The organism is Mucilaginibacter conchicola (assembly GCF_003432115.1).
Classification (GTDB): domain Bacteria; phylum Bacteroidota; class Bacteroidia; order Sphingobacteriales; family Sphingobacteriaceae; genus Mucilaginibacter; species Mucilaginibacter conchicola.
The window spans coordinates 633,961-749,303 of sequence record NZ_QWDC01000001.1; the positions used below are offsets into that span (position 1 = coordinate 633,961).

Annotated in this window: 94 protein-coding genes and 1 other RNA gene (2 of these 95 only partly in view); 51 read left to right on the forward strand and 44 right to left on the reverse strand. The window is 43.7% G+C overall.

Features of this window, described 5'->3' with window-relative positions:
• Positions 1–847, reverse strand: partial view of a SusC/RagA family TonB-linked outer membrane protein gene (locus D0C36_RS02735; protein WP_158557062.1) — the 5' portion only. The gene continues 2,513 nt to the left of window position 1, outside the view; 847 of the gene's 3,360 nt are visible here — the first part of the coding sequence; its start codon is at positions 845–847; its stop codon lies beyond the left edge, outside the window.
• Between the two features lie 258 nt (positions 848–1,105).
• Positions 1,106–2,236 carry a FecR family protein gene (locus D0C36_RS02740; RefSeq protein WP_117390045.1) on the reverse strand — a complete coding sequence of 377 codons (1,131 nt, stop codon included), beginning with the start codon at positions 2,234–2,236 and terminating at the stop codon, positions 1,106–1,108.
• 140 nt (positions 2,237–2,376) lie between these two features.
• On the opposite strand from D0C36_RS02740, the gene D0C36_RS02745 reads away from it, so the two are divergent.
• The 3 genes from D0C36_RS02745 to D0C36_RS02755 all read left to right on the forward strand — a co-directional run bounded on the left by D0C36_RS02745 (position 2,377) and on the right by D0C36_RS02755 (position 4,940).
• Positions 2,377–2,982 carry an RNA polymerase sigma-70 factor gene (locus tag D0C36_RS02745; RefSeq protein WP_158557063.1) on the forward strand — a complete coding sequence of 202 codons (606 nt, stop codon included), beginning with the start codon at positions 2,377–2,379 and terminating at the stop codon, positions 2,980–2,982.
• Between the two features lie 290 nt (positions 2,983–3,272).
• Complete coding sequence (locus D0C36_RS02750; RefSeq protein WP_117390047.1) at positions 3,273–3,824, forward strand: dihydrofolate reductase family protein; 552 nt, start codon at positions 3,273–3,275, stop codon at positions 3,822–3,824.
• Between the two features lie 96 nt (positions 3,825–3,920).
• Positions 3,921–4,940, forward strand: coding sequence for a GntR family transcriptional regulator (locus D0C36_RS02755; RefSeq protein WP_117390048.1), 1,020 nt, complete (start codon positions 3,921–3,923; stop codon positions 4,938–4,940).
• 53 nt (positions 4,941–4,993) lie between these two features.
• On the opposite strand, the gene D0C36_RS02760 is transcribed toward D0C36_RS02755, so the two are convergent.
• The 8 genes from D0C36_RS02760 to D0C36_RS02795 form a co-directional block, all read right to left on the reverse strand.
• Positions 4,994–6,739 carry an Ig-like domain-containing protein gene (locus D0C36_RS02760; RefSeq protein ID WP_117390049.1) on the reverse strand — a complete coding sequence of 582 codons (1,746 nt, stop codon included), beginning with the start codon at positions 6,737–6,739 and terminating at the stop codon, positions 4,994–4,996.
• A 99-nt stretch (positions 6,740–6,838) separates the two neighbouring features.
• Positions 6,839–8,773, reverse strand: coding sequence for a glycoside hydrolase family 97 protein (locus D0C36_RS02765; RefSeq protein WP_117390050.1), 1,935 nt, complete (start codon positions 8,771–8,773; stop codon positions 6,839–6,841).
• Between the two features lie 149 nt (positions 8,774–8,922).
• Positions 8,923–10,449 (reverse strand): RagB/SusD family nutrient uptake outer membrane protein, encoded by a 1,527-nt coding sequence (locus D0C36_RS02770; protein WP_117390051.1) that lies wholly within the window; start codon positions 10,447–10,449, stop codon positions 8,923–8,925.
• A gap of 21 nt (positions 10,450–10,470) precedes the next feature.
• On the reverse strand, positions 10,471–13,734 hold the full coding sequence (locus D0C36_RS02775; RefSeq protein WP_117390052.1) for a SusC/RagA family TonB-linked outer membrane protein: 3,264 nt from the start codon (positions 13,732–13,734) through the stop codon (positions 10,471–10,473).
• 240 nt (positions 13,735–13,974) lie between these two features.
• Positions 13,975–15,546 carry a cellulase family glycosylhydrolase gene (locus D0C36_RS02780; RefSeq protein WP_117390053.1) on the reverse strand — a complete coding sequence of 524 codons (1,572 nt, stop codon included), beginning with the start codon at positions 15,544–15,546 and terminating at the stop codon, positions 13,975–13,977.
• A 220-nt stretch (positions 15,547–15,766) separates the two neighbouring features.
• The gene (locus D0C36_RS02785; protein WP_117390054.1) at positions 15,767–16,309 is read right to left on the reverse strand and encodes a DUF4199 domain-containing protein; all 543 of its coding nucleotides are present in this window, start codon (positions 16,307–16,309) and stop codon (positions 15,767–15,769) included.
• Positions 16,310–16,423: 114 nt separating this feature from the next.
• Positions 16,424–16,894, reverse strand: a complete 471-nt coding sequence (locus tag D0C36_RS02790; protein ID WP_117391342.1) for a response regulator transcription factor — start codon at positions 16,892–16,894, stop codon at positions 16,424–16,426.
• Between the two features lie 50 nt (positions 16,895–16,944).
• The gene (locus tag D0C36_RS02795) at positions 16,945–17,838 is read right to left on the reverse strand and encodes an NAD(P)/FAD-dependent oxidoreductase (protein WP_117390055.1); all 894 of its coding nucleotides are present in this window, start codon (positions 17,836–17,838) and stop codon (positions 16,945–16,947) included.
• Positions 17,839–18,005: 167 nt separating this feature from the next.
• On the opposite strand from D0C36_RS02795, the gene D0C36_RS02800 reads away from it, so the two are divergent.
• The gene (locus D0C36_RS02800; protein WP_117390056.1) at positions 18,006–18,929 is read left to right on the forward strand and encodes a glycosyltransferase family 2 protein; all 924 of its coding nucleotides are present in this window, start codon (positions 18,006–18,008) and stop codon (positions 18,927–18,929) included.
• Positions 18,926–20,101 carry a glycosyltransferase family 2 protein gene (locus D0C36_RS02805; RefSeq protein ID WP_117390057.1) on the forward strand — a complete coding sequence of 392 codons (1,176 nt, stop codon included), beginning with the start codon at positions 18,926–18,928 and terminating at the stop codon, positions 20,099–20,101. Before D0C36_RS02800 ends, D0C36_RS02805 begins: the two co-directional genes overlap by 4 nt.
• Positions 20,102–20,164: 63 nt before the next feature.
• Here D0C36_RS02805 and D0C36_RS02810 read toward each other — a convergent pair whose 3' ends face one another.
• The 4 genes from D0C36_RS02810 to ppk1 all read right to left on the reverse strand — a co-directional run bounded on the left by D0C36_RS02810 (position 20,165) and on the right by ppk1 (position 24,444).
• Entirely contained in the window at positions 20,165–20,653 is a 489-nt protein-coding gene (locus D0C36_RS02810) for a DUF6265 family protein (protein ID WP_117390058.1), read from the reverse strand.
• A gap of 124 nt (positions 20,654–20,777) precedes the next feature.
• Complete coding sequence (locus D0C36_RS02815) at positions 20,778–21,341, reverse strand: UbiX family flavin prenyltransferase (RefSeq protein WP_199501955.1); 564 nt, start codon at positions 21,339–21,341, stop codon at positions 20,778–20,780.
• A gap of 164 nt (positions 21,342–21,505) precedes the next feature.
• Positions 21,506–22,393, reverse strand: a complete 888-nt coding sequence (locus D0C36_RS02820; RefSeq protein ID WP_117390059.1) for a Ppx/GppA phosphatase family protein — start codon at positions 22,391–22,393, stop codon at positions 21,506–21,508.
• Entirely contained in the window at positions 22,390–24,444 is a 2,055-nt protein-coding gene (gene ppk1 / locus D0C36_RS02825; protein WP_117390060.1) for a polyphosphate kinase 1, read from the reverse strand. Before ppk1 ends, D0C36_RS02820 begins: the two co-directional genes overlap by 4 nt.
• Before the next feature lie 150 nt (positions 24,445–24,594).
• Between ppk1 and D0C36_RS02830 the strand changes: the two genes are divergently transcribed.
• Complete coding sequence (locus D0C36_RS02830; protein WP_117391344.1) at positions 24,595–25,086, forward strand: YajQ family cyclic di-GMP-binding protein; 492 nt, start codon at positions 24,595–24,597, stop codon at positions 25,084–25,086.
• A gap of 23 nt (positions 25,087–25,109) precedes the next feature.
• On the opposite strand, the gene D0C36_RS02835 is transcribed toward D0C36_RS02830, so the two are convergent.
• Both D0C36_RS02835 and D0C36_RS02840 read right to left on the reverse strand, forming a co-directional pair.
• Entirely contained in the window at positions 25,110–25,826 is a 717-nt protein-coding gene (locus D0C36_RS02835) for a hypothetical protein (RefSeq protein WP_117390061.1), read from the reverse strand.
• Between the two features lie 116 nt (positions 25,827–25,942).
• On the reverse strand, positions 25,943–26,368 hold the full coding sequence (locus D0C36_RS02840; protein WP_117390062.1) for an Hsp20/alpha crystallin family protein: 426 nt from the start codon (positions 26,366–26,368) through the stop codon (positions 25,943–25,945).
• 137 nt (positions 26,369–26,505) lie between these two features.
• Between D0C36_RS02840 and D0C36_RS02845 the strand changes: the two genes are divergently transcribed.
• Positions 26,506–26,952 (forward strand): acyl-CoA thioesterase, encoded by a 447-nt coding sequence (locus D0C36_RS02845; protein WP_394339837.1) that lies wholly within the window; start codon positions 26,506–26,508, stop codon positions 26,950–26,952.
• 116 nt (positions 26,953–27,068) lie between these two features.
• Here the strand turns inward: D0C36_RS02845 and D0C36_RS02850 are convergent, their stop codons facing one another.
• The gene (locus tag D0C36_RS02850; protein WP_117390064.1) at positions 27,069–28,469 is read right to left on the reverse strand and encodes an FAD-binding oxidoreductase; all 1,401 of its coding nucleotides are present in this window, start codon (positions 28,467–28,469) and stop codon (positions 27,069–27,071) included.
• Positions 28,470–28,474: 5 nt separating this feature from the next.
• Entirely contained in the window at positions 28,475–28,831 is a 357-nt protein-coding gene (folB, locus tag D0C36_RS02855) for a dihydroneopterin aldolase (protein WP_117390065.1), read from the reverse strand.
• 186 nt (positions 28,832–29,017) lie between these two features.
• Here folB and D0C36_RS02860 point away from each other — a divergent pair, with 186 nt between their 5' ends.
• Entirely contained in the window at positions 29,018–30,199 is a 1,182-nt protein-coding gene (locus D0C36_RS02860) for an acyl-CoA dehydrogenase family protein (protein ID WP_117390066.1), read from the forward strand.
• A gap of 86 nt (positions 30,200–30,285) precedes the next feature.
• Entirely contained in the window at positions 30,286–32,436 is a 2,151-nt protein-coding gene (locus D0C36_RS02865) for a sensor histidine kinase (RefSeq protein ID WP_147321920.1), read from the forward strand.
• Here the strand turns inward: D0C36_RS02865 and D0C36_RS02870 are convergent.
• Entirely contained in the window at positions 32,398–33,759 is a 1,362-nt protein-coding gene (locus D0C36_RS02870; RefSeq protein ID WP_117390068.1) for a GH1 family beta-glucosidase, read from the reverse strand. The genes D0C36_RS02865 and D0C36_RS02870 overlap by 39 nt on opposite strands.
• Before the next feature lie 319 nt (positions 33,760–34,078).
• Between D0C36_RS02870 and D0C36_RS02875 the strand changes: the two genes are divergently transcribed.
• The 13 genes from D0C36_RS02875 to D0C36_RS02935 all read left to right on the forward strand — a co-directional run bounded on the left by D0C36_RS02875 (position 34,079) and on the right by D0C36_RS02935 (position 45,202).
• Positions 34,079–34,558 (forward strand): DinB family protein, encoded by a 480-nt coding sequence (locus D0C36_RS02875; RefSeq protein ID WP_117390069.1) that lies wholly within the window; start codon positions 34,079–34,081, stop codon positions 34,556–34,558.
• Positions 34,555–34,965, forward strand: a complete 411-nt coding sequence (locus D0C36_RS02880) for a hypothetical protein (RefSeq protein ID WP_117390070.1) — start codon at positions 34,555–34,557, stop codon at positions 34,963–34,965. Before D0C36_RS02875 ends, D0C36_RS02880 begins: the two co-directional genes overlap by 4 nt.
• Positions 34,962–35,618, forward strand: coding sequence for an SCO family protein (locus tag D0C36_RS02885; RefSeq protein ID WP_117390071.1), 657 nt, complete (start codon positions 34,962–34,964; stop codon positions 35,616–35,618). The genes D0C36_RS02880 and D0C36_RS02885 overlap by 4 nt, the downstream gene beginning before the upstream one ends.
• The gene (locus D0C36_RS02890; protein WP_117390072.1) at positions 35,615–36,037 is read left to right on the forward strand and encodes a c-type cytochrome; all 423 of its coding nucleotides are present in this window, start codon (positions 35,615–35,617) and stop codon (positions 36,035–36,037) included. Before D0C36_RS02885 ends, D0C36_RS02890 begins: the two co-directional genes overlap by 4 nt.
• Positions 36,038–36,081: 44 nt before the next feature.
• Positions 36,082–36,471: RNase P RNA component class A (gene rnpB, locus D0C36_RS02895), an RNA gene on the forward strand.
• 367 nt (positions 36,472–36,838) lie between these two features.
• The gene (locus D0C36_RS02900; RefSeq protein ID WP_117390073.1) at positions 36,839–38,932 is read left to right on the forward strand and encodes a HEPN domain-containing protein; all 2,094 of its coding nucleotides are present in this window, start codon (positions 36,839–36,841) and stop codon (positions 38,930–38,932) included.
• Entirely contained in the window at positions 38,929–39,714 is a 786-nt protein-coding gene (gene cobA, locus D0C36_RS02905) for a uroporphyrinogen-III C-methyltransferase (protein ID WP_117390074.1), read from the forward strand. The genes D0C36_RS02900 and cobA overlap by 4 nt, the downstream gene beginning before the upstream one ends.
• The gene (locus tag D0C36_RS02910) at positions 39,692–41,203 is read left to right on the forward strand and encodes a TSUP family transporter (protein ID WP_117390075.1); all 1,512 of its coding nucleotides are present in this window, start codon (positions 39,692–39,694) and stop codon (positions 41,201–41,203) included. The genes cobA and D0C36_RS02910 overlap by 23 nt, the downstream gene beginning before the upstream one ends.
• 1 nt (position 41,204) lies before the next feature.
• Complete coding sequence (locus D0C36_RS02915) at positions 41,205–41,924, forward strand: phosphoadenylyl-sulfate reductase (RefSeq protein WP_262512191.1); 720 nt, start codon at positions 41,205–41,207, stop codon at positions 41,922–41,924.
• The gene (gene cysD / locus D0C36_RS02920) at positions 41,921–42,826 is read left to right on the forward strand and encodes a sulfate adenylyltransferase subunit CysD (RefSeq protein WP_117390076.1); all 906 of its coding nucleotides are present in this window, start codon (positions 41,921–41,923) and stop codon (positions 42,824–42,826) included. Before D0C36_RS02915 ends, cysD begins: the two co-directional genes overlap by 4 nt.
• Positions 42,827–42,959: 133 nt before the next feature.
• The gene (locus D0C36_RS02925) at positions 42,960–44,210 is read left to right on the forward strand and encodes a sulfate adenylyltransferase subunit 1 (RefSeq protein ID WP_117390077.1); all 1,251 of its coding nucleotides are present in this window, start codon (positions 42,960–42,962) and stop codon (positions 44,208–44,210) included.
• Between the two features lie 123 nt (positions 44,211–44,333).
• Positions 44,334–44,726: a carboxypeptidase-like regulatory domain-containing protein gene (locus tag D0C36_RS02930; protein ID WP_117390078.1), complete on the forward strand. Its 393-nt coding sequence runs from the start codon at positions 44,334–44,336 to the stop codon at positions 44,724–44,726.
• Positions 44,727–44,728: 2 nt separating this feature from the next.
• Positions 44,729–45,202, forward strand: coding sequence for a hypothetical protein (locus D0C36_RS02935; RefSeq protein ID WP_117390079.1), 474 nt, complete (start codon positions 44,729–44,731; stop codon positions 45,200–45,202).
• 64 nt (positions 45,203–45,266) lie between these two features.
• On the opposite strand, the gene D0C36_RS02940 is transcribed toward D0C36_RS02935, so the two are convergent.
• Complete coding sequence (locus D0C36_RS02940) at positions 45,267–45,848, reverse strand: hypothetical protein (protein WP_117390080.1); 582 nt, start codon at positions 45,846–45,848, stop codon at positions 45,267–45,269.
• A 188-nt stretch (positions 45,849–46,036) separates the two neighbouring features.
• Positions 46,037–48,985 carry a TonB-dependent receptor gene (locus D0C36_RS02945; protein WP_117390081.1) on the reverse strand — a complete coding sequence of 983 codons (2,949 nt, stop codon included), beginning with the start codon at positions 48,983–48,985 and terminating at the stop codon, positions 46,037–46,039.
• Between the two features lie 294 nt (positions 48,986–49,279).
• Here D0C36_RS02945 and proB point away from each other — a divergent pair, with 294 nt between their 5' ends.
• Both proB and D0C36_RS02955 read left to right on the forward strand, forming a co-directional pair.
• Positions 49,280–50,359 (forward strand): glutamate 5-kinase, encoded by a 1,080-nt coding sequence (gene proB / locus D0C36_RS02950; RefSeq protein ID WP_117390082.1) that lies wholly within the window; start codon positions 49,280–49,282, stop codon positions 50,357–50,359.
• Between the two features lie 3 nt (positions 50,360–50,362).
• Complete coding sequence (locus D0C36_RS02955; RefSeq protein WP_117390083.1) at positions 50,363–51,610, forward strand: glutamate-5-semialdehyde dehydrogenase; 1,248 nt, start codon at positions 50,363–50,365, stop codon at positions 51,608–51,610.
• 178 nt (positions 51,611–51,788) lie between these two features.
• Here D0C36_RS02955 and D0C36_RS02960 read toward each other — a convergent pair whose 3' ends face one another.
• Positions 51,789–52,385, reverse strand: a complete 597-nt coding sequence (locus D0C36_RS02960) for an FMN-dependent NADH-azoreductase (RefSeq protein WP_117390084.1) — start codon at positions 52,383–52,385, stop codon at positions 51,789–51,791.
• Between the two features lie 108 nt (positions 52,386–52,493).
• On the opposite strand from D0C36_RS02960, the gene D0C36_RS02965 reads away from it, so the two are divergent.
• The 5 genes from D0C36_RS02965 (at position 52,494) to D0C36_RS02985 (ending at position 57,971) form a co-directional block, all read left to right on the forward strand.
• Positions 52,494–52,880 carry a winged helix-turn-helix transcriptional regulator gene (locus D0C36_RS02965; protein WP_117390085.1) on the forward strand — a complete coding sequence of 129 codons (387 nt, stop codon included), beginning with the start codon at positions 52,494–52,496 and terminating at the stop codon, positions 52,878–52,880.
• A gap of 54 nt (positions 52,881–52,934) precedes the next feature.
• Positions 52,935–53,609 carry a TIGR02117 family protein gene (locus D0C36_RS02970; RefSeq protein WP_117390086.1) on the forward strand — a complete coding sequence of 225 codons (675 nt, stop codon included), beginning with the start codon at positions 52,935–52,937 and terminating at the stop codon, positions 53,607–53,609.
• A 132-nt stretch (positions 53,610–53,741) separates the two neighbouring features.
• The gene (gene mnmA, locus D0C36_RS02975; protein WP_117390087.1) at positions 53,742–54,830 is read left to right on the forward strand and encodes a tRNA 2-thiouridine(34) synthase MnmA; all 1,089 of its coding nucleotides are present in this window, start codon (positions 53,742–53,744) and stop codon (positions 54,828–54,830) included.
• 267 nt (positions 54,831–55,097) lie between these two features.
• Positions 55,098–57,488: a type I DNA topoisomerase gene (gene topA / locus D0C36_RS02980; protein WP_117390088.1), complete on the forward strand. Its 2,391-nt coding sequence runs from the start codon at positions 55,098–55,100 to the stop codon at positions 57,486–57,488.
• Between the two features lie 78 nt (positions 57,489–57,566).
• Positions 57,567–57,971, forward strand: coding sequence for a hypothetical protein (locus tag D0C36_RS02985; RefSeq protein ID WP_117390089.1), 405 nt, complete (start codon positions 57,567–57,569; stop codon positions 57,969–57,971).
• On the opposite strand, the gene D0C36_RS02990 is transcribed toward D0C36_RS02985, so the two are convergent.
• Positions 57,966–59,459, reverse strand: a complete 1,494-nt coding sequence (locus D0C36_RS02990) for a gluconokinase (protein WP_117390090.1) — start codon at positions 59,457–59,459, stop codon at positions 57,966–57,968. The genes D0C36_RS02985 and D0C36_RS02990 overlap by 6 nt on opposite strands.
• A gap of 293 nt (positions 59,460–59,752) precedes the next feature.
• Here D0C36_RS02990 and D0C36_RS02995 point away from each other — a divergent pair, with 293 nt between their 5' ends.
• From D0C36_RS02995 to D0C36_RS03035, 10 genes are all read left to right on the forward strand, one after another.
• A complete protein-coding gene (locus tag D0C36_RS02995) occupies positions 59,753–60,142 on the forward strand; it encodes a response regulator (RefSeq protein WP_117390091.1) in 390 nt (129 codons plus the stop codon).
• Entirely contained in the window at positions 60,120–61,214 is a 1,095-nt protein-coding gene (locus D0C36_RS03000) for a sugar transferase (RefSeq protein ID WP_117390092.1), read from the forward strand. Before D0C36_RS02995 ends, D0C36_RS03000 begins: the two co-directional genes overlap by 23 nt.
• 4 nt (positions 61,215–61,218) lie before the next feature.
• Positions 61,219–61,902 carry a TolC family protein gene (locus D0C36_RS03005; protein WP_117390093.1) on the forward strand — a complete coding sequence of 228 codons (684 nt, stop codon included), beginning with the start codon at positions 61,219–61,221 and terminating at the stop codon, positions 61,900–61,902.
• 5 nt (positions 61,903–61,907) lie between these two features.
• A complete protein-coding gene (locus D0C36_RS03010; RefSeq protein ID WP_117390094.1) occupies positions 61,908–64,058 on the forward strand; it encodes an exopolysaccharide transport family protein in 2,151 nt (716 codons plus the stop codon).
• Between the two features lie 39 nt (positions 64,059–64,097).
• Entirely contained in the window at positions 64,098–64,247 is a 150-nt protein-coding gene (locus D0C36_RS24655) for a hypothetical protein (RefSeq protein ID WP_199501956.1), read from the forward strand.
• Positions 64,248–64,260: 13 nt separating this feature from the next.
• Positions 64,261–65,763, forward strand: coding sequence for an O-antigen ligase family protein (locus D0C36_RS03015; RefSeq protein WP_117390095.1), 1,503 nt, complete (start codon positions 64,261–64,263; stop codon positions 65,761–65,763).
• A 10-nt stretch (positions 65,764–65,773) separates the two neighbouring features.
• Complete coding sequence (locus D0C36_RS24905) at positions 65,774–66,388, forward strand: acyltransferase (protein ID WP_117390096.1); 615 nt, start codon at positions 65,774–65,776, stop codon at positions 66,386–66,388.
• Between the two features lie 15 nt (positions 66,389–66,403).
• Positions 66,404–67,747, forward strand: a complete 1,344-nt coding sequence (locus D0C36_RS03025; RefSeq protein ID WP_117390097.1) for a lipopolysaccharide biosynthesis protein — start codon at positions 66,404–66,406, stop codon at positions 67,745–67,747.
• Positions 67,748–67,763: 16 nt separating this feature from the next.
• Positions 67,764–68,951 (forward strand): glycosyltransferase, encoded by a 1,188-nt coding sequence (locus D0C36_RS03030; protein ID WP_117390098.1) that lies wholly within the window; start codon positions 67,764–67,766, stop codon positions 68,949–68,951.
• Positions 68,952–69,048: 97 nt separating this feature from the next.
• A complete protein-coding gene (locus D0C36_RS03035) occupies positions 69,049–71,694 on the forward strand; it encodes a non-ribosomal peptide synthetase (RefSeq protein ID WP_158557064.1) in 2,646 nt (881 codons plus the stop codon).
• On the opposite strand, the gene D0C36_RS03040 is transcribed toward D0C36_RS03035, so the two are convergent.
• Entirely contained in the window at positions 71,687–72,085 is a 399-nt protein-coding gene (locus tag D0C36_RS03040) for a VOC family protein (RefSeq protein ID WP_199501957.1), read from the reverse strand. The genes D0C36_RS03035 and D0C36_RS03040 overlap by 8 nt on opposite strands.
• A gap of 92 nt (positions 72,086–72,177) precedes the next feature.
• Between D0C36_RS03040 and D0C36_RS03045 the strand changes: the two genes are divergently transcribed.
• Positions 72,178–77,793: an alpha-2-macroglobulin gene (locus D0C36_RS03045; RefSeq protein ID WP_117391346.1), complete on the forward strand. Its 5,616-nt coding sequence runs from the start codon at positions 72,178–72,180 to the stop codon at positions 77,791–77,793.
• A 305-nt stretch (positions 77,794–78,098) separates the two neighbouring features.
• On the opposite strand, the gene D0C36_RS03050 is transcribed toward D0C36_RS03045, so the two are convergent.
• The 7 genes from D0C36_RS03050 to D0C36_RS03080 all read right to left on the reverse strand — a co-directional run bounded on the left by D0C36_RS03050 (position 78,099) and on the right by D0C36_RS03080 (position 86,057).
• Complete coding sequence (locus D0C36_RS03050; protein ID WP_117390101.1) at positions 78,099–79,073, reverse strand: 3-keto-disaccharide hydrolase; 975 nt, start codon at positions 79,071–79,073, stop codon at positions 78,099–78,101.
• A 185-nt stretch (positions 79,074–79,258) separates the two neighbouring features.
• Entirely contained in the window at positions 79,259–80,380 is a 1,122-nt protein-coding gene (locus tag D0C36_RS03055; protein ID WP_117390102.1) for a TlpA disulfide reductase family protein, read from the reverse strand.
• A 219-nt stretch (positions 80,381–80,599) separates the two neighbouring features.
• Positions 80,600–80,989 carry an SMU1112c/YaeR family gloxylase I-like metalloprotein gene (gene gloA2, locus D0C36_RS03060; RefSeq protein ID WP_117390103.1) on the reverse strand — a complete coding sequence of 130 codons (390 nt, stop codon included), beginning with the start codon at positions 80,987–80,989 and terminating at the stop codon, positions 80,600–80,602.
• Position 80,990: 1 nt separating this feature from the next.
• Positions 80,991–83,219 carry a phosphoribosylformylglycinamidine synthase subunit PurL gene (gene purL, locus D0C36_RS03065; protein WP_117390104.1) on the reverse strand — a complete coding sequence of 743 codons (2,229 nt, stop codon included), beginning with the start codon at positions 83,217–83,219 and terminating at the stop codon, positions 80,991–80,993.
• 134 nt (positions 83,220–83,353) lie between these two features.
• Positions 83,354–84,187 (reverse strand): energy transducer TonB, encoded by an 834-nt coding sequence (locus D0C36_RS03070; RefSeq protein WP_117390105.1) that lies wholly within the window; start codon positions 84,185–84,187, stop codon positions 83,354–83,356.
• 159 nt (positions 84,188–84,346) lie between these two features.
• Positions 84,347–84,928, reverse strand: a complete 582-nt coding sequence (locus D0C36_RS03075; RefSeq protein WP_117390106.1) for a DUF4468 domain-containing protein — start codon at positions 84,926–84,928, stop codon at positions 84,347–84,349.
• Between the two features lie 70 nt (positions 84,929–84,998).
• Positions 84,999–86,057, reverse strand: coding sequence for a porin (locus D0C36_RS03080; RefSeq protein ID WP_117390107.1), 1,059 nt, complete (start codon positions 86,055–86,057; stop codon positions 84,999–85,001).
• Between the two features lie 543 nt (positions 86,058–86,600).
• Here D0C36_RS03080 and D0C36_RS03085 point away from each other — a divergent pair.
• Positions 86,601–88,775 (forward strand): glutamine synthetase III family protein, encoded by a 2,175-nt coding sequence (locus tag D0C36_RS03085; RefSeq protein WP_117390108.1) that lies wholly within the window; start codon positions 86,601–86,603, stop codon positions 88,773–88,775.
• Between the two features lie 116 nt (positions 88,776–88,891).
• On the opposite strand, the gene D0C36_RS24360 is transcribed toward D0C36_RS03085, so the two are convergent.
• On the reverse strand, positions 88,892–90,670 hold the full coding sequence (locus tag D0C36_RS24360; protein WP_158557065.1) for a chloride channel protein: 1,779 nt from the start codon (positions 90,668–90,670) through the stop codon (positions 88,892–88,894).
• A 71-nt stretch (positions 90,671–90,741) separates the two neighbouring features.
• Here D0C36_RS24360 and D0C36_RS03105 point away from each other — a divergent pair, with 71 nt between their 5' ends.
• A complete protein-coding gene (locus D0C36_RS03105; protein ID WP_117390111.1) occupies positions 90,742–91,923 on the forward strand; it encodes an AIR synthase related protein in 1,182 nt (393 codons plus the stop codon).
• A 137-nt stretch (positions 91,924–92,060) separates the two neighbouring features.
• On the opposite strand, the gene D0C36_RS03110 is transcribed toward D0C36_RS03105, so the two are convergent.
• Together D0C36_RS03110 and D0C36_RS03115 are read right to left on the reverse strand one after the other, a co-directional pair.
• Positions 92,061–92,558, reverse strand: coding sequence for a hypothetical protein (locus D0C36_RS03110; RefSeq protein WP_117390112.1), 498 nt, complete (start codon positions 92,556–92,558; stop codon positions 92,061–92,063).
• Between the two features lie 19 nt (positions 92,559–92,577).
• Entirely contained in the window at positions 92,578–95,823 is a 3,246-nt protein-coding gene (locus D0C36_RS03115; protein ID WP_158557066.1) for a TonB-dependent receptor, read from the reverse strand.
• A gap of 411 nt (positions 95,824–96,234) precedes the next feature.
• On the opposite strand from D0C36_RS03115, the gene lpdA reads away from it, so the two are divergent.
• Positions 96,235–97,623, forward strand: coding sequence for a dihydrolipoyl dehydrogenase (gene lpdA, locus D0C36_RS03120; protein ID WP_117390114.1), 1,389 nt, complete (start codon positions 96,235–96,237; stop codon positions 97,621–97,623).
• 67 nt (positions 97,624–97,690) lie between these two features.
• On the opposite strand, the gene D0C36_RS03125 is transcribed toward lpdA, so the two are convergent.
• Positions 97,691–99,322, reverse strand: a complete 1,632-nt coding sequence (locus D0C36_RS03125) for a carboxylesterase/lipase family protein (RefSeq protein ID WP_117390115.1) — start codon at positions 99,320–99,322, stop codon at positions 97,691–97,693.
• Positions 99,323–99,427: 105 nt separating this feature from the next.
• Between D0C36_RS03125 and D0C36_RS03130 the strand changes: the two genes are divergently transcribed.
• Both D0C36_RS03130 and D0C36_RS03135 read left to right on the forward strand, forming a co-directional pair.
• On the forward strand, positions 99,428–99,712 hold the full coding sequence (locus D0C36_RS03130) for a SelT/SelW/SelH family protein (RefSeq protein ID WP_117390116.1): 285 nt from the start codon (positions 99,428–99,430) through the stop codon (positions 99,710–99,712).
• A gap of 66 nt (positions 99,713–99,778) precedes the next feature.
• Positions 99,779–100,216, forward strand: a complete 438-nt coding sequence (locus D0C36_RS03135; protein ID WP_117390117.1) for an RrF2 family transcriptional regulator — start codon at positions 99,779–99,781, stop codon at positions 100,214–100,216.
• 2 nt (positions 100,217–100,218) lie between these two features.
• Here D0C36_RS03135 and D0C36_RS03140 read toward each other — a convergent pair whose 3' ends face one another.
• A complete protein-coding gene (locus D0C36_RS03140) occupies positions 100,219–101,676 on the reverse strand; it encodes a hypothetical protein (RefSeq protein WP_117390118.1) in 1,458 nt (485 codons plus the stop codon).
• A 189-nt stretch (positions 101,677–101,865) separates the two neighbouring features.
• On the opposite strand from D0C36_RS03140, the gene D0C36_RS03145 reads away from it, so the two are divergent.
• Positions 101,866–102,120 (forward strand): hypothetical protein, encoded by a 255-nt coding sequence (locus D0C36_RS03145; protein WP_117390119.1) that lies wholly within the window; start codon positions 101,866–101,868, stop codon positions 102,118–102,120.
• Positions 102,121–102,165: 45 nt separating this feature from the next.
• Here the strand turns inward: D0C36_RS03145 and D0C36_RS03150 are convergent, their stop codons facing one another.
• Positions 102,166–102,885 (reverse strand): RluA family pseudouridine synthase, encoded by a 720-nt coding sequence (locus D0C36_RS03150; RefSeq protein WP_117390120.1) that lies wholly within the window; start codon positions 102,883–102,885, stop codon positions 102,166–102,168.
• A 129-nt stretch (positions 102,886–103,014) separates the two neighbouring features.
• On the opposite strand from D0C36_RS03150, the gene D0C36_RS03155 reads away from it, so the two are divergent.
• Positions 103,015–103,569 (forward strand): hypothetical protein, encoded by a 555-nt coding sequence (locus D0C36_RS03155; RefSeq protein ID WP_117390121.1) that lies wholly within the window; start codon positions 103,015–103,017, stop codon positions 103,567–103,569.
• Between the two features lie 45 nt (positions 103,570–103,614).
• Here D0C36_RS03155 and D0C36_RS03160 read toward each other — a convergent pair whose 3' ends face one another.
• The 3 genes from D0C36_RS03160 to gatB form a co-directional block, all read right to left on the reverse strand.
• Positions 103,615–104,304, reverse strand: a complete 690-nt coding sequence (locus D0C36_RS03160; RefSeq protein ID WP_095704744.1) for a response regulator transcription factor — start codon at positions 104,302–104,304, stop codon at positions 103,615–103,617.
• A 105-nt stretch (positions 104,305–104,409) separates the two neighbouring features.
• Positions 104,410–105,522, reverse strand: a complete 1,113-nt coding sequence (locus D0C36_RS03165; protein WP_117390122.1) for a TlpA disulfide reductase family protein — start codon at positions 105,520–105,522, stop codon at positions 104,410–104,412.
• A 4-nt stretch (positions 105,523–105,526) separates the two neighbouring features.
• On the reverse strand, positions 105,527–106,996 hold the full coding sequence (gatB, locus tag D0C36_RS03170; protein WP_117390123.1) for an Asp-tRNA(Asn)/Glu-tRNA(Gln) amidotransferase subunit GatB: 1,470 nt from the start codon (positions 106,994–106,996) through the stop codon (positions 105,527–105,529).
• A gap of 177 nt (positions 106,997–107,173) precedes the next feature.
• On the opposite strand from gatB, the gene D0C36_RS03175 reads away from it, so the two are divergent.
• On the forward strand, positions 107,174–107,812 hold the full coding sequence (locus D0C36_RS03175; protein ID WP_117390124.1) for a hypothetical protein: 639 nt from the start codon (positions 107,174–107,176) through the stop codon (positions 107,810–107,812).
• Positions 107,813–107,865: 53 nt separating this feature from the next.
• On the opposite strand, the gene alaS is transcribed toward D0C36_RS03175, so the two are convergent.
• Positions 107,866–110,649, reverse strand: coding sequence for an alanine--tRNA ligase (gene alaS / locus D0C36_RS03180; RefSeq protein ID WP_117390125.1), 2,784 nt, complete (start codon positions 110,647–110,649; stop codon positions 107,866–107,868).
• Between the two features lie 130 nt (positions 110,650–110,779).
• Here alaS and D0C36_RS03185 point away from each other — a divergent pair, with 130 nt between their 5' ends.
• From D0C36_RS03185 to D0C36_RS03195, 3 genes are all read left to right on the forward strand, one after another.
• Complete coding sequence (locus D0C36_RS03185; RefSeq protein ID WP_117390126.1) at positions 110,780–111,115, forward strand: MerR family transcriptional regulator; 336 nt, start codon at positions 110,780–110,782, stop codon at positions 111,113–111,115.
• A 60-nt stretch (positions 111,116–111,175) separates the two neighbouring features.
• Positions 111,176–113,245 (forward strand): ComEC/Rec2 family competence protein, encoded by a 2,070-nt coding sequence (locus D0C36_RS03190; protein WP_117390127.1) that lies wholly within the window; start codon positions 111,176–111,178, stop codon positions 113,243–113,245.
• A 75-nt stretch (positions 113,246–113,320) separates the two neighbouring features.
• Positions 113,321–113,965 (forward strand): hypothetical protein, encoded by a 645-nt coding sequence (locus D0C36_RS03195; protein WP_117390128.1) that lies wholly within the window; start codon positions 113,321–113,323, stop codon positions 113,963–113,965.
• A 140-nt stretch (positions 113,966–114,105) separates the two neighbouring features.
• On the opposite strand, the gene D0C36_RS03200 is transcribed toward D0C36_RS03195, so the two are convergent.
• From D0C36_RS03200 to bioA, 3 genes are all read right to left on the reverse strand, one after another.
• Complete coding sequence (locus D0C36_RS03200) at positions 114,106–114,354, reverse strand: hypothetical protein (RefSeq protein WP_117390129.1); 249 nt, start codon at positions 114,352–114,354, stop codon at positions 114,106–114,108.
• A gap of 85 nt (positions 114,355–114,439) precedes the next feature.
• On the reverse strand, positions 114,440–115,051 hold the full coding sequence (locus D0C36_RS03205; protein WP_117390130.1) for a hypothetical protein: 612 nt from the start codon (positions 115,049–115,051) through the stop codon (positions 114,440–114,442).
• Positions 115,052–115,054: 3 nt separating this feature from the next.
• Positions 115,055–115,343: the final stretch of an adenosylmethionine--8-amino-7-oxononanoate transaminase gene (gene bioA, locus D0C36_RS03210; protein ID WP_117390131.1), read on the reverse strand. Its footprint extends 977 nt past the window's final position; only the last 289 of its 1,266 coding nucleotides appear in the window; its start codon lies off the right edge, out of view; it ends in the stop codon at positions 115,055–115,057.

The window sequence follows — 115,343 nt, forward strand, 5'->3', positions numbered from 1 at the left end:
AAGCACCGGCAAAGCCCTGGTTGCTGTTATCCAGCGGCACACCATCTATCACATACAATGGTTGGTTACGGCCCTTTAATGAAGCATTACCACGTATCACTACGCGACTACTACCTGATGGGCCTGTAGATACACCTGATACACTCACACCCGCCACCTGGCCGGTAAGGGCGTTACCTATATTGGTTTCGCGTGCCTGGGTAAATTTATCGCCGGCAACCTCTGTGGTAGAGTAGCCCAAAGCGCGTTGTTGCTTGCGGATACCCAAGGCAGTCACCACCACCTGGTTCAGTTGCTTGGTAGATTCGGCAAGGGTTATCTGCATGGGGTTGGTATCGCCTACCGTAGTTTCAGTAGGATCAAAACCAATGAAGGATACTACCAGCGTTTCGCCTTTTGTTGCGTTGATAGAGAAATTACCATTGGCATCGGTTATAACGCCGCGCGTGGTACCTTTTACCGATACGCTTGCCCCAGCTACGGCCTGGCCCTTACCATCCACCACTTTTCCACGTATGGGGTCGGGCACTTCGGCAACTTTGGTGATGGGTGTAGGGCCTTCCTTTACTATCACTACATTATCTACCAACGAGTAGCTTAGCGGCTGGTTGTTAAAGCATATAGCCAACACTTTATCAATGTCGGCGTTTTGCACATCGATGGTAACCGTTTTGGCTTTTCCTATAACATCAGTAGTGTAAATGAAGTTATAAGTGCTTTGCTTGCGGATCTGGTTAAATACCGTCTCCAGCGAAGCATTTTTTTGCTTAAGGGTTATTTTTTGCGCAATACTTGCAGCGTTTATATGTAAACACGCCACTAAAAGTATCAATGCAGTAATCTTCATTATCAATAGCGTTTTTCTAACGTATGCGTATAGCGTTTGAAGTTTGCTTCGTTTAATTGCATAATTAAATATCAAAAGCATATTTTTGTATGTTTTGGGGTTAGTAATAGCGGTTGTCGCACAATTGTTAAGGCTCGTCCCCATGCAAATTATAACCGGAGGTGGGCCAACACTTCCGGTTTTTTTATGGCGGTACGAGAAAGGATATGATGTTTAGTAAAAGATCTTTTCTTTCATAGGCAAATAGTTTTAATTGTATTAAGGCATTACAGTTATTGTTCTTCCGTCTATTTTAAAATGCACACCGCCGGTTTGTTCCAGTACGGTAAGCAGTTTTATGGCACTTAAGCCGCGTGGCAAGGTACCGGAGAAAGCTTTGCTAATTTTCCCTTCGTACTTCACATCTACATCATACCAGCGGGCAAGTTGCCGCATTACCTGGTGTATATCTGCCGATGCAAACCAGAAAAGATTATTCTTCCAGGCCACTTGTTGCTCGGTATCCGCATCAGTTATGGCGATGGCATCATCTTGTTTATCTACCGACGCGATATGATCGGGCTTTAGCAGTCCCGACGAATGCGGGGTGGTTACTTTTACCGAACCTTCGAGCAACGTAGTCTTTACGGATTGCTCATTATCATAAGCCATTACATTAAAATGCGTGCCCAGTACTTTTACATCCACTTCGCCGGCATCAACTGTAAACGGGCGGGTTTTATCTTTAGCTACCTCAAAATAGGCCTCACCTTTTAGCGTCACATCACGATGGTTCGCTGCAAACTGCACGGGGAATTGCAATGATGAGCCCGAGTTTAGCCAAACATGTGTACCATCGGGCAACATAACCTGGTACTGCCCCCCTGCCGGTGTGCTGATGGTATTCATCATCGTTTCTGCAGGTTGCCCATCGGTTGCCTTATAAGTTAGCTGACCATCGTTGAGCTTAATGATCTTCACATCGCCCTGTTTGGTGATCTGCCCCTGTTTACTATCGTTAAGCACCACAACAGAGCCATCGGCAAGGGTGAGCGTAGCTTTGTTTTTGCCGGGGGCGATATCATTCTTAAAGGCGATGGTATCTGGAGTATTTACAAGTTGCGGATTGCTTTTCCAAAACCACAAGCCCGCGCCTATCGATAAAACCACACCGGCAGCAGCAACCCATTTATATATAGATGAGCGTTTAGGCTCCGGGGTGGCTTCCTGCTGTTCTATGTCCTGAAGTATATTGCTGAACATTTCCTGCCGCTGAAAGCTATCAGGCTCCTTACTGAAAGCCTCACTGGCATTTTGCTGGTACAGTTTTTCTACAAGCTTTCGCTCTTCATCGGTGCAGGTGCCATCGGCATATCGCTTTAACAGATCAGAAAGGTTGTTTTTGGCCATGATTATGTATTAAACCCTTAAGATAATTTAAACCCTACCAACATAATTATCTGATGTTGGTAATTTTTAGCAAAAACTTGATAGAATACTTCAAATATGAAATTTTAAACTTCCTAATTTTATTACACCAATTATTTCAGATGCAACGCTTTAAGGATAGCTCTACCCAAACTGATGCTGAACTGCTGCAATTACTTGCACAAGGCAACGCCGGCGCATTTGAGCTGCTTTATAATAGGTATGTAAACTACCTCTACCGTATGGCCACCAGCCGCCTTACCGATGAAGCAGTTGCACAGGATATGGTACAGGAAGTATTTGTATCGCTTTACAATAGCCGCAACAACTTAAGCCACATTACCGAATTAAAAGGCTGGCTTGGCGCCTGCCTGCGTAACCGTATCCTTAACGAGATACGCAACGAGTTGCTACACCAGCGCCATCACGAGCAGATAGCCTATAAATCGCCCTCGGCTGCATTATCTTATGATAATTACGATCTGCAAGTATTGCAGAAACAATATCAGCAAGCATTAAAGCAGTTAAGCGAACGCAGCCGCGAAGTATTCCTGATGAGCCGAGAACAGCATTTGAGTAATAAGGATATTGCGGAGCGCTTACAGGTTTCAATAAAAGCCATAGAAAAACACATGACCGGAGCCCTTAAAATTATGCGCCGCGAACTGATTGCAAAAAGATTTCTTATGCTTGCATGGCTTTGGGCTGTAAGCCAGCTTTTGTCCTGAGCATAATACACGAATTTATTTCAGTTAATACATAATGAACAAGCCCGGACGAGCGCCCGGGCTTTGTTCTACCAATATAAATTTGTCTGAAAGGAACAACTAAGCAAACTAAATCACTTAACTGCCTTATGCAAGTTAGCCCGGCAAAAATGGCAAACTGTCACGCCCTGTGCTGTTGATACATTATAAAATTCTGACGTAAAAGCCCCGTACATTTGTCGGTATATGTCTCTCTGTCTGTGGGTATGGCTTCTTATCTTTGATATTATATCCATCCTAAAACCAATATTATGAGAAACGTTATCTGCGCCATGAATTTCAGTATAGATGGCTGTTATGACCATACCAAGCTTAATGGCAACGAAGAGATACATGAATACTTTGCCGACTTGCTGAAAGATGTGGACCTTACCATTACCGGCCGCAAAATGTACGAGATTGTTAACCCCTACTGGATGGAAGTAGCCAAAACCATGTCGGGCACCGAAGGGGGAAACAAGTTTGCAGAACGCATTCAGAACACGGATACCATTGTGATATCCACAACCATGCAAGAGGTTGAGGGCGGCCCGCGTATCATCCGCGGTAATCTGGAAGAAGAAGTGCGCAGGTTAAGAGAGTTACCGGGCAAAAAGATCTCTATTGGCGGCATGAGCGTGCGCGAACAGGTGATAGCCGCCGGGCTGGTTGATGAGTTTTACATGGTGATACAGCCTGCCATAGTTGGCCCCGGCCCGCGTATGTTTGAACAGGTTACCCTGCCCGCAACTATTAATATGCAACTGGCAGATGTAAAAGTGATGCAGTGCGGCTGCGTGGGTTTACACTACCTTAAAAAGTGAAGTAATTAACCTGGCCAGTTGTAAATAATATTGCTTTAAAGGTAGGGTTAAATTAAGGTAAAGGGTTAGCTGTATATACCAATATAAAGCTTTCTTATGAACCAGATATTTGAAATTGATTGCGAGCGCAAAACGCCCAAGTACATCCAGATCATTAATTCGGTCACCAAATCAATTAAGCAGGGCAAGTTAAAAAAAGGTGATAGGATACTGTCTATCAACGAGCTAAGCGCAGCCTTTTACCTCTCTCGTGACACCGTGCAGAAGGCTTACGATATGCTTGAGGACAGGGGGATCATCCTGCCTGTGCGCGGAAAAGGCTTTTATATTAACCGCACGGATGTTAGCGGATCATACCGCGTATTGTTATTGTTCAACAAAATAAGTAACTACAAAAAACTGGTATATAATTCATTTGTAGATACCTTAGGTAAGGATGCTGTGGTTGACCTGAAGATCCATCACGGCAGCGGCAAAGTATTTGAAAGCCTGATGGATACCTACCGTAACGATTACGATTATTATGTGGTAATGCCACATTTTTACGAGGGTGCCGACGATGCCTTTAAACTCATTAAGCGCTTACCATCTGATAAACTGATACTGCTTGATAAAGAACTTGACGACACCAAAGAAGATTGCGCTGCCGTTTATCAGGACTTTAAAAATGATATTATCAGTGCCCTGGAATCAGGCAAGCACCTGCTGAGTAAATACAAGAAACTTTTCCTGGTATTCCCACGCGTTACCCACTACCCTGCTGAGATTGCGCTGGGCTTTAAAAAATTCTGTATACAGCATGGTTTTGAGTACCAGGTAATATCAGATATTGACCAGGATACTCCCGTTGAAAAACACGAGGCCTACATTGTGATTGAAGAGCCTGATCTGGTGAACCTGATCAAAAACTGCAAATGCAAACGCTTACAAGCTGGTAAAGATGTGGGTATTATTTCCTACAACGATACTCCGCTTAAAGAAATATTACTTGATGGTATTACTGTTATATCAACCGACCATAGCGAGATGGGTAAAACTGCTGCATTGCTCATCATGGGTAACCAGCGCGAGAAAATCCAGAACCCGTTCAAATTGATCATCCGCGAATCATTATAAAGATTAGTGTCTCCTTTTAGGGAGTTTTTGCGAGAGGCTTTTAAGCGGCAGTTTTACTGCCGCTTTTTTATGATCACGAAATAATTGGTGCTTACGCCATTTTTACGCGCATCCGCTCCCGGCAGCGTAATCGTTCCTTTAGGATAATCGCGGGCGTAAACGTTGAAATAACGGTATTGGGCAACAACCTGGCCAGGCTCCTTCTTGAAATCCTTTAGCCAGTTGGGTATAGTTGAATGGTATTTGAGGTCGTGCACCTCGTAGGCTACATAAACGGTTACCTTTTCATCTACGTTAAAGCGCAGCAAGTCTTTCTCTGTGCGGCTGGTATCATTCACATCGCCTTTTATGTAGGTTAAGCCTTCGTAGTTGCCAAGGTTGCTGAAGCTTATTTCTTCGGGATAAATGCTTAGCGATGTGTCTTTACTGTTGAAGTTTGGCGTTTCGCCTTTCATTAGTTTCGAAATCTTATAGCTTACACCATCCTTATTTTTAACATCAGTCGCCAACACTTCGTTGGCAAACTTAGGTTTGATTTTTAGCGCGTAGGTTTTGTTTAACGATGAAGTACTATCTGCAAAACGCAGGTTCACTTTAAGCCTACCTGTTTTTATTGGGATGCCTTTTAAAGCACCATCAGGATAAAGTTCTAAACCTGCAGGTAAGCCGGTTGCTGTAACATGTATTTGCCCAAAGCCTTTTGCTTCGATTTTGGCGTTGTAATACTTGCCTGCGGTTGCAACAGGCAACGCTTTGGTAGTTATTACTAAAGGTGCAGCGGTATTCACTATAAGCGTTGCTGAATGCGATTTTCCTTTATCATCTGTGGCAACAGCCTCAATAAAGTTTTTGCCTGCGGATGGATTAATTTCTGCTACATAAGGCTCTTTGTTCAACGTCGATACCAATTTATGGTTCACAAACACCGTAACCTTAACAACCTTACCGTCCGGGTCATTTGCATTGATGAAGAGTTTTAGTGGTTGTTTCTCCACCACACTACCATAAGCAGGATTGCTGAAATAAACATTAGGGTATTTGTTACTGTCATTTACTTTAGAATAAACCCAGCTCAGCAGATCCTGCCGGGTGGCGCCTTCCCACATCATTACATGGCCGTAGCCTTTAAAATTGCTGTAACGCGGGTTTACGCCGGTATTCCATGTAGCGCCGGTATCCGCTTCATTTCCATTTAAGGCCCGCAGCATTTTAACTTGTTTGCGTAACGGGCGACTGTAATAATCTGTTTCGCCCTGGTTTACCCACATAGGTACATTCTTCACTTTCAATGAGTCGCCACTGAACTTCATACCCATAGTAATAGCAGCAGCAAAATAATCGGGATATTGATTAATGAAGGTGAAAGTCCCTTGGGCACCCATGGAAAAGCCACAAATGTACATACGTTTGGCATCTGCATTTTGGGAAGTGATCAGGCTATCCATCACAGCCTTCAGATCAGGGAAGTGCTGTGCCCAGCCTTTTGAAGTTGCCGGGGCGATGATATAAGTAGGTACGCGCTGCTTGTTTTCACCGAAACTGTGCCACATACGTGCCGGTGCATCCACCACATTACGTAGCGTTGCATGGTCATCAACACCGCAACAGCCATGCAAAAATAACGCTACAGGATATTTCTTTCGCGCTTGCATGTTTTTTGGGGTATACAGATAATATTCTGTATTGCCCTTTTTGTGCCAACTCCACTCGGGCAGGCCTTTGTAATCTATATCCTGCGCCGAAACATGGTTGAATACCAGCAACATTAAAGCAGCCGTAAAGATTAACCTATATCTCATAAGCTAAAGCTATGTGCAACCTTTGCTTTTTGTGTACTGCCCTGTACTGTAATGAAAAAGGCCGGCAAATTGCCGACCTTTCGTTGTTATTAAGTTGTATTATGGATGCAATTCTAAAACAAAACCACCGCGCGGCATTACCGTTACTGCAACTTTATGCTTTTGCTCTTCAACAAGGTCTCGGTGCGCTATTTCATGCGGGGTATTACCATCAGTATATAAAGTGCCGTGGTAGGCTTTTCTGTCGTTCAAAAAGTCAAGGTCTATCACCCAGCTTTTAGCTGTAGCTTCGCCATTTATGCCGGCTATGTAATAGCTTTTGCCTTTGCGGCGCATTATAATGGCATCCTTACCCGGTTCGCCGCTTATCAGTTTAACATCGTCCCAGGTATTGGGTACAGTGCTCAAAAACTGCTTTATTTTTGCATCCTGGGCGTAGTAAGATGAGTCACTATCGGCAAAGTGCAACATGCCCGATTCAAATATCACGCTCAAAGCCAGTTCATGCGTATTGGTAGTTAAATGCGGGCAGCATTTATAATCTGAGAAAGTTACCGGTGTATAATCCATTGATCCGGCAACATTACGGGTAAAAACATAGATAGTATTCAGCTGCGCAGCATCATTGGCAAAATCCTTTGACCAACCATAATTCTCTGCCCCGCGCACCGATTCCATTGATAATAAGTTAGGATAAGTGCGCTGCCATCCGCGAGGCATAGTGCTGCCATGAAATATTACCATGATCTCTTCCTTGGCGGCATCTTTCAAAATATCTTGGTAAAGCTGCATCACGTTCTGTTTATCGCTCTGAAAGAAATCTACTTTGATAGCTTTAACACCCCATGCGCGTAGTTTTTTAAATTCCTCTTTACGTTTAACCGGGTCAAACATCACATCGCGCGGTTGCTCGGTAACATTGTTATTCGGCCCGCCGGAGTTATACCAGAACGTTAAGCCTACCTTCTTTTGCCTGGCATGGGCTATCAAATCCTGGATATTACCACCATCAACCAGATTGTTCCAGTTGGCATCAACCAAAGCGTATTCCCATTTCATATTGGCCGCCAGGTCTACAAACCGGTTTAAAGTTTTAACGTTACGGCTGCTGGCATGGTCGCTCCACCAGCTCCATGACGAGCGGCCGGGTTTTATCCAGTTGGTATTGCCAATGGCGTTGGGTTCCGCCAGGTGATCTATCAATACAGACTCCACTACCGCAGAAGCTTTTTGGCCTGTTATGATCACCCGCCAGGGCGTAGCAAAAGGCGTTTTAGCTACAGGATATTGACTGCCTTGGCCCAACCCCTCTCCCGCCAGCGGAAATGCAATTTTGTATACACCGTTATCGCAATTTTGCTGCAGGTGTGTCCCTGCATTTTCATAGCCTATGTTACTCTCAGAGATAAATAACCATTGATTCTGAGTGTGAAATAAAGCCGGGAATGCCCAACCTGCTGTATCTTTTGAAGCCGTGCCGGATGGGATACCATTGGCATATATATTTTCGTAAGCCGGGTCGTGATCATAAGGCTCCATCCAGGCTGATGCTTGTGGTACCGAAAATTCGGTCAACTCTTTGGTAAGCGTGTATACTTTGTTGGCATCAGGAAAACGATATCTGAACGCGATGCCATCGTTATAAGCCCTCATATCGATAACCACCTGGCTATTCTTGTCGTTTTTGAACGTAACGCTGGTTTGGTTGCCCATGGCATGATACACGCGATATTTACCTGTAGGCAATACGTATATGTCATTTATGCGGCGTGTATCTGTATTTACAAAACTTAATCTATCAGTAAACTTTACATCAGTAGTTTCAATGCCGAGTTTTGAAGATGGCATTACCTCTGATGAACCGTTTTGTACTGAATATGACAACTGCCCATTATTTAACTTTAAAGTAAGCTGAAGAGATTTATCAGGCGATTGAACACGCCATTCGTCATCGGCTTTAGGCCCGGAAGCAGCTGCAGTAAGTGCAATACTACAGCAAAAAATGATCAATATCGACCTGAAATAATTAGCCATCAGTTGTTATTTGTAGATGTTTTACGAATAAAAGAGACGTAACGTTATAATTAAATTAATTTATCTGAGGCGAGATGTGTAAACAAAACAGGAGAGTTACCTCTCCTGTCCGTTCATTCAACTATAACTAACTCATAATTAACGCACCATTAATTATAACCAGGATTTTGAACAATGTTAGGGTTGTTATTTTTCTCAGAATCAGGTATCGGGAAATACAGGTAATGCGAATCAAAAGCTATCTGCCCGCTAAGATTTGAGCTGAAATAAGCATTATTAAGTGTTATTACACCACCTATAGCCCAACGCCTCAGATCCCACCAGCGGCCGCCTTCGGCACCCAGTTCGCGTAAACGCTCGTCAATTATCCATTGCATAATGGTGGCTTTATTGCTTTCGCCTGTGTTAAGGTTTGCGGGGATAAGGCCGCCTGCAACCATATTGCGCGCACGAGTACGCACCTGGTTTATCAGGCCAATTGCATCAGTTGTACTGCCACCGCCCTGTAGTGTGGCTTCAGCTTTTAAAAGCAACACATCAGCATAGCGTAAAATGCGATAATTGTTAATAGAGTTTACACCACCCTCTAACTGGTTGTTAAGAATGTATTTTACCACTTTGCCTTTATCGGCTGTAAAAGTGTATTGCAAACGCGGATCGCCCGCTTCAAATATGTTTTTAAATTTCTCCGTTGGGAAATAAAACCCGCCACCCATATAATTTTGGCCTTCGCTGGAAAACATCAGGTAATAAGCACCTGCGGCACCACAGTCGCACTGGTCATTTGCTAACCAGGCGTTCATGCCGCCTGCGCCTACCATTGCCTGGCCTGCCTGAAACTCGAACATAGACTCGGCATTGTTCTCTTTACCCTGATGGTAATCAAAGTTATCCTCAAAGTTGGCCACCAACTGCGCACCACTTATTTTGTTGAACGCAGATACAGCTGAATTATAATCGGCAGCAGACTTATTTACTGTTGCGCGGAATACCAAAGCTTTACCTAACAGCGCATTAGCGCTATTCTTTGTAACACGGCCCTTATCTGTTGCTCCCCAGCTTGCCGGTAACAGGTTGGCAGCCTCGGTAAGATCAGTAATGGCCTGGTCAAGCAATTGGGTACCTTGCGAACTTGGGTTGTTCAATTCGCTCAGCGAGGTGAAGGTTTTGGTAACCACAGGCGCAGTACCAAACATATTCCATAACTGGTAAAATGCAAATGCACGCAAAAATAACGACTCACCTTTTATAGCATCTTTAAGCCCCGGCGTGGTAAATACGCCATCGCCTGCGCCTTCTACCTTCTCTAACACTTTGTTGGCGCGGCCTATCATTATATAGTTACTCCTGAAAAAATAGCTAAGATCGGCATCACTTGATGTAAGACCTTTAAAGATCTCGTAGTTATTTGCCGAGCTGATGGTAAGATCATCGCCGGGCAGGTAGAACGATTTAAGCATGGCATTACCACCTGCGCTGGCACTTGCCGAACTGTAAAAATCTGTTAAGGTAGCATAAACGCCTAAGGTTGCCGTACGAAATTCCCCTTCTGTTTTAAAATACGTGTCTTCGCTTTGTGTAGGCGGCGGCACATCTAAAACGCTTTTACAGGCGGTGTAGGTAAATGTTACCGACACACACATTGCTGTTAAAAACTTGATATATTTTGGTTTCATGTGATTGAAAAATTTGGATAATTAAAATGATGCCTTTAACCCTAAAAGGAACTGGCGTGTACTTGGCGAGAAATCATTCTCCGGGTCGATACCTGTGTAATCGGTAACGGTGAACAGGTTGATACCGGTTAATGAGATACGCAGATTTTGCAACACATTGGTACGGCCTAACAATGCTTTAGGGAAGGTGTAACCAACGGTAAGATTCTGGAAACGCAGGTAACCGCCATCCTCAACAAAACGATCTGAGAAACGAGAGTTACCGTTAGGATCCTGGTAAACTGCGCGCGGCATATCGGTATTAGTGTTGGTTGGTGTCCAGGCATTAAGTACTGATACAAACTGGTTGCGGAAAGCACCTGCAGTTTCGCCTGCGGCACGCGCATAGTTGTATTTCTTGAAACCACCTTTCCCCTGGAAGAACGCCGAGATATCAAAGCCCTTATAATCAGCACCGATAGTGAAACCGTAAACATATTTAGGTATGGTGTTACCAATATTGGTTTGGTCGTTTGAGTTCACTATACCATCAGGTGTATTATTGTAGGCAGTTGATCCGGCCTTTGGTGAACCGTGGATATCCTGGAAATACATATCACCAGGCGCAGTCGCTTTGGCATTCTGATCGTTAATTTTTGCTTTGTAAGCATCAACCTCTGCCTGGCTCTGGAAAATGCCGCCCACTTTGTATCCGTAAAGAAAACCGATAGGCTGGCCTTCTTCTAATGAATAGCCGTTGCCGCGTAATGCCTGGTGCTGGTACAGTTTCAACACCTCGTTATGCACGGTGGTTAAATTACCTGACAGGTTGATCCCGATATCACCAAAACGATCATTATAACCAACGTTAAACTCAAAACCTCGGTTTAATACATCGCCTATGTTCACATCAACATTGTTTTTGATAGTTGAGCTTGGCGGTGGCAAATAGCTTTGGATAATACCTTTGGTTACTGCCCTGTAATACTCAACCGTAACGTTGAATTTATTATTGAACATTACCGCATCAAAACCTACGTTGGTAGTGTATTTATTTTCCCAGGTAAGGCCTACGTTGGCAAAGTTAGGGAAGGTTATACCCGGGTTGTTGGTTTGTACATCACCAAGGTTGTATGATGGCACGGGTGTGCCCGCAGCCGATAGATATTTCCAACCGGCAGTAGTCTGGTCGTTACCCAAACCACCGTAACCGCCACGCAGTTTCAAGTCGTTGATCCAGGTAAGGCTTTTCATGAAATCCTCGGCACTTATACGCCATGAGGCGGAGAAACCATAGTTATTTGACGTACGGTTGCCCGGCGCAAAGCGCGATGACCTATCGTTACGGTAAACCGCATCTAAGTAGTATTTGCTTTTGTAGTTGTAACTGGCGCGGCCTAATAAACCAATAACTGCGTTATCAGCATTGTTGCTGTAATAACTCTTGCTATCAGGACTTACACCATAGTAACGTAATGATGGATCTGTAGTGTATATAGAACCGTTTTGGCCATAAGAAACCCATTTTAACGTTTGCTGCGATGCATCAGCTGTCAGGTCGATGTTGTGATCACCAAAGCTGTGATTGTAGTTGATGTTAACAGATTTCTGGATACTGGTGGTTACGCTGTTGATCATACCCAGGGCATTTGGTGTTGAACCAAGCGGCGGACTTGCATAGCCATCATAAGGGTTCTTAGGCGTTTCGCTGAACTGCCAGGTACCAAAATCGGTATAGGTTTTTTGCTCAACCCTAAATTGTGTACCACTGTAGATACCTTTGATCTTTAAGTTCTTTACCGGCTCGATCTGGATGTACGCATTACCAACTACCGATTGGTTGTTGCTGGTGCTGCTGTTAAGCGATAAAGCACCCAGATAGTTGTTCATATTGGTTGATTTAACGCCGTAGATCTTGTTATAATCAACACCCTCGGTAAACTGGCCGGGAGTTAACGGATGAGTAAGACTGTACAGCGGTGCGTAGCCGTTAGCTCCGTTACCATAAATAGGTTGGAAAGGAGCTGCACGGTAGGTCTGCAGATCGTTAGTAAAACCACCAAACTGGCCCAGGTTTGATTTACCCTGAACCAAACGCAGGTTTAAACCGGCACTTACATATTTACCAAATTTAGAATCAACGTTGCTGGCGATAGAGTACCTGTTTGCATTGATCCCTTTAAAAGCGCCATCGTTGCGGCTGTAACCGGCAGATAAGTTGTAGGTAGTAGCCTCGGTGCCGCCGCTTGCCCTTACGTTATAATTTACCAGGCTGGCATCCTTATTCTGGATAGCATCCTGCCAATCATAGGTAGGCAAATTACCAATATAGTTAGGGCTTGCCGGGTCAAAGAAAGAGCCAAAATCCTGCGACTGGCCAATAGGCACGGGAGCGTTATTTTTTAATTCGGGATATGCATTATAAAAATCGGTGTAGTATTTGGTGTACTGCTGGGTATTTAAAACCTTATAAGTTTTAGGTACGCTCAGTTTGCCGTACTGTCCATCAAAATCTATACGCATCTGGCCTTTTTTACCGCGTTTGGTAGTAATGAGGATAACACCGTTTGCCGCGCGTACACCGTATATGGCTGCCGCAGACGCATCCTTTAATACCGAGATAGATTCAATATCAGCCGGGTTAATGATGTTATAGATGTTTACCGTACCGCGCAAAGTAGGTGCGTTTGTTTCATCAACCTGCTTACCTGCACCACCTTCAAGAAAAGGGATACCGTCAATTACGTAAAGCGGTTCGGCGGCGTTAAACGTAGATACACCACGGATGCGCACGGTTGGCCTTGCCGTAGGGTCGGCACCGGCAGAGGTAACGTTAACACCTGTAGCCTGCCCTTGCAAGGCCATCTCCGGGCTTAGTGCTGTGCTTTTCTCTATCTGGTCTGAACTTACGGTAGAGATAGAGCTGGTAACGTCCTTCTTTTTACGCGTACCAAAACCGATAACAACCACATCGCTCAAAGCTTTTGACTCCGACTCGAGCGTTATAGCCATGTTATTACCTGTAACGGCTACCTCTCGACGGGTATACCCCACGCTTGATACAATCAAAACATCATTAGTTGATGCGTTTATTTTGAAGTTACCGCCGGCATCAGTAATAACGCCAACGCGGCTGTTACCTTTTAGGGATACGGTAACACCGGGTACCGGTTCTTTAGTAAGATTGTCTGTCACCTTACCGGAAATTGGCCCCTGCGCCATAGCCGCCGCTGCAGAAAACAACAGGGCAAAACATAGCATGAGCATTCTCCTGCCAAAGGAAAAATGAAGTAAATTTTTACTCATAATAGTTAATAATTAAGTTTAATTGGTTGGTTTATGAAAGTTGTTCGGCTTTTAACCTATATCAAGGATACGGGTAAGTGTGCTGGTTTCTGTACTGTCCCGTGCTGTGCTGTATTAAGGCTTATGAAGCACGCGCTTACCTATTGATTATCAAACAAAAACAGCGTTACCATATCGTGTACGGCAACGCTGTGCTCAAATCAAAATCAACGTATTATAGTAATCAGGTTAAAGGGGTATTTATTGCTTTTGTATGCTGATGTTATCCAGCCAGAAATCAATGTTTGCATCGCTTTTGTAAACAAAAAGGAATACGCTGTTCAGAGTAGCGGGCGTGCTAAAAGTGGCGGTTTTGGTACTGCTACCGCTTGCTGTAAAATCTAACGATACGATCTGTGTCTCGGCACCGCCCTGGGTGTTGGTTATTTTGATACCAAGGCTGCTCGGCGCAACGGTGGCAGCACTATTTTTACCCCAGGCAGTTATTTTGTAAGTGGTGCCCGGCGCCAGGTAGATCACCTGCCCTGCCCCGCTGGCCCCGCCTGATGGGATCTTTACAGAATAAAGTCCGTTGTTTAGGTTGGCCGGCGTATTATCCAGTTCGGCTGAGCCAAAATTTATCCAGTTCTCGATACTTTTTGAAGTGTTTTGCGGGCTGCCGTCTTCAAAGCTAAGGTTGGTGGCCAGCACAGCAGGCGATGTCATCTCGGCGCCGTTTAGGTTTACGCCCCCATGTGTATCCAGCCAAAGCAAATTGCCCACAAAGCTGAGGTTGCCCGGCTTAGCCCCTGATACATTATCTATAGCATACCCGCCGCCGGAGCCTGTTGTGGTTAGTTTGTGTACATCGGTACCATCCCACTGCCAGCCTATACGACCAATGTTTTTTGGCACGGCGTTTTTATAAACTATAGCGGCAATTGCACTTGATATATTCGCACCTACACCAAACTCACCTATCATTAGCGCCAGCTTTTTAGCCGTAACATCATTAATATAGTTTTGCAGGCGGGTATCGCCATACACCCACGACTCATAGGTGTGCAGAGAGAACATTATGTTTTTGTATTTGGCGGTAAGGTTTGTGCCGTAAGTCAAAATACCGCTTTGCTTTGCTCCCTGCGTGTATCCACCGGCCTGTCCGTAGCCATGCTCGTCGCAAACAATAACGTTGTTGTTACCCGCATCGCGAATGGTTTTAATAACGGCGTCATGGTCGTTCAGCCAATCGGCGGGTACATCTGTACCGGCAGGCCCGGGTTCGTTCATAATATTGAACCATACGTAAGGGTTGTTTTTGTATTTAACGGCAAGGTCTTTATACCAGGCAGATAAGCCTGTAAGTTCCGCAGGTGTTGGATATTTACCCGTCCAGTTATGTTCCTCTACCATCACCACTACCTTCTTATCCGTGAAAGCTTTGATGATGCCATCCATATCAGTGTTGTTCTGGTTAATATTGCTGAACTCGGGCCAGCAATTTAGGCGCACGGCATTAAATTTCCAGGTATCGGTTATAAGCCCCACATCGGGCAGTGTAGCGTGCGCCCATGGCCAATACGGGCCGTTCACATTCATACCTACAGGCACAAACTCTTTACCATCTGGCCCAATGATTTTAGTATCCTGAATGGTGAAACCTTTGGTTTCGGCGGGTGGCGGGTTATTGGTGTTGTTGCCGCCGTTGCTATTACTGTTATTATCGGGCGTTATATTTTTCTTGCTGCATGCCATCAGCATAAATGACGCGGTGAACAGTACAGCTGCAGCGCAGCAGAAAACAGTACGGAACGTTTTTGTAAAAAATATCATAAGCAGGTTGTTTTTGGGTTATACCAAACCTACTTAAGGCACTCTGCTTTAGCATACTGTGCTATACTGTAATGGAGAGGGGTGCATAAAACAAGTCATTTCGAGCCAACAGTGTTGGGGTTGTACGAAGGGGCGAGGCGAGAAATCCTGTTAATCTGTAAGTTTCACTTTTTTGTAATAACAAGATTTCTCCTCGCTATCGCTCGCCCGAAATGACTAATCAACTCAAAGCAGCTACTGCGCCATTCCTGTTCTTGCGCTTCAATATCAATGCACTAATAAGGCTCACTACCAGGGCCAAAGGCAATATTTCCATATAAGTAAGCAGTATCACCCCGAAAATTGAACCGTACATTTTCTCCATGCTGTGCATCATTTTTATCCCGTCGGCAATTTCAGCGGCGCTTTTACCGCTATGCTGTATCCGTTCAATACTGCGGGCGGTGTACCTCTCCATAAAATCGGGAATGAAGAAATAATAATCGATAAGCCAGGCAATAACATAAACTGTTGATGCCACCAGGCTGATGTACAAACCAATTTTAAAAGCCTGCCCAAATGTGATGGCGCCAGCATTCTGCTTATCGCGATAGGTTTTGATGGCTACAAAAATAAACGAGAACGCCAACAGCATTGAGGCATATCCCAACCACATGTTACCTTCAAACGTGCCAATGGCATAGCAGTAACTGATACTACCCAGCATCCAAAGCGTTACAATTGTGGCGGCGATGGCGCCATACCTAAGTACATATTTTTTCATCGTGTTTAAGTTTTAATTCGGCTCAAAATTGGGCATACCGCTCCAAACAAGACTCATACTTTAGGGTGATTTTGCTAAAACATCAACCTTTTCATACTAAAGTACTAATCTTTTTTAAGCGATGAGGCGCAGCTTTTTAGCTTTATCAACCGCTTGGGTACGGCGCTGTACATCAAGCTTTTCAAATACTTTTGATGAATGGGTTTTAATGGTATTGAGCGATACAAACATTTGATCGGCTATATCCTGGTTGCTCAGGCCTTTGGCCATTAGCTGCAGCACTTCCAGTTCGCGTTTGCTAAGGCCGGTGCTTGCTAAGGCTTCGTTATCGGCTTCAAAGTTTTGGGGATCAATGATGACCTTCTTCTCTATGATGAGTGTCTCGGTTTTGGGTTTAGACAGTTTGGAGTACAACCACATACCCAGGGCGGTAAACACCACGGCTACCCCACCGGCATATAGCTCAACAGAATTATCAATGATGATAAAATGCCACTCCAGCCACCTTAACAGCAGCAGCAATACGGCCAGCAGAACGCCATAAAGAATAACCGAACGATATTGGGAAATAAAATTTAGCAGCATTATTATCTTAAAATAAGGCATAATGCCGCTAATATCAAAAACTAAGATGATCAAAAACTTTCGTCGCCAAGCAGCTTGTTGAGGTAGGCTCCTGTAAAACTGCCTGCAGCCACCGCATTTGCCACACTTCGCATTGGCGAACAGCTATCACCTACCGCAAATACGCCGGGTAGGTTGGTTTCACCAAACATGTTTACCTGTAAGTGCCCGGTTGATGTAAAATCGCAACCAAGTTGCTTTGGTATATCACTCTTCTGCACAAAAGCAGGGCGATAGAAAATAAACTCCACAGCTATACCCTTACCATTGGCTAATGAGATATGATTTACATGCCCTTTTTCATGCACCAGGGCTGTGATTGGTGATTCGATGATATTGATCTTATGTTTCTTCAGCTTTATTAATTGTTCCTCGTTAAAAGTGGCAGTACCGTTGGTAAATACTGTTAAATGCTTGCTCCAGTTGTTGATGAGTTTGGCATATTCAAAACCTTCGTCTCCGTTGCCAATAACCGCCAGCTTCTTACCACGCTCTTCATAACCATGGCAATATGGACAGTGGATAACAGACTTTGGCCAGCAGGCCGAAAAGCCAGGAATATCCGGCAAAATATCTTTTATACCGGTTGCAAAGATGATCTTACGGGCTTTAAATTTCTGGCCATCAATAGTTACCACCTCAAAGTTTTCACCGTTATTTATTACCTGGCTAACTGTATCTACTATGAGGTTTACAGATGGATATTGTAAAACCTGTTTGCGTGCGGCCAGTGCAATAGCATCCGGCTCGGCCCCATCCTGCGTAAGAAAATTATGTGAGTGCGCTACTTTTTTATTGCACGGATCCTGATTATCGATCACTACAACATTTCTTAAAGCGCGCCCCAGGCTCATCGCTGCCGATAAACCGGCGTAGCTTCCACCAATAATTATTACATCTGCCATGTCATTAATATTTACAATGCATCAAAGTTGCATTTATAAATCAATTTATCAAATAGTATTTTGTAAAACTTATGTAAGGCTTTAAACGTAAAAAAAGCAAAGTTAAATTGGCCTTGCAAGCCTACATTAGAGCGATTTTTGTTAATATTAGGCCATAAACATTCCGCATGAAAAAGGTATCAGTTGTTACCATCAATTTTAACCAGGATAAAATAACCGAAGAACTGTTGGTATCCATCGCCGAAACCAACACCTACCCTGCCCTTGAGGTAATTGTTGTAGATAACGGCAGCACAGTTAATCCTATACCGCTGTGGACGAGCAAATACCCCGACGTAAAATTCATCCGCTCAGAAACAAACGAGGGCTTTGCAGGTGGTAATAATATTGGTATAGCGCAGGCAACCGGAGATTATTATTTCCTGGTGAATAACGACACCGAGTTTTCGCCGGGGCTGGTGCAAAAGCTGGTTGATATTTTAGATACACACCCCGAGGTGGGCATTATATCGCCAAAACTGGTTTATGATTTCGACCGGAGCGTTATACAGTATGTAGGCTTTACCCAGGTTGATTATTATACCTGCCGCAACCGCGCCGTTGGTAAAGGCGAAAAAGATACTGGCCAGTATGACAACCTGCTGGGCCAAACCGGCTACTGCCACGGCGGGGCCATGATGGTAAAAAAAGAGACCTGCGAAAAGGCCGGCTTAATGGCCAATAACTTCTTTATTTATTACGAAGAGGTTGACTGGGGCGAGCGTATCAACAAATCGGGCTACCAGGCCTGGGTACGCGGCGATGCGGTGATATACCACAAAGAATCAATGACGGTGGGCAAGAATAGTCCGTTTAAGGAGTATTTTATGAACCGCAACCGCATCCTTTTCATTAGGAACAATGCGCCTGCTTTTAAGGCGTTGGTGTTCTACATCTATTTTGTGTTATTGGTTGTACCCCGCAACATTATCAAATACATAAAAGAGAAACGTTACAACTTTATCGGTCTGCTTTTCCGTGCCATCTGGTGGAATATAACGAACAGCAGGCATAGCACAAAACTGGGTTATACCGTTAACAAGGTATCATGATAGCAGCACTCTGGATAAGTCTTTTTATTGTGGCCTATACTTTCGTAGGCTATGGTTTCCTGCTTTATTTTATCATCAAAATAAAACGTGCGTTTAAAGGCAAACCCCAATTGCCTGATGTTGCGCCGGAAGACCTGCCAACCTGTACGCTGGTGGTAGCTGCCTACAATGAGGAGCATTTTATTGCCGAAAAGATAAAGAACAGCCTTGGCCTGCAGTACCCCGCCGGTAAGCTTAAATTTGTTTTTGTTACCGATGGATCATCAGACAATACGCCAGATGTGATTGCGCAATACCCGCAGATACAACTGCTGCATAAGCCCGAACGCGCCGGTAAAATAGCTGCAGTACACCGCGCCATGGAATATGTGGATACAGAGGTAGTGGTATTTACCGATGCCAACACTTTTTTGAACCCTGAGGCTATGATACGTATCTGTCGCCATTATAGCGACCGCACCGTGGGCTCTGTGGCGGGCGAAAAACGCGTACACATGAACTCAAATGCTGATGCCAGCGCAGCAGGCGAAGGTTTCTACTGGAAATATGAATCGACCCTGAAGAAATGGGATTCGGAACTGTACTCGGTAGTAGGTGCAGCCGGTGAGCTTTTCAGTGTGCGCCGCGACCTGTATCAGGATGTACCATCAGATACCGTGCTGGATGATTTTATGATATCGATGCTGATAGCCGAACAAGGTTACCGCATTATTTACGAACCGGATGCCTACGCCGTAGAGACGGCCTCAGAGAATGTATCTGAAGAACTGAAACGCAAGATCCGCATTGCGGCGGGTGGCATACAATCTATTTTACGATTGAAGAGTTTATTGTTTTCGTTTAAATATCCTGTATTGTCTTTCCAATACGTTAGCCACCGTGTATTGCGGTGGACGGTGACGCCGTTTTTTTTGATACTGGCTTTTGTACTTAACCTGCTGATGGTTATTGAAGGCACCAACTGGTTTTATATTGCCATGTTTGCCGCTCAGGTGTTATTCTATTGCCTTGCCCTGTTAGGCTTTGTGATGGAGAAGCGTCAGATCCGTATTAAAGCGCTGTTTATCCCCTATTACTTCTGCGTAATGAATTATGCCGTACTGGCGGGCATTATCCGTTATTTTACAAAGAAACAGAGTTCGGTTTGGGAGAAAGCGCAGAGGAAGATGTAGGAAAAAGTGATGTCACTATGAGCTTGTCGAAGACCTCGCCGCGTGTTGAGTGGTTCGACAGGCTCACCGTTTACTCAGCGTGTAGCTAAACGTTTCCTTTGTCCACTTACCAGTTTTGTCCTGCTCATCTAAAATGCAATCCATTTTCTGCGGACTTAAACGTACATACGTTATCAAGACCTTTTTATCCTCAGAGGTAAACACCACTTTATTTTTCTCAACCGAAGTGGCAGGCATCAGATAGGGTTTGTCTTTATCTTCCCAGCCTATGCTGCCTTTGTTAAAATGGCGAAGTTGCAACACCGGTCCTTTGTCTGATTGCTCAATGGTCATAAACTCATAGAAAACCACCTTGCCGTCTTTTACACAACGGAATACACTGACTATGTTATCACCCATTGGTTTGCCCCATATCTCCTGCATATCACCCCATTTGTGCTTCAGAGCCCAATTACCGGCCATAAAGCTGAGATTGTTTACAGAGGCTTTGGTTTGTGCATAGGTGACTGTGCTGTATAATACAATGATGAGGATAAGGAGTGTTTTTTTCATGAGGATAGGTTTTGATATGCTAATTTACAAACACATAGCATTACTAACAAGATTTCTCCTCGCTATCGCTCGTTCGAAATGACATAGTTTAAATCTTCACTCATTCCATTCTTCATTTATCAAACTAAATACCTTCCCAACGGTAGCTGTCATTCTCGAGGCCTATCAGATCTATAACGCGGTTTACTACCGTCATGGCCAGTTCTTCGATAGTTTGGGGCTTGCTGTAGTACGATGGGATGGCGGGGCAGATAATGCCACCGGCTTCGGTAACGGTAGCCATGTTGCGGATATGAATAAGATTTAAAGGCGTATCGCGGGCCACCAGGATGAGTTTGCGGCGTTCTTTAAGGATAACATCAGCAGCGCGGGTGATCAGGTCATCAGACACGCCCGAGGCTATACGGCCCATAGTACCCATTGAGCAAGGCACTACAACCATGGTATCAAACTTCGCCGAGCCCGATGCAAAGGGCGCCATAAAATCTTTTTTAGCGTAGTATTTAAAAGGATAGTTGCCATGCGTAGCATCATCAAGTTCAAATTCCCAAACCTGTTTGGCGTTATCACTCATCACAATACCCACTTCGGCTATCTGGCTTTGCAGTTGCTGCAATTTATCAAGCAATAATTTGGCATATATCGACCCGCTTGCACCGGTAACCGCTACTACAATTTTTCTTTTCATGATGTTATGGGTACAAATAAACGGAAGAAAAGTTACAGGCACAAAAAAGGGTCGAATAACTCGTACTCGACCCTACATCTACCTATGAAAAACATGCCCTTTGAGTGGGCATTACAAATGTAATAACTGTTTTAAACATTTAAAAATAATTTGTTAAAATTATTTTAACTAACTGTAGAATTATTTTTCTCTATCAGCGTTTGTATAATTCCGTCCACCATACCAACAGTTGGCACATATATAGTTTTGATGTTAGCGCACTTAAGCACAGTAAGATAAATCTCGCAAGCCGGGATAATAACATCAGCCCTGTCGTGATTTAGTCCGAGTACATTGATACGGTCTTTCAGCGAGAAAGAGTTCAGGTAATTGTACAGCGCACGCAGTTTTACGTAACTCATCGGCACGCCGTCTTTTTCTTGCGATAACCGGTACAATTTATTGATGTTTCCACCGGTACCGATACCGTAAATATTTTTGTAGGTACGGGTATGTTCGCGGATAAAATCTTTCATCTCGTTCCAGGTCTCGTCCCTGTCCTGATTGTCCAGGATACGAATGGTACCCAGGTTAAATGATTGTGATGCCACCAACTCGCCATTGCTGAACAATGATAACTCGGTGCTACCACCACCAACGTCTATGTACAGGTAATTTTTCGTTTTATCGATATTGATCTCGGCGTGGCTTGCGTAGATGATCTTCGCTTCTGCTTCGCCGTGTACTATTTGAAGGTCGATATTGGCCGCATCCTTTATTTTTTGAACTACCTCTGCCCCGTTCTGTGCTTCGCGCATGGCAGATGTACCGCAGGCCATATAATCGGTAACGCGGTACACATCCATCAGGTTGCGGAACGCCACCATAGATTTTACCAGGTCGTCCGTTTTCCTTTCAGATAGGTTCTTAGCCAGGAAAGCATCGTCGCCCAAACGTACGGGCACACGAATAAGTGTATTCTTTTTAAACGATATTGAACCGTTATTTTCTATTATCTCGGCTATCAGTAACCTTACTGCATTAGACCCAACATCAATTGCTGCGTATCTCAATTTGTTAAATTTTTATTCTTTAGATAGGTGTAAATATCAATTTGGGCGCGGGTTAACACCTCTGCCTGTGTTTTATGGTAGCGGTTAATGTTGTTACCTGTTATATCACGCGCCTTAGTATTATCGCTCAGTTGTATATCGATTATATCGCGGATCTCTTTGCGCAGATCATCATCCAACACAGGGAAACCTACTTCAACACGGTTTTCGATATTACGCGTCATAAAATCGGCACTGGTGAGGTAAATTAACTCTTTGCCGCCATTGCCGTAAATATGTACACGGGCATGCTCAAGGTATTTATCTACAATACTTATCACCTCAATATTTTCGCTGAAGCCTTTTATGCCCGGAATTAAGCAACACATACCGCGTACAATGATCCTGATCTTTACACCGGCGTTACTGGCCTGGTAAAGTTTGTTGATCATCTGCTCATCGGCAAGGCTGTTCATTTTCAATATCATATAGGCCCGTTTACCGGTTTTGGCTATCCTCATTTCATTATCAATGAGTTTATAAATAGCCGGGCGAGAATCAATCGGCGATACGATCAAGGTTTTCAATCCTTTTGGTAATACGCCGCGACTTAGCGCGCGGAAAATAGCCACCAGATCTGTAGTTATCTTTTTATTAGCCGTTAGTATGCTGTGGTCGGCATAAATGGATGCCGTTTTTTCGTTAAAGTTACCGGTTGATAAACATGCGTAGTGCATTGGCTTGCCTTTCTCCATACGGGTTACAAGGCAAATTTTAGAGTGCACTTTGTAGCCATCAATACCATACAGCACGGTTACGCCTTCTTCTTCCAGTTTGTTGCTCCAGTAAATATTGTTCTGCTCATCAAAACGGGCACGCAACTCAACCAAACAGGTTACCTTTTTGCCATTTTTAGCAGCATTTATCAGCGCGTGGATGATCTTCGAGTTCTCGGCCAAACGATACACAGTTATACTGATCTCGCGTACTTTTGGATCGATAGCAGCCTCGCGCAGGAAGTGGATGACATAATCAAACGACTGGTATGGCGTACTGATGAGGTAATCTTTCTTAGCGATAAGCCCCATCAAACTTTTACCGAATGATAAGCTATCCACCGGCAGCGCCTGATTCTTTTTATATTCCAGATCGGGCCTGCCGATGTTTGGAAACGAGATGAAATTTTTGAAGTTGTGATAACGGTTGCCGGGGATAAGGCTTGATTTCTCGAGCTTCATTTTTTTGAGAAGATAACCCACCATATCTGGTGGCATCTCGCTATCATAAAGCAAACGCATGGGTTTACCTTTACGGCGCTTTTGCAGGCTTTTTGATAGCGCATCGATAAATTTCTCGCTTACTTCTTTATCCAGGTCAAGCTCGGCATCGCGGGTTAACTGCAAAGAGTAAGCCTCGATAGAATCATGTTCAAAAATAAAGAAGATATCCTCTAAACTGTAGCGAATAATATCATCCAACAGGATAATGAACTTCAGATTATTGGTCTCCGGTAGTACCAGGAAACGAGAAAGGTTATCCGGAAACTCGATCAGCGCAAATCTCGATTTTTTATTTTTTGTAAGCCTCACGAAGAAATAAATAGCACGGTCGCGCAGCTCGGGCATCGGCAACTCATCATCCAGCATGATGGGCACCAGTGTCGACAAAAGCTTCTCACGGAAAAAGCCTTTCACGAACTCGCCGCGGGTTACGTTCAGCTGTTTATCGTTCAGCAAAAAGATTTTTTCTTCGGCCAGTTGCTTAACTATGATATTCTCGTACAGGTTGTTAAACTTTTTTTCCTGCTTAACAACTATATTCTTTATCTGGCTGAGTAACTTCTTGGGATTGTAGCCCAATATTTCTTTTGAACGCTCGTTTAAATTAGCCAAACGGGTTAAGGTAGCTACCCGTACGCGGTAAAACTCATCGAGGTTTGATGAGAAAATAGCCAGAAATTTAATGCGCTCAATAAGCGGAACAGTAGGGTCGGCAGCTTCCTGCAGTACCCTGTCATTAAAATACAACCAGCTTATTTCCCTGTTTATTAACGGAGCGTTCTTGATATCCATAAGGCTATACCTGCAAAACTGTAGATTTATTTGTTAATTTAATATTAACTAATCAGCACTATGATGTGTTTTGTTTATGCAGTAGCACAAAATAGTGATACGCTTATTAAAAACCTTACCTTTGTACTGTATTTACAAAACCACTACACTATGCCTTCATTTGATATTGTAAGCAAAATTGACGGACAAACCCTTGATAACGCCATTAATGTTGCCAAAAAAGAAATACTTAACCGTTACGATTTTAACGACTCAAAAAGCACAGTTGAGTTGGATAAAAAAACTAACGTAATAACTGTAGTTACCGAGAACGATATGCGCCTGAAAGCCATTGAGGACAGCATTATCAGCCGGATGATGAAACAAAATCTTGACCCTAAAGCACTTGATTTCGGCGATGAGCAATCTGCATCGGGCAATATGATCCGCAAAGAGATCAAGATAAAAGAAGGCCTGGATAAAGAAGCTGCTAAAAAGGTTGTTAAAAAGATTAAAGACAGCGGCCTTAAAGTACAAGCCTCTATCATGGACGACCAGGTACGCGTAACCGCTAAAAAGATCGACGATCTGCAGGCGGTCATCAGCCTTTGCCGCGGCGAAGATTTTGGCCAGCCGCTACAATACATCAACATGAGGAACTAACGGTTCCTCATGTTTTTTATAAGCTATTTTAAGTCGATTGGGCGCCCTTGCTCGTCCATCGCCTTAAATACAACCTTATTGTTGTTATCTACATAAAGGTAAATACGAGGTTTGCCGTTCTTGTCTTTTATAAACAAGCCGACCTCATTATCGCTGTTCTTGCCTACAAACATCCTGTCCTGCCCTACTAAGCCTTGTTTTTGCCAGTCTGCAACACCGGCTTTTAAAGCAGCCTCATTATTCAGTTTCTTTAGTGAGTCAAATTTAGTCAGCAACTGGCCAGCGCTGAAATTCTCCGGCCTGTCCCAAAATTTCAAGCCGTAGCTTCTGATAGATTTGCCGTTCTCGGTATTATCATTGTATTGCAGCTGCATGATCTGGTCGTTGCGGTATTTATCTATCGAGATAGCAAAACCTGCTTCTTTCCTGGTGCCATCGTACACAAGGCCGCCGCATTCGTCGCCATCGGTATTAAAAAATATCATGCCCGGTTCACGCTGGCGTTTGGGGAGTGTTTTACCATCGATTATGCCAGGATGCTGACGCTCGCTGTTACTGATCACCATGCGTAGTTTGCCGGTTTTCTCTACAATATTTATGCGTTCCACATCTATCTCTTTAAACTTAGCATTGCCGGCCACATAAGTAAAGCCAAAGAACAATCCGGCCAGCACTACCAAAGTTAATACCGCCGAGTACACCTTCAGGATCTTTACCTGTTTCAATAATTCCTTTTCCATAACATAGATGTTTTGTTAAGCGATATTACCAAATAGCCCTTAAATAAAAAAGACCGGCCCATTGCGGGACGGCCTTCAACTAAACCAACTTTCTATGAAAACAAATTCTTATATGCTTATTTTACAGCTATTTCTCTTGATTGATATTTAGCGTCCTCTCTTTTAGCAACGGTCAGTTTCAGGATACCGTAGGTGTAATCAGCTTCAATTTTTGAGTAGTCAACAGTTTCAGGCAAGGTGAATGATCTTACGAATGAGTTGTAGCTGTATTCGCGTTTGCTGTATTTTTTGGTTTCGCTGTTGTTTTCAGCTTTTTTCTCTGCCGATACAGAAAGGATGTTTTTATCCAGGCTGATCTTGAAATCTTCTTTCTTTAAGCCCGGGGCAGCTAACTCGATGTGGAACTCATTATCGTTCTCTGCAATGTTTACGGCAGGTACGCGGCTTACCAAACGGTCGGCAATAAATGAATCGTTAACTAATGATTCGAAAGCGTCAGCGAAATTATTTTTTAGTCCGTTGTTGAATTTTACTAAAGTCATGGTTTTATATCTCCTTAAAATTTTGTTTTATTAACTTCGTTAGCATTAAGTCAACTGTTATACCAACGGCTGCTTTGCAGATATTAGCAGACAAAAAGTCAGATAAACCTATTTTCATACAGACAAAATGTCTTTTTATGGCTGAAAAACTATCAGATTACAGATATAAGACCCCTATCACTATCCGTTTTTCGGATATTGATGCGGTAGGTCACGTAAACAATGCGGTGTACCTAACCTATTTTGAACTGGCGCGTATCAATTACTGGAAAGAAGTTGCGGGATGGAATATAAGAAACCATGGCATTGTGATAGGCAAATCGGAGATCAATTACTTAAAGCCGGTCACCATTGATGATAGCCTTACCTGCTACGTGCGCGTAGTGCGCATAGGCAACAGCAGCTTTGATGTGATGCATGTGCTGGTAAAACAAACCGATAAAGGCGAAGAGATATGCACCACCTGCAAAACGGTATGCATCAGTTATGATTATAAAGCAGCAAAATCAGTCCCTATCCCTACTGAGGGCCGGCAAAGGATGATTGATTATGATGAACCGAGATTGATCTTGAATACGAACTGATCGATAAAAACCGCGTCATTGCGAGGAGCGACAGCGACGTGGCAATCCCCTACTTACAGAGAGGCTCTGTAGATCAGGGATTGCCACGCTACGCTCGCAATGACGAACGGAAATAATCAATTAAATATCTTTCCCGGGTTTAATATCCCGTTAGGATCAAACACCTGCTTAATACCTTTCCAGATCAGGAAATGGGTATTGGTGTATTTTAAAGGCATATAATCTTTTTGAACCAAACCTATACCATGCTCGCCGGATAGTGTACCCCCTAACGATACGGTGAGTTCAAATATTTCGGTAATACCATCTTTCAGTTTATTATTCCAGTCCTCATCGCTCATGTCGGCTTTTACGATGTTAACGTGCAGGTTACCATCGCCCGCGTGGCCATAACAAACCGACTCGAAGCCGTATTTGGCACCTATCTCTTTTATACCTTTTATCAGCTGCGGCAAGGCTGCGCGCGGCACCACGGTATCTTCTTCTTTATAAACCGAATTTGATTTTACCGACACCGCCATAGTACGGCGAATGCGCCATAGTTCTTCTTTCTGAGCAGATGAATCGGCAAACAGCACATCAGAACAATTATGAGTCTCCAGTACGCCGTTGATCACTTCACAATCGCCAAAGATCACATCCTGGTTACTACCGTCAACCTCTATCAGCAGAAACGCACCAATACCGTCTTTAAGATCGAAAGCGATGCCATCATGCTCTATCACCCACTCCATCCCTTTACGCTCCATAAACTCCAATGCTGATGGGATAACACCAGCCCTGAAAATAGCAGAGACAGCAGCACAGGCATCCTCATTCGTAGGAAATGATGCCAGCATCAAAACATCCTGTGTTGGGCGCGGGATCAGCTTGGTCACTATTTTGGTAACGATGCCCAAAGTACCTTCAGAACCTATCATCAATTGCGTAAGGTTATAACCAGAAGCATATTTAAGCGTGTTAGCACCCGTCCATATCACCTCACCGTTTGGCAAAACTACTTCAAGGTTCAGCACATACTCGCGGATAGTGCCATATTTAACCACCCTTGGGCCGCCGCTGCAGTTGGCCACATTGCCGCCAATAAAGCAACTACCTTTACTTGCCGGGTCTACCGGATAAAGCAAGCCTTTTTCGGCAACAGCGTTCATAAACACCTCGGTGATCACGCCCGGTTCAACAGTGGCCTGCAGGTTTTGCTCATCAATATCAATGATCTTGTTAAAGCGTTCCATCGACAGCAGCAAACCGCCTTTTACCGGCAATGCGCCGCCCGCCAAACCCGTACCTGCACCGCGTGCCGTAACGGGTATAAGGTTTTCGTTACAAAGTTTCAGCAAAGCCGAGATCTGCTCAACTGATTGTGGCTTCACTACCACCTCAGGATAGTAAACCAGGTCTTCAGTCTCATCGTGACTGTAATCTGCAACGTCATCCTTATTGGTTATAACGGCATCGTCGCCAACAATGGCTTTAATACGGGTAAGTATATCTTCGGTGATCTTGTTAAAATCCATGGCTTTTATTTTTGGTAACTCAAGCTGATGATCGATTGTTTTATCGGGCTATTAAACGGTGGGTTCTGTTTCTTAATGGTAACCTCAGCCGTTTCTATAAAAGTAAAAGCTGTTTTAACACGCTCAAGAATAGCTTCGGCAGCAGTTTCGATCACCTTGCGGGTAATAGTCATTTCCTCTTTAATAATAGTGTACAACTCCTCGTAATTAACTGTATGGTTAAGCGTATCATCAGCAAACGAACCTTTTTGCTGAAAACTTACCTGCACATCTATCAAAAAACGGGTGCCTATCTTTTGCTCCTCGGGGTAAAAACCGTGATACGCAAAAACCTCAACGCCTTCTAAAGCTACTTTTATCATGCGGCCAAAAATAATGGATTATCTTGAATTTACTCACCCCCGCCCCTCTCTCCTTCGGAAAGAGGGGAAACCTAATATTGAAACAATTACTCATCCTCTTTTCGCGAAGCGAAGAGAGGGTCACGCACGAAGTGCCTCGGGGTGAGTCCAAATTTCCTATATTTGACATAACCTATATATACTACCATGGCCAAAACCGACCTGTACGAAGCGCCTGATTACTATTTATTAGACGAACTACTTAGCGACGAGCATAAACTTATCCGCGCCAGCGTACGCGAATGGGTGAAGAAAGAAGTAAGCCCTGTAATTGAGGATTACGCGCAACGTGCAGAATTTCCGAGGCATCTTTTAAAAGGTTTGGCTGAAATTGGTGCCTTTGGCCCAACCATCCCGGTTGAGTATGGCGGCGCAGGTTTAGACTATACAGCCTACGGTATCATTATGCAGGAGATTGAGCGTGGCGACTCGGGCATACGGTCAACGGCATCGGTACAGGGATCGTTGGTGATGTACCCGATCTACGCTTATGGCAGCGAGGAGCAGAAACATAAATACCTGCCTAAACTGGCTACAGGCGAATTAATGGGCTGTTTCGGCCTTACCGAACCGGACCATGGCTCTAACCCCGGTGGCATGGTTACCAACATCAAAGATGCTGGCGACCACTATATCCTTAATGGTGCTAAAATGTGGATCTCAAACGCGCCGTTTGCCGATATAGCTGTTGTATGGGCCAAAGATGAGGAAGGAAAGATCCGAGGATTGATAGTAGAGCGTGGTATGGAAGGTTTTACCACACCCGAGACGCATAATAAATGGTCGTTACGTGCCTCGGCAACCGGTGAACTGGTTTTTGATAATGTAAAAGTACCTAAGGAGAACATATTCCCGAACGTATCGGGCTTAAAAGGCCCTCTGGGTTGCCTTAACCAGGCGCGTTACGGCATAGCATGGGGTGCGTTGGGTGCAGCGATGGATTGCTACGATACTGCGCTGCGTTACTCAAAAGAACGTGTACAATTTGGCCGCCCTATAGGCGGTTTTCAACTTCAGCAAAAGAAACTGGCCGAGATGATTACCGAGATTACTAAAGGCCAATTATTAGTATGGCGTTTAGCCACCTTAAAAAATGAGAACCGTGCTACAGCAGCCCAGATCTCGATGGCTAAACGCAACAGTGTTGAGGTTGCCATTACCATTGCCCGCGAGGCCAGGCAGATGCTGGGCGGCATGGGCATTACAGGTGAATATCCAATAATGCGACACATGGCTAACCTTGAGTCAGTAATTACGTATGAAGGTACACATGACATTCACTTGCTGATAACCGGCATGGATGTTACCGGCGAAAATGCCTTCAAATAGCTATAGGTTAAATAAATATAGCTATAGGTGGTATTATTAGCCTTTATAGTTCTATATTTGTTCATACCTCTAAACTATTACTAAAGTTGACGCATATCACCGTCAGTCGTGTAAAGAAACTAACCTTATCTTATTTGCTGCTTGTTTTAGCGGCAATGTTTGCAGCGTGCAATCAATCTGCGGGTAAAAAAGATACAGGCGAATACTCTGAAGAGTTTCTTAAGATCCAGCATAAGGCCGAAGACAAATTTGGCCACAATGCCATTAAAGCAGGTCATGATTACCTCGATTCTGCATTTTCTAAATTAAAACACCCAACGGTTAACGACCGCTTTAGGTATTATGCCTTAAAATACGTTTATTTCCAGAAAACATTAAGAGATTTTGACAGCGCCATGCTGTATGCCGATAGCATGCTTGCATTGGCTAATAAAAGTGTAAACCCTAAACAATACTCTATGAACTATGCCGAGGCTAATTTTGCCCGCGGCGATAGTTTTTTTGAATTAAAACAGTTTAATGACGCATACCAGGCTTACTATCAAGGTTATTTAACAGGCAAGAACTATCTTAACCTTGCCGCCCTTTGCGATTATACTTACCGCATGGGCATGATCATGTATAAAAAGGGCCATTACAAACTGGCAGCTAATTATTTTAAAGACAGCTATCATCAAATAAGTGAAGAAGCCCGCACTTTTGATCGCGGTTTCCCAGGTTTTTATCGCCGCCAGGAGTTGCTTGACAATATTGCCATCAGTTACAAACACAACAACGAGGCTGATAGTGCTATCAAGTATTTCGACATTGCGCTAAAATTCATTAATGACAATGCCCCGCTATTTCCCGATCGTAAACGCGATATGGATATGGCTCGTGGTGTGGTATACGGCAATAAGGCCGAGATATACATGCAAACAAAGCAGTTTAACAACGCCATTGACCTGCTTAAGAAAAGCATAGCCATCAATATGCAGCCCGGTTTCGACAACCGCGACGCTGAGCTATCTGAGATAAAACTGGGTCAGATCTATTTGGATATCCACGCTTCAGACTCACTGATAAACCTCCTTGGTAATATCCGCAAACAATTGGATACGGTTGCTAACGCCGATGCCGAAGCTGATTATAATCGCTTATTGGGTAACCTTTACGTTCAGAGAAACGATCTTAAACTGGCTATTAACCATATACAGCGTTATAACCTGATGAAGGATTCCATTATAAAACGATCGGCCCTTTTGATGGAAAGCGATGTTAACCAACAATTAGCCAACTACGAGAAACAGCACGAAATAGATAAACTGAGCAATAGCAGCAAGTTGCAAACTATTTACTTGTACGTAAGCATTTTCTTTGCTTTAATGGCGGTCATCATCGTGTTTTTGGTATATCGTAACTTTAAACGTAGCCGCCAGGAAGTAAAAACCATCAACGTACTAAACAAGCAAATAAACGAGCAGAATTACAACCTCGAGAAAGCTTTAAAAGAGATAAACACCAGCAGCCAGGAGAAAGATCGTATACTGCGTGCGGTAGCACATGATCTTAGAAACCCTATAGGCGGCATTGCTTCTTTGACTACCATAATGGCCGAGGAAGACTACAGCGAAGAGCAAAAGGAAATGATTAACCTGGTGAAAGAAACTTCTTTTAACTCATTAGAACTGATCAACGAGATACTGGAAGCTACAAATCTCAACTCGGTTGAGTTGCACCCCGAGCCAACAGAGATCAACGGCCTGTTAAGTAACAGTGTAGAGCTGTTGAAATTTAAAGCTGCTGAAAAAGGCCAGGAAATTATTCTTGAGCCGTTAGATAAACAAATAGAACTGGTAATTAGTCGCGAAAAAATATGGCGTGTGGTAAGTAATTTGATCACTAATGCCATCAAATTTAGCCCTACAGGCGGCACTATCCAGGTTAAGGCTTTTGAGTTTGAAGATCACAAAATAGTTATAGCGGTGAAAGATAACGGTATTGGTATCCCTGATAAAATGAAGGACCAAATATTCAATATGTTTACAAGCGCACAACGCCCCGGCACTGCCGGTGAGAAATCATTTGGTTTAGGTTTATCCATTTGTCGCCAGATAATGGAGAAACATCATGGCAAGATTTGGTTTGAGAGTGATGTGGATAAGGGTACCACTTTCTTTATCAGTTTACCCCTGATACTTGCCGGTGTCCACGGCGGTTCAAACACTGCTCAAAAATTCAGCGAACCAACGGCCTGATGCTTTAATAATACGCTGCTGCGTTTCAAAATTTACATGTATCAATCCAAAACGCGGGTGATAACCTTCTGCCCATTCAAAATTATCGGTTAAGGTCCACACAAAGTAGCCTTCAACATTATAACCTTCTTGCCTGGCTTTTAATACTTGCTGCAGATGGGTTTGCAGGTAGGTTACCCGGCGCTGATCATCAACTTCGTTGTTAAAAACTGTGTCAGGGAAAGCTGCACCATTTTCGGTGATAATAATTTTCTTTATCTGCGGGTACGCGTTAAACTTCTTGATCATTTCGTAGATGCAAGGTGGGTATACTTCCCACTTCATATCGGTAAGCTCAACGCCCCTATCCTGCGCTTTTACCAGGCTGGCGCCTATATATGGTGTAAAAAATGAATATTTTACAATCTCGCGTGTGTAATTCTGTATCCCGATAAAATCAAAATCGAAACTCATATCGGCCTCATCACCGGGCAGGATATACTTGTTAATGCCTTTCAGCGCTTTCACTTCATCTGTTGGATAACCCAGGCCTAAGAGCGGTTCTATGTATAGGCGATTGATCAAAGCATCAGCACGTTTGGCTGCTGCTATGTGTTTCGGTTTATCAGCATAAGGCTCAATGTATGAACAAGAGAACGTATTGCCTATCTGCGCATCAGGGCATAGTTCGCGTAATATCCTCGCTCCTGCTACTATACTTAATACTACGTGGTGTATTGCCGGCAAAAAATTCTTTAGCCCTGTACGGCCCGGGGCGTGTATACCCAGGAAATATCCGGCGCCTGTAAATACAGCAGGCTCATTCATTACCATCCAGTGTTTTACACGGTCGCCAAAGCTTTTGGCACATACGGTTACAAAATTACTGAACCACGTAACTATCTTGCGGTTGGTCCAGCCGCCGTTATCTTCCAGTATCTGTGGCAAATCCCAGTGGTAAACGGTAATCCACGGTTCAACACCTTGCTCAAGGCAGTAATCAATAACTTTATTGTAATGATCAATACCTGCCTGGTTTACTTCGCCGGTGCCTTTTGGCAACACGCGGCTCCATGCTATAGAAAAACGGAAGTTAGGAATGTTCAACTCCTTAACAAGGTCGATATCACGTTTGTAATCTTTATAAAAATCACAGGCGTGTGTTGGTGTATCGCCGTTAAGTATCTTGCCTTTTTTTGAGCTGAAGGTATCCCATATTGATGCGCTTTTGCCGTCAACATCGCATGAGCCTTCTATTTGTAGTGCCGCGGTAGAAACACCCCAGGCAAAATCATCACCGAAAAGAGATCTGTTCAAAGAGGAAAAAGAGTGGTCAGTATCCATTTATTTGAGCCAAGCGTAGCCCAAAATGTGCATTATAATTGTATAAAAGAAACTCCTGGAAAAATTAGTGCATAAAAGATGATCTCATGCCTCTCAAAAACAACCATTCGCGAAAATGGCTCACTATGGCGCTCAGTCTTTTAATCATTTTCATAACGTTTCACATTTGTTGATATTCAAATCTAACCCACAGGTATGTACTTACAGTGTGGTTAATGTTATTTAATTGTAAACAAAGGTTATGCAAGCTACTACATACGCTATAAATATCGCCCGCCCGCTTCTGTAATACGACCAACGTTGATTACATTTGCTGCCGATGAAAGCCCATTTTATCTACCTTTTTCATTACGACCGCTATTGCAACAAGCTAATGATAGATCTTTTGCTAAGTACCGGCCTTACCGGTAAGGCAGTCGATCTGATGTCGCACACTTTGGTTGCCCAACAGATATGGCTAAGTCGTTGCTTAAACAAACCCGCTCCTACCGCAGAACTTTGGGCGCCGGGCAACGTAGAAAAGCTAATGGGTGCAAATGACAGGAACTTTGAAGAATGGGTGGCGTACATCAATACCTTGCAATCTGAAGATCTTGAAACCATCATCAGTTACAAAAACACTAAAGGCACGCCGTTCAACGACCAGCTGGCTGATATTATTACGCACGTAATTAACCATGGCACGCATCACAGGGCACAAATAGGCCAGTTATTGAAAACAGCCGGTGCCGAATTGCCATCTACAGATTACATTCATTACATCAGAAACCATAAAACATCTATACTTAGCACATTATGAAGAAACTTTTCGCCGCTGCAATTTTAAGCGCCACTTTGTTTAGCTGCGCTGATAAACAACAACAGGAAAAAGACCTGCTTAATGAAGTTATTGCCATACACGACCGTGTAATGGAGAAAGACGAGCTGGTGATGATCAACAAAATGCAACTGGATACTTTAATAAAAGACAGCGTATCTGCCGATGTTACCACAAAAGCGATCTCGTTAAGAGGCAACCTTGATACCGTTGACAGCCGTATGGAAAAATGGATGCACAATTTTGATGCGGAGAATAAAGGCAAAAGTCACGATGAGATCATCACCTACCTTACCGATCAGAAAAAACAGATCAGCGCTTTGGATAGCAACCTGAACATCGCCGTTAAAACGGCCGATACTTTTATCAAACAAAATAAAAAGAAATGAAAAAGTTAGCGGGAGCACTTTTCTTATTACTTGGCTTTGCTGCCTGTAAATTTAAAGCTGAGGAAAGCAAATTACCCATATTGGGCCAGCGCGAAGCGGTTACCAAAACCGTGAACGGCAAACAGGTGGTTGATACTGTATATCAAACCATTCCCGACTTTAAGTTTGTGAACCAGTATGGCGATACCATTACCCAAAACAGCTTAAAGGGCAATATTTATGTGGCCGATTTCTTTTTTACCACCTGCCCCTCTATTTGCCCCATTATGCACCGCAACATGCTTAAGGTGTATAACGATTTTAAGAACGTTCCCGATTTTAAGATCATCTCGCATACCATCGACCCGAAACATGATAGCGTAGCTGTATTGAAAAAATATGCTGATAAACTGGGCATAAGTGGCAACAGCTGGTGGCTGCTGCAAGGCAAAAAAGAAGATACTTACACCCTTGGCCAAAAACATTACCTGGTTGCTGTAATGCAGGATAACGGTGCACCTGGTGGTTATGTACACCAGGGCTGGTTTGTTTTAGTTGATAAACAGCGCCGCATCCGCGGATACTATGATGGCACCAAAGAAGACCAGGTTGCCAAAATGATAGATGATATTAAAACCCTGCGTGCCGAGGTAAATACCGAAATAGCCCAATGAAATTAAAGCTTATTGGTGGCATTATTGTATTGATAAGCGTGTTAATAGCCGCTTGCCAAAACGATGCGGACCAGGATTTTAAACGATACTATACCGGTGGCGCAGCTATCTATAAACAGAAGTGCGAAAACTGCCACGGCAATAACGGCGAAGGCTTAACAAGCTTAATACCACCTTTAACTGATACCGCATTCCTGAAAAAGAACCGCGATTACCTTGCCTGTATTGTACATAATGGCATAACCGAGCGTGTGCTGACCATCAACAGCAAAGCCTACGAAGGCTCTATGCCCGCTAATACCGACCTTGCCCCAATGGATGTTGCAAAGGTGCTTACATTTGTAACCAACTCATTCGGCAACAAGCAGGGTACCATTACGGTTGATGTAGTGGAGAAAGACTTGGCTGCTTGCCCGTAGCTCACTTTTAACTTTTTACTTTTAACTTTTGACTTATCTTTGTACCTGCAAAACGTTCTATCGCTTCGGGCTTGTTCCGGAGAGGAAAGTCCGGGCAACACAGAGCATCCTGCTTCCTAACGGGAAGGCGCCGGCAGCCGGCGACAGCAAGTGCCACAGAGAATATACCGCCTTATCCCGATAGCTATCGGGACAGGTAAGGGTGAAAACGTGAGGTAAGAGCTCACGGCTTTTCCGGGCAACCGGGATCGCGGTAAACCTCAGGAGTTGAAAAACCAAATAGGTTCTGAAAGTGAAGCTGCTCGCTTCCGCATCCGCAAGGATCGTCAGAATGGGTAGGTTGATAAAGCATACCGGCGACGGTATGATCAGAGATTAATGATAGAAATCTCCGCAAGGAGACACAGAACCCGGCTTACAGATTTGCTGCTGTTAAAATCCCCTCTCGAGGGGATTTTTTTATGTGGGGTGCTTAGAGCCCAACGCGTCATTGCGAGGAGCGACAGCGACGTGGCAATCCCCTACTTACAGAGCGGCCCTGTAGATCGAGGATTGCCACGCTACGCTCGCAATGACACGTGATGAGAAAAATTTTCAATTAAATTCTACTAATTCCCTATACTATGTATATATTTGGAGCTATAGAGATGACAACAATATTCAATACATATAATAACAACCTGATTTTCTGCTGTATGCAGGATAATATATCGCGGCTGTAAATGTGTAGATAAAGAATATTTGCCTCTTCAGCCACAGCAGAAGGGGCTTTTTTTTAGGAGAAAACTAAATACTTAAGATATGCAGAGCTTCAGGACCGAACTGGAGAACCCTATAGTAGAACAAGACATTATTGATCTTGAGCGCAAGATCCGCGCATTTCGCGAGGGTAAAATACACGACGAGAAATTCCGCAGCCTGCGTTTAGCACGTGGCGTATATGGCCAGCGCCAGCCCGGTGTACAAATGGTGCGCATAAAACTACCGTTTGGCAAAGTTACCTTTAAACAACTATTAAAGATAGCCGATATTGCCGACGAGTATGGCAGTGGCAACCTGCACCTCACTACCCGCCAGGATATACAGATCCACTACGTAAGCCTTGACCGTACCCCGCAACTATGGGCCGAACTGGAGCGTGATGACATTACCCTGCGCGAAGCTTGCGGTAACACCGTGCGCAACGTTACATCTTCTCCCAACGCGGGTATTGATCCGCAGGAGCCTTTTGATGTGTCACCTTATGCTCATGCTGTTTTCGAATACTTTTTGCGTAACCCTATCTGCCAGGAAATGGGCCGCAAATTCAAAATATCATTCTCATCAAGCGATGCCGATACTGCTTTCTCTTATATTCACGACCTGGGCTTTATCCCGAAACTAAATGACAAAGGCGAACGTGGTTTTAAAATAAACCTTGGTGGCGGCTTGGGAGCACAACCCTTTTTAGCCAGCATAGTTGAAGACTTTTTACCGGAAGACCAGCTGATACCTTACACTGAAGCTATTATCCGCGTGTTTGACCGCCATGGCGAACGCAACAACCGTAACAAAGCACGTTTAAAATACCTGGTGCAAAAACTGGGATTGGATGAAGTGCTTCGTTTAGCTAAAGAGGAGCATCTGGCATTAAAAGTTAAAAGCTACCCTATCAACCGCGATGCGGTACCTCAGCCTGCTATTCCCGAGCCCATTACCCCGGTAAGTGTGACCATTGAGAACCCGTTGCGTTACGAGCAATGGCTGGCTACCAACGTGTTTGAGCAGAAGCAAAAAGGCTTCTACGGTGTGTATGTGAAAGTGCCGGTTGGCGATATTCACACGCCCGAGGCGCGCAAATTTGTAGAGGCCGTAAAACCTTACGTAGCCGATGAGATCCGTATTACGCAGAACCAGGGCTTGTTGTTAAAATTTGTCCGTAAGGAAAACTTAGAGGCATTATACGCAGGCTTGCACGCACTGGATATGGCTGCGCCGGGTTTTGATAGCGTTGCCGACGTAACTACCTGCCCCGGTACCGATACCTGTAACCTGGGCATCAGCAACAGCATGACCATGGCTAAAGTGCTGGAAGACCTGATATTCAGCGAATACGAAGATTTTATCTACAACCGCGAAATAAAGATCAAAATAAGCGGCTGTATGAACAGTTGCGGCCAGCATGGTTTGGCGCATATTGGTTTCCACGGCAGCTCGTTAAAAGCGGGTACACGCGTGTTACCATCAGTACAGGTAATGTTGGGCGGCGGTACCGTTGGCGATGGCGCCGGTCGCGCTGCAGAGCGTATTATCAAGGTACCGTCAAAACGTGCTACCGATGTTTTACGCACCCTGCTGGATGATTATAAAACACAATCTATAGAAGATGAAACTTACCACGGCTATTACGACCGCCAGGGTAAAGATTATTTTTATCGCCTGCTGAAACCACTGGCTGATCTGACCACCCTTACCGATGATGAGTTTGTTGACTGGGGCCACCAGGAAACTTTTGCCACTGCCATTGGCGTAGGCGAATGTGCCGGTGTAATTATCGATTTGGTTGCCACATTATTATTTGAGGCTGATGAAAAACTGGGCTGGGCAAACGGCGCTTACGCAAAAGGATTATGGGCCGATGCTATTTATCACTCATACAATACCTTCATCAGCTCGGCAAAAGCCTTATTGCTTGATAAAGGCATCAACACCAGCACGCAAGCCGGCATCATCAAAGAATTTGATGCCAACTACGTAGAAACCGGTGAACTGAGTTTAGCCACAACCTTTAATGAGTTGGTGCTGCAGATCAACAAAAACGAACCATCGGAAGAATTTGCTACCGCTTACAAAGCACAGGCTACAGAGTTTTTAGAGACAGTTAAAACAAAAAGAGAAGCTGTATTACAATCATGATATCAAATAACAACAATATAAAAGAACCACGTATTACGCTTGTTGGTGCAGGCCCTGGCGATGCAGAACTGATAACCCTAAAAGGTATCAAAGCGCTGCAAACAGCCAATGTGGTTTTGTACGATGCGTTGGTGAACGAGGAACTTTTAGAAGTTGCCCCCGCAGATGCTGTAAAGATCTACGTGGGCAAACGCTCAGGCGACCATACTTTTTCTCAGGATAACATTAACCAACTGATGGTTGATTATGCTTTAAACTACGGCCATGTTGTACGCCTTAAAGGCGGCGACCCGTTTGTATTTGGTCGCGGGCATGAGGAACTGGAGTTTGCTGCAGAGTACAACATCCCTACGCAGGTTGTACCGGGCATTTCAAGCTCTATTGGTGTACCGGGTTTGCAGGGCATACCTGTTACGCACCGTGGTTTAAGCGAAAGTTTTTGGGTAATAACCGGCACCACTACCGCTGGCCGCATCTCTGCCGACCTGTACCAGGCTGCAAAAAGCAATGCTACTGTTGTGGTATTAATGGGTTTACATAAATTAGCAGAGATAGCAGAGCTGTTTAAAGCCGAAGGTAAAGGTGCTTTACCGGCTGCCGTGATACAAAGCGGCACCACGGTTGATGAAAAAGTAGCTGTTGGTACGGTTGATACCATTGCCGGCCTGGTTGCTGAGCAAGGCATTGCATCACCTGCATTAATTGTATTTGGCGAAGTAGTATCGCTTCACCCTCAATATAAACTGGTTAAAGAAGTATATGACGTTGTTGCCGGGAGATAATAAGTTAGCGGCCCGCCCGTATCAAAAGCCACAGGGGAACCAGTTGTTCCCCGTGTTTTTGAAGCTGGAGAACCTGCACACCGTGTTGGTTGGCGCGGGCAAGGTAGGCCATGAAAAGCTGACGGCTTTGCTGTTCAACAGCCCCGTGGCTGCTATTACTATTATTTCTAAAGAGGTTCTGCCGCAGGTGATAGATCTGGCAGCACAGCATAAAAACGTTAAGATCATTCAAAAACCATTCGAAGATGCTGACCTGGACAATGCCGACCTAGTTATCGCAGCTACCGACGACAGCGACCTGAACAAATATGTGCGACAATCAGCACATGATCGCAAATTACTGATCAACGTTGCCGACAAGCCTGAGCTTTGCGATTTCTACTTAGGATCAATCGTACAAAAAGGTGACCTTAAGCTGGCTATATCAACCAACGGCAAATCGCCAACCATTGCCAAGCGCCTGCGCGAGGTTTTGAATGAGGCACTTCCTGAAGAGCTGGATACAACTTTGCAGCAAATGCATGATATCCGCAATAACCTCAGCGGCGATTTTACGCATAAGGTAAAAGAACTGAACCGTGTTACAGCGGTATTGCTTGGCCCTAAAAAAGCGCCGAGCAATAATAATTTAAAGCTGATAGTATGGGGAACATTTGTATTGTTCCTGCTGATAACCATCGCAGCGGTTTGGTATAAAGATCCCGAGTTTCAAAACTACGTACAAAACATTTCACCGGTATTTTACTATTTTCTGGGTGCAGGTTTTGTTTTCGCATTGATTGATGGGGCCATAGGTATGTCATACGGTGTAACATCTACCACATTCTCGCTTTCAATGGGCATCCCCCCTGCTTCGGCAAGTATGGGTGTGCATTTATCTGAGATAATGAGCAACGGTATTGCCGGCTGGATGCATTACCGCATGGGTAACGTAAACTGGAAGCTGTTTAAGTTATTATTGTTGCCGGGTATTATCGGTGCAGTTACGGGTGCTTACATCTTATCATCGTTAGAGCATTACGCCATGTACACCAAACCGGTAGTATCGGTTTATACCTTGATATTGGGTATCGTCATCTTTAAAAAAGCATTGAGCCTTAAAAAGAAACGTACTACGGCTAAGATCAAACGCATATCGCTGTTAGGATTAGGCGGCGGTTTTATAGATGCTGTTGGCGGCGGTGGCTGGGGTTCTATCGTGTTATCAACCCTGATTGCCGGTGGCCGTCATCCTCGTTTTTCATTGGGTACTGTAAAGCTATCGCGTTTCTTTATCGCACTGATGGGTTCATTAACCTTTATCACTATGCTTAAAAGCGCGCATTGGGATGCCGTTGCAGGCTTGGTTATCGGCAGTGCCTTAGCATCGCCCGTGGCAGCAAAAATCTCAAATAAAATATCGGCAAAAGCCATTATGATGGCGGTGTCAATTATTGTGGTTGCTATCAGCATCCGCAGTATTATTAACTTTTTACTGAAAACATTTTAAAGTGGCAGATACTACTTACATATCGCGATTAGTAAAGGAGAAAGACTCGGTAGCGGCCTTGCAGGCATTGGCTGCGCTTTTCCCAGGCGAGATAGTTTTCTCTACCAGTTTTGGGTGGGAAGACCAGGTGATATCGCACATGATATTTGCCAATAACATCCCCATAAAAGTTTTTACGCTGGAGACCGGCCGTTTATTTCCCGAGACCTATTATGTGTGGAACCGTACCATGGAAATGTACAGCCAGCCCATCTACGTCTACTATCCTGATAACGGAAAATTGGAAGCCATGGTTGATGCAAAAGGCCCAAGCAGTTTCTACGAATCGGTAGCCAACCGTAAGGAGTGCTGCGGCATTCGTAAGATAGAGCCTTTGCACCGTGCTTTAAAAGGTAACCAATGCTGGATAACCGGCATCCGTGCAGAGCAATCTGCCAATCGCGAGGACATGAGCAATGTGGAATGGGATGAGGGTAACCAGATCATCAAGTTCCACCCTATTTTCAGCTGGACTTTAGACGACGTTAAAGCTTACATCAAACAATACAATATCCCTTATAATACATTGCATGACAGGGGTTTCCCCAGCATAGGCTGCCAACCCTGCACACGGGCGGTACAACCCGGCGAAGATTTTAGGGCCGGGCGCTGGTGGTGGGAAGACCAAAGCAAAAAAGAGTGCGGACTACATGCAACACAATTAAACGATCTTAAAGAATGAGTACAAACCGGTTAGATTACCTGGACGAATTAGAGGCAGAGGCCATATATATTTTGCGCGAAGTTGCAGGGCAGTTTGAGAAACCTGCGTTGTTATTTTCGGGTGGTAAGGATTCTATTACCCTGGTTCACTTGGCTTTAAAAGCCTTCAGGCCGGGTAAGTTCCCATTCCCGCTGGTGCATATCGATACCGGCCACAACTTTGAAGAAACCATCCAATACCGCGATGAAATGATTGCCCGCATTGGCGAAAAACTGATAGTAGGCCACGTGCAGGACAGCATTGATGAAGGTAAAGTGATTGAGCAAACAGGTAAAAATGCAAGCCGTAATGCTTTGCAGACTTTTACTTTGCTGGACACAATTGCCAAAAACGGCTTTGATGCTTGTATTGGTGGTGCCCGCCGCGATGAGGAGAAAGCCCGTGCCAAAGAGCGTATCTTTTCGGTACGTGATGAGTTTGGCCAATGGGACCCTAAACGCCAGCGCCCCGAGCTTTGGAATATCTACAATGGTAAGATCCACAAAGGTGAGAACGTACGTGTTTTCCCGATAAGTAACTGGACAGAGCTGGATGTTTGGAACTATATCCGCAGGGAGAATATTCCATTGCCAACCATCTACTTTGCGCACCAGCGCGATTGTATCACCCGCAACGGTCAATTGATGGCAGCATCACCGTTCCTAAATATGGATGAGGAAGATGTGGTTGAACGCAGAAACGTGCGTTTCCGCACCGTTGGCGATATGACCTGTACCGCGGCTGTTGAATCTTATGCTTTCGAGATAGATGATATCATCAGCGAGATAGCCGATTCGAAAATAAGCGAACGCGGTGCCCGCATGGACGATAAAGTGAGCGAGGCTGCCATGGAAGAACGTAAAAAAGGCGGATATTTTTAAAGGTAAAAGCTGAAAGCTAAAAGCTTTAGGACGCTTTAGATGTAAAAGCCTTTAATTTTTATTATAAAATTTCGTTCCCGGGTTCGGTGTCCTCACCGAACATTGAGGACAAGCAGATCTGAGAGAAAACTAAATGGATATACTTAAATTTATAACGGCAGGTAGTGTTGATGATGGTAAGAGCACGCTTATTGGCAGGTTGCTTTACGATAGCGACGCTATTTTGGCCGACCAACTGGAAGCTTTGCATGCATCAAACCGTAAAAACGACGACGGTACCATTGACCTTGCTATTTTAACCGATGGCCTTAAGGCCGAGCGCGAGCAGGGCATTACCATTGATGTGGCTTACAAATACTTTGAAACTGATAAGCGCAAGTTCATTATAGCTGATGCTCCCGGCCACATCCAGTACACCCGTAACATGGTTACCGGTGCCAGCAATGCCGATCTGGCTATTATCCTGATTGATGCACGCAGAGGTGTGGTTGAGCAAACCACCCGTCACTCGTTTTTGGTATCATTATTACAGATCCAAAAAGTGGTTATCGCTGTCAACAAAATGGATATGGTAGATTACAGCGAGGATGTTTTTAATAATATCGTTGCTGATTACCAAAAGATCGCTGCCAAACTAAATATCTCTGATGTTACCTTCATACCGGTAAGTGCTTTGAAAGGTGATAATATTGTTTATCCGTCAACCGCCATAAGCTGGTACAAAGGCGATAGCCTGCTGCACCATTTAGAAAATGTGGAGATAAACAGGGATAATGCATCAACCCATGCCCGCCTGCCGGTACAGTGGGTAGTGCGCCCGCAGACCGATGAATTGCACGATTATCGTGGCTATGCCGGCCGTGTATCCAGCGGATCATTTAAAGTGAATGACAAGGTTACGGTTTTGCCATCGGGCTTTACCTCAACCATTTCAAAAATAGAGTTGTATGATACGCAACCTGCCGAAGCGTTGGCTGGCATGTCGGTAACTGTTCACCTGAAGGATAACATCGATATCAGCCGTGGCGATATCATTGTAAACAGCGCCGGCGAACCGCAACTAAGCAGTGTTATAGAAGCCGACCTGTGCTGGATGGATACCCGCGGACTGGATACTTCCCTCACCTATTTGGTGCAGCATAACACCAAAACGGTACGCTGTAAAATACGTGAGATGCTACACAAGGTGAACATCAACACGCTTGAAAAAGATTTTGACGAAGATTTTAAACTGAACGATATTGGCAGAGTGGTGATCAAAACCGCCGAGCCTCTGGCTTTTGATCCTTACCAGGAGAACAAAGCAAACGGTGGCGCTGTCATTATTGATAGCCGAACCAACGTGACTGTCGGCGCGCTGATGCTGAGGCAGTCTGTAGAATAGAATAATTTAACCGATTATTATACTCAATTAAGTGAATCTACCCCTGCATGAGGTGCAACTCGTGCAGGGCTTTTTTGTATTTCCAATGTTTACTTTTTAAATTAACTACTTATAACTTAGCTAATGTTAAAAAGAAATAAGATATTAACTCTTTTACCTTTTCTGTTATCGCTTTTTTGCAGAGTATCAGGTCAAATCCGCACTATTTCCGGGCTCGTAATAGACGATCATCTTACCCCTGTGCCAGGCGTTCAACTAAGACTTAATGACACAACATTGATTGGAACCACGAACAGCGATGGCCGCTTCAATACTGATATACCTCAAAACACCAATACTCTACACTTCGGTTTCGTAGGTTTTGAACCTGCGACAATTAGAATAAATGATAATTGTGATACCATAGAGATTATTTTACTCCCGGCAAGCACTTACGATTTTATGTCGCCTAAAAAAATTGACAGATTAAGATTGAAGCAATTCAAGACATTACCAGGACTATATCTGGAAGCTTAAGATTGAAGCAATTCAAGACATTACCAGGACTATATCTGGAAGCTTTTAATAAAGGAGTCTTCACAAATAAATCTGTTTGTTATTCAAGTGAATTTAAGCCTCATTATCTAAGGTTAGATTCCATAAGAAAAGAAAAAAAGAGAATATCCAAGTTAAATAAATTGGTGTTTGAAAAGTTAAAAATCGGAGATACCGTAACTGTTCCGTTTGGGGGAAATAATAAAGCCGACAAGGCAGACAAAATAAATTTATGGGTGTATTCTGCATTTTCTGACTCCCACAGCAAGACAGATTTTGATTTCATTATAGAATGCGTTGTAGTGTCAAAAAAAACTAAAGATTCAAATCTGACCTTAAAAGTTATCCATTGTGATTTCGACGGTCATAGAGCTTTATTGAGAAATAAGGAAATTAAAAATAATGAAGTGTTTGACTATAATATGAGTTATCACAAATTATTATACTCAATTAAGTGAATCTAACCCTGCATGAGGTGCAACTCGTGCAGGGCTTTTTATTGGCCGTTCGTCTACAAATAACTTAGCGGAGTTCAGTTTCGTTATGGACAACCGCAAGAATTGTTGGCGGTACAACTTTATTGCCTTTCTTGAATATCAGATTTCTTTTTGTGCTGTCTAAAACAGCATAATCATATCTATTAGTGTTGCGAGATGATGGGTTACTGAACTTGATCGTATCCTTGTTAATTGTGTAGAGACCAATTTCATCATCTATACCAAAACAAATATTTCTCATCTTGAACCGGCCATTCTGTTTCAGCATCAGTGTTGTTGTGCAATTTGCAACACCTTCTCTGCCGGCAATTAATACACTCTTACTTTCAAAATCGCTGTAGTTGATTATGCCGTATGGCCGCAAAGCGATAAGTGCTAACAATAGCAACACCAAACAGGCCTTATATAATCGCTGCTTATTTTTAAAGTGCTCTTTAGCTGCAAAATAAAGCTGACGTAAAGCACCGAAAAATAACACAGTCACTACTATCGCTAAAAAAGGCCATAATAACATGTTGAAACCACCCAAAGCCCCTTCCCAAAAATAGAGGGTGTTAACAATCAGAAATACTAAAACGGAGAAAAAGAGAAGTTTGCTTTTGAACATGATAAGGCACCCGAGGTTTACCAAAGATAATATCTTCCATAAACAAAAAAAGCGGGCAGCTCGCCCGCCCGCTTTCGAGAAAAACTAAATTATACCTAAAAAACAATAGGATCTTTATTCAAGTCGAAAGTCTAATGTCCAAAGTCCCTTACCTGCGGACTTTCGGACTAAAGACTTCCGACTCACGACTACTTACCGCTCAGCAAGCCGTCCAGCGTAACCGAGGCATAGTAAATACCACCGATGGTTGGGCCGCCTGCATATTGTATGTAGCGTTTATTAAATACGTTGCTGGCTCCAATTTTAAACGTTGCATAGTAAACCGGTACGCGCAGGGTAACCTGTGCATCCAGCGTACCCACTGCAGGTACCCGGCCAGTAACCAATGGGCTCTCCCACAGGTATGATTGCTGCCATTTGTACACTACGTTGAAACCAAAATTCTTAACCACTTCGCGGTTGCCGAACGAGAAGTTGCCACTCCACTCAGGTGTGTTAAAGCCGGTAACAAATATGTCTGATGCTTTCTGTGCTTTTAGTTTGTTGAAGCTAACGTTACCGGATACGGTGTAACGCTGGTAGAAATTCCAGCTTAAACCTGCCGATGAACCATAGTTGTTGTAGATGTTCTTAGCGTTAGTGTACACACGGTAACGGCTCTGACCCTGGCTGGCAGCGTTGTTTGCTGTGGCTGTTGTAGGGTCGCGGTTAATATCCAACATGGCTAACACAGCGGCATCGCTGCCAACGGTTGCACCGTTCGGCACAAATACCTGCACCTGGCCAAGGAAACCATTGTAACGGTTAGCATAAGCATCAATATCAAGAAATACTTTATTATCAAACAATACGCCTTTGTAACCTACCTCGAATGAAGTGATCTGCTCAGGGCGTGCCTTAGGAAGGTTAGCTACCTGCAATAAGCTACGGTTAGCTAAAGCAGTGGCATCATCGCCGGTTGTTGATTGCGCTTTTACAGCAGCATTAAATGCTGTAACCGATTGCTGAGTGTAGCTGTTATTCAGATAGCCTAAACCATCATTAATAAATTCCAAACTGCCTACGCGTTTAACACGGCCATTATTTACATAAGACAATGCCTCAAACAACGACGGGAAACGGTAACCATTCTGGAAGGTGAACCTGAAGTTATGGTTAACATTAGGCGAATAAACCGCTGCCAAACGTGGTGTAAACTTAGGATCAAAGTATGGGTTATAATCGTAGCGTAATGAGCCAAATAACTTTAATTTCTCATCAAAGAAAGTTTTGGTTGCCTGTGCAAATGCACCATATTTTTTGTAGATCACGTTATCGCCAAAGCTGCCATCGGCCAGTGGCTTGTTACGGTCAGCAATTGAGCGGGTAAAATCCACGAAGTTGTTACCATCAGGCGTTATAGAATAAACGCGCACATCGGCGCCCACGAGCAGGTCAACAAACTTGATCCTGTCGCTCAGGTCGTATTGTGCTTCGGCGTTGTATAAATGGCTTTTTTGAACCAGGGCAGCGCCACCGGTTTCAGGGGCATCTGGTATCAGGCTCGATTTTATATCCCAGTTATTAATGCCGATGATCTGCTTGCGCAGGGCATCAAAAGCCGGAGTGCCGGGCTCCACCCTCCCGGCATCCGCGGCTGCACGCGCCGCCTGCGTGGCAGCCGCGAGATTAGCAGAGGTCAGTCCACCGTTTGCATTACCGTAAGCGGTTAACGCGTTTTTGTAAGTTGTCCCCCATGCGCTATTGCTGGCATGGTTCAAATCAAGGTTATCGGCCAGCGGTTTCACGTTGAATGAGTTACCGGTATTTTCTATAGACTCATAGGCACGCACCAAAAACTCTTTACCTTTTAGTTCCAGTTTATGATTTTGTACAGTTGCACCATTCAGTGATATTTTATTACCGCGTTGAAAAACACCGTCCATGCGGCCATAGCGGTAAGTATATGATAACTGCAGATCGGGATTGAATTTATAAGCTACCGTACCATCCAGTTTAAGGTTGGTTACTTTAGGGTCAACCAGGTCAACCTCGTTATAACCGGTACGCGCAACGGTAAGGTTTGGCCTTGCCACACCATCAACCACAATTCCTTTTATTGACACGGTGTTACTGCCAGCCAATGCGTCATCACCGTACTTGTTCCAGCCGTCGTAGGCAGCATTGTTAGCGCCGGTTAGTTCAGGATAAGCGGGGTTAGCGGTCTTCAAATTGCCGGGGTTTTGATCCAGGCGGGTGTTTGATTGCCAGTCGGTACCGGTAAGGTAGCTGGCGTTTACTTTGAATGCGAACTTATCATTCCATGCTTTAGCAAAGCGGATAGCCGTTTCATTAATAGTGCTTGCATTTACACCTATATTATCCACATGGTTAACGCCCGTGCGGTGATAAAAGCTTAAGCCCTGTGTTTTAAATGGATCTTTAGTGAATAAGTTTGATAGACCGTTGATAGCATTGGTACCATAAAGTGCTGCGGCTGCACCCGGTGTTATCTCCAGGCTGGCAATATCCAATTCGGTTGGGCCAATGGCGTTACCCAGCGGTACACCCAAAGTTGCCGACTGCATATCAACCCCATCAACCAGTTGCATAAACCTAAAGTTATTAGGGCTGTTAAAACCACGGGTGTTGGGTACCTTAAGCGTGATACTTGTAGTGGTCATCTGAACACCTTTAACGTTCTCCAAAGCATCGTAAAAGCTTGGGCCGGGTGATTGTTTCAAAGCCGTAATGCTCAGTTTCTCAATCGCCACCGGAGACTTCAATAATTTCTCCTCGCGGCGCGATGCAGTTACCACCACCTCATTTATCAGTAGTGATTGCGTGGTTAGCTGTACGTTTACATTACTATTTGCACTGCGTATGGTAAACTCCTGCGAGTGATAGCCTACCGCGCTGAACACTAATGTATATGGAAATTTAGCCTGGGTAGTTAGTGAGAATTTACCAGTGCTATCTGTTGATGTTCTGTTATCGGTACCTTTAATAGATACCGTTGTGCCTATAAGTGGCTGGCCGTGGTCATCTTTAACCTGGCCGCTTAAGATATAACTGCCATTAAGTTGCGCCGAGGCCAGGCCCGGGACAAGGACTAAAAAGAGTATAATAAGTTTTATTAAACTTTTAAAAGATTTCATGAATTAGGTTGTATTTAGTTTAGTTGAAAAAAATGTGAACAGGTTGGAGCCGTGCCGGATAGCTTTAACAGCAGCAGCAACAGCATGCAGTTGAGAGCTGCATGTTTCTTTTAAAGTTCAATGATGCGGGGTATAAATAATACATTGTCTATAGAATTACTCGACAAAAATATTAATTGTTTCATGGCATCCAAAAAAATTCTAACATTTTTTTAATTCCCTCGGTCTGCAAGAAGCTATGTAGGTTTTTATGCGGTAAATACGTATAATTGTCGACCAAATTAATATACTTTAATGTCCTTCTCCTACCGCCGCATCATCATAAAAATTGGTTCAAACGTATTAACCCGACCTGATGGCCTACCCGATACCGACAGGATAGCGCATCTGGTAGACCAAATAGCGTCGATAAAAAAGCAGGGCATCGAAGTGATATTGGTATCCTCAGGCGCTGTAGCATCAGGCAGGAGTCTGATCAGCATATCAGAAAAATCTGATGCCGTAGCTGTGAGGCAGTTACTGGCATCTATCGGGCAGGTTAAACTTATTAATACCTACTCTGCCCTGTTTGAGAAATATGACATCCTGTGTTCGCAGGTGTTGGTGACTAAAGAAGATTTTCGCGATAGGCTGCATTACCTCAACATGCGCAACTGCCTGGAGATCTTACTGCAGCACCAGGTTATACCGGTTATTAATGAGAACGATGTGGTATCGGTAACCGAATTAATGTTTACCGATAATGACGAGTTGGCTGGCTTATTAGCTTCAATGCTGAACGCACAGGCGCTCATAGTACTCACCAACGTAAACGGCATCTATACCGGCGACCCTAAACTGCCCGGCTCATCCGTTATCACTGAGATCACCAACGGCGGGCTGGATTTTGCTTCGTTTGTAAGCTCGGGCAAGTCGCAGTTTGGCCGTGGCGGGATGATCACTAAATCGACCATTGCCGATAAAGTGGCCCGTTTGGGTATTGCCGTGCATATTGCAAACGGCACAAAGGATAACATCCTTACAGATGTTTTGGCTAACCAGATAGAGCATACCCGCTTTGTGCCGGCTAAGTTAGCATCGGGTAAAAAGAAATGGATAGCACATTCTGAGAACTCGGCTAAGGGCGTTGTACAGGTGAACGAGGGTGCTAAAACAGCACTTACCTCGAAAAAAGCATCAAGTCTGTTGCCGGTAGGTGTAACAGAAATTATTGCTGATTTTAAAAAGGGCGAGATCATAAAAATAATTGACGAGAACAAAAAGGTGATTGGCTTAGGCCTGGCCGAATATGGCTCAGAGAAAGCCCGTGAATACGCCGGACAAAAGAACCAGCGTGCCCTTGTGCATTACGATTACCTTTATTTACAGAGTTAAAACATGGCATACCAACAATATTTTGAGCAGGCAGTAGCGGCATCGCGCAAAGCAGGGCTTACTGAAGCCGTTATCAATAAAGTACTAAAGGATGTGGCAAAGGCAGCCATTGAGCAAACACCCTATCTGCTGCAGGAAAACCAAAAGGACCTCGACCGGATGGATTCATCCGATCCTAAATATGACCGCCTTAAACTAACTGAAGAGCGTATAAAAGGCATTGCCGCTGATATTGAAAACGTGGTAGGTTTACCCAACCCGCTGGGTAAGGTACTGCTTGATAATACTCTACCAAACGGATTGGAAATAAAAAAAGTAAGCGTGCCGCTGGGTATTGTCGGGGTTATCTATGAGGCAAGGCCTAATGTTACTTTTGATGTATTTGCCCTGTGTTTTAAAACCGGTAATACCTCGGTATTGAAAGGTGGTAGTGATGCAGAATTTTCCAATCTGGCTATCATCAGCGTTATACATAGTGTGCTTAAAGCCAACAATATCGATGTAAATGTTGCGACCCTGCTCCCTGCGGATCGCGCTGCTACGGAAGCATTGCTTAGCGCTATCGGTTTTGTGGATGTATTGATCCCCCGCGGCAGTCAGTCACTTATTGATTTTGTGCGGAACAACAGCAAGGTGCCTGTGATTGAGACAGGTGCCGGCATTGTGCATACTTATTTAGATGAAACCGGCGACATAGACAAAGCTATCCCCATCATTGAGAATGCAAAAACCCGTCGGGTAAGCGTCTGCAACGCACTGGATTGCCTCATCATCAACAACAAACGCCTCTGCGACCTGATACACATCTCAGAACCGCTGGCCAAAAAAGAGGTAGTTATTTATGCTGATAAGAAAGCCTTTGAAACACTCGACGGCCACTACCCCACTGATTTGCTGCACGAAGCGCAGGCGGAACATTTCGGTACGGAATTTTTATCCATGAAGATGGCAATTAAAACTGTGGATACCCTGGAAGAAGCTTTGCAGCATATTGCGCAAAACAGCTCCAAACACAGTGAGGCGATCATTTCTGAAGATGAATTAAATATCGAGACCTTCCTTAACCGTGTGGATGCAGCTGCGGTTTATGTAAATACATCTACAGCATTTACCGATGGTGCCCAGTTTGGCCTCGGTGCCGAGATAGGCATCAGCACCCAAAAACTCCATGCCCGCGGGCCTATGGGTTTGCAGGAACTAACCAGTTATAAATGGATAGTTAAGGGTAATGGGCAGATAAGACAGAGTTAACAAAGGCGGGAATATAAAATCCTATCCAAGCCGTTGTTGGTGTTGTAACCAACAATTCTCCGCGCAGGTAGAGCAATTTGCTTTGCATGCGGTTTGTTGGTGACAACACCAACAATGGCAAAACGGACAAATAAGACAGAGTTAATAAAGGCGGGATGCAGATCCCGCCTTTATTGTTTTATACTTCTACAGATTCGATGCCTTTTTCAAGTGCTTTTTCCTGTACGCCTGGTATCTTCAATCCTTCAGCACGGTGGAAAGATATATTGGTCATGCCTAAAAAGCCGAGAACGGTTCTCAAATAAGGTTCAATAAAGTCTATAGCTTTCATATTACCTTCAGAATAAACGCCGCCTGATGAGATGGCCACGTAAACGCGCTTGCCTTCAATTAAACCTACCGGCCCGTTCTCGCCGTAGCGGAAAGTTTTTTGTGCGCGTACAATATGGTCTATCCATGCCTTCAAACTCGAGTGAATAGTAAAATTGTACATCGGCGCACCTATAACGATAACGTCGGCATCCTGCACTTCGGCAATGCCCTGATCAGAGTGCTTTACCGCTTCGGCAAGCTCAGGCGTGTGCTGTTCTGCCGGGGTGAAGAATGAGGTAAGGTGCGATTCTTCCAAATGCGGAAAAGGATGATCTACCAGGTTACGGGTTTTAACGGTGCTGCCCAGGTTGGCTGCCTGAAGTTTTTCAACTATCGCATTACCTAATTTAATGCTGTAAGATTCGTTGCCGCGGGGGCTTGATATCAGATGTAGTATTTTCATTTTCTTAGTGTTTTGATACAATGCAAACCTACGTACACCCGCTATTAAAAAGATATTAGTATCCCAAAGGATAGCAGTATCCTTTGGGATAGTTGGTACATTTGTGTAATGGCAGCAGAGATAAAACACATCACCGAAAAATGTAATGGGGCACTCCTCGCAATACGCGATACGCTCTATGTTTTAAGCGGAAAATGGAAGATCCAACTCATCGTACTCCTGCGCGAAGGACCTATGCGCTTTAATGAATTGCAGCGTTCGCTGGTTGATATTACCCCCAAAGTACTGTCCAAAGAACTTCGCGAGATGGAGCTTAACGAGTTCGTGATCCGCAGGGTGTATGATACCGTACCGGTAACTGTTACTTACGAGCTGACGCCATACGCTGCCACCGTTGACCCTATTATTAACAGCCTGCGTGAATGGGGCACTCAACACCGCGAAAGGATAATCGCCAGTCGCAAAAGTGAAGTTAAGGAGACTGTTGAGGAATAGTACTTGGGTTACCTTCCTATTCAATTGGTATTAAGGATAACCAATCATTATCACATGAAGAAGATCCTTAAAGTAACATTTCGTATTCTGCTCGGTATCATAGCATTTATAGCTATTTACCTGATAGCAGTATTTGGCCTATCTGCCATCAGCACATCCGCAGAAACTACTACTGATAATAAAGACATCACTATCTATATCCTCACCAATGGCGTACATACCGATGTGGTAGTCCCGCTGAAAAATGCAGACATGGATTGGAGCCACGAGATCAAATTTGAGAACGTAATTAAATCCGATACTACAGCCAAGCTCGTAGCATTCGGTTGGGGCGATAAAGGTTTCTATCTCAATACGCCTACCTGGTCGCAGCTCAAATTTAGTGTGGCATTTAAAGCAGCCACGGGCTTAAGTACATCAGCCATACATGCTACTTTCTACAAAAATCTTCGTGAAGATGCATCCTGCAAAAAGATCAATATCACCAAAGCACAATATCATCGATTGATCGCTTACATCCGCAACAGCTTCCAGGCTGATAGCGCCGGCCACTTCATCAACATAAAAACCAACGCCAACTATGGCGATACGGATGCTTTTTACGAAGCTAAAAGGCGTTATAACCTTTTTTACACCTGTAATACATGGGCCAATAATGCCCTAAAAGCCTGCGGACAAAAAGCTTGTCTATGGACACCGATGGACAAACCTATCTTCAAAAAATACTAATACACACATTCAAAACCTTCATCATTCGCAATTCAACATTGGGTGTTCGATATTACCCAAACACTCATTTTACCCTTTACTGACCTAACCTACAGGCATTATAAATAAGTAAAGCTTATCTTTGCAGCTATTATGAGTAAGCACGGTAGAATCCTGGTGGCCATGAGTGGCGGTGTTGATAGTTCTGTAGCGGCAGTTATGCTGCATGAGCAGGGCTATGAGGTGATAGGCCTTACCATGAAAACCTGGGACTACGCCGCAAGCGGTGGCAGTTCTAAAGAAACCGGCTGCTGCAGCCTTGACAGCATTAACGATGCCCGCGCTTTGGCTGTTGGTTACGGCTTCCCTCATTATATATTGGATATCCGCAACGAGTTTGGCGATTTTGTGATCGATAACTTTGTTGACGAATACCTGGCAGGCCGCACCCCTAACCCATGTGTGCTTTGCAACACTCACATTAAATGGGAAGCGCTTTTAAAACGCGCCGATAAACTCGATTGTGAATTTATTGCTACCGGCCACTACGCCAACATCCGCCAGCAGGATAACGGCCGTTATGTGATATCAAAAGGTAAAGACGAAAATAAAGACCAGTCTTATGTACTTTGGGGCGTATCGCAAGAGAACCTATCGCGTACTAAATTCCCGCTGGGTAGTTTCTCTAAACCTGAGATCCGCCAAATGGCAGTAGATATGGGCCAACTTGAACTGGCAGGTAAAAGCGAAAGCTACGAGATCTGCTTTGTACCTGATAACGATTACCGCGCCTTCCTGCGCCATAAAGTACAGGACCTGGATGAGCGTATAGGCCAGGGTAATTTTGTACTGACTGACGGTACCGTTGTAGGCAAACACCAGGGCTATCCTTATTATACTATAGGCCAGCGTAAAGGTTTGGGTATTGCTTTAGGCCAGCCGATGTTTGTTACTCAGATACAGGCCAATACCAATACGGTTGTATTAGGTACTGCCGATGAACTGCAACGCAAAGAAGCCTGGGTACGTAATCTTAACCTCATTAAATACGAAAGCATTACCGAGCCATTGGCAGCGGTAACCAAAATACGCTACAAAGACGCAGGTGCCGAAAGTAAAATAGTACAGATAGGCGACCACATGAAGGTATCGTTCGATCACATGGTATCGGGTATTGCGCCGGGCCAGTCTGCGGTATTTTATGAAGGTAATGATCTGCTGGGTGGCGGCTTTTTATTGTAGTTTTTTGTTGAAAAGTTGGAAAGTTTAAAGGTTGGAACGTTTGGTCTAACTGGGCGTTTAAGCTTTTTAGAAATCAACTTTGCAACATTCAAACCTTACAACATTCCAACATTTAACTTTATAATATTGCGGCTTCGCAACTAAATAAAGAAAACATTTTACGGTATTAATCATTATTTTTTACAACCTTGTGTACCTAACAGGGCCGCAAAAACAATTTGCGTTTCTATTACTTTATGTTTTCTTTGCAAAAAATATCAGTGCTGAATGGCTAAAAATCTACTCATAGTTGAATCTCCGGCGAAAGCCAAAACCATCGAAGGTTACCTTGGAAAAGACTTTACGGTGAAGTCGAGCTACGGGCATATCCGCGACTTAGTGAAGTCTGAGGACGCCATCGATATCGGTAATAATTTTCAACAAAAATATGAGGTACCGGCCGATAAGAAACAGGTAGTTAGCGAGTTAAAGAAATTAGCTAAAGAAGCCGACATGGTATGGCTCGCATCCGATGAGGACCGCGAGGGAGAAGCCATCTCATGGCACTTGTATGAAACACTTGGGCTTAAAGAGCCTGCCACCCGCCGCATTGTTTTCCACGAGATCACTAAACCGGCAATTCTGCGTGCTATTGAAAATCCACGCAAAATAGATTACAACCTGGTAAATGCCCAACAGGCACGCCGCGTTTTAGACAGGTTGGTGGGTTTTGAACTATCGCCAGTTCTCTGGAAAAAAGTTAAGCCATCATTGTCTGCCGGTCGTGTGCAATCTGTTGCCGTGCGCTTAATTGTTGAGCGCGAACGTGAGATAAACAAGTTCAGCAGTGAGGCAGCTTATAAAGTAGTAGCCATATTTGATAAAGGCCGCAACGCATTTAAGGCCGAACTGCCGGAGCGTTTCAGCAAACAGGAAGATGCAGAGAAATTTTTGCAGGATTGTGCGGCCGCCGCATTCAATGTAAACTCGCTGGATACAAGGCCAACCAAACGTTCTCCTGCCGCACCGTTCACCACGTCTACCCTACAGCAGGAAGCCAGCCGAAAATTGGGCTACTCCGTATCTCGTACCATGCAGGTTGCACAGCGCTTATACGAATCAGGATACATAACCTATATGCGTACCGATTCGGTGAATTTGAGCGATACCGCTTTGGATGCTGCTGAAAAAGAGATCACATCAGCTTATGGAGATAAATACCATCAGCTTAGAAAATATAAAACTAAAAACGCCAGTGCGCAGGAAGCGCACGAGGCCATTCGCCCTACTTACTTTAACAACCATACCATTGATGGTGAAAGTAACGAGAAGCGCCTGTATGAGCTGATCTGGAAACGCGCCATTGCATCGCAAATGAGCGAGGCGCAGTTTGAGAAAACAGTAGCTCGCATTGGCATCTCAACCCGAAAAGAGGAACTGGTTGCAAACGGCGAAGTAATGAAATTTGATGGTTTCCTGAAAGTTTACCTGGAAAGCCACGACGATGAGGACGACAATCAAAACGCAGAAGGCGATAACGCTATACTGCCACCTTTAGCAAAAGGCCAGGTATTGGAACTGCAGGAACTGAGCGCCACAGAACGTTTCTCGCGCCCGCCTGCACGCTATACCGAGGCAAGTTTGGTTAAAAAACTGGAAGAATTGGGCATTGGTCGACCATCCACTTATGCGCCTACCATCTCTACTATCCAAAACCGTGGTTATGTAGTGAAAGAAGAACGCGAAGGCCGTCAGCGCGATTTCCGTGTGCTTACGCTTAAGAACGGCAACATCAGTAAGGAAACAAAAACCGAGAACACTGGTGCTGAAAAAGGTAAGCTCTTCCCTACCGATATTGGTGCTGTGGTGAACGATTTCCTGGTACAGCACTTTAAAGGCGTGGTTGATTTTAATTTTACCGCCAGCGTTGAGAAAGAATTTGACGAAATAGCCCAGGGCCTTAAGGACTGGACAAAAATGATACGCAATTTCTATGACCCTTTTCATAAGGATGTAGAAAGCACCATTGCCACCGCCGATAAAGCCACAGGAGAGCGCGAATTAGGTGTACACCCCGAGAATGGTAAAAAGATCTCGGTACGTATCGGTCGTTTTGGGCCGTTTGTGCAGGTAGGCGAAACCGCTACGGATGATAATGCCGAGAAGCCGTTATATGCCAGCTTACGTACCGGACAAAGCATCGAGACCATTACTTTAGAACAAGCTTTGGAACTCTTCAAACTCCCTAAAGTAGTTGGCGAATACGAAGGCAAGGTGATGAAGGTAGCCATTGGCAGGTTTGGACCATATATTAGCCATAATAGTGCTTTTGTATCGCTGCCAAAAGAGATAGATCCGCTTGATGTTACCGAAGAACAGGCTATCCAACTGATTGAAGATAAACGTAAGAAGGATGCCGAAAAGTTGATCAAATCTTTTGATGAAGACCCTGATGTAAAGGTGCTTAACGGCCGTTGGGGACCATACATTGAGTTTGGCAAACTGAACGTTAAGATACCTAAGGATAAAGATCCAAAATCGCTTACTTACGAAGAATGCAAAGCTTTAGCTGATGCTACGCCGGCAACGCCTAAAAAAGGCCGTTTCGGTAAAGCTGCGCCTGCAAAAGCAGCAGCCAAGGCACCGGCTAAGAAAGCGGCGGCAAAAAAGAAAAAGTAAATTAGAGATCAGAGGTTGGAGATTAGTCCCCCATTAAACAACTAATCTCTAATCTCTGATCAACTAATCTCTAACAACATGATCAAAGACCTGCCCGAAAATATTGTAAAAGATATAGCCGTTGCTGTTGCTTTAGAAGGCGAAACTGTTGAAAGCAAAACCTGGTACGTTTATATCATCAATCTTAAAAACCAACCTATAGAAAACGTTTTGATCACTTCAAAAGGTTATGGCGAAAAAGATGGCGAGCAGGTTAAAACATCAGTATTAAGGCATTCTATCCCGCTTATCGAGGCCAATGCATTTAAACTGATAGAACCGATAGATGAGCAAACATTCGGGTTGGCTAATGAGTATTGGGTAAGCTATTACATCGGTCGTGAGATATTCGACAAAAAATTCATTTTTATGCCCGAGAGCATTGTGGATGCCAACTTCATTAAACTTCCGTTGGTGAATAAACCCGGCGTAATGATATTATAAGTTGGCCAACGCGTGCAACTGATGCACCGAAGCCCTAACAGAATCATACAATCCCCGGTATATCCCAAACATTTGCTGATACATTTGATGCGTTTTAGCATCAGGCTCAATTACCGTTTGCTTTTCAGTATCTTTCCCAATGATGGCATTTATATCAATACCCAAAGCTTCCACGGCCAGGTAAATAGCTCCTAAGGCCGATGCGTCGTCTGATTGCAGTACTATTAAACGCTTACCCGTAATATCGGCCAGCATTTGCACCCAAACCGGCGATGCTATGAACCCGCCGCTTATCACCAATTCATTAATTGGCTCGTCGGCTTGTTCAACTGCATGTAAAACATGATTAAGTGCAAAACAAATACCTTCTAAAGCCGCTCGCAGAAAATGCGCCCGCTTATGTTTAGATGTGATATTAATAAACGATGCCGAGCTTTTTGCATCCCAAACAGGAGCACGTTCTGCATATAAGTATGGTAAAAATATTAGCCCTTCGCTTCCGGGCGCAATGGCGTCTATCTCAGCAAACAAATGCTTATAACTTTCCTCGTTAAGTTCAAGTCCCAGGAAATTTTGTATCAGCCAGTTCACTGCACCGCCGCCATTGTTTACGGCCCCGCCGCAAATAAAGGTTTTTGCATTAAGCAGGTAATTAAACGTCATGGCATTAAAGTTATACACTGGCTTGCTGCTGCCTACGCGTATTGCACCACTGGTACCAATAGTTAATGCCCCCGTTCCCGGTTTAATGGCATTGCCACCCAGGTTGGCGCAGCAACCATCGCTGGCACCAGTGAAAAATAGGGTTTCAGCGTCTATCCCTGAAAATGATACGCCATCTGTCAACTTACGCCGATGATCGGTATTTACCGGTTCAGATAATTTATTGCTATCAATACCGGCCAGTTGAAGTGAAGGTTGGTACCAGTCTAATTTCAATACATCAAACATGCCCGTGCTTGATGCTATCGAATAATCCACCTCATAAACGCCAAATAATTTAAACCAGATGTATTCTTTGATCGATATAAATTTATGCGCCTTTTCTACGATATGTGAATCATTCTGCTGCAACCACATGATCTTGCACAAGGGCGACATGGCGTAAATAGCTGTACCTGTATTCCGGTAAATATCTTCGGCCTTATCACTGTTTCTTAATTGCTCTGCTATTTCTCCGCTACGGGCATCAGACCATAACATGGCGTTCATCAGGGGTTTGCCACCTGCATCAACAGGCATTAAACTATGCATGGCACTGCTAAAGCTTATTGCCACCGCTGCATTACCTAATTTTACAGCTACTTGCTCTACGCAAGTTAAAAATGCTTGCCATATCATTTCGGGGTTCTGCTCTGCATAACCTGGTTTTGGCTGGCTGGTTGTATAGTGCTGCTGTGCCGAGGCAAGCGTGTTCCCCTGCCCGTCAATAGCAACTGCTTTGGTGCTGCCAGTACCCAGATCTATCCCTAAAAAATATTTTTGCATGCGCCCGAAACCTTATTTTGATTACTCCGTAAACTTAGCACAACCCGCCTTAATTATTCCACAATTGAACTATTTTTTAACATTTTAAATCCCGAATTGCGGAAAATAATTCACTATCGAAATTTTAGCTTACTTTTAAAGAAGTAATCAAAGGTATTTTTTTCGTGTAGTGAGCTGTGCTATAACCTATTGATTGTTTTTATTGCCAACCACCACATTTTTGGTACATTATTTTCGTGGGGTTTGGCATAAAAATTTCATCTTTATGGCAATAATCCACGAATAGAGTTTGTATGAAAAAAACTTTACTGATTGTTGATGACGATTTGAGCATCCTTAAACTGCTCAACTTCATACTATCCAAAGATTACGAAATTGTGGTTAAAAATAATGGCATTGAAGCTTTCAGCTGGCTGGAAGATGGCAATATGCCTAAACTAATAATCTCTGATCTGCAGATGCCTTACTTTGACGGACAATCTTTCCTGAAAAATGTAAAAATAAGCGGCTTCTACCGCGATATCCCGGTTATTATGCTCTCAGCAGCGCATGACCTTGATGAGCAGGTTGCCAATATGCCATTTAAAGTTGATGCTTACATGCATAAGCCTTTTAACCCAACTGAGCTAAAAAACGCTATTTCACAAGCCCTAAACGTTTATGACGCCGCAGACATCAACTGATTGGAACCAAAGCTCCAGCTCGCAGATAAGAGTAGCTTATGCCGGCACTGAACTTAGAGAACTGATAGCTGCCGACCTTGGTAACTCATTTAATATCAGCTACAGCGATACCGTTCAGCAACTGGAAACATTACTTGGCGAACAATCCATCATTACTGTACCCGAAATTATTTTGGTTGAGGTAGATAAGGATGAAGAATGCTTTGCCCTTGTTGAACGACTGCGCAAAAACATGCTGATGAATGGTTTGATCATTGTAATGCTATCAACCAAAAAAAATAAAGAGCAGGTTAAAAAAGCCATGCAAATGAAACTGCATGATTTTTATACCTACCCTTTTGCTACATCAGACCTGCGCGAACGTTTAAATTTCCTGGTGAGGTTTAAATTGATCAAACCGCGCCTGCTGGAACTTTCAAAAGAGGTTGATACTACTTACAAAATGCCTTTCGGTAAGCGTTTTCTTGATCTGTTTATTGCCTGGGGCATGGTAATATGCCTGTCGCCGGTAATGCTTATCGTGGCTATCCTGATAAAACTCGATTCAAAAGGCCCTATATTTTACAAGAGCAAACGTGTGGGTACCGGATATAAAGTATTCGATTTCTACAAATTCCGCAGTATGCGTACCGATGCCGACCAGTTGCTTGCAAAAATGGCCGAAGAGCATAACCAATACGCTGCAGAAGAGGATGGCGCAAGTAAAGCCGCCTTTGTTAAATTTAAGAATGATCCGCGTATAACCAAGCTTGGCAGTTTCTTGCGCAGCAGTAGTTTGGATGAATTACCACAATTATTAAACATTATTAAAGGTGATATGTCTGTAGTAGGAAACAGACCGTTACCGGTATACGAAGCCGAAATGCTAACCTCTAACGAGTGGTCGATGCGTTTCTTAGGCCCTGCTGGCCTAACCGGGCTTTGGCAAATAAGCAAACGTGGTAAGGAAGATATGAGCGAACGCGAGCGTAAAAAGCTGGATAATTTTTATGCGCAAAAGTATTCTCTATGGCTCGACCTTAAAATAATTGCGGGTACCGTGCCGGCCTTGTTCCAGAAAGAGAAAGTATAAACCTATGAAAAGAAAAGTTACGTTATTAAGCATATTACTATTATTAGCCCTGTCTGTTACGCAGGTACAGGCCCAGCAAGAGTCGTTTTTATCAGACGTTAACTATTCTTATCTCGATAAATTAATAGCAACAGCAAAAAAGAATTATCCTGAGGTAAAAGCAAGGCAGGCAGCCGTTAATTCGTCAAGGGCATTGCTTACCCAATCAAAAATGGCTTGGTTTGATGCTTTTACGGCATCGTACATCTACAGCCCTCGCAACTCGCTTAACCTGGTTAACCCAACTTTCTTTAATGGTTACCAGATAAGTATCTCGGTTAACCTTGGTACATTGTTAGCCAAACCTTTTGCTACAAAAGCTGCACACGAAACTTACAACATAGCACAATATCAGCAGCAACAGTATAACCTTACCCTCGAGGCAACTGTTAAACGCTTGTATTATTCCTATTTAGAGGCACAGGCCGATCTGCGTAACCGCTCGCGCGCTGTAACCGATGGCGAGATAGCCGTAAAACAATTAAAATACACTTTCCAAAAAGGCGAAACCACTTTTCATGATTATAACGAGGCGCTAACCAGTTTGTACAACCAAAATTCATTTAAGGTAATTACTGAGATGAACGTACTAACCGCAAAAGCCAATATAGAAGAGTACCTGGGGGTTAAATTAGAAGAAGTTAAATAGTAAGAATGGAGTTAGGTAATTTTTTTAAACTTCTTTGGAAACGCCGTTTACTGCTCATCGTAATACCTGTTATTACGGTGGTGGCAGCTTTTTTTGCTATCAGAAGCCTTCCTGATAAATTTATATCGAGCTCGCAGATAGCTACAGGTATTGTCGATCAATCGCGACAATTACTGGATACTGATCCTAATGCCTCTTCTAAAGAGCAATCAATAGCGCACGAGTTTAGCAACCTGGTTGAGATAATGAAGCTTAAAACGCTTATTAACCAGGTATCGTACCAATTGATACTGCACGATTTAACCAGCAGCGAGCAATTTAAAACAGAAAGTAAGCTATTTAAATCCATGAACCCGGCTGCCCGCTCGCACGCTATTGAGGTTTTTAAAGAGAAGTTTGAAAAGCGCGAACCACTATCATTCTACAACCGCGATGAGAACGGCTTAAACGAATTGCTTCGTTCTATGAAGTATGATGAGCGCGAGCTTCGTAAAAACCTGTACATCAATCGTGATGAGGATTCGGATTTTATTACGGTAAGTTATGAGTCTGAAAATCCACAGCTTTCGGCCTTTGTGGTTAACGTGCTTTGTACGCAGTTTATTGATTACTATACCAATACCGTGCGCAAGAACGAGAACGATGCGGTAACCTATCTGTTAAAACAATTAAACGAAAAGCGCGACACCTTAAATAAAAAGACTACTGAACTGCAGGATTACAAGATCAAAAACGGCATCCTTAACCTCGATGAGCAGTCAAAATCGATCTACGACCAGATAATGGTATTTAATGATCGTAAGCAACAAGCCGAAAAAGATGTAGCATCAAATAATGGGGCTATCCGTCAGCTGAACGCTAAGTTTACGCCAGAAGAGCGGGGCTATATAGAGGCCACGGTTAATAAATATAATCAGGCGGTTACTAATACCCAAGAACAGTTACATATACTTAACGACCGCTACGTGCGTAGTGGTTTTGATCCGAAGCTGAAGGGAGCCCTTGACTCGCTGCAGGCAAAGTTAACAGAGCAGATAAACCAAACATCAGACAAATATATCAGTAACCCGCTTACGTCTAAAGATGAGTTGGTTCGCCAGAAAATTACGCTGGAGATAAACCGCGATATGGCACAATCAAGCATTCGCGCAATAAGCCGCAGCCTGGATGAGTTAAATGCAAAATTTAACCGCTTAGTGCCGTTTGATGCTACTGTAAAAACCTATAATTACGATATTGATATTGCCAGCAAAGAGTACCTGGATGTATTGAACAAATACAACCAAACCAACCTGCAATCAACCTTCTCTATTAAATTAAGGCAGGTAGAGCAGGCTGTACCCGATGCTGCCGAGCCATCAAAAAAAATATTGCTGATTGCTGTTGCAGGTATCGTAGCATTTGTGATATGCGTTATTGTATTGTTTATTAGTTGGTTTTTTGATGATACCATTAAACACCCTGCAGACCTGGTTAAACGCACTCATTTACCTCTGCTTGGCCACTTAAATACTGTTGATGGAACTTTAGACCTGCGCAAACTTTGGGACGTAGAGAACCGTGAGCGAATGCGCCTGTTTAAGGAGCTTACAAGATCATTAAGATTTGAGATAGACCAGGAATTAAAGGGCGACAAGATATTAGCAGTAACCAGTTTAATTAACCACGAAGGTAAATCAGTTGCCGGTATAAGCCTGGCTTACTCATACGCCATGATCAACAAGAAGGTGTTGTTAATAGATGGTAACTTTGAGAACCCCACACTTACCGAGGTAATACAGCCGAGAGTTTTTGTTGAAGAATACTTCAAAAACAATCCTGATAATTATAATTCTATCGCTGCAACTACCAATGTTATGGGTACCCATGGTGGCGATGTAACGTTGTTGGAGCTAAGTGACGAAAACTTTATCAGAACCCGCTTTAACGAGCTGAAGATGAAGTACGATGTGATCATTATTGAAACACCGCCGCTTTCATCGCTAAATAAATCAAAAGAGTGGATATTGTTTGCCAACAAAGTAGTTGCCATTTACGAAGCCAACAAAGGCATTGCCAAATGGCAGCAAAATGATGTTGAATACCTGCGCAATCTTAACGGAAAATTTGCTGGTTGGGTATTAAACAAAACCAACCCCGAGATAGAGAATTTTTGATAGTGCTAATGCTTCTTTGCAAGCCGATAATTGTTTGAGATGAGGATACAGCCCGAGAAAATTGAGAAAGAAGAACAGTACGATGAGTTTGCAGATCTAACTCCAACGCAACAGCGCACACGTAAAGCTTCTATCATTTTAGCCTTTGTAGGCGTTTTTGTTTGGGCCGCGAAGATCTTATTCTTCTAAAAACTCTTTGCCAATGCTAAATCAGGCACAAAAAAGTAACCCATTCTTTAATTTCTGCCGCAAACTGGTAACCGGCGAGCTATCTACACTCACCATGATACTAGTATTGTTGCCTGTTGCAGCTATAGTTGCCCTTGCCATTGCTTATGGTGGCATTATTGCAGCGGGCGCTATACTTGCCCTGGTAATAGGTGTGCCTGTTGTACTTGCTGTTATAGCCTACCCTATTTTTGGCATTTCGGTATTTATGGTGCTGGCGTTCTTCATGAACTACCTTTCGGAGCCGTTGCCACCAGCCACTCCTACCGGTATTGTTTTAGATGTGCTTACCTACCTGCTCATCTTTGGTTTTCTACTCAAATTTAAATATGACCGCGATTGGAGCCATTTTAAAAACCCCATAAGTTATTGGATACTGGCCTGGCTGGCATATAATTTTTTTGAGGCGATAAACCCTGCATCACCATCAATACTGGCTTGGGTGTATACTGTACGTACGGTTGCATTCATCATGCTGATGTATTTTATTTTTGTGTATCAGATCCGTACCAAAAAAACAATCAAGTTTTTATTTAAGCTTTGGCTGGTGCTGGCATTTTTATCGGCTATTTCTGGTTTTCAACAAGAAAATATCGGTTTGTTGCCAATGGAAAAAACCTGGTACTACCAGGATCCCTTGCGTTTAAGTTTCCTTTACATTAACGGGCACCTGCGTAAAGTAGCCATCTACCCGGATCCGGTTACTTTTGCTTACAATATGGTGGTAGCGGCAGTGCTGTGCCTATGCCTGCTCTTTACTAAAATGAAGACATATAAAAAAGTGATACTGGGCGTAAGCATTCCGTTCTTCTTTTTGGTGATGCTGTACTCTGGTACACGTGGTGCATTCGTGCTGCCGCCGGCTGCTTTGGCGCTGCTGGCTGTAATGAATTTTAATAAAAAGATATTGATAATGGTTGGTGGTGCTGCATTTTTATTAGGTGTGTTAATATTTATGCCTACCTCTAACCAGTTCATTAAGCGTTTCCAAACGGCTTTCCGCCCGTCAGATGATGCCTCGTTCAACGTACGGGCAGAAAACCAAAGGCGCATTAAGCCTTACATCCTATCACATCCTATTGGCGGTGGTTTAGGCTCGGTGGGTATCTGGGGAAGGCGTTTTGCGCCAAACTCGTTCCTGGCTAAGTTTCCGCCCGATAGTGGGTATGTGCGTGTAGCGGTAGAGATGGGTTATGTTGGCCTTATCCTGTTTTGTACGCTGATGTTCGTGATCCTGAAAACGGGTATAAACAATTATTATCTCATTAAAGACCCCGAACTGAAGATGTATTGCCTGGCTATGGTACTCATCATATTTGTATTCAATATTGGTAATTATCCACAACAAGCTTTGGTGCAATATCCATCAAACATTTTATTTTATCTTGCCTGTGCGTTATTAAGTGTTACCTTGCGTTTAGACAAACAGGAAAGGCAAAAAAGCGTTAATGAAACAGCGCAGTTGAACGCCCGATAAACAAACCGGCATGTCATTACTATCTACCATTAAATCAAACCCAAAACTAAAAAAGATCGTCCATTGGATGATAGTTACGCCGGGGCGTGCTACTCCAAGGCTTTGGGTACGGTGGTTTGTAACGCCTTTTCTGCACCATCGTGGCAAGCATTCAAAAGTGAGTTTCAGTGCCAGGTTAGATATCTTCCCGTTCAACAAATTCTCAATGGGCGATCATGCCGTGGTAGAAAGTTTCAGCGTTATCAACAATGGCGTGGGCGATATTATGATAGGGCACCATACCGGCATCGGTTTACGCAATACCCTAATAGGCCCCGTTACCCTCGGCAACTATGTAACCTTGGCACAAAACATTACCCTATCGGGCCTAAACCATGGCTTTGAGGATGTTACTACCCCTATTCGCCTGCAAAAAGTTATTACCAAACAAATTACCGTTTGCGATGAGGTTTGGATAGGTGCCAACAGCGTTATTACTGCCGGTGTAACCATAGGCAAGCACTCTGTTATAGGTGCAGGAAGCGTAGTAACAAAAGATATTCCCGAATATTGCGTAGCCTTAGGTAACCCTGCAAAAGTGATTAAAAAATATAATTTTGAAACCGGTAACTGGGACAGGGTTTAACCGTATAAATACTATATGCCCAATTTAAGCAAGCTCGTTAACAAACATACCATATCATTAGCCACAAGTGCTGCAATGCCGGTTATTGGTATGCTGGTACTATCGTTAATGGCGCATAACCTATCGGCGCCCGAGTTTGGTAATTATATATTCCTGCTGGTGACCATATTACTGGCCGATACCTTTCGTAACGGCTTTGTGCAAACCCCGCTCATAAAATTTTATGCCGGTACAGGCTTTAAAACCTCTGCCGAGGTTGCCGGCTCGGCATGGCATGTGGGCTTAATGCAAACCTTTGTATTTGTTGGTATTGATGCTATTGTATACTTTGCCTACCCAAGCAAAAGCCCTGATATTGAAACCACTATACAATGGTTCGGTATCATTTATCTTACTACCCTACCCGGCGCAATTGCCTCATACATTTTACAGGCCGAAGAAAAATTTGGCCGTATGTTGTTGTTGCAGGTAATTAACCAGGGTTTATTCTTCCTGTTCATACTTGCACTGATACTGTTACACAAGATCAGCTTCCAAACAGCCGTTTACGCTTACTTCGCATCAAGTGCGGTAACATCTCTGTTTACGATAGTTGTTGGCTGGGCCAAAGTAAAATCCATGCGTTTCCGTAGTAAAGAAATGGGCAGCAAGCTGGCTCATTTTGGCAAGTTTAGTGTGGGTACCTCTATCAGTTCGTACCTGTTGCGTAGTTCAGATACTTTTATCATTAAACTGATGTTTAATCCTGCCCTGCTGGCGGTTTATTATATCCCGCAAAGGCTGATGGAGATATTTGAGATACCCATGCGCGCCGGTGTAGCCGTGGCCTTACCAGAGCTTTCTGCTGCTGTACATAAAGGCGACGAACGTGACGTAGCCCGCATTATGAAACGATATGCCGGTATGCTTACCGTAATGCTTATCCCTATTGCTATTGTTGCCTTTTTGCTGGCAAAAATTGTTATTGATATTTTGTTTGGCAAACAATACCACGAGTCTGAAGCGGTGAATATCTTCAGGTTATTCATGTGTTATGTGATGTTGATGCCTATTGACCGTTTCTTCGGTATCACATTGGATATCATTAATAAACCACAATTAAACATGCTGAAGGTGATCATTATGTTAGTGGTAAATGTTGCAGGCGATTTTATAGGTATATGGCTATTTCACAGCTTATATGCGGTAGCCATAGCATCTTTGTTTACTTTTTTTGCCGGGGCTATATTCGGCTATTGGGCTTTAAAACAATATCTTAAATTTACTATTAGGGATATTTTTACGCTGGGTTTTCAAGAGATAAAATCAGTTATCCGGCATCTGTTGGAAAAATCAAAACCGGAGCATAAAGAGGCATAAAAGCAAGCGTTTTTATATGGATATCATTATCACAGTATTATCAATAATTTTCACGCTGATATTTATATATCTGGGTATATACAGCCTGTATCTCTTTATTTTTTCTGTACTCGGCAAGCTCATCAAAATAAAACCACCGCCGCCAGCGCAGGGCTTTAGCAAATTTGTTATCTACATCTGTGCTTATAAAGAAGATGAGATCATTCTAAACTCTGCCGCACAGGCTTTAACCATCGATTACCCCAAAGATAAATTCCACGTTTGCGTTATTGCCGATTCGATGCAGCCGGAAACGGTTGAGAAATTAAAGGCTATGCCGTTACAGGTAGTTGAGGTAGTGTTTGAAAGCAGTACCAAATCAAAAGCCCTGCATGCCGCCATCGCTGCCACTCATGAAGATTTTGATGCTGCTGTAGTATTTGATATTGATAACATTGCTGCGCCCGATTACCTGCACCAGATAAACAATTACCTGCATGATGGCAACCGCGTTGTACAAGGCCATCGCGTAGCAAAAAACACCGAAACACCGGTAGCCATACTGGATGCTATCAGCGAGGAGATCAATAACCACATCTTTCGTAAGGCGCAGCAGGTATTCAGGCTTTCGGCAGCAATTATTGGCTCGGGCATGGTGCTGGAGTTTAAGCTTTTTAAAGATACCATGGCGCAAATAGACGCCGTTGGTGGTTTTGATAAAGAGATGGGCCTGGTGCTTACCCGCCAAAAGATCCACGTGAACTATGCCGACAAGGCTTATATCTATGATGAAAAAGTAAGCAACCCCGAGGTGTTCAAAAAGCAACGCCGACGCTGGTTATCTGCTCAATTCAACTTACTTAAAACTTACGGTTCTACAGGTTTTAAAGAGTTGTTTAAGAACGGAAACTTTGATTACTTTAACGAGATTTACCAAACGGCCATTTTGCCTCGCATATTAATGCTGGGGTTGATGCCGTTCATGTTGCTGGTATCGGTACTGCTGACGGGCATTGGGCCGGGCTGGCAGGCATGGTTAACCGCCACCGTATGCTGCTACATTGGTATATTAGTTGCAGTACCTGCTGAGTTCTTTAACAGTAAATTGCTCGGCGCCGTAATGAGGATACCCCTGATCTTCTTTACAATGTTGGCATTACTGTTTAAACTTAAAGGAGCCAACAAAAAATTTATTCATACGCCACACAATCCGCAAGCAAAATAGCTGCGTATTTGTTGCGTAGATGGATCAAAAACGGGGAAATTACTACCCGTTTACGTCCTCAAACTTTTATTGCACAGTTGTACAGGGTCATCTAAACATGGGAGCAGAGTTAAATAATACGTCAATAGCTTATCCGAAAGAAAAAGCGCTTTTTGATCTTTTTACAGAAAGCGTTAGCCGATATCCAAACCATACAGCCCTCACCTTCCACCAGGTAAGCTACACCTACCTTGAGCTTAATGAGACCGTCAACCGCCTCACCCGCGAGTTGCTTAGCCAAGGCGCAGGCAAAGGTATAGTGATAGGTCTGGCGCTTGACCGCTCGGCCGAGATGGTGATCTCGCTGCTGGCTATCCTGAAATCGGGCAGCATTTATGTTCCGCTTGATCCTGAATATCCTAAAGACCGTATCGAGTTTATGCTCGATGATTCATCGGCAAGCATCCTCCTCACTTCAAAAAAATACCACGGCCACTTTGCATCCAATACTAAAGAGGTTTTGATTGAGGATGCACTTGATGCCTCGAAAAATTACGCTACCGATGAGCCTGAGAAAACCGTAACCGGTGATGATCTGGCGTATATACTTTATACATCAGGCTCAACCGGTAAACCCAAAGGCGTACAAATAGCCCATCACAGCCTGGTGAACGTAATGCTGAGCCTGCAGAAAACACCGGGCATTACCCCTGCCGATAAAATGCTGGCCGTAGCTACCATATCTTTTGATATTGCCGGCGTTGACTTGTACCTGCCCCTATCAAGCGGTGCAGAGATAGTTTTGGCTGATTCCATTACCGCCAAAGACGGCCGCGCTTTGCTTGATATAGTGCGTACACAGGGCATCAGCATATTGCAAGCCACGCCTTACACCTGGCGCATGATGCTTGAGGTTGGTTGGGAAGAATACCTGCCTCTTAAAGTTTTCACCGGCGGCGAAGCCCTGGCAAAAGACCTTGCCGAACGATTGATACCGCGCAGTAAAGAGGTATGGAATATGTATGGCCCTACCGAGACCACCATCTACTCCATCATTAAACACATTACTGATGCTAACGATGTTACCATAGGCTGGCCGGTTGATAATACGCAGATCTATATCCTCGACGAGAACAAGAATAACCTCACTGATGGTGAGATAGGTGAAATATTTATAGGTGGTGTTGGTGTGGCTCAGGGCTACTTAAACCGCCCCGAACTGAATGCGGAGCGTTTTATCGACAACCCGTTTACCGAGGGTGAAAAGATCTATCGTACAGGCGACTTAGCCAAACTTAAACCCGACGGCGACATTGTTTACCTCGGCCGTATTGATCACCAGGTAAAAGTACGCGGCTACCGTATTGAACTGGGCGAGATAGAACATAACCTGGGCAAACAGGAAGGCATTAAACAAGCGGTTGTGATAGCCCGCGAAGATACCCCCGGCATGCCGCGACTGGTGGCTTACGTTTTACTTGAATCGGGTGAGACAGGTGCGCCTGATAAGGCTACGCTCAACCAATGGGATAAAGCCCTACTTGATGTATTGCCTGAATACATGGTACCCGATGACTACATGCTGCTGGACGTTATCCCCTCTACCCCTAACGGAAAGATAGACCGTAAGGCCCTGCCAAAACCTGATTACAGCCAGATTAGCCGCGAAGGCGATTATGTTGCACCACGCACCAGTAACGAGAAGCTGGTGGCCGGTATATGGGAAGAACTAATGGGGCTTGAGCAGGTGAGCATATTTGATAATTTCTTCCAGTTGGGTGGCCGCTCATTAGTGGCGGTCAAAATAATGGCCCGCCTGGAGAAAGAAACCGGTAAGCGTTTACCGCTGGCTACCCTTTTTGAATATTCCACAGTCGAGAAACTGGCAAGCCGCCTGGAGATAGATGCCGAAGCGATTACCTGGGAATCTTTAGTACCTATAAAACCCAAAGGCAGTAAAATGCCGCTTTATATTGTGCACGGTGCAGGTTTAAATGTATTGCTGTTTAATGCCCTTGCCATGCACATGGATGATGAGCAGCCGGTTTACGGTCTGCAGGCAAAAGGCCTTAACGGTATTGATGAGCCCCTGGATGTGATGGAAGAGATCGCTGCCAACTACGTAGACGAGATCATTAATCATGATCCGGTTGGCCCTTATGCAGTGGCAGGTTATTCGCTTGGTGGATTGATAGCCTATGAAATGGCTAAGCAAATGCAGGCCATGGGCAAGGATGTGCGCATGCTGGCCATGTTTGATACCTACGCCGATCAAACCCAAAAATACGACTCGAAACTAAAAATAGCAGTTGATAATACCTGGACACTCATCAAGCAGATAGCCTACACACCAGTGCTTTTTGTTAAAGACCCCAAGCGTACGGTTGAATATAAAAGCCGCGAAATAGGCCGCAGGATCCAGAAAGCAGCAAAAAAATTATTCCCTGATAAAGTGGAAAAGAAAGAAGGTTTTGCCGCTTATACCGATGATATCCACGAGCGCAGCTTAACTGCACAAAAGAACTATCATTTAACACCTGCCGATATCGCTGTGGAGTTATTCCGTGCCACTAAAAAGACTTTCTACATGCCTGATTTTGAATATCTGGGCTGGAAACCTTATGCGTTGAAAGGTGTACATGTTCACGATATCCCCGGCGAACACAATACTATTTTTGCCCCGCCGCATGATAAGTTGTTTGCAGAGATATTGCAAAAATGTCTTGATAAAGCAGCAGCCGGCGAAAGCACCGAATCTATTTAAGCGGTCGGCCTATTTCCCAGTGATGCCCAAACGGATCAATAAAATGACCTAAGCGATAGCCGTAGGATTGATCGGCAACGGGATATACTGTTATGATGCCTGCATCAATTGCCCGCTTCGCTATAGCATCAGGATCAACAACCATCAAGCCTATCCGCACGCTTACGCCCAAAAGTCTTTCAGGCGCAATGTTTCCGTAAGAGGGTGATTCATCGGCCACTATAAATTGCGCCCCTTCCACAACCATTATAGCAACGGTATGGCCGTCAAAAGTACTGCTGTTAAGTACCTCGGCACCAAAAGCCCTTACGTAAAAATCAATTGCCGCTAATGCATTGCTTACCGTAAGCGTGGGCAAAATGTAGGCTTTAAAATCCCTATCTGTCATCATTAAAAAATTTAACTATCGTGACCAAAAATATAGGTCGAAAATTGTTTGGGACTTCTAAATATCCTAAATTCATGGCAATTTACCTTACCTATATGAAAAACCTTATAAACCTTGTCGGCTCGCGCAGAGGGCAGGTTATTTTTGCTGTTGCACTTGTACTAATTGCCGGTGTAATATTCTTTGCCCGCCGGCACAAACACAATAATCAAAAAGTTGATGCCGCCTTTAGTCGTTATGTAGAATCCTACACTACTGGTGTTATCTCTAAGAAAAGTACCATCCGCATAAAACTTGCCGGCGAAGTGCAGGTGGCTCACGCCCAAAACGAAGAATTGAAGGATGGCATTTTTGACTTCTCACCATCTGTAAAAGGAAAAGCATATTGGATAGATGATCGTACTGTAGAGTTCAGACCAGCTGAAGCATTAGATCCTAATGAAGATTATTCGGTTGATTTTGCCTTAGGCAAAGTGGTTAAAGTTGAAGATGGCTTTGAGCATTTCAAATTCGGTTTCCAAACCGTAAAGCCCGATTTTACTGTTTCGTTCGCAGGCCTGCGCTCAGCCACATCCACCTCTACAGATCGGATGAAGCTGATAGGTACCGTGCAAACTGCCGATGTGGAAGAACAGGCTAAGATAGAGAAGCTGGTAAAAGTGAACTATCCATCGGCTACAAAAATAAGCTGGCAGCATAATGGCTTAACCAAATCGCACCAATTTACGGTTGATAATATTACCCGTACCGAAGCTGCTACCCCTCTTACTTTAAACTGGGATGGCGATGCTTTGGGCATAGATAAAAAAGGCAAGCAAGATTATGAAGTGCCGGCCAAAGGCGACTTTAAAGTTTTAGAAGTACGTGCTGTACAGGATAACGACCAATATGTATCTGTGCAATTCTCCGACCCTATCCTTGTTGGCCAGGAACTGAATGGTTTGGTAGGTATCACCAACGTTGCAGATGCAGCTTATACCATTGACGGCAGCATTGTAAAAGTTTACGCACCAGAACGTTTGCAGGGCAATTACAATGTTTTTGTTAACGAGGGAATTTACAGCATCACACATCAAAAAATTAAAAAGGGCTACACCGCCAATGTGTTCTTTGAGAACCGCCTACCGCAGGTGATCATCCCGGGCAAAGGTGTTATCCTGCCTGACTCCGGCAAGCTGATGATGCCTTTTGAGGCTATAAACCTGAATGCGGTTGATGTAAGCATCATAAAGATCTACGAGAACAATGTTCCGCAATATTTCCAAAGCAACAGCTTTGATGGTGGCGTAGAGCTAAGGCAGGTAGGTAAACCTATAGTACAAAAAACCATCAGGCTGGATGTTGATAAAGGCCTCAACCTTACAAAAAAGAATCGCTTTATGCTGGATGTTGACCAGTTGATGCGTGCCGAGCCGGGTGCTATTTACCGCGTTATCATCGGTTTCCGTAAGGAGTATTCATTGTACAATTGCAGCGCAGGCAAGCTTGCCCCCAAAGGCGATGATGATGAGTATGGATATGACGAAGGCGAATACGGTGGCAACAACAGTGGCCGCGTAAGTGATGAGGATGATGATTTCTGGCAGCGCTATGATAATTACTATCCCGAAGGTTACAACTGGCAGGACCGTGACGACCCATGTACGGAATCGTACTTCAGCAAAAACCGCTGGGCAACGCGCAACATCATCGCATCAAACATTGGGTTGATAGCCAAACGCGGCAATGATAACAACATGACCGTTGCGGTAACCAATATCCTGAGTGCCGAACCGATGAGCGGCGTTGAACTGGAATTACTGGATTACCAGAAGCAACTGATCCTGAAAACCAAATCAGACGGCGACGGGCTGGCCACCTTTACACCTAAGCGTAAACCATACCTGCTGGTAGCTAAAAAAGGCAACGAGCGCGGCTACCTTAAACTGGATGATGGCAGCTCGCTCCCACTCTCGCGCTTCAATGTTGGCGGCGAACAGGTGCAGAACGGACTGAAAGGTTTCTTATACGGCGAGCGCGGTGTATGGCGCCCCGGCGATTCAATATTCGTGACGTTTATACTTGAGGATAAACTGAAAACCTTACCTGCAGACCATCCCGTTGAGTTTGAATTGTATAACCCTAACGGGCAATTGTATCGCAAAATAACGCGTACAAGCGCTGTTGACGGTTTCTATAGCTTCCACACCGCTACCGAAACCAGCTCGCCAACCGGTAACTGGAGTGCAGTGGTAAAAGTGGGTGGTGCATCGTTCCAGAAAAACATTAAGGTAGAAACCATTATGCCAAACAGGCTAAAGGTGAAGCTGGATTTCGGTAATGCAAAAGAACTTACCAAAAACGATGGTGTTAACGGTACGCTGAGTGCACAATGGCTGTTCGGTGGTGCGGCTCAGAATTTAAAAGCTAAGGTTGATGCATTTCTTTCATCGCAAACTACATCATTTAAAGGTTTTGAGGATTACAATTTTGATGATCCTACCCTTGCCTTCAACACCCAAACACAAACAGTTTTTGATGGTAAGCTGAACGAGAATGGCGTAGCACAGGTTAGTCCGGATGTGAACGTGGAGAAACAGGCTCCGGGCCAGTTACGTGCAAACTTTGTGGTTAAAGTATTTGAGGCGGGCGGCAACTTCAGCATACAGCAGGCCAGCATGCCTTACAATGTGTACAGCGGCTATGTTGGTTTAAAAACGCCAAAAGGCAGCGACCTTAGTGGCATGCTGGTGACCGATAAAGACCATCAAATAGATATTGCCGATGTAGATGTGAACGGCTCCCCTCTTGCAGGCAGCCGCAACGTTGAAGTTGAACTTTACAAGATACAATGGCGCTGGTGGTGGGATGAGAGCGGTAATGAGCTAAGCAACTTTACGCAAGACCGCTACAACAAACTTATCAAAACCGATAATATACAACTGACCAACGGCCGTGGTAAGTGGAATTTGCGCATCAATAAATCAGATTGGGGCCGTTACCTTATTCGTATTAAAGACCCTCAAACCGGCCACTCTACCGGTAAGATCATTTATGCCGACTGGCCAAACTGGTCTGAACGTTTGCAAAACACCGACCCTACCGAGGCGGCCATGTTATCGTTCACCTCAGATAAACCAAACTACAAAGTTGGCGAAGAGGCAACCCTAACCATCCCTACTGGTGGCGACGGCCGTGCTCTGATCAGTTTCGAGAATGGCAGCAAGGTGCTCAAAACTACCTGGATAGATACCAAGAAAGGTGAAACGCGCTATACCTTTAAGATAGACGAGACCATGGCACCTAATGTGTTTGTGAACGTTACGCTGCTACAGCGCCACGCCCAAACGGTTAACGACTTGCCTATCCGTATGTATGGTGCTATCCCGCTGGTAGTTGATGATCCGGCCACGGTGTTAAAACCTGTTATCAGCATGCCGGATAAGATAAGGCCGGAGACACAATCGGCCATCACAGTTTCAGAAGCAAACGGCAAGGAAATGACCTACACCATTGCCATTGTTGACGAAGGCTTGCTGGATATCACCAATTACAAAACGCCTGACCCTCATGAGGCTTTCTATGCCCGCGAAGCGTTAGGTGTTAAAACCTGGGACCTGTTTGATTATGTGATAGGCGCCTTCGGTGGCGGTCTGGAACGTATCCTGAGTATTGGTGGTGATGGTACCAACGGTGTAAAAAAAGACGTAACCGTAAACCGCTTTAAACCGGTAGTGAAATTCCTGGGGCCATTCCACTTGGGTGCAGGCGATAAGCAAACAACCAAATTTACCCTGCCACAATACGTAGGTTCGGTTAAAGCGATGGTTATTGCCGGGCACGACGGCGCTTATGGTTCTGCAGATAAAGCAGTAGCCGTTAAAAAACCGCTGATGATTTTGGCTACACTGCCGCGCGTTCTCGGCCCATCAGAAAAGATACAGCTGCCGGTGACTGTTTTTGCGATGGAGAACAACATCAAAGCGGTTACGGTGCAGGTGCAATCAAATGCATTCAGCAACCTTGGTGGTAACAATACTAAAGTGGTACGCTTTGATAAACCGGGCGATCAACTGGTGACCTTTGACCTTGATGTGAAAGATTTTGTAGGCGTTGGCAAAGTAAAAATCACTGCTAAAGCAGGTAATGAATCTACCGCTTATGATGTTGAGCTGAACGTGCGCAACCCTAACCCGCCGGTTACCCGCATAATGGAGAAAGAACTTGAGCCGGGTGCTATGTATGGTGCTATTTATAACGCCATTGGCATTAATGGCACCAACAAAGCTACGCTTGAGGTATCAAGCATCCCATCACTGAACTTAGCTAAGCGATTAAATTATCTCATCACTTATCCGCATGGTTGTGTAGAACAAACCACATCATCAGGCTTCCCGCAATTGTATTTGAATGATCTGTTAGATCTTACTCCACGCCAAAAAGCGGAGACAGAACGCAATATCAAATCTACCATCGCGAGATTGAACGGTTTCCGAGTAGCAGGTGGTGGCCTTAGCTACTGGCCTGACGGCGGCAATGCCGACGAATGGGGAACCAATTATGCAGGCCATTTCCTGATAGCCGCACAGGCCAAAGGCTACAGCCTACCATCGGGTATGTTGGATGACTGGAAGCGCTATCAGAAACAAAAGGCTATCAATTGGTCGCCTGATCCTAACAGCAATATCCACGGTGGATATTATTATACCGATCTGATACAGGCTTACCGTTTATACTTATTAGCCTTAGCTGGCTCACCTGAACTGGGTGCAATGAACCGCCTGCGCGAGTATAATTACCTGAGCGTTGAAGGTCGTTGGAGACTGGCTGCCGCGTATAAACTGGCCGGCCAGCCGGAAGTTGGACAGCGCCTGATAGCTAAACTGCCGACAACAGTTAAGCCATACAACAGCATGTACGGCACCTATGGCAGCGACCTGCGCGATGAGGCCATGATACTGGAAACTCTTACCCTGTTTGGCCAGCAACAGCGCGCTGCAGGACTGGTAAGGACGGTGGCGGCCAAACTATCGCAGGATAGCTGGTACAGTACGCAAACTACCGCCTACTCGCTCATCGCGATAGCTCAATACTGTGGCACTAACAAAAACGGCGGCAAACTGCAGTTTAACTATACGGCAGGCAGTGCAAAAGGTAACATCAACGGTAACTCTTACCTGTGGCAGCAGGAACTTGCGCCTAACGGTGGCAAGGTAACGCTGAAAAACAATGGTAGCAACAGGCTTTATGTAAGGCTGATACAGCAAGGGCAACCATCATCGGGCCAGGATGTAAAAACTTATGTAAATCCTGATGTATTGCAGATGAAAGTAGCTTATTTCTCGCTGGCAGGTAAACTCATCGATCCATCGGCATTAAAACAGGGGACTGACTTTGTTGCACAGGTAACCGTCAAAAATCCGGGTAAACGCGGGCGTTATGATAACCTGGCGCTTACGCAGATCTTCCCATCAGGATGGGAAATCCTGAACAGCCGTATGCTGAATAACGATGAGGCATTTAAATCATCACCATCAGATTACCGCGACATCCGCGACGACAGGGTGAACACCTATTTCAGCCTTACCGAAGGCAAAGAAGTGGTTTACTACGTAATGCTTAATGCAGCCTACGCTGGTAAATACTACCTGCCTGCGGCATACACCGAAGCGATGTATGATCATAACATCAATGCTTTAGTACAAGGGCAATGGGTTGAAGTTATTAAGTAGTCTGTTAACGATTAGAGGTTAGTTGATCAGAGATTAGTTAATCTGACACAATACAAACGCGTCATTGCGAGGTACGAAGCAATCTCTTTAAGCAAGTCCATTAAGAATGGTTTATAACTGTCCTGAAGAGATTGCTTCGTACCTCGCAATGACATGTTATAATGCACACGCCTAAGTTCGGCGCTTACCCAGCCTATGAGATGCCGAAATAAATTCGGCATGACGGAAGTTAAAACAGAAAAAGCCCCCGATAAATCGGGGGCTTTTTTATATCCTGTTGCTGGTGTCCCCACCAACAATACTAATTACTTAGCAGGCGTAATTACAATGTTTCTGTAATCTATCGGGCCGTGGTCGCCTTGTAGCATTAGCGGGCCTGGTTCGCCTTCGTTGCTGTCAAGAGCACCGCCGGTAATACCCGGGATAACCTGACGGCTAACAACTTCCTGTCCGTTAGCTACGATGGTAACCACACGGCCAACCAAAGTGATATCGTATGACTGCCATTCGCCGGCATTTTTAGCCATCATTTTGTTTGGTTGTATAAAACCGTAGATAGAGCTGAACTGATTGTTCAAAGGCTCTGGCTCACCGGTTTTGGTATCGATAACCTGGGTTTCGTAACGGCCGCGCAGGTAAACACCGCTGTTGCTGCCTTTCTCGTAACGGAACTCGATGTGTAATTTAAAGTCTTTGAACTTTTGATCGGTTAGCAGGTTTGCGCCTGATTTTTTGCTGCGCAAGATACCGTTCTCCACCACCCATTGGTTTGGGCGGCCATCAGTATGCCATCCTTTGGTGTTTTTACCGTTAAGCAATTTAACAGGTTTGCCCCAAACAGGTGCTTTGGTTGGCAACAATGAAGGTGCACGTACGCCGGTAAAGCTGTAGCTTTTACCATCGGTGTACACCATGGTACCTTTTATGGTGTTGCCGCTCGCTTCAAACTCAAAATCCATGTTGCGATCGCCCGGCTCCCATTGCAGCGGGAGAGAGAAACTGAATTTACCGTTAGCCTGTTTTATTTCAGAGATTGGGCGGGCACTACCAAATGCATAAGTAAAACGGCCTATCAATACGCCATGAGAGCCGGATTTTTGTACCTCTAACCACGATGGTTGAGATTTGCCATCTTTTTCCATGGTGATATCCCAGCGACCGATAACATCAGGGTCTTTTTTCATTTCCTGTGCTGAGGCACCATAATGCAAAGAGAAAGCGGCCATCATTACCATAGCCGCTTTACGAAAGATCTTGTTTGCGAGTGATTGTTTGTTCATAATTGGTTATTAAGAGTATTTAAAACTACAAATTATTTCAATACCTCTGTCATTTCGACCGAGGTACGAGGAGAAATCTTCTGCTATTTCTGATAAGCAAAACTTACAGCGTAACAAGATTTCTCGTCGCCCCTATGCGCTGCCCTGTGCTTCTGCTCGCTCGAAATGACATTGTTTTATATCTTCTACTTCAGCACCTTCTCCAGCGTATCATGTAACTCCATGCCTTTAATGTTCTTTGCCACTATTTTTCCTGATGGATCTATCAGTACATTGGCCGGGATGGTAGTTATGCCATAACGGTCTTTTACTTTTTTAGCAGGCTCGTAATTATCTACAGCCTGTACCCATGGCAATTTGTCTTTTTTAATAGCTGCAAGCCATGCTTTCCTTTCGCTTTTGTCATCGATAGAAATACTTATAATGCTAAAGTTCCGGCCTTTGAATTTATCATACGCTGCCACAACATTGGGGTTCTCATCGCGGCAGGGTTTGCACCATGAGGCCCAAAAATCAACCAATATATATTTCCCTTTGTAGTCTTTCAATTTTACTTTCTTGCCGCCGGATGTTTTCAATTCAAAACCTGCTGCCACTACTCCTATTTGTGAGCGTTTTGCCGAATTGACAGATAAATTCATTGCCCTACCCAATTCCGTTTTTTTGTTTGCTGCGGATAACGAATTATAAGCATCGGCCACTGCTGAGAGATCTGCATGATTCACCAATTTGTCGAGAGTAAGCAAACTAACGTACGAACCAGGGTGCGATTTAATAAAGGCAAATTGTACCGGTGCCATTAGTTTTCTGATAGAGTCAATGGTTACGTTTATCGGGTTGGTATACTTAACATCTGTTTGCTGCTCCGGCGTAAGCGATTCGATATTTTTCACCTTACTAAGTTTTTCAGTGAATGGCTTCAATGCTTCTTCTAAGTCGGTATTATCCTCATTAAGAGGGGTGCCCATAACTGCAGCATTGCTGAGCGAATCGTTAGTTATTATTTTGATATCTCCCGGTTCTATAAACACTTTTACAACATCATGCACTACATCAGCATACATCGGGTTTTCGTTCCTGTACAACGACCCTATTCCTGTGCCGTTGGTGGTTCCGGCAAAAGAAAACATCCCTTTGCTTACCAATGTAGAATCAAAATGCCTGTTGCCGCTTTCTTTATATAATAAGTATATTTTATCCCCTTCTGCAAACCCCTTTGAACTACCGGTTATTTTAAAAGTTTTTTGTGCCGACGCGAGAATCGGCATGAGCATTAGTATGGACAGAATGTATTTTCTGATTAACATAGGCAGGGTTTAGCTGCTCTAAGATAGGGATTTACTTACAAAACTGCGTTGGGCCAATTGAGAGAAAGCGGGCGACAGCGATACCCACGCGTCATTGCGAGGAACGAAGCAATCTCCGAACTATACAGAGCCACTTGTCCTAAAGAGATTGCTTCGTTCCTCGCAATGACGTAGTGGTGGAGCGCGGTTAGATGCTTCGCTGTCGCTCAGCATCACGGCTTACTTCTCATACAACTCCAGCGGCAAGCCATCCGGATCAGTAAAGAAAGTAAAGCGTTTGCCTGTGGTTTCATCAACGCGGATGGGTTCGGTAACCACATCGTACTCTGAGAGATGGAAAATGGCTTCCTCAAGATTTGTAACCTCAAAAGCGAGGTGCCTTAACCCCACAGCCTCGGGGCGCGACGGCCTTGGTGGTGGCCCCGGAAAAGAAAAAAGCTCGATCTGGTAAAGTCCGTTGACTTCCAGATCAAGCTTGTATGATTTGCGTTCTTCGCGATAGATCTCGCGAAGAACGGTGAAACCTAAAATTTCGGTATAAAATATTTTAGACCGCCCGTAATCTGAACAGATGATAGCAATGTGGTGTATCCTGTTCAGCTTCAGCATATTATTCGTCGCCTAAAATTACGTGCAGTACATTATCATGTACCATTTTAATATCGGTGATGTTGCCAAACAGTTCGGTATCAACTGTAGCGTTACCGCTGCCGTTAACCGAGCCTAACAAGCTAAACTCTGTTTCGCTGGTGGCCATCATCTCTACAAAACGCTCCTGATCATCAGGTGCAACGGTTACCACTACCCTGCCTTGTGCTTCGCCGAAAAGGAAAGCATCTTTACGGATGCTACTGTCGCTTTCGATATCAAAACCTAAGCCGTTTGGCATAGCCGCTTCTGTTAAGGCAATGTACAAACCACCATCAGCCACGTCATGTGCCGACTGGATAACTTTATGTTTAATCAGTTGCTTAACCACCTGGTGCATAGCATACTCTTTCTCCAGATCAAAATAAGGCGCCGGGGCTTTCAGTATTTTGTGGTACGAAGCAAGGTACTGTGATGAGGCAATATCATTTTGCGATTCACCAACCAGATAGATCAAATCGCCGGGTTGTTTAAAATCTAAGGTCATCAGGTTATCCAGCTCATCCATTACACCTAACATACCAATAGTTGGCGTAGGGAAAACAGGGCCTTCATCTGACGATTGATTGTAGAAACTTACGTTACCACCGGTAACAGGGGTTTCGAATTTTGTACAAGCCTCGCCCATACCTTTAATAGCGCCAACAAACTGCCAGTAAACCTCAGGAATATAAGGGTTACCAAAGTTTAAGCAGTTGGTGATAGCAACCGGTTCGCCACCGGCGCAGGTAATGTTACGTGCAGCTTCGGCAACAGCAATGGCAGTACCTTTTTGTGGGTCGGCATATACGTAGCGCGAATTACAGTCGCAGGTTAATACGATGGCTTTGCCGGTATCTTTTACCGCAACTACCGCCGCATCGCTCGGGCGATTGGTGGTCATGGTAGCTGTACCTATCATTGAATCGTACTGGTCAGTAACCCAACGTTTTGATGCAAGGTTAGCATGGCCTATTAAATGTTCTGCTACCTCAACCAGGTTAGCCGGTTCGGCAACATCTTCAATTTTAAATTTCTGATTTTCGGCATAATAAGCAGGCTCGCGGTACTCGCGTTTGTAAACCGGCGCACCGCCACCTAATACAAGGTCATCGGCAGGTACATCGGCAACCTTTTCGCCATTCATGAAGTACTCTAAACGTTGTGTATCGGTTACTTCACCAATAATAGCACAATTCAGGTCCCATTTATCAAAAACAGCTTCAACAAGAGCTTCTTTGCCTTTCTCAACAACGATCAACATACGCTCCTGAGATTCTGATAACAGGATCTCGTATGGTTTCATATTCTCCTGGCGCATTGGTACACGATCAAGATGAATGATCATACCGTGCTCGCCTTTGGCGCTCATTTCAGAGTTTGAGCAGATAATACCTGCCGCGCCCATATCCTGCATGCCTATAACAGCACCGGTTTTAATTACTTCAAGCGTAGCTTCCAACAATAATTTCTCCTGGAAAGGATCGCCTACTTGTACCGCAGGTAAGTCGTTTACCGAATCTTCGGTTATATCTTTTGATGCGAAAGCCGCACCGTGTATACCATCTTTACCGGTAGCCGAGCCTACAATGTAAACCGGGTTACCCACACCATAAGATGTTGCAGAAACGGTTTCGCCTGCTTTAACAATACCGGCAGAGAAAGCGTTAACCAAAGGGTTAATGTTGTAGCACTCATCGAAGAAAAGCTCGCCACCAACAGTTGGGATGCCAAAGGCATTACCATAATGGCTGATACCTTTTACCACACCTTTAACCAACCACTTGGTTTTATCAAGACTGAGGTCGCCAAAACGCAACGAGTTCATTTGCGCAATAGGGCGTGCACCCATGGTAAAAATATCGCGGTTAATACCACCAACACCGGTAGCAGCACCTTGATAAGGCTCAAGCGCCGAAGGGTGGTTATGCGATTCGATCTTGAACGCGCAGCCAACGCCATCGCCAAGGTCAACCAAACCTGCGTTTTCTTCGCCGGCTTTAGCCAGCATGCGCGGGCCATCTTTAGGAAGAGTTTTAAGCCATGTGATAGAGTTTTTGTAAGAGCAGTGCTCGCTCCACATTACCGCGAAGATAGAAAGCTCGGTAAAGTTTGGTACGCGGCCTAATATTTCTTGTATGCGGTCAAATTCTTCAGGTAAAAGTCCCAGATCGCGGGCGGTTTCAACGGTGGTTAATTCCTGGTTCTCCAATGTAGTTTCTTTTATGTTGAAAGGATGCGCGAAATTAAGAAAAAAGTCCGTAAGACCGAAGTCCGAAAGTCTAAAGATGATGGTTTCTATTCTTCAGACTTCCGGACTTTGGACTTTCGACTAATTACTTCACACTATTCAGTCAATACAAAATTGATAGGGATACTATAGCGCACACGTACAGCATTACCGTTTTGCTTGCCCGGTCTCCAGTTTTTAGAGAGTTTTAATACACGTATTGCTTCTTCATCCATACCGTAGCCGGCTTTGCCTGTAACAGTTATATCGGTTAAATGGCCGTCGCGCTCAACCACAAAACTTACTATTACACGGCCGCTTTTACCCTCTTCCTGTGCCTGGTACGGGTAACGCAGGTTCTTGTTCAGAAATTTTGACCAGCCGGCAGCGCCACCTTCGGGCTCGGGCATTAATTCAGCGGTAATAAATTCCTTGTTTATATCAACGCCTGAGTCGTTGCCGATGCCACCCGTGCCGGTTGCGGGACCGGGATCAACGATTTGGGGTTGCCCGCCGTTGCCTTTTGAAGTAACAGCACCAACTTCTACGCCTTCCAGTTCTTTAACTGTCGGCATTTCGGTATCAACCTCTTGCGGAACTATGCGCGGTACGGTATATTTCACTGTCGCCGCTGCGGGCTGGGGTTTCGCCGGTGCAGCTGATTTAGGTTCTACTACAGTTTCAATCTTTTTCTCAGGGGTAATTGATGGCGGTGGTGGTAAGATAATTTCTTTACCGAAATCACGTGGTTTATCAACCGGGCGCCTGCTTTTGGCATAAGTATAACCTGCAGATACAATAATAACGGTACTAAACGCTATAGCCATTGCTTTTGCTATAGTTGTACCGTAGGTTTTCCTCAGTTCGTAAGCACCATAGGCTTTGTTACGATCTGCAAATACAAGCTCGAGCCACTCGGGGTTGTACAGATTTAATTTTTCGTTTAGCATAGCGTTTGAAATTTTATTTTACTAATTAACGCGTTTGCCAAATAAAATGTTGAATATATTTGAACTTTTACAAAATATTCATTTGCAAAACACCTTATTTAAGATTTTTATATTGTTATAACTATAAAAATACAAATATTATTTGGCTTTAAATAAGGTTTACCAATTACCTGTGTTCACTTTCTTAACTTCAATTTGCTTTACCGGCACTTTCGTACGATCAATAGCTTGCTTAAGGCGCGCCTCAATTGCAAGGCTTTGTGCTGCTATTTGATCAAGCACTGCATCTTTTTCTTTTTGGCTGTATTTGGCAGCAAATTTCTCTACAGCAACTTCTACCCCAGGCACAGCCGTCATATTTCCGTAGCGGTCACGTTTATAGGGGATAAAAACAAAGTTGCTTAGATTGTAACGGTATTTACCATCAGCAGCCTGGAAGTTGAGCGTGTACTTTACTTCACCACTCTCCTTACGTACCAACGACATGCCTCCATAGGTAATAAACTTACTACTGATGTTAAAAGCTTTATCAGCCTGCCCTTTTGCCGGCTTATTCTCCTTACTTAAAGTTTTGGCAAAATTAAAGGCACGTTCATAAACAGTGTCGGCTGGCAGGTTGGCCTTTTCTACTACTTTATAATACACATAGTTATTATTCTCATCAACCTGCAAAGAATCCTTCTGCGCAAAAGCGTGCTGAACAGTCATGATCAACACCAGTAAACCAAATACTTTTTTCATACTGATAAAGATAAGCCATCCGCGGATATCCGGGATGGCTTAATAATAAATCGTTCGTCCTATAATCTTATTAGAATGCGTATACCGCTGCTAACACAAACTGTGATGCAGTTTTGGTTGCATTACCACTACTGGTGCTAAAGCCGTCGGTATCATTTTTATTGCTATCTAACCTAAACTCCGGCATCAAAGTAAGCGGGCCTGCTTTAATGTTAGCAGTAAATGTAGTTGCAAATACTGAGCTGCCCGGAGGCGGGCCTACCGTTGCATAAGAACCGCTTTTAGTTTTAAAATATTCGCCGCGTAAACCCAGAGTTACATCCTTAGCAACAGCTACCTGCGGGTATAGTGCCACGCCGGTAAAACCGCCTGTACCTACAACAGCAGCAGGTTTAAAATCAGCAGCATTTAATCCCAATTTAAACATATCGGTGATCTGGTATGAAGTGGTCAAGTCAAACTCGGTGCCTGAAAGCTTACCGCTCAAAACGTTTAAGTAAGCAGTCCAGCCCGCAACTGGTGATACCATTAATTGCGCGCCAAAGGTGTTTACTTTATTTACTGATGTGTAAAGGTTCCATGAATCGTTAAAGATACCGGCCATTAAGCTCACTTTGCTGCTGAAAGCGTAAGTTGCTTTAAAACCGGGGTTTTGGAACGGACCGTTAGTGAACAGGTACGAAGTAGAGTAGTTGAAGTTACCTGCAGGGCTTATCACCTCGTAACCCATAAATGTTGCCATATAACCACCGGTTAAGTTAAACTTATCGGTTACATCATAAGACACATATAAGTTTTGGATGTGGAAACTGTTGGCACTTTCATCATACGCGCCGGCAGCATTAGGCAAAGACTGCACCTGGCCACGAGGACCAAATGACAACTCGCCCACAAACGAAGCTTTACCTACTTTCTTTTTTAGTGCCAGATCTATCATACCTATTGATATCGAATTCTGGTCTGATGCAAAACTGGTAGGGATATTACTATGTTTTGAGAAGTCATACTTATAATAAGTATCTACTGAACCTGATATTACTAACGGCGGATCGGTTTTAGTGGTGTCTTGCGCTTTGGCCGCAAACACCGAAAGAGCAGCAAATGATAAAAGTAAAAGTCTTTTTTTCATGATAAGAGATTAATTTTTAAGTAATTAGTTAGTTGTTTAGTTTATTTATTCAGTTGTCAGTAAAAACCTTCGCTTCAGCAAACAAAAAACATGCTTTTTAACACCCTCACCAATCCATAATTTTATCATATTTTGAAAATCACATCAACAAAACTCTTTATTGATGTAAATTATCAAATAAAAAAGCTATTTCGTTTACATTTTTATCTAAATTCAATATTAAAATTCAATAAATCAAGTTTATTTAAAAATTATTTTAAAATAATATCAAAAAATAAGGCATTTAATTAAATAAAACACATTAAAAAGGCATTTAAATCGACAAAAAATCAACAATTTTTATAAAAGCTCAAATTATATATTGTTTTAAATTCAAAAAATCGCTAAAAACAGCATTAATTAAAAAAACAAAATACCAAAAGCTACAAATGCCATAAAAAAAGCAAAACCAGTAAAATTCACTGGTTTGTTAACTTTACGCTGGATAATGGAGCGCTTTTAAAATGATTTTATAATTTTGGAAGCAACCAATTAGAAAATATCATGTTTAACAACCGTTTCCAGGCCTTACAAGCTGTTTCAAACCGCGAAATCCCTGAAATAAAGCTGCCATCTTCAAAAATTTCCGATTATTTCGGTGTAAATGTTTTTGATAAGCTAAAAATGAAAGAGTTTCTTTCACAAGATGCATACGCGGTAATTGTTAACTCGATAGATAATGGTGTACCCATCCCCCGCGATATGGCCGAGCAGGTAGCTTCTTCAATGAAAACCTGGGCAATGGCCAAAGGCGCAACGCACTACACCCACTGGTTTCAGCCACTTACCGGCTCCACTGCCGAAAAACACGATGCCTTTTTTGAACCCACTGCCGATGGTGGCGCGATAGAGCGCTTTAGCGGCGATGCCCTCTCGCAACAGGAACCTGACGCATCAAGCTTCCCTAACGGTGGTATCCGCAATACCTTTGAGGCACGCGGTTATACTGCATGGGATCCGTCCTCTCCAGCCTTTATAATAGGCCGCACATTATGTATCCCAACCGTATTCGTCTCATACACCGGCGAGGCATTAGATTATAAGGTACCTTTATTGAAAGCATTGAACGCGCTGGATAAAGCAGCTGTTGATGTTTGCCACTATTTTGATAAAAGCATTGAAAAGGTAAATGCATCATTAGGTATTGAGCAGGAATACTTCCTGGTGGATACCGCCCTGTTTAACGCCCGCCCCGATCTTGCCTTAACAGGCCGTGCTTTGTTCGGCCACATGTCTGCAAAGAATCAGCAGTTAGAAGACCATTACTTTGGCGCTATCCCGAGCCGCGTTTATGCCTTTATGCAGGATATGGAGACCGAAGCCCTTAAACTGGGCATCCCTTTAAAAACCCGCCATAACGAGGTAGCACCTTCGCAGTTTGAGTGTGCTCCTATTTATGAAGAGATCAACCTGGCTATTGACCATAACCAATTGTTGATGGATATCATGGACCGTGTTGCGCAACGCCATCACTTTAAGGTATTACTGCATGAGAAACCCTATGCTGGCATCAATGGCTCGGGCAAGCACAATAACTGGTCGTTAATCACTAATACTGGTAAAAACTTATTGTCACCAGGCAAAACGCCGAAGAATAACCTGATGTTCCTTACGTTCTTCGTGAATACTATCAAAGCCGTACATGACCATGCAGATCTGCTGCGCGCGTCAATCGCATCGGTAAATAACGATCACCGTTTGGGCGCCAACGAAGCTCCGCCGGCTATTATCTCTATTTTCCTGGGCAGCCAGCTCACCGAAGTTTTGGATGAGATTGACACATCGCGCCTCAGCAAAAAAATAAAAGAAGAAAACTCGCTTTGGCAGGGTATTCCTAAAATACCACAGATATTAAAGGATAACACCGACCGTAACCGCACCTCTCCTTTTGCCTTCACAGGTAATAAGTTTGAACTGCGTGCCGTGGGTTCTTCAGCCAATTCGGCCAGCCCAATGACCGTTCTGAACCTGATAATGGCCGATCAATTGAAGAAATTCAAGTACGATGTAGATAAACTGATCAAAAAAGGCGAAAAGAAAGACGTTGCCTTAATGACTATCATTAAGCGTTGCATCAAAGAATCGCGCGCCATAAGGTTTGAGGGTAACGGCTACAGCGAAGAATGGGAGAGAGAAGCAGAGGAACGTGGCCTGGCCAACGTTAAAACTACGCCAAAGGCACTTGATGCTTTAATTACCGATAAAGCTGAAGTTTTATTTGAAGAAACGGGTGTATTCACCAAACGCGAGGCTCATGCCCGACACGAGATATTGCTGGATAACTTCTATAAGAAATTGCAGATAGAGGCTCGTGTTATTGGTGAGCTGGCCATTAACATATTGATCCCTGCGGCCTTAACCTATCAATCAAAACTGGTAGAAAACGTTAAAGGTTTAAAAGATCTTGGCCTTGACAGGACAGCATACGAAGCCCAACTGGATATCATCAACAAAATTGCCGAACACGTTAACGGCCTTAAAAAGAATGTTGACGAAATGATAAACGAACGCAAAACTGCCAATAAGGTTGAAGACCTGCGCCAACGCGCTATAGATTATGATGAGAAGGTTAAAACCTACTTCGCTCCTATACGCTACCATGCCGATAAATTGGAGACTTTGGTAGACGACAGCCTGTGGCCACTGCCAAAATTCAGAGAGTTGTTATTTATCAAATAGTCCATATTGTCATTTCGAACGAGCGTAGCGAGGAGAAATCTTGTTAGACCTGCGAGTAGTCACTTACCAACTAACAAGATTCCTCACATTCGTTCGGAATGACACATGTTGAAACTCTATCTCGCAAACAGATCTGCCTGTTGGTGTTTGTGAATGATCACTTCGCGGTATTTGTTTAACACTGCCGATTTGGAGATAAAGCCGATAAATACACCATCTTTAACTACTGGTAGCTGCCAAACATCCAGCCCGTCAAAAGTGTCCATTACTTCACTCATAGGGTCGTCATGTTCTATTACAGCAGGCGGTGCAACCATTATATCTTCAACCGTGTGACCTTCCTGCACTGCTGTAAAAAGACTTTTGCGAATCTCATCCAGCCATATCACGCCCTCAAGCGAGCCTGATTTATCCAACACAGCAAAGATGTTAACCTTAGTATCCGCTAATATTTTAAAGAAATCGGCAACAGGGGTTTGTTTATCTACCGCTTTATATTGGTAGTTAATTATGCTGTCAAGACTCATCGCATTCAGCAGGCTATGGTCTTCATCTGGGTGAACATTATCCTCATGTATCAGGTGGCTCCAGTACATATTATGCGTATTAAACACGCGTGCAATGATGTACGATAAGGCCGAAACGATCATCAATGGAATAAAAAGCACATACCCACCGGTTATCTCTGCTATCAGGAATATAGCAGTTAACGGCGCATGCAGCACGCCGCTTAATGCGCCGGCCATACCTACTGCTATAAAATTACTTGTATTTAAATGGATGAGGCCCGTTTGGTTTACCGCAAAGGCAACAAACAGCCCTAAAAACGCACCGGTAAACATGGTCGGCGCAAATGTACCGCCGTTACCACCCGAACCAATAGTCACCCCGGCTGCAATGATCTTAGTGAGCACAAGTGCTGCAATAAACAATAGCATCAGCCATGGGTTAGACAGCCAATCGCTAAAGAAAAGGTCTTCTTTTAATACATCTATATTACCGTTAAGCATCTGCTGTAAGTAATGGTAGCCCTCGCCAAAAAGCGTTGGGAAAACCATCAGCATTAAACCTAAAAGCAAGCCACCTGCTATGGCGCGTACATATCTGTTCTGTTTAGTAAAAATACCTTTCTCCAATTTGCCGCCCACTTTTGAGATATAGACCGCCGTCCACCCGCTTAACGCGCCAAGAATAATATAGAATGGCAGGGCGTTCATTTTCCAACCCTCGGTTGCCAGGTGGAACAGTTGCTGCGAGTATAGCGTTTTTGCTACAACCACACCGGTGGCCGATGCTATTAATAAAGGTATAAAAGTCGGGATAGTGATCTCGCCTATCAATATCTCCAGCGAAAACAGCACCCCCGCAATAGGGCTGTTGAACACCGCCGCTATCCCTGCCGATGTTCCTGCTGCTAGCAATACTGTTTTCTCATACGGACTTAAATTAAAAAACTTACCCACATTTGAGCCGATAGCTGCGCCGGTACAAACAATAGGCGCTTCCAAACCAGAAGCGCCACCAAAACCCACCGTAAGCGAACTGGTGATGAGATGCGAGTAAATATTATTTGAGCGGATGTTTGAGCGGTTCTTTTTGATATTGTACAATATCTTACCTATGCCTTTCTCAATCCGGTCGCGATTGGCAATGTGCTGCCAGGCTACTGTGAGCAGAATACCCAATGCAGGCAAAAACACATATATAATATGGAATGGCAAATGCGATGAGATGTTACGGCTCACATCTTCCATTAAGTGAACCAAGAACTTTAGGGCTACCGCAGCAAGGCCGCCAATAAGGCCAACAAAAACACTGCAATAAATAAGGAAATTACGCTGCGCATTGCGTTTTAAGCGCCAGCGGGTAATTTTATAATTAAGCGATTTGAACATAACACAAAGTGGAGAGGTTGGCAATGTAACAAATTTACAGCGTACAACCGTATTAAGCAGTATATTTGCCCATGACTTCTCCGCAAAGATACGATCAACGGGGCGTTTCTGCATCAAAAGATGATGTACATAACGCCATTAAAAACATTGATAAAGGCATATTCCCGAAGGCCTTCTGCAAGATCATCCCTGATATATTAACTAACGACCCTGAGTACTGCAATATTATGCATGCTGATGGTGCAGGTACCAAATCGTCATTAGCTTATACCTACTGGAAAGAGACCGGCGATATTTCGGTTTGGAGAGGTATTGCACAGGATGCCATTATCATGAACATTGACGACCTGCTTTGCGTGGGCGCTACGGATAACATCCTGTTGTCATCAACCATTGGCCGCAACAAGAACCTTATCCCGGGCGAGGTTATTGCGGCCATCATTAACGGTACCGAAGAGGTTTTGGCTGAGCTGCGCGAAGCAGGCATAGGCATCTACTCTACCGGTGGCGAAACTGCCGATGTGGGCGACCTTGTGCGCACCATCATTGTAGATTCTACCGTTACCTGCCGCATGAAACGTGAGGATGTGATCTCTAACGACCGCATTAAACCCGGCGATGTTATTGTTGGCCTGGCATCTTATGGCCAGGCATCATACGAGAGTGAATACAATGGCGGCATGGGTTCAAACGGTTTAACATCAGCCCGCCATGATGTTTTCAATAAAACTATTGCCGAAAAATACAGCGAAAGCTACGACCCAGCCGTGCCATACGATCTGGTATTCAGCGGCAGCAAAAACCTTACGGATAAAATCGATATTGGCAATGGCGAAAGTGTAACAGCAGGTAAACTGGTATTATCAGCAACCCGCACCTACGCTCCTATCATCAAAGCTATATTAGAAAAATACCGCAGCCAGATAAACGGCATGGTACACTGCAGCGGCGGTGCTCAAACCAAAGTACTGCATTTTGTAGAGAACCTGCATATCATTAAAGATAACCTTTTCCCTATCCCGCCGTTGTTTAAACTGATACAGGAAGAATCCAACACTTCATGGCAGGAAATGTACAAGGTGTTTAACATGGGGCATCGCATGGAGCTTTACGTTCCGCAAGAGATTGCTGAGGACATCATCGCCATCTCAAAAAGCTTTAATGTTGATGCACAAATTATTGGCCGTGTTGAAGCCGCCGATAAAAAGCAGGTAACTGTAACTTCGCCTTATGGTGAGTTTGTGTATAACTAAGCTATACACTATCATATTGTAAAAGAAAGGGTTGCTCATAGGCAACCCTTTCTTTTTTTCAGGCATTTATTACAAGGTATCTCAAACAAAAAAGCCCCCGAAAATTCGGGGGCTTTTGTATTGGTAAATAGTTAACCTTATTTGGTTACTATTAAACTTGATTGTGTAAGTGCTGATGATACATTATCATCAGTAGTGTAGGCAGTTACTTTAATATTGTAAATTGAAGCTGCGGTTACACCTACAGCCGACAATTTTAAAGATAGCGTACCATTATACACAGTTGTATTAGGGTAAGTTGTAGGAACTGTATTAAACGTAATGCTATGTGTATTAGTAGCATCTTTACCGTTCCAGTTATCAAAGTTAACGGTACCAACAAGTGTTGCCGGTGAACCTGACCTTAATACCTCAACTTTAAATTTACCCGGTTTTGTATTTGTAGTTGTTGCGCCAAAGCTGATGTTAACAACATCTGTTGCATTGAACGGACCAGACTGAGCTAAACCAAGGTTGCTCACACTAATAGCAGGCAGGTTTTTCTCTAAGCCCGCAATATCGAGGTCTTTTTTACATGAGAAGCTAAATAGGGTTACTACCGCCATCATGATATATGATATGAAATTCTTTTTCATCTTTCGTTATCTGTATTTATTAGAATGAATATCTTAAACCAAGTTGAGCGTACCAGGTACTGGTTGTGCTGATGTTAGTTTGGAACGGATTTGTAACCAGGTTACCGTTGATGTTTTGCCATTGGTAAGTTGGTACACCGTTAGCATCAACTGATTGGTAGCTAAGTGGGTTGGTTGTAGTAGTTTGTTTAACTGTACCCCAGTTTTTGTTTAACATGTTAGGGAAGTTGAACACATCAGCACGGAACTGTAAAGTGTGTCTTGTAGTTTTGCTGTTACCATTGTTAACATCCAGGTAAAAATCTTGTAAGAAAGATACGTCTAACCTGTTGTACCAAGGTAAAAATGCACTATTACGTTTAGCATACTCGCCTCTGTGTTTGCTCAGGTACGGAGAGTTTTGGATGAACTGCTCAAACGCTGCCTGTTGTTGCTGAACTGTAAAGTTGTAGTTTACACCATTAACAGTAGCGCTGTATGGTCTGAAAGTTACATCACTTGCTTTTTTAGGGATGAACATCAAGTCGGTAGTTGAGTTACCGTCACCGTTAAGGTCACCGTTAACTACATAGCTAAAGTTACCTCTTGCAGCACCTTCATAGTACAATGACAGTGTTGAAGCAAAGTGCTTAGCATACTCAATACGGTAAGAAGCATTTGCAACTACACGGTGAGGAATAGCATATTGTGAGTAGTATAACTCTTGAGAGTTAGCTGTACCAACAACCGGGTTAGAGTTAAATATAGATGTTGCCTGTGAACCTGGGTTAGCAGTTACGTCTTTAGAATCAGTGTAAGTGTAAGCTAATGAACCGTAGAAGCCGTTAGAGAAGCTTTTGCTTAACATACCGGTAAATACAGCTGAGTAACCTCTGTTAGTGTTCTCAAGAACCAAAGCAGTGTTAACACCAGGGTAAATGTAACGGTCTGTTGCTAATAAAGCACCGTTAGTACCTGTACCTACGAAACGAGGACGGGTTTGGTCGCCTTCAACCAATACACCTGTAGGTGTTTTAAGGTTGGCGTTACGCATTCTTACAGCATTGATATCTTTAGAGATGATACCTTCAGCAGTGAAAGTGAAACCATTACCTAATGCTTTATCGATAGCAAGGTCGGTACGGAATACACTTGGGAACTTGAAGTTAGGATCGATGTAAACAATACCAGAACCTGTAGTAGCACCAGCAGTTGGAGAGAACAAGTTACGGTATTTAGAAGGATCAGCACTGAAAGTGATGTTAGCTAACTGAGCCGGGTTGGTAATATTACCTTGGTAAACAGTCATGTTGTTACCAGCTGGCATGTTAGTTAAGAATACGAATGGAATTCTACCAGTGAAGATACCGGTACCACCGCGTACAACCAATGAGTTGTCTTTAAGCACATCCCATCTGAAACCTACACGTGGAGAAAGCAATATCGGAGCTGTTGGCCATTTACCAGTGTTGTAGTTGGTAGGGTTGCCGTTAGCATCAGGTAAGGTTAATGCAGTTTGAGCAGGGTTTTCAATTGGATCTAACAGGTAGTTAGCTTTATCAGCTCTTAAACCTAAAGTCAGTTTAAAGTGATCAAAGTTAATCTCATCCTGGATGTAAGCACCAATCTGGCCAATACGCAGGTCAGCTGGATAAGGTTTATCATCACCAGGAATTAATGAGAAAGTGTATGCAAATGCTGCAGGTGCTTTGTCATTAACAAAATCGCTCAGGCTGTTGTAGGCGTAGTAACCTGCTGCACCCGGCATAAACTGGTTTTGAAGTTTTTGATACTCATAAGTTACACCTGCAGTTAATGTGTGTTTGCCTGTGTAGTAGGTAAAGTTATCAGTAATGTTATAGATGTTGTTAATAACATCGTTGTTCATAGTGAACGGATCAGAACCTGCGCTCATGTAGTTATTACCGGCACCATCAAAAATATCAATGGTTGGGAAGAACTTGCCACCTAAAGAAAAGCGGGTATCGCGGTTCTTAGTAGCAGTAGCAATTAACTGGTTTGACATTCTACTGCTGATGTTAGAGTTTAACTCTAAGCTGGCAGTACGCACACTATGGTTAAAACCGTAGTTTGAGTTGTTAAACGCAGATGAGTTGTTGCTGAAACGGTTGAATGGTAAACGGCTGATAGTACCTGACCTGCCTGTTACTGAGAACGATGGGTTAGTTGGGATACTTGAACCGTTTACAGAAGAGATATCGCCTTCAACTTTTAACTCGCTGTATTTAGCGGTTAATTTGTTTACGTCGTCAATATTCCAGTCTAATTTCGCTAAGATCTTGTGATCTTTTGAAGGGAAGTTAGGGAAATTATCGTATGCACCCGGATCATAACCCAATGATTGCAGTTTATCTGCAAATGTTTTCATATCAGCAACTGGTGTAGTAGTCTCACGACCAGCACCTGAACCGCCTTTAGGAATGAAAGTGATACCCGGCTTAGCACCTTTTTCGTACTCACCGTTAACAAAGAAGAATAATTTGTTTTTGATGATAGGGCCACCCAAAGTCATACCGTAAATTTTGTTGTTTGAATTTACGATCTGGCTTGAGATATCGGTGTTACCTACATTAGTACCGAAGTAGCTTTGGTTTTGGTAAGTAGTGTAAGCAGAACCGTGGAAAGTGTTGGTACCGCTTTTAGTAACTGCAAATATACCTGCACCTGTAAAACCTGATTGTCTTACGTCATACGGTGCAAGGTTTACAGACACCTCGCTGATAGCGTCTAATGAAATTGGAGAAATACCACCACCAGGAGTTGGGTTGTTATCTAAACCAAAGTTATTGTTAAGGTTAGCACCATCAACCTGCAAGTTGTTAGCACGTGCATCGCGGCCACCGAAGCTAAAACCACTTGCTTGTGGTGTAGTACGGGTTAAATCGCCAAGGCTACGGCTAATGGTAGGCAATGTTGCAATTTGAGTTGTGCTGATGTTTGTGCTTGCACCGGTTTTAGAAGTGTTTAATTTGCTTCTTGAAGCGGTTACTTTTACTTCGGCTAAAAGAGCGCCGTTTGTTGCAAGTGTTAAATTAAGTACATAAGGCTGGCCTAATAAAAGGCTTACATTGTCAATAGTTTGAGACTGGTAACCAATGTAAGATACAGTAACTGTGTACGGGCCACCGGTACGCATGTTAGGGATGGTGAAACGACCATCAGCGTTAGTTGTTGTGGCATAGTTAGTACCACTCGGTTGGTGTGTTGCTTTAATAGTAGCACCAATTAAGGTCTCACCTTTGGTGTCCTTAATTGTTCCTGACATGCTACTTGTTGTTACCTGTGCAAAGGTGGCAACTGTAGCAAACAAGAACATAATTGCGAGAAGTAAATGTTTTCTCATACTTGTTTTTTGTGTTTAACCGTTAAATGAATTAATCAATAAGTGATTTAATGGCGCAAAGATAAACAAGAATGCTCTACAGTATATTAACTTTGTGTTAAGAATCATTATATACTTTTCAACAGTTTACAGCCATTTTAAAGGAAAATGAAATTTTTATGAAATTTTGCTGTAAGTATTACATCCGTAACGTCATTTTTTAACTCAAAGTTGGTGACTGATAACTAATTATACTATATTTTCGGCCATCGTTCTAAATCTTCCGCAATATTTCATTTACAGAGCTTTTTACTTAGCTTTGGCATTCCAAAATCATAAAAGATACATACTAATATGGATTACGATTTAATTGTTATTGGTTCGGGCCCGGGTGGTTATGTTGCTGCTATCCGCGCATCGCAACTGGGTTTAAAAACCGCCATTGTAGAAAAAGAATCACTTGGAGGTATTTGCCTTAACTGGGGTTGTATCCCTACCAAGGCTTTGTTAAAAAGCGCCCAGGTGTTTGAATATTTAAACCACGCTTCTGAGTATGGTATCAAAACCAACGGTGGCGAGGTTGACTTTGAAGCCGTTATAAAACGCAGCCGCGGTGTTGCCGATGGCATGAGCAAAGGTGTTCAGTTTTTGATGAAGAAAAACAAGATCGATGTAATTATCGGTACAGGTTCACTTAAAGCTAAAGATACCGTAACTGTAAAAGGTAACGATGGTTCTACTAAAGATATAAAAGCAAAAAACATCATCTTGGCTACAGGTGGCCGCTCGCGCGAGTTGCCAAACCTTAAACAGGATGGTAAAAAAGTTATAGGCTACCGCCAGGCAATGGTACTTCCGCAACAACCAAAATCAATGGTGGTTGTTGGCTCAGGTGCTATCGGTATCGAGTTTGCTTACTTCTACAACTCTATAGGTACTAAAGTAACCGTAGTGGAGTACTTAGATAACATTGTTCCTTTAGAAGACGAAGAAGTGTCAAAAGCACTTTTACGTTCATTAAAGAAACAAGGCGTTAACATCATGACAGGTTCTACCGTTGAGTCTGTTGATACCAACGGCGAAGGTTGCCGCGTAAATGTTAAAACTGCTAATGGCAACGAAGTGCTTGAAGCCGAGATCGTATTATCGGCAGTTGGTATATCTACTAATATTGAAGGCATAGGTCTTGAGCAGGTTGGCGTTAAAACCGACAAAGGCAAAGTATTAGTTGATGACTACTACAAAACCAATATTGATGGCGTTTACGCTATTGGTGATATTGTTAAAGGCCAGGCGCTTGCACACGTTGCATCTGCCGAGGGTATTATCTGCGTTGAGAAAATTGCAGGCCAAAACCCTGAGCCTTTAGATTACAATAACATCCCGGGTTGTACTTACTGCTCGCCTGAAGTTGCTTCTGTTGGTTACACCGAGAAAGCTGCTAAAGAAGCAGGTTACGAGATCAAAGTTGGTAAATTCCCATTCTCGGCATCTGGTAAAGCAAGTGCTGCGGGTGCTAAAGATGGCTTTGTTAAAGTTATTTTTGATGCTAAATACGGCGAATTCCTTGGTGCACACATGATAGGTTACAATGTAACCGAGATGATTGCCGAAGTAGTTACCGCGCGTAAACTGGAAACTACCGGTCATGAGATCATCAAATCGGTACACCCTCACCCAACCATGAGCGAAGCTGTTATGGAAGCTGCCGCTGATGCTTACGGTGAAGTTATCCACTTGTAATAAAATACTCCTTAATATAAAAAGCCGCCTTGTTTTGCAAGGCGGCTTTTTTGTTTGATAATAGGACCTATTTCATATACTCTTTATCAAGGAAATTATATCTTCCCTTTTCCTGGGCACTTTCTTTTACCGGTTTAGTTGTTACGTTGATATCTATATATGATACCGGGCCGCTTTTAACGTTAGCATCCCATTTAGGTAAACCTTTGCCGTTAGGGTTGCCTGTTTTTATAAAATTGGCAAAATAGCTTTCCATAGTTTCAGATACTTTGTAATCGTCAGCCGTCCAGGCGTAGGTTGTATTGGTAGATAGATTACCCATAGCAAACTCAATTTCTGATGCATGCGCTGCTCCGTTGTAAGGTGCAGGTTGCTTTGGATCTTCCTTTTTCTTGCCATCGTCTTTGATAATACCACCTGCAAGGCCCTGTTTGGCATTGCCCATGGCGGCAGTCATTGGCGGGCGTGGTTTTGAGAACAGGTAACGATAAACTGGCTTGCCTGCAGTTGCTGCATGTGCATCGGCCCATTTCCAGGTACTGTAAACAATAAACCTATCGCTGGCCAGTTCTGTAGCAGACTTGATAACTTCATCCTGTGTATTACCAGGATATAATTTTAATACTTCATCCGCTTTATCGTTGTAAAGGCTTTTTACTTTCTTGGTGTAATTCTCAACAGTTGGAGCATCGCCCCACATTAATGCCTGGTAAGGCACCTCGGCAGAGTTCCATCCCACTAAAAGCGGAACATTAGCTTGTTCACCAGCCAATAAAGTTTCAACCGGTTTTTTCGTCAAAAAGTAGCCATCAACAGTAGCGGTTGACATGGACGGCGTGCCCGGCTTTGAAGCTATTTCAAGCAGTTGGTCAGCTGGTATCGCACGCAGATCGGCAAGTGATTTTGCACCTGCCTGCTCCATAAATTTAGTACCGTTGGCTTCGCCTGTGCTCAGATCAACTGCAGGCAAGGTTGGCGCTATCATAGCCCCGCTCTCTCCTATTGCACCGTTAATAATATCTTTCGATAAAGGTGATACCATTTGTGCCGACACCGATATAGAGCCTGCCGATTCGCCTGCTATGGTTACACGTTTAGGATCGCCACCAAAAGCTTCAATATTTTGCTGTACCCAACGCAGGGCAGCATTTTGATCTAACAAACCATAGTTTCCTGATGAGTGATGTTTCGATTCTTTAGTCAGCTCCGGGTGAGCCAAAAAACCAAACACGCCAAGGCGATAATTAACTGTTAAGGCAATGATACCACGCTTAGCCATGCTTTCGCCATCGTAACGGGGTTCAGAGCCATCGCCGGCAACAAAACCACCACCGTAAAAATAAACCAGCACGGGTAGTTTGGCTTTTGGCTTGCCTGCAGGCACCCAAACATTAAGGTACAGGCAATCCTCGCTCATACCAGGCGAGCGAAAACCCATATCACCGAAAGGTTTCTTCTGCATACCATTATATCCAAATGCATCGCACTTGCGCACGCCGGTCCAGTCGTTAACGGGTTGCGGTTCTTTCCAGCGCAGCTCTCCTATAGGCGGCTGCGCAAAAGGGATACCCTTGAAACTATTAACGCCCGATTTTTCGGTTACGCTCTCTACCGTGCCATTAACGGTTTTAACCTGCATTTGCGCAAACGCCCCAAGGCAGGCGCTCTGCAGCAATAGCAAACACACTAATTTTTTCATGGTTTTGTGTTATAATTGGTTGTTGTTTGAATGCTGAAAGTAAGTAAAATAAATACCACATCAAATATCATCATGTCTTTGTGACACAATTAAACATTTTACGCTATGAAACCAACCGTCACCATAGAATACTGCCCAAAATGTAACTGGATGCTTCGCGCTGCCTACATGGCGCAAGAACTGTTAAGCACCTTTGCCGACGATGTATACGGTATAACCCTGCAACCCAGCGAAACATCGGGCAAATACAATATCCGTGTAAATGAGCAAGTCATCTTTGACCGTAAAGAACAAGGCCGTTTCCCTGAGATAAAAGAACTGAAGCAACTGGTGAGAGATGTTGTTGCTCCTGAGAAACCACTTGGCCATAGTGATAAGAAGGCGGAGTAAATTACTATGTCTGCATATTATGTCGTACAAATTTGTTTGTTTACATTTGTACTGTATATTTATTAAATGCTATCCAAAAAGACTAAATACGCCATAAAAGCGCTGGTGGTAATGGGCAAGAATATTGACAAACCACCTATGCAGATCTCAAAGATCGCCGAGATGGAGCGCATACCTAAGAAGTTTCTGGAGCAGATCCTGCTCGATTTACGCAACGCGGGCTACCTGTACAGTAAAAAAGGTGCCGGTGGCGGTTACAGCCTCAATAAAGACCCTAAAGAGATATTCCTGGTAAGCATAATGCGTATTACCGATGGCCCTATTGCCATGGTACCTTGTGCCAGCTTAAACTTTTACCATAAATGTGATGAGTGCCACCAGGAACATACCTGCGGCATACGTGATGTTTTTGTGGATGTAAGAGATGCTACGCTGAAAATACTTTCTGAAACAAGTGTTGCCGATATTATTGAGCGCGAGAACTCGCTGATCGTAAAACTGTAATATTAATCGTTTAGCTTTTCTGAGATATTTTTGATCGCCTCATCCAGCTTAGCGGCTGATTCCTGAAGGTATGGTTCAACCTGTTCGTAATCTTCGGGTTTGTTGCTACTGTTTTTAAGGATATCAATAATGCCAAGAATGTTAGTGAGGTGCTTACGCACCTCGTGCGAGTTAATAAACGCCAATTCTTCTTTCTTGGCTGCAAACAGCAACTTCTCGTAATGGCGTTTTTGTGTTACGTTACGATAAATAAGCGCAATGGCTACAATTATAAGCGCAGCTACTATCACCACAAACATTAACCAAAGGCGCTCGCGCTCATAAATAGCCGTGCGTTGGTTGTAAGAGCTTTCGGTTTCATCAAGCTTTATTTGCGATAGTATGCTGCCTACCTGCGTAAGTTTGGTGTTATACTCTCGTGCTTCGGCAAGTGCTTTCTTAAAATTCGCAGCAGCAAAACTTATCCCATCTTTTCTCTCTGCTATCTGTCCTAAAAGTTCGTATAAGTGCTGTTTTACTTCAGGATGGTTTGCTTCGCCATTTGCATTAAGTAAACGGTTAACAATTATTTGCGCCGAATCTAACTGGCCACTTTGATAAAAAGCATCAGCCAGGCGCTGGTCTTCAAGATCACTGGCCGCATATTGCTTATGCGCTTTTAAATCTCTTATTTGCTGTATGGCTACATCATACCTATGCTGCAGTAATGATATATAATAGCCAACACGTTGCTGATAAGTAAATAATTTATAGTTCCTGTTCTCTGCTGCATATAACTTCTTATGATAAGCCTTCAACGAGTCGAGGTTCCCCATCCTGAAATAATTTTCACAGATGTTGTACAATATAACGCTGGCTAACATCCTTCGCCCAATTGTATCATCAGCAAGCAGTTTTCGTGCTTTGTTCAGATAGTTCAAAGACTCGGCATACAAACCCGTTTTATAATAAAGGTCTGAGATATTGTTATCAAGCGATGCTTCTCTGCGATTATCCTTAAAAGTGGCTCTTAGTTTACGAACCCTTATAGTGGCCAAACGATAATTGTAAATAGCACCAATATAATCTCCTTCATCTGTTTGAATAAAACCCAGGTGACTCAGCAACTGAAACATCAGGTAATCCTCTTTCTTACGCTCAGCTTCACGTACGGCCTTGGTCATGGCTATCTCTGCCTGTTTAAGATCATGCAGTTTGTTAAAAGACATACTTTTTGCAAAAAGCATAAAAATGTCTTTATCAGGGAAATTATACCTGTCAAAGTACTGGCTTAATGTATCCTGAACGGCATTTAACTTGCCATCTTCAGATATCTGGATATTATTTTTAACAAAAATGATAAGCCTTTTTTGGCGAGGGATAGCCTCTTTCTGGATAAGAATATCGGTAAGCGTATCCTTATTAATTGCACGTTGGCGTTGGGGCACAGCAATATCTTGCCGCCCGCTTGCGGTTGCCATTAAAAAGGGGAAAGCACAAAAAACAATAAGAAGAATAAGCCTGTTAAGCATCTACTATATTTTCAATAAAAATACGTTTGCCTTTCGTAAAAACAAATAAAGTATTGAAAAGGCAACTCTAAAATTCATTTTTTCGTAAAACGAAGAAATAAATTAATTTTGCATTTAATAACACAACCAAGATAGCACATGAAAAAAATTTTTTACATTGTTTTAGCTGTTATTGTTGTTGGCATTTATTCATGTCAAAAAGACAATTCAGCCCCTGCAAAACAGGGTTTTAGCAATGGTATCGCCGTTAAGGGCAAAAAAGATACCTCGCCACCAGACCCTACTTTTAACGTACAAAGAATTATTAAAAAAGACACATCTCCACCAGATCCGAAATTTACTACTTCTTCTACAGCTAAGAAGGATACATCACCACCGGATCCAAGAAGATAAGATCTTTTGCACAAATAAGCCCTGTAAAACTACAGGGCTTATTTTTTAGCTATCAAATTTATCCAGCAATTTTAGCAGCGTCTCAAAATCCTTAGGATATGGCGCATGTATGGTGGTTTCTTCACCTGATGGCAGCTTAAAAGTTACTTCGTAAGCATGCAAAGCAAAGCGTTTCATTATCGGCTGCTCTTCCTGGTCTTTGCCAAGCGTGTATTTGCGCTTAAGTTTAGACAAGAAAACAGGCTGGCCTTTGTACATTTCATCACCGGCAATTGAAGCGCGTTGCGTAGCCAGGTGAATACGTATCTGGTGCATACGGCCGGTTACCGGGCGGCACTCTACTAAAGTATAATGTTTAAAATATCTTAACGATTTAAACCAGGTTTCGGCGCGTTTACCATCCTGCCTGCTAATGGTAACGCTGCTTTTACCTACGTTAAGTATAGGCAGGTCAACCAGCAGGTCATCAAATACGTGCGTGCCATCTATTACCGCATGGTAAACTTTCTTCACCTTACGGCGCTCAAATTGCATGGATACGCTACGGTAAGCCTCGGGATTTTTAGCGATGATAAGTGCCCCAGAGGTTTCCTTATCCAAACGGTGGCATATCTGGGCATCATCGCTATATTGTTTAGCCAGGCGCAGCATATTGATCTCGCCGCCCTCGCGCTCATCTAATGATGCAACAAAGGGTGGTTTATTTACCACTATTACATCATCATCCTCAAACAATATCAGGTCGGCAAACTTTGGAAATTTCATTGCCGCAAAGGTACGTTTTATTAAGGAAACCAGCTATAGACCTAAATCGGCGCTTAGCTTAACCGGTTTTGAAACATTTTTTTTATGCGGATGTTAATCAGGCATCTATCACCTAAATGAAAAAACATTATGAGCACATCAAAAACACAACCCGAAGAAAAAGGCTTCTTTGAAAAAATAAAAGAAACCATTGAAGAGTTTTGGGAAGGCACCAAAGACACAGCAGAGGATGTAAAAGAAGCTGCTGAAGAAAAGATCGACGACATTAAAGCAAAAGTGATCGCTAAAAAATCGACCACATCACGCAAAGCAAATCCGGCTAAAACCATCGCATCGGCCACCAAAACCACTATTGCTAAAAAAGCCGCAGCTACAACCGCAGCAGCCAAAAAAGAGGCTGGCGAAATAAAAGAGAAAGCTGCAGATACAGCTAAAAAGGTAACAGCTAAAGCAAAAGCGACTACAACAGCAGCTAAAAAAACCGTAGCCGAAACAGCGGCTAAAGCAGCCACTAAAGCAAAAACAGTAACTGCAACTGCCAAAAAAGAAGTTGCCGAAACAAAAGCCAAAGCTGCTACCAAAGCTAAGGCAGTAACTGATAAAGCTAAGAAAGAAGTTGCCGCGGTTAAGAAAACTGCCGCAGCAAAAACTACAGCAGTTAAACGCGCCGCTAAAACTGCTTAAGCTTAATAATAAAAAAGCCCCCGATAATTATCGGGGGCTTTTTTATTATGCTTCAAATTTGTAGCCTACGCCTTTTACGGTTGATACGCAATCGTCGCCCAGTTTCTCGCGCAGTTTACGCACGTGCACGTCAATGGTACGGTTGGTTACCACTACCGAGTCTTCCCAGATGTTTTTAAGGATCACCTCGCGGGTGTAAACCTTGCCCGGTTTTGATGCCAGCAGGTACAACAGTTCAAATTCTTTTTTGGCTAATACTACCTTCTCACCTTTTTTGTAAACCAGGTAAGCTTCGCGGTCTATCACCAGGTCGCCTATTTCCAGTTTGTTGTCGGTAACTTCTTCCGGCGGGGCGTTACGGCGCAGTATGGCGTTGATACGGCTAACCAGTGCACGTGGCTTTATCGGCTTAGCGATATAATCATCGGCACCCACGTTAAAGCCGGCAATTTCTGAGTACTCCTCGCTGCGGGCAGTTAAGAAAACCATAAAGGTGTTCTTAAACTCGGGCATGGTACGCATAATACGGCAGGCCTCAATGCCATCCATCTTTGGCATCATTATGTCTAATACGATAAGATCGGGTTGGGTGCGTTTTGCCTCGGCAACAGCTTCCTGGCCGTTACGGGCAGAATATACCTGATAACCTTCTTTTTTTAGGTTGTATTCTATCAGCTCTAAAATATCCGGTTCGTCGTCAACAATTAAGATCTTCTGTTTGCTTGAACTGCTCATGTATATTTAATTTTTGCTATAAAAGTATAACCTTAATTAAAGATAATAGTTAAATGAGTGTTAACAAATTGTTAATAGCAACAGTTAGTTAATCTTAAGTTCAGACTACTTGAATGTTTTCTTTAAAAAATCTTCAAGGTCAACACCAGTTACGTTCTTGGCAACGATAACGCCATTAGGATCGATAATAAAGTTTGACGGAATAGCTTCAATACGGTACAAACGCTCTGTTGGACCTTCAAAACGCTGAAGGTCAGAACCATGAGCCCAGGTCAGTTTATCGGCTTTGATAGCGCTTTCCCAAGGGCCTTTATCCGTATCTAATGATATACCAAGTATATTAAAACCTTTAGGCTGATAAATAGCATATTGCTTAACCACGTTAGGATTTTCCTGGCGACAAGGCTGGCACCATGACGCCCAAAAATCCAGCATCACATATTTGCCTTTGTAATCGGCCAGTTTGATGTCTTTACCATCCAAACCTTTAACAGTAAATTCTGGTGCCTTGTGGCCTATTGATACAGGTTTAATATCTTCCATCTGTTTGATGAAAGCCTGTACTGATGGGTTATCTTTAAATTTATCTTTTATCTCGTCTGAGTAGGCAACCATCTGCTGCTCGTACTTATACCTGTCAAGCGATGCTGCGGCAAAGAAACCAGCAAGATTATCTTTATTAGCATCAACAAATTTGATCACCTCAGCGCTGTAATCAGCTATGTTTTTCTGAAACTGCGGGCGATAGATATTGATCAGCGAATCAGATTCTTTACCTAAAGCTGCTGCTTTAGCACTATACTCATCAGCCAGTTTACTGTTTTTGGCGCCGTAAACATTGCTCAGGTTATTAAAATCTTTCACCTTTGCCGATACATCAGAACCACTTACTTCATAATTGTGGGTAGAGTCGGCCAGGTCGGCTTTTAACGTAACATCATCCCCGTTTTGTAGCACCAGGTCAAATATATCTCCGTTTACGCGCACCTTATAGAGGTTTTGGTATGGTGCGTTACCTTTAAACTCAAACTTACCGCCACTAAGCGCAGTTGAATCGATAACGCTAATACCGGTGGTATCTGTTTTAAGCAGGTAAACCAACTTGGCTTTGTCAGCATGCTCCAGCGTACCGCTAATTTTAAACGATTTATTATCCTTGCAGGCTGCCATTAACAATACAACAGCAGAAGCCGCGCAGGCAGCAAATATTTTTTTCATACGATTATTTAGATTCTAATTCTTTGATCAACAACTGATTGGTTTTCTGCGGATCTATTTTACCTTTCGAGCTTTTCATTATTTCGCCCATAAACAAGCCTAAAACGCCTTTCTTACCTTTTTGGTATTCTTTAACCTTATCAGGAAATTTAGCTACCGCAGCCTTTATAAAAGCCTCTACCTCATCACTATCATTGCTAATGAGTAAGTTAAGCGTTGTGGCTATCTGCTCTGCAGTTTTATTGCCGCCTTTGAGCAGCTCGGGAAATACTTTTTGTGACGCTGTGGTGTTATTTACCTTGCCATCATCAACCAAAGCAATTAATCCTGCAAGTGCTGCAGGCTTTAATTCCAGCTGACTTGCATTCAGGTTATTATCATTCAAATATGAACGCACCGCACCCATCATCCAGTTAACTGCCGATTTGTAGTTAGTAGTGTGTTTTATCAGCGATTCAAAATAATCTGCAAACTCCTTTTCGGCAGTAATAACGCCTGCGTCGTAGTCTGATAGATTGAGCTCTTGAGTATATTTGTCAAACAACTGGTTTGGCAAAGCAGGCATAGCCGCTTGTATGTTATCCAATTGTTGTTGGTTTATCTGTATAGGCAATAGATCCGGCTCGGGGAAATAGCGGTAATCGTTAGCCATCTCTTTTGAGCGTAATACTGATGTTTCGCCGGTGTTGGCATCAAAGTTTAAGGTATTTTGGTCGATATGACCGCCTGCCTCAATCACTTCTACCTGTCGGGCAAATTCATGTTCGATAGCGCGCTGTACGTTACGGATAGAGTTGAGGTTTTTCACCTCGCAGCGGTTACCATATTCAGTAGCCCCCCTTAAGCGTACAGAGATATTTGCATCGCAGCGCATACTGCCTTCTTCCATGTTACCATCACAGATCTCCAGGAAACGCAGTAAACGGCGGATCTCCGTCAAAAACTGACCGGCTTCTTCGGCACTTCGCAAATCGGGCTGTGATACGATCTCTAACAACGGTACTCCTGCCCTGTTTAGGTCGATAAGAGAATAGGCATCATGCTGATCATGAGAGCTTTTGCCGGCATCATCTTCCATGTGGACATGATGGATGGCGATATTTTTTGCAGTACCGTTTGATAGTTTTACGGGTACATAGCCGCCCAGGCAAATAGGTTGCTGATCCTGCGTGGTTTGGAAACCTTTTGGCAGATCGGCATAAAAATAGTTTTTACGGGCAAAGGTATTATTAAGGTTGATGGTGCAATTACAGGCCAGGCCCATTTTTACGGCATACTCCACCATACGCTTATTGATGCGCGGCAAAGTGCCGGGGTGCCCTAATGATATGGCACTTACATGGTGATTAGGTTCGGCGCCAAATGCCGCCGAATCTGAAGAAAATGCCTTACTTAAAGTAGATAATTGCGCGTGTACCTCTAAGCCTACTACCAGTTCGTACTTATCGCTCACGCTGCTGTCAGAAACTGTCATATATATTGTTTTCTGCTGTGCTCAGCCTTGATCAAACCTTCCAAATATAGTTTAATTTATATTTTTCGCCTGCTTTTTTTGTAATGATGACGATGCAAAGCAAACAATTTATTAAACCTTTCATTTAATGTGTTGTCAATCTATAGCACAACAATTTAAGACGATACTACTGATACTATGAAAAACAAAGTTTTAGGCATGCTTGCCGGGATAATGATCCTCGCCGCATCAGCAACACAAACAAAAGCACAGGTAAGCGTAGGCATAAACGTAGGCCTATGGAACCCGCCGGTTGAATATGCCGACGCCAGTTATTATTACCTGCCCGATGTAAACAGCTATTATTATGTACCTACTCATCAATATGTTTATTTAAGTGGCAACAATTGGGTATGGCGAAGCAGTTTGCCGCCACGTTACAGATATTACAATATTAACGACGGCTATAAAGTGGCAGTTTATCGCCCGCGCCCATATCGTTACTATGCTAACGACCGTGTAAGATATGCACGCTATCGTGGTGTAAGAAACGTAATTGTGCGCGACAGGTATTACCGCCCGCGTACGAGGGTTGTAAATCGTGTGCATTACGTAAACAGACCAACGCGTGTTGTTAACCGCACAAGATATGTAAACAGACCTACCCGAGTAATTAACCGTACAAGAGTTGTTAATCGCCCGCGTACCGTGGTACGCCAGAGAACCGTAGTAAGGCAACGCCCTATAGGCCGTACCAGAACTACTGTGGTAAGGCAACGTGCTATAGGTCGTCCTGCAGGTAATCGCGGACATGGTCGCGCTATTGGTCACCATTAATTTGGAGATGATACTAAACGAAAAAGACCGCCTTGTGAGCGGTCTTTTTTGTTTTATGATATAAAGCTTTTGGCTTTATCTAAGGCGTTTGCTAAGCCGCCGGCATCGCTGCCGCCTGCCGTAGCAAAGAACGGCTGACCACCGCCCCCGCCTTTAACTTCTTTAGCCAGTTCTTTTACGATATTACCTGCATGCAGGCCTTTTTCCTTAACCAGGTTATCGGCTATCATTACCGTGATGTTCGGTTTTCCGTTTATTTCGGCTGCCAATACCAGGTAAAGGTTAGGAACAATATCCTTAAGCTGATAAGCCAGATTCTTGATGGCATCGGCATTTGGCAACTCCACGCGCTCGGCAATAAAGTTTACGCCGTTTATTTCCTGTGCTTTTTTAGCCAGATCATCTTTTAGGCCTGATGCCTTTAGCAATACGGCTTTTTCCTGCTCTTTCTTAAGGCGCTGATTTTCCTGTATCAGGTTCTCGATACTTGCAGAAAGGTCGGCGGGGTTTTTAAGCAGTTCTTTCAACCCTTTTATCTGCCTTGCCTGGTTCTGAATAAAATCCTGCGAGTGATAGCCGGTAATGGCTTCTATACGACGAACGCCTGCAGCTACCGCGCTCTCTCCGGTTATCTTAAAGAAACCTATCTCGGCTGTATTTTTTACGTGGGTACCACCGCAAAGTTCTTTGCTGTAGTTATCATCAAAAGTAATCACACGCACTCTGTCACCATACTTTTCGCCAAACAACGCAGTAACACCACTTGCTATGGCATCGTTGTACCATACGTTGCGTTCTTCTTTTAGCGGAATGCCTTCTCGTACCTTTTGGTTTACAATGCGCTCAAGCGATTCGATCTCGTCATCGGTAACCTTGGCGAAGTGCGAAAAGTCGAAACGCAGCTGATCCGGGTTTACCAGTGAGCCTTTTTGGTTAACGTGCTCGCCCAGCAATTCTTTAAGGGCAGCATGCAGCAAGTGCGTAGCCGAGTGGTTTGCATTGGTCATGATGCGGTGCCCCTGGTTTATACCTGCGTAAACGCGCGTAGGCATCGGGTTTGGCAATGTCCACTCTGCCGGGCCGTCCTCTGTATAATAAGGTTGCAACGTAGCGTAATGGATGATCAGTCCGTTTTCTTTTTTAGTATCAGTAACTTCAAAGGTAAGGTTGCCCTTGGTTTCGTCATACCACTCCGTTGTAATTACTCCTGTATCGCCTACCTGGCCACCACTTTCGGCATAGAAAGGGGTTTCGGCCAATACAAGTTGGTATTGCTTTTTACCGTTTGCGGTAACCGTGCGGTATTTCAGGATATCAGTTTGGGTATAAATTTCATCATAGCCAATAAAGTGAGTGTTATCGCCACCGCGAAGTACCACCCAATCACCAGTATCAACAGCAGTAGCTGCGCGTGAGCGTAGTTTTTGGGCCTGAAGAGCTTTTTCATAACCTTCGATATCAACTGTCCAGCCTTTTTCGCGGGCCATTAGCTCGGTAAGGTCGATAGGAAAACCGTAGGTATCGGATAACTCAAATGCAAAATTGCCTGAAAGTCTATGATTAGCTATATCCTCTGCGTTATTTCTTTTTGTATCATCAAGTTCGCGCATATCCGTTTCGGGATCCACTATATTGATTACCCCTATACGCTGTATAGGCAAAACATACTCATTAAATCTTCTAATACCAGCTGCCAAGGTACGCAGGAAAGCTGTCTCTTCTTCCAAAACAACCTTCTGAACAAAATCTTTCTGACTATACAGCTCATCAAACACACCCTTAAACTGCTCAGCCAACAACGGCACCAACTGATTAAAGAAAGGCTCCTTAAAGCCCAATGTCTGGTAGCTGTAACGCACCGCGCGGCGTAGTATCCTGCGGATAACGTAACCAGCCTTGTTGCTTGCCGGCAGCTGTCCATCGGCAATGGCAAAGCTTACCGCACGGATATGGTCTGCCAGTACGCGCATGGCCACTGCTGCTGCCCAATCCTCGTCGCCGGGTTTGGCGGCAGCATTGTATTTTATACCGCTTTTCTCAGCAATGAAAGAGATCATTGGCTGGAAAACGTCGCTATCATAGTTTGACGTTTTGCCTTGCAGTACGCGCACTAAACGCTCAAAGCCCATACCGGTATCCACGTGTTTGGCTGGCAACTGGTGCAGCGAACCGTCTTTAACACGGTTAAACTGCATAAATACGTTGTTCCAGATCTCAATCACCTGGTCGTGATCCGCGTTTACCAGTGTGGCACCGCTTACCTCAGCACGCTCGTTATCCGGGCGACTGTCAAAGTGGATCTCAGAACAAGGCCCGCAAGGGCCTGTCTCGCCCATCTCCCAGAAATTATCTTTCTTATTTCCGGGCAGGATATGGCTTTCATCTACAAACTGTTTCCACAGATCGAAGGTCTCGGTATCTTTTTCAAGGCCTTCCTTTTCGTCACCTTCAAAATAGGTTACGTACAGGCGGTTTTTATCAAGCTTATAAACTTCAGTCAGTAATTCCCAGCTCCAGGCAATGGCATCCTTTTTAAAATAGTCGCCAAAGCTCCAGTTGCCCAGCATCTCAAACATGGTGTGGTGATAGGTATCAACCCCTACCTCTTCCAGATCGTTGTGCTTACCGCTTACGCGAAGGCAACGTTGTGTATCTGCCACGCGAGGGGCTTTGGCCGGTGCTTCGCCTAAAAACACATCCTTAAACTGGTTCATACCTGCGTTGGTGAACATCAGTGTAGGGTCGTTTTTTACAACAATAGGTGCACTCGGCACAATTAAATGCCCTTTTGAGGCAAAAAAATCAAGAAAAGCTTTGCGTATTTCAGAAGCGGTCATAGTGGTGCAAATGTAGTCCGAAAGTCGGAAAGTCAGAAGTCCGAATGTATAAAAACTTTCCTTGTAGCTACTTCCGGACTTTCTATCTTCCAGACTTGCGGACTTCTTATCCAAAATCTTACATTTGCGTATGCCTTATAAAGATCGCGACATCACTAAAATGTATTATACCATGGGCGAGGTATCGGCCATGTTTGATGTGAATCAATCGCTTATTCGTTTTTACGAGAAGGAATTTGATGTTCTTACCCCAAAGAAGAACAAAAAAGGCAATCGCTATTTTACGCCCGAGGATATAGAGAACCTGAAGATCATTTTTCATCTTATCCGTGATAAAGGCTATACTTTACAAGGCGCTAAAGACCACCTGAAGAACGATAGTGGCAATACGCGCGATAACCAGCGCATTATTGATTCGCTTGAAAGTTTAAAAAGTTTCCTTTTAGAAGTACGTAACGAGTTGTAATAAAGCTTAGAACTGTTATTTTTATTCCGGCGATACCTTATCCAATTCACCGGTGTATAAATGATAGCCGCATACAAAGGCAAATTTCCTGCTGCTTTACTGCTTATACCCCTTATGACGGGTATTGGTTGTGCATTGGCTTTTCCTGATGAAGACAGATCTATCGCACTGATTCCATTTGTTGTATTGAGCATCGTATTCGCCTCGCTCAATTTCTTTTATCGGCCACTTAATGTTTATAAGTATGGATGGTTAGGCGGGGTGCTTATCCTAAGTATATTATTTACCTCAGGTTGGTATCTTATTTATCAGCGGAATGAGTTACACCAACCAGATCATTTCAGCAAGCAAAAAGCCGGCGAATTGCTGGTAAATATTACATCAGAGCCCAAAGTAAAAGACGATTTAGTTAGGTTTACGGCAGAGGTGGTTGCAGCCGTAAAAAATGATAAGCTTCATCAAACCAGCGGCACTATACTTATTACTATTAAAGACGAGCTCGCCAATAACCTATTCTACGGAGAGCAATTACTCATTCCTGCCAAATACGACAAAGTTGAGCCGCCTTATAACCCCGGCGAGTTTAACTATAAGCAATACCTGGCACACAAAAACATTTACTACCAGGCCTACCTTTACCCAAAGCAATACCGCGTGGTTGATGCAGGCAAAGGCAACCCGGCTATTTCTTTCGCCCTTGACATACGCCAGCGCCTGGTGAATAAGTTAAAGAGCAACATGCGTGACACTACGGCTATTGCCGTAGCCTCAACCCTTATACTCGGTTATAAAACAGATCTGAGCAATGATGTAATGCAGGCATATTCTAAAACCGGCACCATTCATATCCTGTCGGTATCCGGCGGGCATGTGGCTATCTTGCTGGCGCTCCTCTCCTTTCTGCTTGGCTTTATGAACCATCCCCGCACTAAAGTTACGAGGGCTATTATGATCATTTTGGTAATATGGGCTTATGCTTTGCTTACGGGCTTTTCTCCGGCAGTAAATCGTGCGGCACTGATGATAACGTTGGTCATAGCGGGTAAAACATACAGCAGGCATATCAGTAACCTGAACATACTGGCAGTATCGGCATTTGTGTTGCTGTTGTATGACCCGTATTTGCTGACGGATGTAGGCTTTCAGCTCTCCTACCTCGCCGTTGCGGGCCTGGTTGTCTTCCAACCTATTATTTACCAATGGTTTACATTCAAAAACAAAGCAGCTGATAAGCTTTGGATGGTCAGCTCGGTGTCTATCGCAGCGCAGGTGGCCACATTTCCGCTGAGTGCATATTATTTCCATCAATTCCCGGTTTATTTTTTGCTGAGCAACCTGCTTATTATTATCCCCGTTGCCGTTATTATGTACAGCGGACTGACCTTTCTGTTACTGCCGCAGATACCGTTTGTATCAAAAACACTGGGTTACATCCTTGAAAAAAGCATCCTGCTGATGAATAAAATGCTGGTGGTTATTGAACAGGCACCTTATGCAAGCTTTGGCAAAATATGGATAACTAAAACGGAGTTTATCCTGCTTAATATCATTATTGGCCTCGTTTTTTATTGCATCTACAAAAAAAGCAAAGGCGCTTTATTCGCGTCGCTGATAGGCGTATTGATATTCAGCTGCGGCATTTCGCTTAAAAAATTCAAAGCAGACAATACTAATCTTGTAACATTCTTAAATCTCCGCAAGCACCAAGGCATTGTTTTCAAACATGGCAGCAAAGGCGTTGTACTGACCGATCTGCCACAAAACGATAAAAATTTCCAATACGCCATACAGCCCTGTCTGGATAGTTTGCAGATAACCACTTATGAAGTACTACCGTTCAGCAGCACTATCAGCATTAACTATCTTTTAAAGAAAGATGCGCTTGTGTGGTTCCGAAATAAAAAGCTGTTGCTATTAAACGATAGCAGCCGTTTTAAGTCTATCCCCGCAGATATGCTAATAGATAAAGCTTACTTGAGCAATAATACCGCACCCGACACCACACTGGCCAATGTGCCATTAATAATTGATGGTACTAACAGCAAGGTTTATATTGAGCATTTGAAACAGGATGGCAAAAAATATGCGTTATTAAAGCGTAACAAAGCTTTGGTATTGCTATCTAATTAACAATTATGATAATTTATCATAAAAAATTTTGCACTCAGTTAATTACACACTAAATTGTATTCTCAAATTAAAACTATGAAGAGTAAATTATTTACCGCTGCATTGGGCCTTGTGCTTTCTGCAACCGCAATGAACGCCAGCGCTCAAAAAGCTTATAAAGAAGGCGTTATTACTATCGGCAGTACCATACAGGGACAAAGCGTAGAGATCAAAACCTGGTTTAGGGCTGATTCAAGCGCTACTACTTTCAACGCAGGCCCCGCCGCTATTAAGGTATTAACAGATAAAGATGCCAAATCAATGGCTGTATTGGTTGATGTGCCTGTAGCATCGATAAAAAAAGCGGCTATTGCAAGCCCTGCTGAAATTGAAGAAGAACAAGCTAAATTACCTGTTTTCGCTTTCACTCCGGGTACTGAAACAAAAGTTATCAGCGGTTTTAATTGCAAAAAAGTGGTAGCTAAAGACTCCAAAAGTGGCAAAACATACGATATATGGATAACTAATGATATTACTTTACCACCAATAGGTGGTGCAAAAGTTTATGCTAAAGCAGGTGGCGTGCCTATCCAATATGCTACTTTCCAGAACGGACAAGCTGCTGAAGTAACCGTTAAAAGCATAGTAGAGCAAAAAGTTCCTGCGGGCACTTTCGGTATCCCCGCCGATTTTGACAAGATCACCCTTGACGATCTGAAATCAATGGGCGGCGGTAATTAAAACATACAAAATACTACCAATAAAAAAGGTAAGCCCAAGGGCTTACCTTTTTTATTGGTTATGTAAACATTGAAAACATTCAGCTTATTTGGATGAATATTTTCAATGTAAAAAAGCTGGTTAAATTAAATATAACTGGATTAGGTAACTATAGGTGTGCCGATATAAGTTAATTCGGCATTTCCGTTGTCATAAATAGTTAAAAGCCAAAGCTTGCCGTTATCTTCAAAAACGAAATAACGAGGCTTTTGGTTAATGTTTTCTTTAAATGTTATTTTTGATGTTGCAAATGAAGAGTTGCTCTTAACTTTCATTACTTTAGAAGCAGCTACAGCATTTGTGGCAATAGTGCTTATTGCAAGCAGAGATAATAAAAAAAGCTTTTTCATAATTTTAAGGATTTAGGATTAATAAAATACCAGCTATTTCACGCTAATATATATTAAATAAAACGCAAAATAATCTACTCTACTCTTATTTATTCAACTCAGCGTTTAAACCCCTAACCCAAAGGTTAAATAAATTAGTCTCCATCTCCACAGCTTTTTGCGCGTGCATCTCCCATTGCGGCGAAAAATGCTTTAATTGATTGATCATCTCTTCCAGGTGGCCTTCTTCTTCCAGGATGATTGATTTTACATTCACTTTGCTGCCTGCCGCATCAAGGGCGTCCTGGTAAACAGGGTAAAGTTCATCAGCACGTACCTCAATAGCGTATGTTACCAGCAAATATGCTGCAAAACGTAACTCTGCACCGCTAAGGCCTAATTCTTTTTTAAGGTAACGGCAAACATCAATATCAAGCTGGTGAAGGTAATATTTGCTATCGGCAGGTGCAACCAGGTATTCGGTTGAATATGTAGGGCAAAGATCTTTACCCGCTTTTTCTATTTGTTTCTTCAGATAAAACGCATGGCGGTGTTCTTCGGCAGCGTGTTTAAGGATGATGTAGGTAACAGTAACAGGGTCTTCGCTGGCCGAGATCTTACGGGCGCCGGTATTTTCCATCAGCGACAGCGTATTTAACCAGCGTGCATGCAACTGATTATCGGCAATTATTTTAGGCAGTAAGGTAGATAGTTCCATAATTTAAATAGTATCGAGCGCTTGCTCAATGGCAGCGTAAATGTAGTCCAGTTCTGCATCAGTAATGCAATACGGGGGTAAAATATAGATGATATTCCCCAGCGGGCGCAATATAATGCCTTTATCTAAAAAGAAGTGATAAAGCTTATCGCGCAGGTTGCTGAAGTATGAGGTGTTATTACCCGTTTCCCATTCCATAGCCAGTATAGTACCCGTTTGGCGATAGGTGGCAATACGTTTATGGTCTTTTATCTTTTCAGCAAAAGCCTCATGACGGGCAACTATCTTATCG

Coding starts and splice junctions, on each gene's coding strand:
- D0C36_RS03045 (WP_117391346.1), top strand. CDS start 72,178: ATGAAAAACCTTATAAACCTTGTCGGCTCGCGCAGAGGGCAGGTTATT.
- mnmA (WP_117390087.1), top strand. CDS start 53,742: ATGAGTAAGCACGGTAGAATCCTGGTGGCCATGAGTGGCGGTGTTGAT.
- D0C36_RS02945 (WP_117390081.1), bottom strand. CDS start 48,985: ATGAAATCTTTTAAAAGTTTAATAAAACTTATTATACTCTTTTTAGTC.
- topA (WP_117390088.1), top strand. CDS start 55,098: ATGGCTAAAAATCTACTCATAGTTGAATCTCCGGCGAAAGCCAAAACC.
- D0C36_RS24655 (WP_199501956.1), top strand. CDS start 64,098: ATGAGGATACAGCCCGAGAAAATTGAGAAAGAAGAACAGTACGATGAG.
- D0C36_RS03050 (WP_117390101.1), bottom strand. CDS start 79,073: ATGAACAAACAATCACTCGCAAACAAGATCTTTCGTAAAGCGGCTATG.
- lpdA (WP_117390114.1), top strand. CDS start 96,235: ATGGATTACGATTTAATTGTTATTGGTTCGGGCCCGGGTGGTTATGTT.
- D0C36_RS03055 (WP_117390102.1), bottom strand. CDS start 80,380: ATGTTAATCAGAAAATACATTCTGTCCATACTAATGCTCATGCCGATT.
- D0C36_RS02910 (WP_117390075.1), top strand. CDS start 39,692: ATGACGTTGTTGCCGGGAGATAATAAGTTAGCGGCCCGCCCGTATCAA.
- D0C36_RS03200 (WP_117390129.1), bottom strand. CDS start 114,354: ATGAAAAAGCTTTTTTTATTATCTCTGCTTGCAATAAGCACTATTGCC.
- D0C36_RS02790 (WP_117391342.1), bottom strand. CDS start 16,894: ATGCTGCTAAATTTTATTTCCCAATATCGTTCGGTTATTCTTTATGGC.
- D0C36_RS03205 (WP_117390130.1), bottom strand. CDS start 115,051: ATGGAACTATCTACCTTACTGCCTAAAATAATTGCCGATAATCAGTTG.
- D0C36_RS03165 (WP_117390122.1), bottom strand. CDS start 105,522: ATGAAAAAAATATTTGCTGCCTGCGCGGCTTCTGCTGTTGTATTGTTA.
- D0C36_RS02805 (WP_117390057.1), top strand. CDS start 18,926: ATGATAGCAGCACTCTGGATAAGTCTTTTTATTGTGGCCTATACTTTC.
- D0C36_RS02765 (WP_117390050.1), bottom strand. CDS start 8,773: ATGGCTAATTATTTCAGGTCGATATTGATCATTTTTTGCTGTAGTATT.
- D0C36_RS03195 (WP_117390128.1), top strand. CDS start 113,321: ATGAAGAGTAAATTATTTACCGCTGCATTGGGCCTTGTGCTTTCTGCA.
- D0C36_RS03000 (WP_117390092.1), top strand. CDS start 60,120: ATGACGCCGCAGACATCAACTGATTGGAACCAAAGCTCCAGCTCGCAG.
- D0C36_RS02850 (WP_117390064.1), bottom strand. CDS start 28,469: ATGGATTTTAACAAGATCACCGAAGATATACTTACCCGTATTAAAGCC.
- D0C36_RS03130 (WP_117390116.1), top strand. CDS start 99,428: ATGAAACCAACCGTCACCATAGAATACTGCCCAAAATGTAACTGGATG.
- D0C36_RS02960 (WP_117390084.1), bottom strand. CDS start 52,385: ATGAAAATACTACATCTGATATCAAGCCCCCGCGGCAACGAATCTTAC.
- gatB (WP_117390123.1), bottom strand. CDS start 106,996: ATGACAGTTTCTGACAGCAGCGTGAGCGATAAGTACGAACTGGTAGTA.
- D0C36_RS02925 (WP_117390077.1), top strand. CDS start 42,960: ATGGATATACTTAAATTTATAACGGCAGGTAGTGTTGATGATGGTAAG.
- ppk1 (WP_117390060.1), bottom strand. CDS start 24,444: ATGGATATCAAGAACGCTCCGTTAATAAACAGGGAAATAAGCTGGTTG.
- D0C36_RS03030 (WP_117390098.1), top strand. CDS start 67,764: ATGGATATCATTATCACAGTATTATCAATAATTTTCACGCTGATATTT.
- D0C36_RS24360 (WP_158557065.1), bottom strand. CDS start 90,670: ATGTTCAAATCGCTTAATTATAAAATTACCCGCTGGCGCTTAAAACGC.
- D0C36_RS03160 (WP_095704744.1), bottom strand. CDS start 104,304: ATGAGCAGTTCAAGCAAACAGAAGATCTTAATTGTTGACGACGAACCG.
- D0C36_RS02880 (WP_117390070.1), top strand. CDS start 34,555: ATGAAGAAACTTTTCGCCGCTGCAATTTTAAGCGCCACTTTGTTTAGC.
- D0C36_RS02785 (WP_117390054.1), bottom strand. CDS start 16,309: ATGAAAAAATATGTACTTAGGTATGGCGCCATCGCCGCCACAATTGTA.
- D0C36_RS02745 (WP_158557063.1), top strand. CDS start 2,377: ATGCAACGCTTTAAGGATAGCTCTACCCAAACTGATGCTGAACTGCTG.
- D0C36_RS02885 (WP_117390071.1), top strand. CDS start 34,962: ATGAAAAAGTTAGCGGGAGCACTTTTCTTATTACTTGGCTTTGCTGCC.
- D0C36_RS03135 (WP_117390117.1), top strand. CDS start 99,779: ATGCTATCCAAAAAGACTAAATACGCCATAAAAGCGCTGGTGGTAATG.
- cysD (WP_117390076.1), top strand. CDS start 41,921: ATGAGTACAAACCGGTTAGATTACCTGGACGAATTAGAGGCAGAGGCC.
- D0C36_RS03110 (WP_117390112.1), bottom strand. CDS start 92,558: ATGAAAAAGAATTTCATATCATATATCATGATGGCGGTAGTAACCCTA.
- D0C36_RS02775 (WP_117390052.1), bottom strand. CDS start 13,734: ATGAGTAAAAATTTACTTCATTTTTCCTTTGGCAGGAGAATGCTCATG.
- D0C36_RS02835 (WP_117390061.1), bottom strand. CDS start 25,826: ATGGAAAAGGAATTATTGAAACAGGTAAAGATCCTGAAGGTGTACTCG.
- D0C36_RS03025 (WP_117390097.1), top strand. CDS start 66,404: ATGCCCAATTTAAGCAAGCTCGTTAACAAACATACCATATCATTAGCC.
- D0C36_RS03040 (WP_199501957.1), bottom strand. CDS start 72,085: ATGATGACAGATAGGGATTTTAAAGCCTACATTTTGCCCACGCTTACG.
- D0C36_RS02970 (WP_117390086.1), top strand. CDS start 52,935: ATGAAGAAGATCCTTAAAGTAACATTTCGTATTCTGCTCGGTATCATA.
- D0C36_RS03185 (WP_117390126.1), top strand. CDS start 110,780: ATGCCTTATAAAGATCGCGACATCACTAAAATGTATTATACCATGGGC.
- D0C36_RS02985 (WP_117390089.1), top strand. CDS start 57,567: ATGATCAAAGACCTGCCCGAAAATATTGTAAAAGATATAGCCGTTGCT.
- D0C36_RS03035 (WP_158557064.1), top strand. CDS start 69,049: ATGGGAGCAGAGTTAAATAATACGTCAATAGCTTATCCGAAAGAAAAA.
- D0C36_RS03125 (WP_117390115.1), bottom strand. CDS start 99,322: ATGAAAAAATTAGTGTGTTTGCTATTGCTGCAGAGCGCCTGCCTTGGG.
- D0C36_RS02930 (WP_117390078.1), top strand. CDS start 44,334: ATGTTAAAAAGAAATAAGATATTAACTCTTTTACCTTTTCTGTTATCG.
- D0C36_RS03190 (WP_117390127.1), top strand. CDS start 111,176: ATGATAGCCGCATACAAAGGCAAATTTCCTGCTGCTTTACTGCTTATA.
- D0C36_RS03105 (WP_117390111.1), top strand. CDS start 90,742: ATGACTTCTCCGCAAAGATACGATCAACGGGGCGTTTCTGCATCAAAA.
- D0C36_RS02965 (WP_117390085.1), top strand. CDS start 52,494: ATGGCAGCAGAGATAAAACACATCACCGAAAAATGTAATGGGGCACTC.
- proB (WP_117390082.1), top strand. CDS start 49,280: ATGTCCTTCTCCTACCGCCGCATCATCATAAAAATTGGTTCAAACGTA.
- D0C36_RS02890 (WP_117390072.1), top strand. CDS start 35,615: ATGAAATTAAAGCTTATTGGTGGCATTATTGTATTGATAAGCGTGTTA.
- D0C36_RS02830 (WP_117391344.1), top strand. CDS start 24,595: ATGCCTTCATTTGATATTGTAAGCAAAATTGACGGACAAACCCTTGAT.
- D0C36_RS02760 (WP_117390049.1), bottom strand. CDS start 6,739: ATGAGATATAGGTTAATCTTTACGGCTGCTTTAATGTTGCTGGTATTC.
- D0C36_RS03080 (WP_117390107.1), bottom strand. CDS start 86,057: ATGAAAAAAAGACTTTTACTTTTATCATTTGCTGCTCTTTCGGTGTTT.
- D0C36_RS02780 (WP_117390053.1), bottom strand. CDS start 15,546: ATGATATTTTTTACAAAAACGTTCCGTACTGTTTTCTGCTGCGCTGCA.
- cobA (WP_117390074.1), top strand. CDS start 38,929: ATGATATCAAATAACAACAATATAAAAGAACCACGTATTACGCTTGTT.
- D0C36_RS02870 (WP_117390068.1), bottom strand. CDS start 33,759: ATGGATACTGACCACTCTTTTTCCTCTTTGAACAGATCTCTTTTCGGT.
- D0C36_RS02845 (WP_394339837.1), top strand. CDS start 26,506: ATGGCTGAAAAACTATCAGATTACAGATATAAGACCCCTATCACTATC.
- D0C36_RS02940 (WP_117390080.1), bottom strand. CDS start 45,848: ATGTTCAAAAGCAAACTTCTCTTTTTCTCCGTTTTAGTATTTCTGATT.
- folB (WP_117390065.1), bottom strand. CDS start 28,831: ATGATAAAAGTAGCTTTAGAAGGCGTTGAGGTTTTTGCGTATCACGGT.
- D0C36_RS03145 (WP_117390119.1), top strand. CDS start 101,866: ATGAAAAAAATTTTTTACATTGTTTTAGCTGTTATTGTTGTTGGCATT.
- D0C36_RS02955 (WP_117390083.1), top strand. CDS start 50,363: ATGGCATACCAACAATATTTTGAGCAGGCAGTAGCGGCATCGCGCAAA.
- D0C36_RS03005 (WP_117390093.1), top strand. CDS start 61,219: ATGAAAAGAAAAGTTACGTTATTAAGCATATTACTATTATTAGCCCTG.
- D0C36_RS03085 (WP_117390108.1), top strand. CDS start 86,601: ATGTTTAACAACCGTTTCCAGGCCTTACAAGCTGTTTCAAACCGCGAA.
- D0C36_RS03010 (WP_117390094.1), top strand. CDS start 61,908: ATGGAGTTAGGTAATTTTTTTAAACTTCTTTGGAAACGCCGTTTACTG.
- D0C36_RS02800 (WP_117390056.1), top strand. CDS start 18,006: ATGAAAAAGGTATCAGTTGTTACCATCAATTTTAACCAGGATAAAATA.
- D0C36_RS02990 (WP_117390090.1), bottom strand. CDS start 59,459: ATGCAAAAATATTTTTTAGGGATAGATCTGGGTACTGGCAGCACCAAA.
- D0C36_RS02755 (WP_117390048.1), top strand. CDS start 3,921: ATGAACCAGATATTTGAAATTGATTGCGAGCGCAAAACGCCCAAGTAC.
- D0C36_RS03115 (WP_158557066.1), bottom strand. CDS start 95,823: ATGTCAGGAACAATTAAGGACACCAAAGGTGAGACCTTAATTGGTGCT.
- D0C36_RS02900 (WP_117390073.1), top strand. CDS start 36,839: ATGCAGAGCTTCAGGACCGAACTGGAGAACCCTATAGTAGAACAAGAC.
- D0C36_RS02810 (WP_117390058.1), bottom strand. CDS start 20,653: ATGAAAAAAACACTCCTTATCCTCATCATTGTATTATACAGCACAGTC.
- D0C36_RS02750 (WP_117390047.1), top strand. CDS start 3,273: ATGAGAAACGTTATCTGCGCCATGAATTTCAGTATAGATGGCTGTTAT.
- D0C36_RS02840 (WP_117390062.1), bottom strand. CDS start 26,368: ATGACTTTAGTAAAATTCAACAACGGACTAAAAAATAATTTCGCTGAC.
- D0C36_RS02995 (WP_117390091.1), top strand. CDS start 59,753: ATGAAAAAAACTTTACTGATTGTTGATGACGATTTGAGCATCCTTAAA.
- D0C36_RS02795 (WP_117390055.1), bottom strand. CDS start 17,838: ATGGCAGATGTAATAATTATTGGTGGAAGCTACGCCGGTTTATCGGCA.
- D0C36_RS03155 (WP_117390121.1), top strand. CDS start 103,015: ATGAGCACATCAAAAACACAACCCGAAGAAAAAGGCTTCTTTGAAAAA.
- D0C36_RS03175 (WP_117390124.1), top strand. CDS start 107,174: ATGAAAAACAAAGTTTTAGGCATGCTTGCCGGGATAATGATCCTCGCC.
- D0C36_RS03015 (WP_117390095.1), top strand. CDS start 64,261: ATGCTAAATCAGGCACAAAAAAGTAACCCATTCTTTAATTTCTGCCGC.
- gloA2 (WP_117390103.1), bottom strand. CDS start 80,989: ATGCTGAAGCTGAACAGGATACACCACATTGCTATCATCTGTTCAGAT.
- D0C36_RS02740 (WP_117390045.1), bottom strand. CDS start 2,236: ATGGCCAAAAACAACCTTTCTGATCTGTTAAAGCGATATGCCGATGGC.
- D0C36_RS02860 (WP_117390066.1), top strand. CDS start 29,018: ATGGCCAAAACCGACCTGTACGAAGCGCCTGATTACTATTTATTAGAC.
- D0C36_RS03140 (WP_117390118.1), bottom strand. CDS start 101,676: ATGGCAACCGCAAGCGGGCGGCAAGATATTGCTGTGCCCCAACGCCAA.
- D0C36_RS03150 (WP_117390120.1), bottom strand. CDS start 102,885: ATGAAATTTCCAAAGTTTGCCGACCTGATATTGTTTGAGGATGATGAT.
- D0C36_RS02815 (WP_199501955.1), bottom strand. CDS start 21,341: ATGAAAAGAAAAATTGTAGTAGCGGTTACCGGTGCAAGCGGGTCGATA.
- alaS (WP_117390125.1), bottom strand. CDS start 110,649: ATGACCGCTTCTGAAATACGCAAAGCTTTTCTTGATTTTTTTGCCTCA.
- D0C36_RS24905 (WP_117390096.1), top strand. CDS start 65,774: ATGTCATTACTATCTACCATTAAATCAAACCCAAAACTAAAAAAGATC.
- D0C36_RS02875 (WP_117390069.1), top strand. CDS start 34,079: ATGAAAGCCCATTTTATCTACCTTTTTCATTACGACCGCTATTGCAAC.
- D0C36_RS03075 (WP_117390106.1), bottom strand. CDS start 84,928: ATGAAAAAAGTATTTGGTTTACTGGTGTTGATCATGACTGTTCAGCAC.
- D0C36_RS02770 (WP_117390051.1), bottom strand. CDS start 10,449: ATGAAACCAAAATATATCAAGTTTTTAACAGCAATGTGTGTGTCGGTA.
- D0C36_RS03070 (WP_117390105.1), bottom strand. CDS start 84,187: ATGCTAAACGAAAAATTAAATCTGTACAACCCCGAGTGGCTCGAGCTT.